This window comes from Streptomyces sp. NPDC104367 (genome assembly GCF_055583825.1).
The window spans coordinates 1-110,196 of the sequence record NZ_JBVJND010000032.1 but is presented as its reverse complement, the minus strand read 5'-3'; the positions used below and the strand labels follow the sequence as shown (position 1 = coordinate 110,196).

Genomic DNA, 110,196 nt, shown 5'->3' with positions numbered 1-110,196 from the left:
CGTCCGCGTCAGCGGCCGCGCGGTCCCGGACAAGGGCGCCACGCTGCACGTCGTGCCGCGGCCGGGCGAGACCCACGTGTTCTCGACCTCCACGGGCGAGCGCCTCTCCGACTGAGTCACCATCAACCGGAGAAACCTCCGGCCAGGGTGAACTTGCCCCGATTGACGGAAAGGGCCCCGCAGCCTGCTGCGGGGCCCTTTCCGTTGCTCCGATCCATCCCGGCGAACGGGTGGTTTTCGAGCAGTGTCCGTCAACGCCGTACCCGAAAAACGGCACTTCCCCATCCCCCGAACCGGTGACTAAATGTCGCCAAATCATTACCGCACGCTACCCTCACACGCGTGAAGCACTCCACCACCCCACAGACGCGACGCGACCACCGGGGCGGTCCCGCCCGCCGGATCGGCCGCACGCTCGCCTTCGTCCTGCCCGTCGTCCTGGTGCTCTCCGGGACCCTCGCCGTCACCCGCGTGAACTGGACGGGAAGCCCGCGGAGCTCGGTGCTCACCGCGACCGACGTGACCGACGCGCACGTCTCCACGAAGGCCGCGGCCAAGGCCCCGCAGGACGTGCTGCGCGAACAGCTGATGACCGAGCTCCAGGACCACAACCCGGGCCAGGTCCTCACCCACCTCCAGCAGGCGGTCAACGGCCACCCGTCGCTCGCCGAGCACTGCACGTCCATCGCCCGCGCCCTGGGCCGCGCCGCGGTGCGCATCTACGGCGCCTCACGCGCCCAGTCCTACGCCCGCCCGGTCTGCGACACCTCGTTCGCCTCGGGCGTGCTCGCGGCACACAGCTGAACGCGGGTGGTAAGCGGGTAACAGGTCCTTAAGGACCTCCCGGCGGCAGGAAACCGCCGCCGGGGCGCGACGTACAGTTCGGGCATGACCCATCCGAGCGACGCGCTGCGCCCCACTCAAGCCGTGGTCCTGGCCGGTGGCCAGGGCTCACGGCTGCGCCCGTACACCGACGACCGGCCCAAGCCGATGGTCGAGATCCCCGGTACGGGCACGCCCATCATCGGCCACCAGTTGACCTGGCTCGCCGAGGAGGGCGTCACGGACGTGGTGGTCTCCTGCGGCCATCTCGCCGACGTCCTGCAGAAGTGGCTGGCGACGGCGGACCTGCCGCTCTCCGTCACCACGGTGGTGGAGCACGAGCCGCTCGGCCGCGGCGGCGGCCTCAAGTACGCGGCCGCGCGCCTGCCTCGCCCCGGGCTGCCCTGGTACGCCACGAACGGCGACATCTGGACGCGGTTCTCGCTGCGTGACATGGCCGACTTCCACACCGAGCGGGACGCGGTGGCGACGCTGGCGCTCGCGCGGCCGCGGATTCCCTGGGGCGCGGTGAAGACGGACGGCTTCGGCCACATCACCGACTTCATCGAGGCACCGCCGTCGACGTTCGAGATCAACGCCGGTGTGTACGTCTTCTCCCCCGAGTTCGCCGATCTGCTCCCGGAGCGGGGCGACCACGAGCGGACCACGTTCCCGCACCTGGCGCGCAGCCGGCGGCTGGCCGGGTTCCCGATCCCGCAGGGCGCCTACTGGCGGGCGATCGACACGGCGAAGGACCTGACGGAGGCGGCGAAGGAACTGGCGACGCTGGGCCGGTAGGCCGAGGGGGCCGTAAGCCGCTGGGCCCGTAGGCCGCCGACCCCGTGGGCCGCTGAGCCCATAGGCCGCCGAGCCCATAAGCCGCCGACCCCGTAGGCCGCTGAGCCCGTAAGCCGCCGGGTGGTGCCGGACGTTCGTCGGGGCGGGCCTTGTATACGTCCGGAAGCCCCGTACCTCTCGTGGTACGGGGCTTCCGGTCTGTCTCCGCTCGGCTAGCCCAGCAGGCCGCCCACCAGGCCCGGCTGCCCGGAGGAGGTGGAGCTGCCGCCGGTGCTGCTGCTGCCCGTGCCGGCGCCGGTGCCCGTACCGCCCGTCGAGGACGTGCCGCCGGTGGCGGTGCCGCCCGAGGTCGGGCCCGCCGTCGTCGGCGCGGGAGCCGTGTGCCGGGGCGGGGCCTGGCCCGTGGTGCCCTGGGTCTGGCTCGGGGTCGTGGTGGTGGTGTCCGTGCTGCGGGTCGCGCCCGGGGTGGTCGCGGCGCGCGAGGGGCTCGCCGAGGCACCCCCGGAGGGCGGCGCGGAGGCGGACGGCGTCTGCTGCTGCCGGCGCTCGGTCGGCTCACCGGGGAGCGGGGCGCCGGGGAGGTTGTTGCGCGGGGCCTCGCCGGGGCCGGGGACGACCACGCGGCTGGAGTCGCGGACCGCGCCGCCCAGCAGCGAGCCGATGAGCAGGGTCAGGCCGATGGTGACGGCCGTGATCAGGGCGCCGCGGCGGAGCACGAAGAGGCGCAGGTCCCAGATGTCGGAGTGCGGGCCCAGCCGCCGCCAGGCACTGCCCGCGAGGCGGCCGTCGACGGAGTAGACGGGGGCGCCGGCGATGATCAGCGGGGACCAGGCGGCGAGGTAGATGATGTCGGGCGCGTCGTACGCGGGGACGGTCTTCCAGCTGACGGTGACGATGAGCGCGGCGGAGAGCAGCGCGCCGACGACCGCGGCCACCCGCTGCCAGCAGCCGAGGATGGTCAGGACACCGACGATCACCTGGAAGAAGGCGATGACCAGGCCCGAGCCGACCGGGTGCTGGAGGGCGAACTGGCGCAGCGGCTCGGCCACCTCCCAGGGGTGCAGCGTGTTGAGCCAGGTGACCATGGAGCCGCGCTTGCCGCCGTCGAAGTAGACGGGGTCGCACAGCTTGCCCATGCCGGCGTAGCAGGAGATGAAGCCGAGGAAGATCCGGAGCGGGAGGAGCACCACACCGAGGTTCATCCGGCGGCCGGGGTAGTAGGCGTGCCGGGCCGGGTCGCCGTCGCGCCGGGCCGACGCCCGCCCCTCGTACTCCTCGTACCGGTCGTCCTCGTACCGGTCGTCGTCGTAGCCGGTGCCGTCGTGGGACGGACCGTCGTAGGACGGGTCGCCGTAGTCCGGCTCGTCGTACGCGCCGCCGACCGGCCGCGTGTGCGGCAGGAGCCGGGTCTCGCCCGAGGCGGGGTCGCGCGGGTGGCCGAGGACCGGCGTCTCGACGGTCTGGTCGAAGTCGCCGTAGCCGTCGCCGACGCGCGGGATGACCTGGGTCGCCCCGGCCGGCTCGCCGGGTTCCTCGGCGTGCCGGACGACACCGCCCCGGACCGCCTGGAGCAGCCGGTGCGCGCCGGTGTCGTCGGGCGCGGACCTGCCGCTCCAGACGACCGGCCGGCGGCGGCCCGCGGCCGGGATGCGCGCGGCGTCCTCGGCGGCGCTCGAATGCCGTGCGAGCCGGGAGGACTGGCCACGCCGCGTCGACGCGGCCAGCTGCACGCGGAAACTCGCGTGGTTGACGATGACCTGCGCCGGATCGCTCGGCACCTTCACCATGCTCAGCGCGGGAGCGTCGTCGAGCCCGGAGGCGAATCCGGAGCTGAATCCCGACGAGCGGCCCCCCGTGGGTGTGCGGGGTGTTCTGGTGTCCACACTCATCTAACCGAGTGACGTGGAGTTAGGACACTGCTTTGACCGGCCGGATGTGTCCGGACCCCGTCAAAGATGTCCAGGACGCCGGAATTACCCCGCACAGGTGAGGTTACGGACGGTTGTTCACCCCGGTCGGCGCGCCGCCTCGTACAGCCTCAGTCCCGCTGCCGTGCCGCCTCGTAGAGCACGACGCCCGCCGCCACACCCGCGTTGAGGGACTCGGCGCCGCCCGGCATCGGGATGCGGACGCGGAAGTCGCAGGTCTCGCCGACCAGCCGGGACAGGCCCTTGCCCTCGCTGCCGACGACGATGACGACGGGCCCGCCGAGCGCCTCCAGGTCACCGATCTCGTGCTCGCCGTCGGCGGCGAGGCCGACGATCACGATCCCGGCCTTCTTGTACGCCTCCAGGGCCCGGGTCAGGTTCGTGGCGCGGGCGACGGGCGTACGGGCCGCCGTACCGGCCGACGTCTTCCAGGCACCGGCGGTCATGCCGGCCGCGCGACGCTCGGGCACGACCACGCCGTGACCGCCGAAGGCGGAGACGGAGCGGACGACGGCGCCCAGGTTGCGCGGGTCGGTGACCCCGTCCAGGGCGACGATCAGCGGGTCCTCGCCCTCGTCGTAGGCCGCTTGGGCCAGGTCCTCGGGGTGCGCGTACTCGTACGGCGGGACCTGGAGGACCAGGCCCTGGTGGTTGAGCCCGTTCGTCATACGGTCCAGCTCGGGGCGCGGGGCCTCCATGAGGTGGATGCCGCCGCGCTCGGCGGCGAGCTGGAGGGCCTCGCGGACGCGCTCGTCGTTGTCGATGAACTGCTGGACGTAGAGGGTCGAGGCCGGCACGCCCTCGCGCAGCGCCTCGACCACCGGGTTGCGGCCGACGACCATCTCGGACGTGCCCTTGCCGCCCCGGCCGCGCACCACCGGACGGCGCTGGGTCTGCTTGGCCTTGGCGGTGGCGATGCGGTTCTTCTTGTGTCCCTTGCGCATCTCGGCGGGCGGGGTCGGGCCCTTGCCCTCCAGGCCCCGGCGCCGCTGGCCGCCACTGCCGACCTGCGCGCCCTTCTTGCCGGACATGCGGCGGTTGTTGGCTGCCATGGTTACCCGTCTCCGTGAGCGTCGTTTCGTACGTGCGTCTTATGCAGTGTGCCGCCCGGGGAGCCGGGCGGCACAATTGATCTTCTGATCCGGGGCGGCTAGGCCTTGATGGTCCAGCGCGGGCCCGAGGGGCTGTCCTCGATCGCGAGACCGGACTGGTTCAGCTGGTCGCGGATGGCGTCGGCGGTCGTCCAGTCCTTGCGGGCCCGGGCGGCCTCGCGCTGGTCGAGGACGAGCCGGACCAGGCTGTCGACCACGCCGTGCAGGTCCTCGCCCTTCTCGGCATCGCCGGCCCAGTGCGGGGCGAGCGGGTCCAGGCCGAGGACGCCGAGCATGGCGCGGACCTCGGCGAGGCGGGCCACCGCGGCTTCCTTGTCGTCGGCCGCGAGGGCGCTGTTGCCCTGCCGGACGGTGGTGTGCACGACGGCCAGCGCCTGCGGGACGCCCAGGTCGTCGTCCATCGCCTCGGCGAAGGCCGGCGGGACCTCGGGCGAGGGCTCGACGGTGCCCCCGGCCAGCTCCACCACGCGCTGCGCGAAGCCCTCGATCCGCGCGAACGCCGACTCGGCCTCGCGCAGCGACTCCTCGCTGTACTCGATCATCGAGCGGTAGTGCGGGGTGCCCAGGTAGTAGCGGAGCACGATCGGGCGCCACTGCCTGACCATCTCGGAGACGAGGACCGAGTTCCCGAGGGACTTCGACATCTTCTCGCCGCTCATGGTGACCCAGGCGTTGTGCACCCAGTACCGGGCGAAGTCGTCGCCGAACCCCTTGGCCTGGGCGATCTCGTTCTCGTGGTGCGGGAAGATCAGGTCGAGGCCGCCGCCGTGGATGTCGAAGGCCTCGCCGAGGTACTTGTGGGCCATCGCCGAGCACTCCAGGTGCCAGCCGGGACGGCCGCGGCCCCACGGCGTCTCCCAGCTCGGCTCGCCCGGCTTGACGGCCTTCCAGAGCGCGAAGTCGCGCTGGTCCCGCTTCCCGGTCTCGCCCTCGCCCTCGGGCTGGCGGAGGTTGTCCAGCTCCTGGTTGGAGAGCTGGAGGTAGTCCGGGTAGGAGCGCACGTCGAAGTAGACGTTGCCGTCGGCCTCGTAGGCGTGACCGCGCTCGATCAGCCCGCGCATCATCTCGATCATCTCCGGTACGTGCCCGGTCGCGCGGGGCTCGTACGTCGGCGGGAGGCAGCCGAGCGCGCTGTAGCCGTCGTTGAACGCGCGCTCGTTCTCGTAGCCGATCGACCACCAGGGGCGGCCCTGGTCGGCGGACTTGGCGATGATCTTGTCGTCGATGTCCGTGACGTTCCGGATGAACGTCACGTCGTAGCCGCGGTACTCGAACCAGCGGCGCATGATGTCGAAGTTCAGGCCGGACCGGATGTGGCCGATGTGCGGTGCCGCCTGCACGGTGGCACCACAGAGGTAGATCGAGACGCAGCCCGGCGCGAGCGGGGCGAAGTCACGGATCTGCCGGGCGTTGGTGTCGTACAGGCGAATCGTCACGGGACCTAGGGTAGTGGGCCGACGGAGGTGTGCGGCACCGGATGTGAAGCACCGTTGCCGGGGGCGGGTGCGCGCGAGCCGGTCGCGTGGTTCCCCGCGCCCCCACGGGAATCCGCTCAGGACGTTTTGACGACCAGTGCCGTCGCCACCGCCATGAGCCCTTCCCCTCTGCCGGGGAAGCCCAGTCCGTCCGTCGTCGCGCCGGAGACGGAAACCGGGGCACCGGCGGCATCCGAAAGGACCTTCTCCGCCTCCTCCCGCCGCTTGCCGATCTTCGGGCGCGGTCCCACGACCTGTACGGCGATGTTCCCGATCAGGAATCCGGCGTCGCGGACGATACGGGCCGCCTCCGTCAGCAGGGTCACCCCGGACGCGCCCGACCACTGGGGCCGCCCCGTGCCGAAGTGCTGCCCGAGGTCGCCCAGCCCGGCGGCCGAGAACAGCGCGTTGCAGGCCGCGTGGGCGACGACGTCCGCGTCGGAGTGGCCGGCCAGGCCCGGCCCCTCGCCGTCCCACTTCAGGCCGGCGCACCACAGCTCGCGGCCCTCCTCGAAGGCGTGGATGTCCGTGCCGACGCCGACCCGCGGGAGCGGGGGCCGCTCCACCGGAGGCGGTGACTGCTGCTCCGCCTGGGGCAGGGACTGCTCAGAAGCCATCGTTGAGCCTCCTTCGGGCCAGGACCGCCTCGGCGAGGACCAGGTCGAGGGGGCGGGTCACCTTGAAGGCCTCCTCGTGGCCGGGGACGACCACGACCCGCTCGCCGAGCTGCTCGACCATGCTGGCGTCGTCGGTGACGTTGTCGGTCACCGTCCCGTGGGCGCGGACCAGGGTCGTACGGTCGAACCCCTGGGGGGTCTGCACGGCGCGCAGCCGGGCGCGCTCCGGGGTGGACAGGACCGGCTCGGGGTCGCCGGGCACGGCGGCCGGCTCGACCTCCTTGACCGTGTCGGCGAGCGGGAGGGCCGGAACCACGCCCGGGGCGCCCTCGCGGACCGCCTGGATCACGGCGTCGACGGTGTCGACGGGGACCAGGGGCCGGGCGGCGTCGTGGACCAGGACGATGTCGTAGTCCGGGGGCAGCGCGTCCAGGCCCAGCCGGACGGACTCCTGGCGGGAGTCGCCGCCCGGGACGACGACGAAGTCGGTGCGCTCGGGAAGGGCGTGCGCGTCGAGGAGGGACCTGACCTCGGCGGAGCCGTCGGGCGGGGCCACGACGACGACCAGGGAGACCGCGCGGGAGGCGGCCATGGCGCGCACCGCGTGGATCAGCATGGGCGTTCCGTTCAGCGCGCGCAGCGCCTTGGGGGCGCCCGGACCGAGCCGTACGCCCCGGCCGGCGGCGGGGATCACGACCGCCGTGCGGGGCGCGGTCCGCGGTGCGGTAACCGGTGCGGTACCCGGTGCCGTACGTGCTTGCGTACCTGGTTCCGGACTCGGTTCCGTCCGCGAAGGACGCGAATCGTCAGACATCGGTTCCTGTCAGGTTTGTGTGCGGGCCTGGCGTGGGTATGGCCTGGGAAGTGCCGGGCGCGACGCCTTGACCGGACCCTTCCGTGACACTGGTCGAGCCAGCAGCCCGGGCCCGGCACGCCTAGTATCGGGGGTTTCCGCCGAGGTGCGTGCGGGGTACGCGTGAGTGCCGGGTACGCGTGGTTGCGGGTACGAACATGCCGCAGCGCCCGGCGACAGTTGCTGTGTCATCGGGCACCGCGGCATTCGATGTGCGGAGTATCGGTGTTGTGCTGCGCCTAGTCGTGCTGCGTGTGACTGCTGTGCTGCGTGGGTAGGCGACTGTTCCGCGTCAGGACGCGAGGACCTCGTCGAGCAGGGCCTCGGCCTTGTCCTCGTTCGTGTTCTCCGCGAGGGCGAGCTCGCTCACCAGGATCTGGCGGGCCTTGGCGAGCATGCGCTTCTCTCCGGCGGAGAGTCCGCGCTCGCGCTCACGACGCCACAGGTCACGCACGACTTCCGCGACCTTGATGACATCGCCGGAGGCGAGCTTCTCCAGGTTTGCCTTGTAACGACGGGACCAGTTCGTGGGCTCCTCGGCGTACGGTGCGCGCAGCACCTCGAAGACCCGGTCCAGCCCGTCCTGACCGACCACATCACGCACGCCGACGAACTCCGCATTGTCCGCTGGCACACGTACCGTCAGGTCACCCTGGGCGACCTTCAGCACCAAGTAGGTCTTGTCCACGCCTTTGATCTGGCGAGTTTCGATGGCCTCGATCAGCGCGGCCCCGTGATGGGGATAGACCACGGTGTCGCCAACCTTGAACGTCATGTGACAGGTACCCCTTCCGTGGCTATCCAGGGTAACACGGAAACCGACGGTTCTGAATGGCGTTTTCGCAGGTCAGGGCATATCTCAGGGCTTGACAACAGCGACAGGAACGTGCTTCGCGGGCCGTCCGGAAGCAGGTATTCGCAGGTCGGAGCGGCTCTCCGGGCGAGGTGAAACGCGCACGTTACACGCATCCGGATGGTCTCCCAAGTGGACGAACGTCCCCAAATGTCCGCTTCCAAGCGTACGGCTTCCGCTACTCCGTTCGGCTGCCGGGGCCGGATCCGAGAGCGGATCCGAGACGTTTCCGGAATTGATCACAGCCATCCGACCGAGCGGTACGTGATCCATTTCCCGGCGGTTCCCCGGCGCTCGCGCATTCCTTCACGGAAATTTTGCGCGCGGCGTTGCGAGCGAGTTATCCGAATGCCCGACGAGCGCCGCCGCAAAGTGACCGAAGAGTCACTTGTGGGCCTCCGAGGTACCCGCTGCCGGAGGGAAGCGAGTGGCTTGGGGAGGGTCGGGTGCGGCTGCGCGGGAACGGCTCGGTAACCTAAGGCCGCTGACAGACACTTAGGGCGGCTTTATAGGGAGACGCCCGTGCGTTCAAGGAGTAGCCGCCGCCGTGAGCAGCAGCCTTCGACGCGGCGCCCTCGCCGCCTCCGCCATCGTCTTCTCCATCGCCTCGCTCGCCGCGTGCGGTGCCGGCAACTCCTCCCAGACGCTGGAGGTCACGCCGGACAACGCGGAGACGAGCGTCGGTGCCATCAAGGTCCAGAACGCGACCGTGATCACTCAGCCCGACCTCACGTCGACCGGCCCGGCCGTCGTCTCCGCGACGATCTTCAACACCGGCACCACGCCCGAGACGCTCCAGTCGATCGTCGTCGCCGGCACCAACAAGACGGCCGAGCTGCACGCCACCAAGTCGCAGCCGCTGACCATCCAGGCCGGCGGCCGGCTGATCCTCGGCGGCACGGGCAACGCGTCCGCCGTGCTCGGCAGCAGCCGTGAGGCGATCCAGGACGGCAACGCCCAGAAGATCACGTTCACCTTCAGCAAGACCGGTGACGTGAGCCTGCGCGCGTTCGTCGTCCCGGCCGAGAGCTACTTCACGGGCTGGGGCCCGAGCTCGGTCCCGACCGCCGCCGCCTCTGCCTCCGAGTCGGCCACCGGTTCCCCGGCCGCGGGCGCCACGGCGAGCGAGAGCGCCAAGACGGGCAAGAACAAGACCTCCGAGTCCGCCTCGGCCACCCCGACCGACTCGGCCTCGGAATCGACGAACGCGGGCTGACCGGTCACCGGCACGGACACGCGAAGGGCGGCTCCCCCGAGGGGGGCCGCCCTTCGTCGTACGACGACCGACACCGACACCGACGCCGACGCCGCACACCGGTCACCGCACACCCGCCTCGCACACCGGTCAACCGCGCCGCAAGCCGCAAGTCGGCCGTTGGCGGCGAGGGGTTCGGAGGGGTGCGCGGCGAGGGGTGGCCGGGGGGGTGGTCTACGGCTCGAACTTGTAGCCGAGGCCGCGGACCGTGACCAGGTAGCGCGGGGCGCCCGGGTCCGGCTCGATCTTCGCGCGGAGGCGCTTGACGTGCACGTCGAGGGTCTTGGTGTCACCGACGTAGTCGGCGCCCCAGACCCGGTCGATGAGCTGCATGCGGGTGAGGACGCGGCCCGCGTTGCGCAGCAGCATCTCCAGGAGGTCGAACTCCTTGAGGGGGAGGTCGACCTTGGAGCCGGAGACGGTGACCACGTGGCGGTCGACGTCCATGCGGACCGGGCCGGCCTCCAGCGCGGCCGGGGTGACCTCCTCCGGCTCGCCCCGGCGGCGGAGCACCGCGCGGATGCGGGCCACCAGCTCACGGGAGGAGAAGGGCTTGGTGACGTAGTCGTCGGCTCCTATTTCGAGACCGACGACCTTGTCGATCTCGCTGTCCTTGGCCGTCACCATGATGACGGGCACGTTGGAGCGGCCGCGCAGCTGGCGGCAGACCTCGGTGCCGGGCAGCCCCGGCAGCATCAGGTCGAGGAGGACGAGGTCGGCGCCGTTGCGCTCGAACTCGTCGAGTCCGTCGGGGCCCGTGGCCGCCACAGCGACCTCGAAGCCCTCCTTGCGGAGCATGTACGACAGGGCGTCGGAGAAGGACTCCTCGTCCTCGACGACAAGCACTCGGGTCACGGAAGGACCTCCGGGGCGGGAAGCGGTTCGTACGGGGATGACTCGGTGGCACCGGCCTCGTCGTCGAGGTCGGGGTCGGGGTGCTGCGACGCGCGGTCGCGTACCGCGCCCGCCTCCGGCAGCCTGAGGGTGAACGTGGAGCCCTGGTTCTCGGCGCTCCACACCGTGACCTCCCCGCCGTGCGAGGCGGCCACGTGCTTGACGATGGCGAGGCCGAGACCGGTGCCACCGGTGGCCCGGGAACGGGCCGGGTCGACGCGGTAGAAGCGCTCGAAGATGCGCTCCTTGTCCTTGTCGGTGATGCCGATGCCCTGGTCGGTCACGGCGAGTTCGATCATGTCGCCGCCGGGCGCGCTGACCCGGCGGGCGGCTATCCCGACCCGGGTGCGGGCCGGGGAGTAGTTGACGGCGTTCTCGACCAGGTTGCCGAGGGCGGCGGCCAGCTGGCCGCGGTTGCCCCAGACGTGCAGGTCGGCGGTGCCGCCGGCGGCCATGGTGATCTGCTTGGTACCGGCCTGGTGGCGGCACCGGTCGATCGCCTCGGCGACGAGTTCGTCCACCCGGACGGGCTCGGCGTCCTCCAGCGGATCGTCGTTCTGCACTCTCGACAGGTCGATCAGCTCCTGGACCAGGTTGGTCAGGCGCGTGGCCTCGATCTGCATGCGACCGGCGAAGCGCTGCACGGCCTCCGGATCGTCCGAGGCGTCCATGACGGCCTCGGAGAGGAGGGAGAGTGCGCCGACCGGGGTCTTGAGCTCATGGCTCACGTTCGCCACGAAATCACGTCGGACCGCCTCGATGCGGCGGGCCTCGGTGAGGTCCTCGACGAGCAGCAGCACGAGCCGGGAACCCAGGGGCGCCACCCGGGCGGAGACCGCGAGGGCCTCACCGCGTCCGGTGCCGCGCCGTGGCAGGTCCAGCTCGACCTGGCGTATCTCGCCGTCGCGCCGGGTGTCCCGGGCCATCCCGAGCATCGGCTCGACGGCGAGCTTGCCTCCGCGCACGAGTCCGAGGGCGTACGCGGCCGAGCTCGCCTTGACGACGGCGTCGGCCTCGTCGAGGACGACCGCGGAGGAGCGCAGCACGCTCAGTACGGTGTCCACGCCCGGGGGCAGCACGGGATCGGTGTGCAGAGAAGTCCTGGTCGGTCGCTTCTGGTCGCGTTCGCTCCAGCGGAACGCCAGCATGGCGATGACACCGGTGAGTACCCCGGCGATCGCTGCCGCTGCGGCGACCGCCGCGTTCACGTCCATGCAAACAGGTTAAGCAGGGGGTACGACATCCCCACAGTCGTCGAGGTGTCAGCTCGAACACTCGTCGCCCAGAGTTCACCTTGGAGCCAGTATTGGTTCATTTGGGGAGGCAGAAACGGTCGCGTTGAGACCCGAACGTGGGAGCGTGGGGTTCGAAGCGCTGGTTTCGGCCACGGGCCCCGACCCCGGAAGGCCCCGAAACCCCCGAAGCGCCTTAAACACACGTACGAGAGGGAACCCTGATGCGGGACGCGTACCACGAGGAACTCGACTCGATCGGCGACAGCCTTGTCGACATGGCCCGGCTGGTCGGCTCGGCGATCGGGCGCGCCACGACGGCGATCCTCGACGGCGACCTGAAGCTTGCCGAGAGCGTCATCGAGAACGACAAGAAGGTCGACGAGCTCCACCACGACCTGGAGGCGCGGGCCATAGCCCTGCTCGCCCGCCAGCAGCCGGTCGCCACCGACCTGCGGATCGTCGTCACCTCGCTGCGGATGTCCGCCGACCTGGAGCGCTCCGGCGACCTCGCCCAGCACGTGGCGAAGCAGGCCCGGCTCCGCTTCCCGGACCGCGTGATCCCGCGCGACCTGGAGGCGACCATCCTGGAGATGGGCCAGCTCGCCCAGCGGCTGATGGCCAAGGCCGCCGAGGTCATCGTCACCAAGGACGTCGACCTCGCGATGCAGCTGGAGCAGGACGACGACGAGATGGACCTGCTGCACCGCACCCTCTTCCAGCACCTGCTGGACGACCGCTGGCAGCACGGCATCGAGACCGCCGTCGACGTGACCCTGCTCGGCCGCTACTACGAGCGGTACGCCGACCACGCGGTCGCCGTCGCCAAGCGCGTCGTCTTCCTGGTCACGGGCGAGCACGCGGACGAGCTCCAGCCCGACATCCAGCCAGTGACGGGCGCCGAGGGGGCGTAGCTCCTGGTCGGTCGGGGCTCGCGGAGTGCGGGTCGGGCGCGCGAGCGCCACTGTGCGCCGTTGATGCGCCCGGTGAAACGGGCATGGAATGGGCAAAGGCACCACGCCCTGCTTCCAGGGCACCACGCCCTGTTCTCAGGGCACCTAGGGACCTCCGGGAGGGATCCATGGCCGAATCCCCCAGCACCACGCCCGACCCCACGCAAGAGCGCGAAACCGACCAGCCCGCCGAGATCAAGAACCTCCTGGTCATCGGCGCGTGCGGGTGCGGCTCGGGCTGCGGCTGCGGCTGCCAGTCGGGCAGCCCCTGCCAGTGCGGCTGAGCGACCACCTCTGAGTACGCCCGAGGGCCCTCGACTCCGGTCGGGGGCCCTTCGCACGCGCGGCGCGACGCGGACGGGCGCAGCATGGAGTGAGGGCGCAGGGGGAGACACAGGAGGTTGCCGTCATGCCCCAGTTCATGGACATCCACCACGGGATGCAGGGCCTCACCGCCGAGCAGCTGAAGGAGGCGCACGAGGCCGACCTCGCCAACGAGAAGGCCGAGGGCGTCCACTTCGAACGCGCCTGGGCCGACCCGGCCTCCGGCGAGGTCTACTGCCTCTCCGACGCGCCCTCGGCCGACGCGGTCCGCCGCGTCCACGAACGCGCGGGTCACCCGCCGGACGAGATCCATCCCATACCGCTGTCGGTCTGGTGACCCGGACCTGGTTCCTGAACCTGAACCCTGATCCGGGCCGCCGGACTAACCGGGCAGACCGGGCAGACCGTCGAGCCAGTCGATCAGGAGCCGGTTGACGTCGTCCGGGCGCTCCTGCTGGATCCAGTGCCCGCAGCCGTCGAGGAGGTGGGAGGAGACGAGGCCGGGGAGGGTGACCGGGAACGCCTCGATGGCGTCGGCGAGCCAGGTCGTGGAGGCGTCGAGGCTGCCGCCGGCGAACAGGGAGGGCTGGGTGACGGGGGCGCCGTCGTACGCGGCGAGGTCCTCCCAGTCGCGGTCCATGTTCCGGTACCGGTTGAGCGCCCCGGTCAGCCCGGTGCGTTCGAACTCCGCCGCGTACACGTCGAGATCCGCCTCGTCGAGCCAGGCGGGCAGCGGACCGCCGGGGAACCGGTCCCGCAGCGCTCCTCCCCTGCTCACGAAGTAAGGGTCTGAAGCGCCGACGGCCCCGGGGTCGGGGTCGGCCACGGACTCGGGGTCGGCCACGGACTCGGGGTCGGCCGCGGGCTTGGTGTCCCCGGACAGCGCGGTGAAGAAGCCCGCGAGCCAGCCTCGTACATCGGGCTCGATCTCGGCCTCGGCCCGCCCCGGCTCCTGGAAGTAGGAGACGTAGAACTCCTCCTCCCCGCCCGCGCCCGCCATCCCGGCGAGGACGTCGCTCGGCCGGGGCCCGCCCCGCGGACTGTACGGAACGCTCAGCAGCCCCACGGCCCGGAACACCTCCGGCCGCAGCAGCGCGGAGTTCGCGGCGATGGCCGCACCCCAGTCGTGCCCGACGACGACCGCGGACTCCTCCCCCAGCGCCCGCACGACGGAGACGTTGTCCTCTACGAGCTCGACCATCCGGTACGCCTCCGGCGCGGCAGGCCCGGACGACCGCCCGTACCCGCGCACGTCGACGGCGACGGCCCGGTACCCGGCCGCGGCGAGCGCGGGCAGCTGACGCCGCCACGAGTACCACCCCTCGGGGAACCCGTGCACCAGCAGCACGAGCGGCCCGCTCCCCTCCTCGACCAGATGAACCCGCCCGCCGCCCGCGCACACGACCCGATGCTGCGCCGCCATAACCCCTCAGCCTCCTCCGGAACCGCCGGTCCGCCATCGCCCCACTGCCACCGATGATGCGAAGCCCCGCTCCCGAGGACCGAGCCGTTTTGCCGATTCGGCAAGCAACACCGAGACCGCCCGCGAGACCGACCGCCCACCGACCGCCCACCGGCCATCCGGCCATCCGGCCATCCGGCCATCCGGCCATCCGGCCGAGCCGCCCCCTGCCTCCTGTCGGCCGTCGGACGGAAACGGCTCCCCCGTCCGAGCGGCCGGCCTTCCCTCCCCCCACCGGTCACCCGTCGGCGAGGGAATCTCACCACCACTTCCCCCCAGACACGGCGCCGCGCCTTCGGTGCCGGGAGCACTCTGCGGATCCGGGACTTCCGAAGGAGCCACCCAGCCATGTTCAGCCGTAAGTCTTCCGCGCTCGTCGCCCAGGCCATGTGCGCCGCCGCCCTCGCGACGGTCGTCGCCTCTGCCACGCCCGCCGCGGCGCAGACCGACGTCCCGTGCAGTGCGGGTGCGCTGTCCGCCGCCATCACCGCCGCCAACACCGCGGGGGGCGGCAGCCTGGTCCTGGCGCCCGGCTGCACGTACAGACTCACCACAGCGCTGCCGTCCATCGACCGCACGATCTCGATCGACGCCCGGCACGCCACCATCACCCGCGTGGCCACGACCTCCTTCGGCATCCTGTCCGTCAGCACGACCGGCAACCTGAGGATCACGGACGTCACGATCACCAACGGCGACGCGCCGGACTTCGGCGGCGGCATCGCCAACCACGGCACGCTGACCGTGATCAACAGCGCCATCCGCGGCAACCACGCCAACTTCTCGGGCGGAATCGGCGGCGGCTCCAACAGCACCACCCAGATCACGGGCACCGGCATCATGAACAACACCGCCAACATCAACGGCGGCGGTGTCGCCAACGACGGAACGATGACCATCTCCAGGAGCCGCGTCATCGGCAACACGGCGGGCGTCAACGGAGGCGGCGCGGCGAACGACGGAACCCTGCGCATCCTCGACTCCAACGTCAACGAGAACAACGCGGGCCGGGCCGGGGGCGTCGCCAACTTCGGCGGCGGCACGACGACCATCCAGTCCAGCAACGTCAACAACAACTGGGCCGCCAACGCTCCCGGCGGCGTCCTGAACGCCGGCGGCAGCGTCGTCCTGATCTCCTCCCGGGTCAACGGCAACCAGCCCACCAACTGCACCGGCAGCGACATCCCCGTCCCCAACTGCACCAACTGACCCACCAGCCCCCAACGAGCCCCTCCCCCACAGAGCAACCACGGGCGAGGGGCTCAAGGCATGCCCAGGGGCGCCCCAGCCCCGGGCATGCCTTCACCGACAACGGCGACCCTCGATCGGGCAACTCGTCGCATGGGCGCAAAAGAAGGAATTTCGAGTTGTCGCGATCGCCCGCGGGGGCGCGCGCCTGGGGGCGCGCGATGTCACCGAACGCGCCGCTGACAATCAGACCGGGCCATCGGTATCGTCGCGATCCGGAAATCGACATACCGGCACCGAACATCGGTTCACCGAATCCCACAGTCCACAGCCCACATGGAAGTGCACATGAACATAAACGCCGACGACGAACTCCGCAGTCTCGACCAGGCGCTGGGCAAGTTGACCACGATCCTGGACCGATTACCCGATGCCGTCGGCGTCGCCGTGCGGACGGAAATCTCCCACTTGCTGGCCATGCTCGAAGACAGACGTCACCCCCGGGTGATGATGGTGGGCCGCCGTGGAGCCGGAAAGTCGCAGTTGACGAACGCCCTGTTCAGCTCCCCGGTGCGTGAGACAGGAGCGGTCAAGGCGCAGACCGGAAAAGCGAGATGGGAAATATGCGACATCTCCGGTCGGCAGATCGAGATCCTGGACACACGCGGCGTTCAGGAAGGGTCCACGCCGGTCGAGGAGGATCCGGAGAAGACCGCGGAGGAATCACTCCTGGCCGCCATCCGGACCAAGTGCCCGGACGTCATCCTGTTCCTCGTCAAGGCGACAGAGGTCGATGCGGCGATCGCCGGCGACTTGTCCGCACTGGAACTCGTTCACCGCGAGGCCCTGCGCGTTCACGAGACAGCCGTGCGGATCATCCCTGTCCTCACCCACTGCGACGCACTGCACCCCGCGGATGTACGGTTTCCACCGCACGACAGCGAGGACGCGGAAAAGGCCGCCAACGTGAGGGAGGCCTCCCAGATCCTGACCCGCCACCTCAAGGAGAGCGAATATCTTTCGCAGTACGTATCCTGCGCCGTGGTTCCCACATCGGCACTGGTGTTTTTCATGGGCTCAGAGGTCAATCCCCGCCGAGACTACCGCTGGAACATCGACACGCTGGCACTGAGAATGCAAGAGATTCTGCCCGATGAGACCCAGCTGAGTTTTGTACGGCTGGCCCAGTTCCGGGTCGTACAGAAGCGGGCCGCCCGGACGGTCGTGACAACCGTGGCAGGGGCCAGCGGAATCATCGGTCTACAGCCGATCCCTTTCGCCGACTTCCCATTCATCACCGGACTTCAGGTGCTGATGATCATCGTGATCGCCTACATCGCCGGCCACGACATCTCCCTGTCCTCGGCTCGACAACTACTGACGGGACTCGGGGTCAATATCGGTGCCGGACTGGGATTTCGAGAGATGGCCAGAGCGGTGGTGAAACTGGTACCGGGAGCAGGTAACGCAGCTTCCGGAGCCATCGCCGCGGCCGGAACAAAAGCGATCGGCGAAGCAGCCGTGACCTACTTCATCGACAAGCAGCCGCTGAGCGCCGCGAAAAAGCGCTTCGAATCCGGTGCTTGAGCAACCACGAAAACGCCCCCGAACCACGCCGTGCGCGCAGACCGGGGGCGTAACCGCAGGAACTACTTCTTCTTGCCCTGGTTCTTGACTGCCTCGATGGCGGCGGCTGCCGCTTCGGGGTCGAGGTAGCGGCCGCCGGGGGTGGTCGGGGTGAAGTCGGCGTCGAGTTCGTAGTAGAGGGGGATGCCGGTCGGGATGTTGAGGCCGGCGATGTCGGCGTCGGAGATGCCGTCGAGGTGCTTGACGAGGGCGCGGAGGCTGTTGCCGTGGGCCGCGACCAGGACCGTGCGGCCGGTCAGGAGGTCGGGGACGATGCCGTCGTACCAGTACGGGAGCATCCGGTCGACGACGTCCTTCAGGCACTCCGTGCGGGGGCGCAGCTCCGGCGGGATGGAGGAGTAGCGCGCGTCCGAGGCCTGGGAGAACTCGGAGTCGTCCGGGAGCGGCGGCGGCGGGGTGTCGTACGAGCGGCGCCAGAGCATGAACTGCTCCTCGCCGAACTCGGCCAGCGTCGCCGCCTTGTCCTTGCCCTGGAGGGCGCCGTAGTGGCGCTCGTTCAGGCGCCAGCTGCGGTGGACCGGGATCCAGTGGCGGTCGGCGGCCTCCAGGGAGAGCTGCGCCGTGCGGATCGCGCGCTTCTGGAGGGACGTGTGGACCACGTCCGGGAGCAGGTCGGCGTCCTTCAGGAGCTCACCGCCGCGGACCGCCTCCTTCTCGCCCTTCTCGTTGAGGTTGACGTCCACCCAGCCGGTGAACAGGTTCTTCGCGTTCCATTCGCTCTCGCCGTGGCGGAGGAGGATCAGCTTGTACGGTGCGTCGGCCATGGGTCAGAGCGTAATCGACGTATTCGGGGCAGGGGGCGGGCGCCCTGAGGGCGTCCCACGGGGCGGACAGTTGACTGCATCTGTTAATTGAGTGGCTCAGTCGAGCAGCCAAATCGTAAGGTCCACGTTGCCTGTCCACCGCTTACTTCCTGCCCTGGGGGAACCATGTCGCCCGCCGCCCTGCGACGCGCCGTCCGGGAGTCCGTCTCCGGTCTGCCCCGCGAGTTCTGGTGGCTGTGGACCAGCACCCTCGTCAACCGGCTGGGCTCCTTCGTCGCCACCTACATGGCCCTCTACCTGACCCTGGACCGGGGCTACAGCGCCTCCTACGCCGGACTCGTCGCCTCGCTGCACGGGCTGGGCGGGGTCGTCTCGTCGCTGGGCGGCGGGGTCATGGCCGACCGGCTGGGACGGCGGCCGACGCTGCTCGTCGCCCAGAGCGCCACCGCCGGGGCAGTCGCCCTGCTCGGGTTCGTACGCGATCCCGTCTCCATCGCCGCCGTCGCCTTCCTCGTCGGCCTCGCCTCCAACGCCTCGCGCCCCGCCGTGCAGGCGATGATGGCCGACATCGTGAGGCCCGAGGACCGGGTGCGGGCGTTCTCGCTCAACTACTGGGCCATCAACCTCGGTTTCGCCGTCTCCTCCATGGGCGCCGGTTTCGTCGCCGAGGTCAGCTACCGCGCCGGCTTCCTCATCGAGGCCGGCATGACGGCCGCCTGCGCGGCGTTCGTCTTCGTCAAGCTGCCCGAGTCCCGGCCGGAGCGGACCGCCACGGAGATCACCCGCGAGCGCGAGGTCAGCCTCGGCAGCGTGCTGCGCGACGGGCGGTACATGTCCGTCGTGGGCCTGTCCTTCCTGGTCGCCGTGATCTTCCAGCAGGGGTCCGTCGGACTGCCGGTGGCGATGGGCGCGGCCGGGTTCTCGCCCGCCGACTACGGCATGGCCATCGCCGTCAACGGCGTGCTCATCGTGGTGCTCCAGATCCCGGTCACCCGGATCATCGAGCACCGCGACCCGCGCTCCCTGCTCGTGGTCTCCTCGCTCCTCGCCGGGTACGGGTTCGGGCTCACCGCGCTCGCCGGGTCCGTCGGGGTCTTCGCGCTCACCGTGTGCGTGTGGACGCTCGCCGAGATCGTCAACGCGCCCATCCAGACCGGGCTCGTGGTCCGGCTGTCGCCGGTGCACGGGCGCGGCAGGTACCAGGGCATGTACACGCTCTCCTGGTCCGCCGCCGCGCTCATCGCGCCGCTGATGTCCGGTGTCGTCATCGACCGCTTCGGGGCGGAGTGGCTGTGGGGCATGTGCGCGGCCGTGGGCACGGGGGCCGCCCTCGGATACGGCCTGCTCATGCGGCGACTGGGAGACGGGGCGGGGGGAGGCGCCGACGCCCTCCCCGGGGGAGACGCCCTCCCCGGGCGGGACGCCCTCGCCGTCGCCGACTCAGCCGCCTCAGCCGCCTCGGCCGCCCCGGCCACCCCTGCCGCCTCGGCCTCCCCGACCGCCTCGGCCGCCCCGGCCACCCCTGCCGCCTCGGCCTCCCCGACCGCCTCGGCCGCCCCCGTCACCCCGGCCGCCTCGACCGCTTCCGGCTGCGGCACCGGCCCCGGCGCCCGCTCCGGCCCCGGGGCGCCGGCCTGACGGTCGTGGTCGGGTGAGCGGTCCCGTCCGGTCGGCGCGATGTGATTCCTTCGGTCGGCCGAGCGGACGGCGGACGCGTCTCACGGGTGCATCCGGGCCCCCTTGAGCACCTTGTCCACGCCGTTGCGCGGCCCGTACACCGAGAGCCCCACCAGGTCCAGGTCAGCCGTGGGCACGGCCCGCACCGCCGCCCGGTTGTCGCGGTCGTTGCCGGTCGAGAACAGGTCCGCGGTGAACACGGCCCGGGGCAGCGCACGGCTCAGGGCCCGCTGGTGCGCCGCCTTCAGGGTCTCCTTCGTACCCTCGAAGACCAGTACCGGCTGCCGGAACATCGGCAGGTAGGCCACCCCGTCGGCGTCCTCGTACGGCTCCCCGACCACCTCGGGGACCGTCGCGCCCAGGCCGCTGACCAGGAACGCGGTGACGTTGAGGCGCTGCCAGGGCTCCAGGTCCGCGCGCAGCAGCACGGCGATCTTCGTGTCGAAGCGGAGGGGTTCAGTACTCATGGAAGGAGCGTGCCGACCGCCGTACACCCGCGTCTTGTACGTTCTTTGCATGGCCGCCCGGCAGCACGAGACACGGGAAGTGACCGCCTGGCGCCCCTGTGTACCGGGCGTCACCGAGGTCTTCCACGCGCGCTTCACCGAGTACGCGTATCCGATGCACGTCCACGACGCCTGGACGCTGCTCATCGTGGACGCCGGGGCCGTGCGGTACGACCTCGACCGGCACGAGCACGGGACACCGGACGACACCGTGACCCTGCTGCCGCCGCACGTCCCGCACAACGGCTCGCCGGCCACGGCGGACGGCTTCCGCAAGCGCGTGGTCTACCTGGACGCCACCGTCCTCGGCGACGACCTCATCGGCGCCGCCGTAGACGGTCCCGACCTGCGGGACCCGGTGCTGCGGCGGCGGGTGGGACAGCTGCACGCCTCGCTGGCCCGGCCCGGCGACGAGCTGGAGGCGGAGAGCAGGCTCACCCTCATCGGCGACCGGCTGCGCGGTCTGCTGCGCCCGGTCCCGGTGACGGACGTACCCGGCCGGCCCGACCCGGCGCTCGCCCGCACCCTGCGCGAACTCCTCGACGAGCGGGTCGCCGAGGGGCTCGTCCTGGCGGAGGCGGCACGGCTGCTGCACGCCCATCCGGCCCATCTGGTACGGGCGTTCAGCGGTGCGTACGGCATCGCCCCGCACCAGTACCTGATGTCCCGCCGGGTCGGCCGGGCCCGCGGACTGCTGCTCGACGGCGTGCCGCCGGGCGAGACGGCCGCCGCCACCGGCTTCTACGACCAGGCCCATCTCACCCGGCACTTCAGGAAGCTGGTGGGGGTCACCCCGGGCCGCTACCGGAACAGCGCCGACAGCCGCCCCGCCCTCTTTTAACCGACAGCCGGTCAACCCACGGCCGGTCACACCCCGCAGCCGGTCCGCCCCTGGCCAGGCGGCCCACAGCAGGTCCACCCCTGGTCAGGCGGTCGGGCGTTCGATCAGGTGGGTGAAGGCGTCCAGGTTCCGCGTCGACTCGCCCCGGGCCACCCGCCACGCGTGCTCCTTGCGGATCGCGGAGGCGAAGCCCAGCTCCAGGAGGGTGTTGAAGGCGCCGTCCGCCGCCTCCAGTACCTGGCCGAGGAGGCGGTCGATCTCGTCGGCGGTGACCGAGACGAGCGGGAGCCGGGCGGTGACGTAGACGTCGCCCAGCCGGTCGACCGCGTAACTCACGCCGTACAGCTTGAGGTTGCGTTCCAGGAGCCAACGGTGGACGGCGGGTTCGTTCTCGTCGGGGTGGCGGACGACGAAGGCGTTGAGGGAGAGGGAGTGGCGGCCGACCAGCAGGGAGACGGTGGTCCTCAGCTTGCGGGTGCCGGGGAGCTGCACGACGAAGTTGCCGGGCCCGGGGCTCTCCCACTCCAGTTCGGCGTCCTTCAGGACACCCTCGACGACCTGCGCGGCGCTGTCCACATCACCCATGGGCCGAGCGTACGCGACGGCGGTGCGACTGGGTCGCGGCCGTGTAGACCTCGGCCGTCGCCGCCGCCGAGGTGTCCCAGCCGAAGGACCGGGCGTGCCGGGCGGCGGCGCTGCCGAAACGGTTCGCCAGAGTCGCGTCGTCGGCGAAACGGCGCAGCACGCGCGCGTAGTCGGCGGGATCGTGGCCGCGTACCAGGAAGCCCGTCTCACCGTCCCGGACGGCCACCGGGAGGCCGCCGACGGAGGCCGCGAGCACCGGCGTACCGGCCGCCTGGGCCTCTATCGCCACCAGGCCGAAGGACTCGCTGTAGGAGGGCATGACGAGGACGGAGGCCGCCCGGAACCAGTCCGCGAGCTGCTCCTGGCCGACGGGGGGACGGAACCGTACGACGTCCGCGACGCCCAGCCGCGCGGCCAGCTTCTGGAGGCCCTCGGGCTTGGCGAGGCCGCTGCCGCTGGGGCCGCCGACGACGGGCACGACGATCCGGGAGCGGAGTTCGGGGCGCTCGTCGAGGAGCACGGCCACGGCCCTGAGCAGGATGTCGGGGGCCTTGAGCGGCTGTATGCGGCCGGCGAAGAGCGGGACGAGGGCGTCCGGCGGGAGGCCGAGGCGGGCGCGGGCGGCCGCGCGGCCGTCGGCGGGGCGGAAGCGGTCGAGGTTCACACCGGGGTGGACGACGGCGACCTTGGCGGGGTCGGCGGCGTAGTGCCGTACGAGTTCGTCGCGTTCCTCGGCGGTGTTGGCGATGAGGCGGTCGGCGGCGTCGACGATCTGGGTCTCGCCGATCACGCGGGCGGCGGGCTCGGGGGTGTCGCCGTCGGCCAGGTTGGCGTTCTTGACCTTGGCCATGGTGTGCATGGCGTGCACCAGCGGGACGCCCCAGCGCTGGGCGGCGAGCCAGCCGACGTGGCCGGAGAGCCAGTAGTGCGAGTGGACGAGGTCGTAGTGGCCGGGGCGGTGGCCGGCCCAGGCCTGCATCACACCGTGCGTGAAGGCGCACAGCTGGGCCGGGAGGTCCTCCTTGGCGAGTCCCTCGTACGGTCCCGCGTCGACGTGCCGGACGAGGACTCCGGGGGCGAGCTCGACGGTCGGGGGGAGGCCGCCGGAGGTCGCCCGGGTGAAGATCTCGACCTCGATGTTGATCGCGGCGAGGCGCTGCGCGAGCTCGACGATGTAGACGTTCATGCCGCCGGCGTCGCCGGTGCCGGGCTGGTGGAGCGGTGAGGTGTGCACGGAGAGCATCGCGACGCGGCGCGGGCGGCGGGACCGCAGGAGCCGGGTGGCGGCCGACGGTGAGCGGCGCCCGAGCCTGCTGGCGTACTGGCTCACGTGGCGGTCCTCCTTGTCGCGGGCATGCCGTCGGGAGGCGCCGGGGGCCCTCCAAGGGGATGCAACGCGGAGGGGTTCATTCCCATTCCGGGGGCGGCTGATTTTACCCACCCATTACCGATCATCGCTCAACCGTTCGATGACGGGATGCGTACGCCCCCGGGGCGGCATCCCCGCTTACCCTCGTACCCATGACAGCCCGCGCCGCCTCCCGCCCCGTGGGAACGGTGACGCGCGGGACCACCAACCCCAACCGGCTGCGCCGCATGGACCGCTGGATCGCGGCGACGCACGGCGCCGAGCTGCGCCGCGCGGCCGACCCGGTCGCCGTCGACCTCGGGTACGGCGCCGCGCCCTGGACCGCCGTCGAACTGCTCGGGCGGCTCCGGACCGTCGCGCCACGCGCGCGTGTCGTCGGGGTCGAGATCGAGCCCGCCCGGGTCGCCGCGGCGAAGCCGTACGAGCGCGAGGGGCTCACCTTCCGGCACGGCGGGTTCGAGATCCCGGTGCCCGCGCGGCCGTTGCTCGTCCGCGCGGCCAACGTGCTGCGCCAGTACGACGAGAGCGAGGTCGCCGCCGTCTGGGCGCGGCTGTGCGCGCGGCTCGCGCCGGGCGGGCTGCTGGTCGAGGGGACCTGTGACGAGATCGGGCGCCGGCACGTGTGGGTGGCGCTCGGGCCCGAGGGGCCGCGGACGGTGACGTTCGCGGCCCGGCTCGGCTCCCTGGAGCGGCCGTCGGACCTCGCCGAGCGGCTGCCGAAGGCGCTCATCCACCGCAACGTGCCCGGCGAACCGGTGCACGCGTTCCTGCGGGACTTCGACCGCGCCTGGGCGGCCGCCGCGCCCTACGCGTCGTACGGCGCCCGGCAGCGCTGGATCCGTGCGGTGCGGGAGCTGACGGCCGACTGGCCGGTGACGGACTCGGCGGCCCGCTGGCGCCAGGGGGAAGTGACGGTGGCCTGGGGGGCGTTGGCCCCCGCCGCCTGACGCGGCGCGGACCGGGGAAGGGGAGGCGGAGGCCGCAGGGCCGGGAACGGCCCCGGTGAGTCGTTCGTCACACATGGCGGCGAGATCGTCATGCTCGGGGGGAAACCGGGGAGGAACCCACCCGCTGTTACCTCTGTCGCTTTGCGGCGTGACATGGCACGATCCTCCACGTCCGTAAGTTACTGACGGTTAATCAGCTTTGGGGGGCCGCCCATGGGACCGGACAAGCGCACCGTCGTCCGTCCGGGCGGGCGCCGGATCCTGGCGACGGCCGTGACCGTGGTCTGCGCGGTGACCGCGCTGGCGGTGTCCGGCACGGCGTTCGCGGCACCGAGCCCCAGCCCCGCACCGAGCACCTCGGCCTCCGCCGGCTCCGCCGGCTCCTCGGGCTCCGCCGGCTCCTCGGGCTCCTCGGGCTCCTCGGGCTCCTCGGGCTCCTCGGGCTCCTCCGGCGCCTCAGCCGATCCCTCCCCCTCCGTGACTCTCGCGCCCGACAAGGACCTTGAGGCCGTCCAGGAGAAGCTGGACGAGCTGTACCACGACGCGGCCGTCGCCACCGACGCGTACAACGCCGCCGAGGAGGCGGCCCAGAAGCAGTCCGCGGAGATCGTCGAGCTGGCGAAGAAGATCGTGAAGGGCCAGCGGCGGCTGGACCGGCTGAAGGCGCAGGCGGGCCGCGCGGCCGCCGCCCAGTACCGCACCGGCGGACTGCCGGACACCGCCCAGCTGCTGCTGAGCGACAACCCCTCGGAGTTCCTGGACGGGGCCGGGCGGGTGCTCCAGGGCGAGCGGGCCGGCAAGGCGATGATCAGGGAACTGACCCAGACCCAGGACGACTTGAAGCAGTACGCGGCGGACGCGGCCGACCAGTGGGACAAGCTGGAGGCGGGCCGCAAGGCGAAGGCGGCCGCGAAGAAGAAGATCAAGCAGCGGATCGCCGCCGCCGAGACGCTCCAGTCGCGGCTGGAGAAGAAGCAGAAGGAGCGCCTCGCCGAGCTGGAGCGCCAGGCCGCCTACCAGGCGCAGACGGCCTGGCTGGACACCGGGATACTCGATGAGATCCACGGCAAGGCGTCCGCCGCGGGCAAGAAGGCGATCGCCTTCGCCACCGCCCAGATCGGCAAACCGTACGTGTGGGGCGCGGAGGGCCCGGACTCCTACGACTGCTCCGGGCTGACCTCACAGGCCTGGGCGAGCGCCGGGAAGCCGATCCCGCGCACCTCCGAGGAGCAGTGGAAGCAGCTCAGGCACGTCGACGTCAAGGACATGCGCCCCGGTGACCTGATCATCTACTTCGACGACGCCAGCCATGTCGCGCTGTACATCGGGGACGGCGCGATCATCCAAGCCCCGCGCCCGGGGCGGACGGTGTCGATCGGCGGCGCGGGGTCGATGCCGATCCTGGGCGTGGTGCGGCCGGACGCCTGAGCACCCGCACCACGGCGACTCCCTGAGCACCCGCACCACGGCGACTCCCCGAGCACCCGCACCACGGCGACTCCCCGAGCACCCGCACCGCGGCGACTCCCCGAGCACGCCCACCGCGGCGACTCCCCGAGCACGCCCACCGCGGCGACTCCCCGAGCACGTCCACCGCGGCGACTTTTGGGTGTGATGTACCTTTCGTGAGCTGTGTCATGTGACCGGGCGCACCCCAACATCCGCCCAAACCCCGGCGGCACGTGACCTTCGTCATTCCCGCGGGGCGGCCCTGCGCCCCAACTGCGGTGCGGCACTTGGCATATGACAGTGGCCTGAGACAGAGCGACGCGGCTCACACCATTCCGTTGCGGTGGGCACTACCGCTATGGTCCCCGTCGGGTGGGTCGAGGTCCCTCGCCCCACCATGCCCTCGGGGGGAGGGAAGGAACCCGACACGATGCCCGTACCCGTACCGCGGCAGCGAACGATGCCGGCCGTGGAGAGTGGTCAGGCGCAGGCCGCCGCGCCCGCACAGGGCGGCGGCCACCTCAAGGAAGAGGCCAACCGCACGGATGTCACCGCCCAGAACGGCGGCACCACTCTCACCCTGCTGCTGATCGAGGACGATCCGGCCGGTTCGCCGATCCTGCCCGAGCTGCGGGACGCGTCCGGCACCTCGATCCGCATCCGTACCGCCCGCAACCTCACCGAGGCCGAGCGGCTGCTGACCGACGACGTCCACTGCATCCTGCTGGACCTGGCGCTGTCGGCCCCGGGCTGCGCGAGCGCCGCCGAGGACGACGGCTCCGACGCCGACGAGCTCGCCGTGCTCAAGCACGTGCTCAGGATCGCGCCCCGGCACGCCGTGCTCGCGCTCACCGCCTCCGGTGACGCCGAGCGCGGCACCGAGGCCGTGCGCGTCGGCGCGCAGGACTACCTCTTCCGCGACGAACTGGACGGACGGCTGCTGAGCCGCGCCATCCGGTACGCCGTCGAGCGCAAGCGCTCCCTCGCCACCGAGCGCAAGCTCGCGGAGGGGCGGATGCGCGCCCAGGAGAACCGCCGCCTGGAGCGTGGCCTGCTGCCCACGCCCCTCCTGGACGGCTCCTCGCTGCGGTTCGCCGCCCGCTACCGCCCCGGCCGCTCCCGCGCGCTGCTCGGCGGCGACTTCTACGACACCGTGCGCACGCCCGACGGGACCGTGCACGCGATGATCGGTGACGTCTGCGGGCACGGGCCGGACGAGGCCGCGCTCGGCGTGGAGCTGCGGATCGCCTGGCGGGCGCTGACCCTGGCGGGGCTGTGCGGCGACGAGCTGCTCGGCACGCTCCAGGAGGTGCTGGAGCACGAGCGCTCCGACGAGGAGATCTTCGCGACGCTCTGCACGGTCGACATAGCGCCGGACGGACGCCGGGCCGGGATGTGCCTGGCCGGGCATCCGGCTCCGCTGGTCGCCCGCCCCGGGCGGCCGGCGGAGCTGCTGCCGTACGACCTCAACGGACCCGCGCTGGGGCTGCTGAAGGGGGCCCGCTGGCCCCGGACGCAGGTCGAGCTGGGTGCCGAGTGGAGCCTGATGCTCTACACCGACGGGCTGATCGAGGGCCGGGTGGGGGTGGGCGGCGAGCGGCTCGGGCAGGACGGGATGGTCGAGATGGTCCGCCGTCAGCTGGCCGCCGGACTGACCGGGGAGGCGCTGCTGCGGGCGGCGGTGAACGAGGTGCGCCGGCTCAACGGGGGCGAACTGACGGACGACGTGGCGGTCGTGCTGCTGGACCGGGGGGTCTGACCGGCCGCCCGCCCCCAGGGGGGGCTGTCGCCGGCCGGCTGCGGGGGCGGCCCGGGAGGTCAGCGGCCGCCGTTGTACGGGCCGTACGGGCCGTCGCTGCTGCTTCCGCGGCCGCGGCGGCCGAAGCCGCCTCCGGAGACCTGGCGGAGGGCGGGGCGGACGTCGACGAAGAAGACGATCGTGGCGACCAGGCCCGCGAGCTGGAGGAAGAGCATCGGGACCAGGAGGTTCACCGCGACGGTGACGCCGAGGATGATCAGCCAGAAGCCCTTGTTCTGCTTGCTGGCGGCCCGGTACGCGTCGTCGCGGAAGAGCGCGGCCATGACCAGGGCCACCACGGCCAGGACCAGCATGGCGAGGTAGAGCAGCCCCAGGAAGTTCGAGAAGCCCTGCATCAGCACAACGTCCACCACCCGATTCGGCTTGTTCCTACGCGTTCACCGTACCCGCTGGGGCGTTCCCGCTACACCGACAACGGGCCGGGCACTCCAGGAGTGCCCGGCCCTCGGCCGCTGACGTCCTGCCGGTCACCTGGTCACTTGGCCGGCGGGGTGGTCTTCTTGGCGGTCGCGGCCTTGCGGGGGGCCGGGGCGCGCTTCGCCGGGGCGGGCTTCTTCGGGGCGGCGGGCCTGGCCTCGGCGGCGGGCTTCGGCGCGGCAGCCTTCGCGTCGGTCTTCGCCTCGGCCTTCGGCTCCGCCTTGACCTCGACCGGCTCGGGCTTGCCCTCGACGGCGATGGCCAGTTCCTCGATCTCGTCCGCGGCGTCGCCGCGCCAGGTCTTCACGGCCTGCTCGCCGTGCTCGGCGACCTTCTCGTAGGTCTCGCGGGCCTTGACGGCGTACTCGGCGGCGACGCCGACCCCGCGCAGGGCGAGGTCCTGGGCGGACTCGCCGAGCTTCTTCAGGTCGCCGTCCAGGGAGACGATGAAGCCGTTGACCTTGGAGTGGAGGTTGTTCTGCGCCTCCTTGGCCTTGACACCGGCCTCCTTGGCACGGGCGGCGGCCTTCTCCTGCACGGCCTTCGGGTCGGTCCTGCGGACCGCGTCGATCCGGCCGGGGGCCTCGGAGCGCAGCTGCTCGACCAGGCCGGGGACCTTCCTGGCCTGCTGGAGGGCCAGGTCGGCGGTGCCGGCGGCGAAGTAGAGCGGAGTCGGGTCGCTGAAGGTCTTGCGCAGGTCGTCGGTGATGGCCATGGTGAGGGTCCTCCCGGATGCACGTTCGGCTGAGGGTCTGGTGGTCCGCGGCGCGGCGGCCGGCGCGCTTGGCCGGCTCATCCGGCCGTCCGCCGTGGACCGGTCTCGCTGTCTGCGTCACTCGCACCGCCGACGTCGTCGCCGGCGTCCTTGCCGGCGCCGACGGCACTGTCCGCGCCGTCCGTGCCGCTCACGCTCTTCTCCTCGCCGGGCCCGAAGCCGTTCTCTTTGCGGAACGACTCGTAGATCTGCAGCAGCACCTGCTTCTGCCGCTCGTCGAGGGTGGGGTCGGCGAGGATGACCCCGCGGGTCTCCACCTCGTTCAGATCCCGCTCGGCGTCGAGGATGCCGGCGCGGACGTACAGCGTCTCGGCGGAGATCCGCAGGGCCTTGGCGACCTGCTGGAGCACCTCCGCGCTCGGCTTGCGCAGCCCGCGCTCGATCTGGCTCAGGTACGGATTGGACACCCCGGCGGCGTCGGCGAGCTGCCTGAGCGACAGTTGCGCGTTGCGCCGCTGTTCGCGCAGGTACTCACCGAGATTGCCGACGTTGAGCGATGCCATGCCTCCACCTTGCCCCACCCCTGCTAACAATTGCAAGCACCTGCTTGCAAAAGTGTGCCGCACCCTACCCGGCCGGCCGAGCGGAGCCACGTCCGCGATCATGCCTCCCCGAGCACGGCCCGGCAGGACGACCACGCCGGTCGGCTCAACAACGGACGGAAACGGGTGAACAGGGTGAGGAGCGCGGAGCCCCAACGGGCCCGGAAGGACGGGTCGATGCGGGCGAGGTCGAGTTCGTTGGCGGCCGTCAGCTCGGCGAGGTCCCGGCGCAGCAGGGGGTCCGGCACATGGGCCTGTCCGGTGAACCGGTCCCGGACGGCACCGTCGGCCGCCGCGAGCACCGGGTAGGTGGCCTTCCGGTCGCAGGCGCCGTACAGGTACACGACGGCTTCGGCCTCGGCGCCGACGACCGCCGCGAGTTCGGCGCGGCGGTCCGGGGGCAGCAGGGCGGCGGGGAAGCCGTCGGTGCCGTAGAAGGCGTGGCAGAGGCCGGCGAGTTGCAGGGCGGGGCGGGCGTCCCACGCGGCGAGCTGTTCCTGGACCCGGAGGAGGTGGGCGAGGAGGGTGCCGCCGGGGTGGGCCGTCTCCTCGGCACCCAGCTCGCGCAGGAGGGCGACGGCTCGGGCGGTGCGGGAGGCGAGGGAGGCGAGGGAGGCGGAGGGGGCATCGGAGGCGGAGGAGGCGGAGTCGGAGGAGGGCGAGTCGGAGGAGGGCGAGGAGGGCGAGGAGGCCGAGGAGGTGCCGGAGACATCGGAGGCGGAGGGAGTCGGTGTGTCGGGCACGGGCGGGATCCTTTCGGGGGTCAGCGGTGGGCTGTCAGCCAGTGCTGGAGCGTGGTGAAGTCCGCGTCGGTCAGGCCGAACTCGTGGTCGACGCGGTGCAGCAGGGCGGGCCGGTGATGGTGGGTGGCGACCCAGGCGCGATCGGCCTCGGTGATCTCGTCGTCGATCCAGATGAACGGCCGTCCGTCCGCCCACTCCACCAGCGGCCGTGTCTTCCAGTGCAGCAGCGCGGGCGGGGCGTCCTCGTCCGGCCACTCCACGACGGGCAGCGGGGGCAGGCCCAGCCAGGGGGCCACGCAGGCGTTCGCGTCGTCCATCCAGGTGGTGGCCCAGACGAGGTCGCAGCGCAGGGCGGTGAGGCGGGGGCCCAGGGCGGGGTCGATGCGGGTGAGGAGGGGGTTGGGGTTCGGTGGGGCGGGGTGGGGGCCGTAGACCGGGTACGGGCGGTCGGCCGGGGCGCCGAAGGGGATGAGGGGGCCGTCGATGTCTAGGAAGAGGAGCATCGGGGACAGGATCACAGGGGGACGGGGCGGGGGGCGACGGTGGCGCGGCTGCCGGTGGGTGGGGGGCTCGCGTCCGCGTGGCGGAGCCGCACATCGGCGCAGCCCCGCTCCCCTTCGGGGGGTGCTGGTACCTCCGTTCCTCAGAAGGGCAGGGGTCTTGCGTGGACCACGTCCAGGCGGGAGACCGCTCTGGTCAGGACCACGTACAGGCGGTGCAGGCCGCGTTCCTCCGCCTCCGCCACCGCCGCCGGTTCGACGGCGATCACGTGGTCGTACTCCAGTCCCTTGACCATGCTCGCCGGGACGACCGCGACCCTCGCGCCGAGTTCGTCCGGGCCGGCCGGGGCGAGACCGGCGGCGGTGAGGGCGGCACGCACCCCGCTCACCTGCGCGTCGGCGGCCACCACCCCCACCGAGCCCTCCCTGGCCAGGGCCTCGCGCACCGCGGTGACGGTCACGGCGTGGACGTCCCGCGCGGGCCGGACGGTCAGCTCGCCGTCCGTGCGGTAGGACTTCGCCGCAGGCACGTCCGTGCCCAGGCGCCCCAGCAGGCGGTTCGTGAGGTCGACGACCGCCGCCGGGACGCGGAAGCCGGTGGTGAGCGGGACGACGACGGCGTCCGGCTTGCCGAGGTGGCGCAGCACGGTGTCCCAGCTCCGCGCCGACCAGGGCGTGGTGGCCTGGGCCAGGTCGCCGAGGACGGTCAGCGAACCGAAGACGGCGCGGCGGGCGATCGCGCGGCACTCCATGGGCGACAGGTCCTGGGCCTCGTCGACGACGACATGGCCGTAGCCCTCGGGGTGTTCGACGAGCCCGGCGAGTTCGTCGAGGAGCACGAGGTCGGCGGGTGACCAGCGGGCGGACCTGTGGGACCGCGGCGGCCGGGTCCAGCGCAGCTCCCGCTGTTCGGCGGGGGTGAGCAGGCCGTCGGCCGCCCGTGCCAGCGTCTGCGCGTCCGTGAGGAGTCCGGCCAGCACCTCCTCCGGGCGGACCTTGGGCCACACGGTGTCGAGGTAGGCGCTCATCGCCCGCGACCGTTCCAGGCGCCGGGTCCAGGCGCCCGGCTGCGGCCCCGCCCGCCGTTCCGCCTGCATCTGTACGGCCCGCATCGCCCGCCCCCGCACCCGCTCGCGTCCGACGGCGTACGGCGGTTCCTCCTCCCGAACCGCCGCGACGATCGCCGCCAGCGGGCCGGCCGGCACCCGCCAGGTGTAGGTGCCGTCGGAGAGCGAGAGGGGGGCGACGGCGTCGGTGGTGACGTGGGAGTAGAGGGCGCGGCGCAGGACTTCGGCCATCCGGAGGTCGTGCTTGAGCGCGGCGGTGCGGTCGGGGTCGGTGCCGGTGGCCGGGTGCCGGCCGATCTCCTCCGGGAGGGTCGCCTGCCGTACGCCGGTCTCGCCCAGGGCGGGCAGGACCTCGGAGATGTAGGAGAGGAAGGTGCGGTTGGGGCCGAGGACGAGGAGGCCGGAGCGGCGGATGCGCCGGGGGTGGGTGTAGAGGAGGTAGGCGGCGCGGTGCAGGCCGACGGCGGTCTTGCCGGTGCCGGGGGCGCCCTGGACGCAGACGGAGTCGGCGAGGGCCGCGCGCACCAGGTCGTCCTGGTCGGGCTGGATGGTGGCGGCGATGTCGCGCATGGGGCCGACGCGGGGGCGTTCGATCTCGCGGGTGAGCAGGGTCCCGGTGCCGGACTCGCCCCGGCCTAGGCGCTCGTCCTCCATCCCGGTGAGGTCGGCGGAGTCCCCGCGGCTGCCGGGGGCCCAGCCGAACCGGCGGCGGACCGCGACGCCCTGGGGGTCGTCGGGGCCGGCCTGGTAGAAGGCGCGGGAGACGGGGGCGCGCCAGTCGACGACGAGGGGCGGGGCGGTCGGCTCCTCGCTGATCCGCAGCCGCCCGATGCGGTAGCTCTGCCCGGCGTGCTCTCCCCGCGCCCCGAACTCCAGCTTGCCGAAGAACAGCGGGCCCTCGGGCAGCTCGCGCATCTCCTTGGCGCGGCTGCGCAGCCGGTGGCCGAGCACTTCGGCGTCGGCGCCGGAGGCGGAGACGTCCTCACCGGTGACGACGTGCTCGACGGCGTCCTCGACCATCCGGGCGAGGGCGGCCCGGCAGGTGTCGTGGTAGGCGCGTTCGAGGTCGAGTTCCCGCTGCATGGGGACAGCGTAGACGAGAAACAGTGACCCGGTTACATTTTTTACCGTGGTTCAGTCGTTGTCCGCCAACGCCCGCTCCAGGCGCCCGAACGCCCGCTCCGCCGCCCGCACCGCGTCCGCCCGCACCTCCTCGACCCGCTCCCCCGCCGCGATCCGCCGCCAGTTCTCCCGCGCGAGGATCCGCTGTACGGCGATGATCTGGCCGGCGGCCAGCCGGGCGTCCGGGGTGCCGCCGAGGGCCTCGGCGAGCGCGGCCTCCGACCGCTCCTGGTAGGCGTGCTGGCGGGCGACGAGGGTGGCGGTGCTGTTGAGGAGGGTGTGGAAGGCGAGCACCTGGGGGTGGTCGTTGAGGCCGGTGACCGGGTCGTTGCGTTCGAGTCCGGCGAGGAAGTGCGCGCGCAGCACGCCGACCGGCGAGTCGGCGCCGGCGACCAGCCGCGCGGCCTCCGTCTCGTGGTCGGCGATCCGGTGCAGGACCAGGTCCTCCTTGGCGGGGAAGTACCGGAACAGCGTCGGCTTGGAGATGCCGGCCGCGGCGGCCACCTCGGCGACCGACACCGCGTCGAACCCCTTCGCCAGGAACAGCCGCACGGCGATGTCCGACACGTCCTCGTACATCCGCCGCTTCTTGCGCTCACGCAGGCCCGTCTCACCCATGGGTCGAGCCTACGCAGGGGCGGCCGGGCCGAGGACGCCCGCCGCCGGCGCGGACGCCTCGCCACGCCTTCCTGGAACGACACGTGCAGCTCGACGCCGGGCGCGGACCGCCACCGCCCTTGTCCCTGTCCCCGGCCCTAGGCCAGGGCGCGCGCGAGATAGGGCTTCGCGGCGGCGCGGGCGGGCAGGCCCAGGGCGGCTTTGGCCGCCGCCAGCGTCATGGCGTACGAGTCCACGGCACGGCGGACGTTGGGCGCGTCCAGGTCGGCTCCGGCGATCAGCCGGTCCAGGTCCACGTAGGCGGAGCGGACGATCTCGATCCACCGGTAGACCCGCCAGTCGCGCTGCCAGTCGCGGGTGAAACGGTCGTTCAGCCCCCGCTCCCAGCGCCTGAACATCCGGTCGCGGATCTCCGGCCGGGTCGGCGTCAGATGCATGTGCCGCACCAGGTCGTGCAGCGGATCGCCGACCAGCGCCATCTCCCAGTCGATGATGGTCAGCGCGAGACCGTCGTCGCGGCGGACCAGGTTCCAGGGGTTGAGGTCGCCGTGCAGCAGGGCCGGGGCCCGGTGGCTGACGCGGTGCCGCGCGAGGATCTCACGGAGACGGCCGGCGTCGGGGAGGCCCAGGAAGCGGGCCAGTTGCCGCGACTCCATGGGGAGCTTGCCGACCAGGGCGACGAGTTGGTCACTGAGCCAGGTGTAGAACGAGAAGCCGTGCTCGTCGGCGGCCGGGTCGAGTTCGGAGTAGTCGACGCGGGTCAGCTGGGTGAGCTGGTCGACCAGGGCATCCGCCTCGTGCGGGCGGAGGCCGTTGACGGGATGGTCGGGGACACGGTCGGTGTCGGCCGGGCCCTCGTAGGTGTGGATGGCGAAGCGCTCGCGGGAGTGGGCGAAGAGATAGTGGGAGTGGTGGCTCTCCCCCAGCGCCAGGACGCGGGGCGCGGCCACAGCGGCGCGGGAGCGTTCGATCGCGCGCAGCACCGCGTGCTCGCTGAGATAGCTTCGCTCGAGGCGCCGGACGTGCGGCACCTTGCGGCGGACGACCACGGGCAGGCCGGTGCCCGGCACCCGAATCACCGAGTTCAGGTGCGCGGTGCCCTTGAACACCTGGCGAGCCGGTGCGGTGCCCTCCAGGAAGAGCGCGGCGCGCACGGCGGAGTGAGGGAAGTCGGGGTGCGTGGGGACCCGCCGGTCCTGTCGCCAGTCGATCACCTCCGCGGTGCGGCCGCGCCGGCCGGCCGCACCGGCCGGCGCCGAGGCGGCCCAGCGGAACAGGACCTGCTCGATCTCCCGCTCGCCCGGCAGCGTGCGCAACCGCAGCGGCTCGGCGCCCGCTTCCAGCGCACGGCGGACGGCCGCCGTCGCCTGCCGCAGATCCTTCTCGTCGAAGGACTCCTCCAGGGACTTCGCGGCCCGCATCACGTCCGGGTAGATGGACTGGGCCCGCTCGAAGCTCACGTAGTGGCGCAGGTCCTTGTGCACCCCGTGGGCCGCGTTGGGCCGCACCGCCCGCATGGCGTCCACCCAGGCCTCGACGACCTCGTCCCACTGGAAGGACGGATACTGCATCCGGACCAGATGGGTCGCGAGGTCGTGCACCGGGTCGCCGAAGGTGGCCAGCTCCCAGTCCACGCACATGAGTGGCGGTCCGCCGGCCGGCGAGGTGATCAGGTTGTCGCGATGCAGATCGGCGTGGAGAAGACCGTACGGACGCCGGGTCAGCGCGGGAACACGGTCGGCGAAGCGCAGCAGGGCGTCCTCGGGGATGCCCAGGGCGGCGAAGAGCCAGCCGAAGGCCGCCCCGTTGGCCTGGCGGATCTGGACGTCCGCCAGGCGTGCCAGTGTCCGCAGGAAACCCTGGCTGTCCGAGTGGTTCCGGGGCCACTGCGGCGGCAACGGCGGCAGTGCCGTACCGCGCACCTGGGTCATCTGGGCGAACAGGCCCGCCAGTTCCTTCACCAGGACGGCGTCGACCGGTTTGCCGTTCGGGCAGACGCTGGAAAGCGGGACGCCTTCCACGAAGCTGTGGATGGTGAAGCGATTCCCCTCGAGGAGGCACTCGGGGACATGGGGCAGCGCGCCCCTGATGGCCCGCAGGATCCGGGCCTCGTTGTCCCAGGTCCGGATCACCACGGAGAGGACATCGGTCCTGCGCACCCGAACGGTCACGGCGGTGCCCGTCTCCCGACCCAGCAGCCGGGCCATCGGCTCCGTCAGGGGGAGAACGTAGTTCTGGTTGTGGAAGCCGCTGCTCGCCAGCCCCCGTTCCGCCGCGTGACCGAGAAACGCCTCGTACTCGTCATCGAGCAGAGGCCTGCCAGTGTCACTCCCGGTGGCAACAGGGGGGACAGACGGTGCACCCACTGGTCGCTCCGGGGGGGTGGTACGCGCGTTGTCGCGTGGATCGGGCAGGGAAACGGTATGGCCAGGTGAGGCACGACACGAGTCGAGGGACGCCGGAGTGACCCTGGCGGGTGAAGGGTCGCCCAGTTGTACGGTCGCCCGTCGGCGCGGTCGTCCGAGGCAGGCCCTTTCGGCCGTCCACTCATACGCACGCGACCGAGCGGTTGCTCAGATGGATCGGGACTCTAGCGCAGCGGAGACCCCTCCGGATCACCGGAACGCTACGGCTGCAAGGCGAGCAGCCTCCACACCGAGTCGAACCACCGGGTCGCGTTGTCGACGAAGACCGAGCCCGCGGAGTCCGGATCCCCGTCCCGGACGTGGTGGGTGAGAGTCGCGCCGAGGCCGAGCACATCCACGGCTTCCACTTCAGTGCCGTCCTCGAGGATCACCGTCCGCGGGATCGGCTCGTAGAAGCCGTGCAGTACCTCCTTGTGGTTGATGACATAGAGCTTGAAGGTCGGCGTGAGTTCGGTGTGGCGAATGGTCAGATCGATCTCCGGCACCAGTTTCTCGGTGCGGAGCTGGTCCAGCGTCGTGCGCAGGGAACCGGTGTGGGCCCGGGTGATGGCGCGCAGGCGCCGCGGCAGTCGCGGATCGTCCATGACTGTCCACATGCTCGGGATCGGTGTGCAGATCGACAACCTCGGTCAACTGGTCTTCTGGGCCGCGAGTCTGCTGATGTCCCTGACCGCCTGGGCCCGCAGGCGGCGACGGCCGGTGCGGCACTCGCCGCCTAGGTCCGCAGCAGCTCCAGCAACGGCTTCAGAGAGCCGACGACACAGCCCGCCCCGGCTTCGGTCAAAAGCTCGGCTTTCCTTCCGTTACGCGCGTAGCCCAGGAAGGGCACACCGGCCCGGTCGGCCGCCTCGAGGTCCGTGGGGGAGTCGCCGATCATCAGGGCCGCGGCGGGGGCGGCGCCCATCGCGCTGAGGGCGCGGTTGAGGCAGTGCGGGTCGGGCTTGAGGCGGTGCAGGTCCTGGGTGCGGCCGTAGATGTGGGGGGCGAAGCAGGGGGTGAGGTCGCGGTCGTCGAGGTAGGCGCGGACCACCCGCGGGGAGTTGTTGGTCGTCACCGCCATGCGCGCGCCGCGGGCCCGCCAGGTCTGGATGAGGACGTCCGCGTACGCCGTCGGCATCGCTGTCGACGTGGCCCGCAGCTCCTCCTTGGTGAGACGTTCCTCCAGCTCCGCGACCAGGTCGCTGCCGGGGTGCCGGCGGTCCACGGCGCGCAGCACGAGGTGCGGGTCGAGGGACTCGCGCTCGGTGTCCGTGACCAGGCCGCGCAGTCCGCGGCTCTCCAGCCACTCCACCAGCTCGTGGGCCACCCCCTCGGCGGAGTGGCCCGCGAACAGACGACAGATCGGCCCGTCGAAGTCCCAGAGCACCACCCGGGCACTTCCGATCAGTTCCGTGAGCTCTTCGGTCGTGTTCTCGCTCTTGGCCGCCACCGGTTCAGTCTGCGTCGCATCAGAAGTCACTAGGAGAGTGTCAGGTCCGTCGTGATGGTTTCCCAGAGGGCGTCGAACCACTTCTGCGATTGCTCCACGAACGCGGCGTCCCGCTGCCCGGCCCGCTTCTCGAAGGAGAAGAGCAGGGACTCGGAACCCACCGCGTCGTACATGTCGAGCGGCCCGGTGTCCGTCTGCTCCTCCCTGCGCATGACCATGTAGTACGCGAACAGTGCCTCCGTGCCGTTGAGCAGGTAGAGCTTGACGGGCGGGGTGAACGGGAGGGCCCGGAAGGTGACATGCACCTCGATGTCGTGGGTGCCCCGCAGTGACTGGAGGTTGTAGCGCAGGACCTGCCCCTGAGCGTTGCGCATGTCCAGCCAGCGGCGGTGCACCGTGTCGCCGTCGCCCTCGACCGGGACCGGGAAGGCGAGGTTGATGTCGCGGCTCGGAAGGAGGATCCGGACGTCGATGCGCTCCGGGCGGATCCGGCCCTCGTGGATCATCCGCAGGGGTTCGCCGAGTGCCGGGATCAGGCTCTGGGCGGTCAGGCAGGCGGCGTCGATGCGCACGTGCGGGGAGGTGAAGGCCTCGGCGAGGCGGGGGCCGAGGCCGACCATCGTCGGCTGCGGCTCCTCGTGGGACGGCGCGGGCGCCTCGGCGATGCGCGGCGGGCTGCCCCGGCTGACGCTGCTGAGCAGACCGTCGTCCTGGAGCGCCCGCAGGGCCTGCCGTACGGCACCCCGCTCGACGCCGAACTCCTCGGCCAGCTCGGCCTGGGTGGGCAGGCGGTCGCCCACCTTGAGGTCGCCCGTGCGGATGCGCTCCCGCAGGGTGTCGGCGATCTCCCTAGGTGTACTGCCGGCGTTCACTGCCACGTTCTCCTGAGTCACGACCAAACGCTACAACTCTGGGCCATCTGGTGGGAGTTGCTTGAAGATTGGTTATAAGTAGTTACCAACTGGGGACAACATAATCAAAGTTGGTTGCCAACTCGGTTGAGTTGGTGGAAGCTTTGCTTCCCGACGATGGGGGAACCACCATGCCCGCCCTCGCTCTTCTCTCCGCCGTGTTCGTCGTCGGCTTCGAACAGCTCGTCCAGTGGAAGTACGGTGCCACTGGCATTATCGGTCTGACACTGCTCACCGTAGGCGTCAAGGCCAAGAGTCCCGCGGTCAGTTCCGCCGGCGCCGTCCTGCTGGCCGTGCTGCTCACCGGTCCCGCCCTCTAGCCTGGCGGCGCCTTACCGGGTCAGGACGGCCGCGACGTCAGCCGCAGGTCCGAACTGATGGTGTCCCACAGGGCGTCGAACCACAGCGTGGACTGTTCCACGAACGTGGTGTCCCGCAGCCCCGCGCCCTGCTCGAACGCGAAGAGCATCGACCTCGTGCCCTCGGCGTCGTACATCTCCAGGTGCTCGTGGTCGATCTCACGCTCCTCCCGCTTGAGCGTGTAGTACGCGAGCAGCGCCTCCACCCCGTTGAGCAGGTACAGCTTCACCGGTGGCGTGAACGGCAGCGCGCGGAAGGTGACATGGACGTCGATGCCGTGCGTGGCGCGCAGCGCCTGGAGGTTGTGGCGCAGCACCTGGCCCTGGGCGTTGCGCTGGGCCAGCCAGCGGTTGTGCACCACGCCCTCGGCGGAGGTGCCGGTGTCCACCGCGGCCGGGAACGCGAGGTCGATGTTCCGGCTCGGCAGCATCACCCGGACGTCGATCTTGGCCGGTTCCAGCCGCCCCGCGTGGATGAGCCGCAGCGGCTCGCCGAGCGCCAGGTTGAGGGAGACCGAGGTCAGGCAGAGCGCGTCGATCCGCACGTGCGGGGAGGCGAAGGCCGCCTCTATCCGGGGCGCGAGCGCCACCGTGGTGGGCTGCGGAGGCGCCTCCGGGCCGACCGCGAACCGCACCGGGCCCGGATCAGGGGCCACCGTCGCGGGGGCGCCCTTCGACACGTTGGTGAGCAGGTGCTCCGACTGGAGGATGCGCAGCGCCTGCCGTACGGCACCCCGCTCGACGCCGAACTCGTCGGCCAGCTTGGCCTGGGTGGGCATGCGCTGGCCCGGCCGCAGCACCCCGGACCTGATCCGGGTGCGCAGCTCGTCGGCCACCTCGCGATGTGACGCCTGAGGCCGCTGTGACCTCTTCCGCCCATTGACGGAGGCGTGTTCGGGGTCCACGGACAAACAGTACAACTTCCCGCCATCTTTCGGCAGTTCACGGGAAGGTGGTTATGAGTCGCTTCCAAGCGGAGATAAGTACAGTGGAGTTGGTCGCCAACTCTTGCAACATGGTCAAACTTCCTCGGCGGTTGGCCGATCGGGTTCCCTTCCGGAGGGGAGCCGGGAGCCCGGACAACCAGGGCGGCCGTCGAGGCGCACGACCAGCGCACGCACAGCGGCACAGCCACAACTGAACACCGCCAACTGAACACGGACGCAGACCCGCACAGCCACAACTGAACAGCTCGCTACGGATCAGCACCATCGGCAACTGTCAGCACCGTCACCACCGTCGGCCGAGCCGGCTCAGGCACCGCCGCCGGAAGGAAGGGGGCCGTCTCAGAAGACGTCCGGGCACCAAGGCCGCCCGGACGCGCGCAGCAGGGCGTCGGCCTCCCGGACGGCGCCCCCTCGCGCTTCCCGGACCCGCCCGAGCGCGTGCAACCGCGTCACGGACTGGTCCCCGAGCCAGACGCTCGCCAACTCGGCGATGTCGAGCGCGAGTTCCGGGGCTTCGGTGGTCGGGGTGCAGGACGCGCCTTCGGGGGAGGCGTCCAGCCGGAACCGGCCGCCGGCCAGCCCCTGCCGGTCCGCCACCTCCAGCACCAGCGACCCCGCCGTCTCGTACGTCCGCGCCTCCAGGGCCCGTACGACGTCCAGGATCCGCACCCACAGCCAGTCCGCCTGGGTGGCGATCCGCGCGGCGCGCGGGTCGGGCAGGTAGTGCGGCAGCAGGTCGTCCGGCGACCGCCAGCCGCTCTTCACCCTGGTGATCCAGTCGATCGAGCACAGGTAGTGCCACAGCGCGCGCTCGGCCGCCGGGGTGGTGGCCAGCAGCCAGTTCACGTCGGCCGTGTTGTGCGGCTGCTTGTCGTGCCAGTTGTCGTCCGACTCGTACGACACGATGCCCTCGACCTCGCCGGCCGCGGTGCGGTACACGGCGTAGAAGGGCTCGGTCCAGTCGGGGTCGAAGCGGACCGCCCCGGTGTGCGTCTGCCACCACAGCCCGTTCCGGCTGACCGCGCCGGGCGTGCCGCGGCGGACGCGTTCGTGCAGGTCGGGGCCGATCTTGCGGATGTCGTCGGCGTCGACGAGGTCGATCCGGGCGCCGTCGTCCGGGCGGGACCAGCGGGGGTCCAGGCCGGTGCGCGGGACCTCGACGGTCCACTCCGTCAGCGAGGTCGCCGGACCGAAGCCGTAGCGGCCGTAGATCGGGTACTCCGCGGCGATCAGGGTCGCGACGACGTCCCCGCGGTCCTTCGCCGCGGCGAGGTCCTGGCTCATCATGCGGGTGAGCAGGCCGCGGCGGCGGTGGGTGGGGGTGACCGTGACGTTGGAGATCGCGTCGGCGGGCACGGCGGCGCCGCCGACGGCGGTGAGTTCCTGGTCGAAGGAGCGGAACGTGGCGACGCAGCGGGGACCGTCGAAGGCGCCGAGGAGCCGGCCCGGCACGAACTGGCTGCGGCGGGCGGCGATCTGGTCGGGGGTGAGCGCGGGCCGGCGGAGGAAACCGGTGGCGAGGGCCCGCAGCCAGTCCTCGAACTCGGATTCGGTTATGGGGCGGACTTCGACGGAGTCGGTCATAGCAGCACGGTAGGTGGTGCGTACGGGGGGTGCCGAATCAATTTCGGGTGCGGGCGGACGGGGCTCCCCACGCGGTGCCCCGCGCCCCCGAAGGGGCCCGGCCTCAGGTCAGCAGGTCGTCCACCTGGACCTCGCCCTCCCGGTAGCGCCGCGCGATCTCGCCGCTCGAATCGTCCGCCGTCCGCTGGAGGCGCTGGCGGCGCCCCGACACCTCCTGCTCGTAGCGGACCAGGCGGCCCATCGCCGCCGTCAGCTCCGGGTCCGTGCGGGCCTGGAGGTCGGAGAGCTCGACCTCGGCCAGCATGTCGGCGGCCAGGCGGCCGTACTCCTCGTTGTGCGGGGTGCCCAGGGTGACGTGGCGGGCCGAGGAGCGGTGGCGGGCCGGGGCGTCGGTGAGGATCTCCGGGAGGCGGTCGACGACCGAGGCCGCGCCCGTCGGGGAGCGGCGGGCCAGTTCCGCGCGCAGGATGTCGATCCGGCCCTGGAGCAGCCGTCGTACGTAGCTGAGGTCGGCCTCGTCGCGCTGGGCGTCCCGGCGCAGCACGCGCAGCTCGGGCAGGCTCAGCCGGGTCAGGTCGTGCTCGGGCTGCTCGGCGGGCAGCGGGATGCCCTCGGCGCGCTGTGCGGGCGGCCGGTGCAGTCCCTGTGGGCTGGTCTGCGTCTCCAGTCGCCCGGTGCTCGGTGTGCTCATACGCCTCTACCGTCCCCTCGACCGGCGTGTGCAAGCATCGTGCCACCCCAAGTGCCCGCAATGTGACCGAGTGCCCCCGAACGGCCCTAGTCGGGAGGTCAAGGATCCAAAATGGGCCCGCCGCGGCGGCCGTCGGGGCACCGGGCATGATGGTGCGCATGCGAGCGGTGGTACAGCGGGTGGACGGCGCCGATGTCGTCGTGGACGGCGAGACGGTGGGCGCGATCGAGGGCGAGGGACTGTGCGTCCTCGTCGGCGTGACGCATGCGGACACCAAGGAGAAGGCGGCCCAACTGGCCAGGAAACTCTGGTCGATCCGGATGCTGACCGACGAGCGGTCGTGCAGCGACGTCGACGCGCCGCTGCTCGTGATCAGCCAGTTCACGCTGTACGGCGACGCGCGCAAGGGGCGCCGGCCGACCTGGAACGCGGCGGCGCCGGGCGAGGTGGCCGAGCCGCTGGTCGAGGAGGTCGTCGCTCAGCTGCGGTCGCTGGGGGCCACCGTGGCGACCGGCCGGTTCGGGGCGCAGATGCGGGTGTCGCTGACGAACGACGGGCCGTTCACCGTTCTGCTGGAGATGTGAGCAGCGCGCGGCAGTCGCGGGCGACGGCCGCCATGCCGAGTTCCTCCGCCGTGCCGAGCGCGGTCCTGGCCAGGTCGTGGGCGGCGGTCCGCGCGGTCGGGGAGTCGGTGCGCAGCCGGGCGCGGGCCTCGTCGAGCCGCAGCCGGGCCATCTGCGCCGGGGAGCGGCGGACCAGCCGGGCGGCCCGGACGGTGTGCGCGAGCGCGGTCTCCGGTTCGCCGGCGACCAGGGCGAGCAGGGCGCTGAAGCGGGCGGCCGGGCCGAGCAGCACGGTGGGCCAGCCGGCCAGCACCAGCTCGTCGCCGTGCGCGTCGAGCAGGGCGCGCAACGGCGTCACGTACGCGGCGAGTTCGCTCCGGCGGTCCGCGCGCTCGGCGAGGTCGGCGCAGGCCTGGGCGAGCAGCGCGGCCGTGGGCAGGGCCCAGCCGCTGGGCGGGAACCGGGTGAACCCGTCGGCGTCGGCGGCGAACGCCCGTATCTGGTCCACCGCCTGCTCGTACCGCCCGGTCTCGCACAGGGCCAGGGCCAGACCCGCCCGCCACACCGGGAAGTAGCCGCGGCGCTGGACGCCGGCCATCCGCGGGGAGTCGAACAGCTCGGCCAGCCGGCCCTGTTCGTAGCGCAGCCAGTACTCCTGGCCGAGGACGGTCTGGCTGAGGGTGTCGGCGGGCATCGACAGCCGTGTCTCCATGCCGGCCGCGACCTTCCCGGCCTCCCCGAGGATCCACTCCCCCGCGGCGTCGAACTCCCCGCGCCACAGGCTCATCAGGGCGTCCAGGGTGCGCTGCTGCCAGTAGGCGAGCCGGTTGCGGTGCCGCGCTGCGTACTCCCGCAGCAGGCTGAGGGTGGCCTCGGCGGCGGGCACCCGGCCGGTGCGCAGCTGGTCGATGACGAGGGCCGTCAGCCCCTCGCCCTGGAAGCAGGCGGAGTGGGAGCGGACGGCGGTGTCGCGCAGCTCGGTGGAGAGGGCGAGCAGGTTGCGGGCGGGCTCGAAGTCGTACAGCGCCCAGCGGGTCTCGGTGAGCACCTCGCAGCGGGTCTCGTCGCTGATGCCCCCGGCGCCCGCCGTGAACGGCCGGCGCCCGTGTTCCCGCAGCTCGGCGAGGGTCTGGCGGGCCAGCCGGGCGCCGGTGCGGGGTTCGGCGCCGGTGAGCGCGGTGTCGTCGCCGATGGCCATGGCGAGCTTCTTGGCGCGGTGGGCGCTGAGCCGCAGCCGCAGCTCCACGGACCGGGTGTCCTCGCGGTCCGCCAGCGCGGCCAGGCAGGCGTCGACGCGGAAGAGCAGGTCGCGGTCGACCTGCCCGGGGTCGGACCAGCGGCGGGCCAGGCGGACGACGGCGTGCGCGCGGGCCCGCGGGTCGCCGCCGGCGGCCTCGTAGGCGGCCTGGTAGTGCTGTCCCGCCTCGTACATCTCACCGAGCAGGTGGCGGGTGTCGCCGCGGCGGATGTGCTGGTCGAAGTCGGCGCCGTAGCCGCTGGGCCGGGCGGGCGAGGCGAGGGCGGACGGGGCCGGGGTCCGCGGGGGCGCGTCGGGGCCGGGTGGGGTCACGGACCGCTCCGGGCGGCCGGGTCTCTCCCGGGGTTCGGTGCCGGGCGGGAGCAGGGCGAGGAGGGCGCCGTCGGCGCGCAGGGCGGTGTCGCAGCGCTCGGCCAGTAATCGGCCCGGGGGCCGCAGGCCGTTCTCCACTCTGCTGAGGTAGCTCTTGCTGTAGTGGACCAGCGTCGCCAGCTCGCCGAGGGACAGCTCCGCGGCCTCCCTGCGGACGCGCAGCGCCTCGGCGAACTCTTCCTGCGGTGTCACGGCGGCCTCCCCGGGCACGCCGCTGGCCGGGTCGAACACCTGCGCACCGTGTCCAAGAGGTCGCTGCCCGTTGCCAATTATGAAGTGGCAACGCCCCGCCCCGCAGCGCGCTTGCCGAATCCACGGCACCCGGCCCGTCAGGGCTCGACGATCACTTCCTGGGCCGCGGCCGTGCCGCCCGCCACCAGGCGGGCGTCCACCGGGACGTTGCGCTTCACCAACGCCAGCGCCACCGGGCCGAGTTCGTAGTGCCGTACGGACGTCGTCACGAAGCCGATCCTCCGGCCGTCCTCGCCCTCGTCCGCGACCCGGAGCTCGGTCCCGGCCGGCGGCAGGTGCACCTCGCTGCCGTCCAGGTGGAGGAAGACCAGGCGGCGGGGCGGCTTGCCGAGGTTCTGCACCCGGGCGACGGTCTCCTGGCCCCGGTAGCAGCCCTTCTGGAGGTGCACCGCCGTACCGATCCAGCCCAGTTCGTGCGGGATGGTGCGGTGGTCGGTCTCGAAGCCGAGCCGCGGCCGGTGGTGCTCGACGCGCAGCGCCTCGTAGGCGAGGATCCCGGCGGCCGGGCCCGTCTTCTCCGCGTACGCCTCCAGGCCGGCCCGGGGCAGGAAGAGGTCACGGCCGTACGCCGTCTCGCGGACGACGGCTTCCGCCGGGACCTCCGCGATGGAGCCGGCCGGCAGGTGCACGACGGCGAAGTCGGCGGTGCGGTCGGCGACTTCCACCCGGTAGAAGAACTTCATCGACTCCAGGTAGGCGATCAGCGCCTCCTGGGTGCCGGGCTCGACATGGGCCCAGACCGTCGTGCCGTCGTCGACCAGGTACAGCGCGTGCTCGATGTGGCCGTTCGCGGAGAGGATCAGCGCCTCGGCCGCCTCGCCGACGGGCAGTTCGCTGACGTGCTGGGTGAGGAGCAGGTGCAGCCAGGCGAGGCGGTCCTCGCCGGTGACGGTGACGACTCCCCGGTGGGAGAGGTCGACGAAACCGGCGCCGTCGGCCAGGGCGCGCTGCTCGCGGAACAGGTCGCCGTAGTGCGCGGCGACGTCTTCGTCCACGCCCTCGGCGGCTACGGCGCCGGGCAGGGACAGCAGAGGGCTCTTCATACGGATAAGCCTACGACTCGGTAATTGAACTCTGGACGGTTGCCGCCTTGGCTCTCTTCAGCGTGCAGTCCTCGCAACGCCCGAAGATCGCGAAGTGTTTCATGTCCGTCTCGAAGCCGAACTCCCGCCGCAGCTTGGCGGTGAAGTCCGCGGCCACCGTCACGTCCGCCTCGATCACGTTCTCGCAGTCGCGGCAGACCAGGTGGATGTGGTGGTGCCGGTCGGCGAGGTGGTACGTCGGCGCGCCGTGCCCGAGATGGGCGTGGCTGACCAGCCCCAGCTCCTCCAGGAGCTCCAGGGTCCGGTAGACCGTCGAGATGTTGACCCCCGACGCGGTCTTCCTCACTTCGCCGAGGATGTCGTCGGGGGTCGCGTGCTCAAGAGTCTCCACGGCTTCGAGCACGAGTTGCCGCTGCGGCGTCAGCCGGTAGCCGCGCTGCCTGAGGTCGCTCTTCCAGTCGGTGCTCACCACACCGAAAGTCTAGAACCACTTCCGAAGTTCGGGACTACTTGAAGAACGCGATGCCGTCGTCCGGCATGTCGTCGGGCAGGGCCTTCGCCCAGCGCTCGACGTCCTCCGGGGTGACGACCTTCTTCAGGTGGGCGGACATGTACGGGCGCAGCTCGACCTCGGGGGTCTGCTTCTCCCCCACCCACATGAGGTCGCTCTTGACGTAGCCGTACAGTCGCTTGCCGCCGCTGTAGGGCGCGGAGGCGGCGGTGCGGGCCACGGCGTCCGTGACCAGGTCGATCTGCGGCTTCTGGTCGGCCATCTCGCCGTACCAGATCTCGATGACGCCGTCGTCGCGGGTCATCGTGACCTCGACCCTGCGGTTGCCGTCGATGCGCCAGAAGCCGTGCTCCGTCTCCAGCGGGCGGACCTTGTTCCCGTCGGTGTCCAGCACCCAGGTCCGGGACTGGTACTCCAGGAAGTCCCGTCCGTCGTGGCTGAAGGTGACCTCCTGTCCGAAGTTGCACTTCTCCGAGCCCGGGAAGTCGTGGACGCCCGCACCGGCCCAGTCGCCCAGCAGGAAGGCGAGCGGGACGAGGTCCTTGTGCAGGTCGGACGGAATCTCGATCATGGCGGCGGTTTCCTAGACGGTTCCTGGACGGGGGTGGTTCAGCGCTGGCCCTGGTACAGCTTCTTCACGGTCAGCCCGGCGAAGGCGATGACGCCGACGCAGACCAGGACCAGCAGGGTTTCGAAGAAGAGTTCCACGAGTGCTCCTTGAGCGAGGGTGGGCGTGCACGTACACAGAGCCGGGCCCCAGCTTACGCGGCCGGGGCCCGGGACTCCTGGCGAGGTGCACCCCTTCGGGCTCAGGTAAGCAGCTCGCTCTGGAGGGTCACCGTCTGCTGGAAGGGGACGGCGAGCGCGCCGCCCTTGCGGGACTGGACGACCAGGGCGAGGGCGTCACCGGAGGCGAGGTAGGCCTGGCGGACCTGTTCGGAGCCGTACGGCTCCGACTCCGCGTAGGGCGCCAGCAGGACGTCGTCGATCCGGGCCCGGTCCGGGAACTCGTGGTCGAAGTCGTACACGTCGCCGTCGCGCAGGGCGTAGGTCGGCATCGCGTTGCTCAGGAGCTGCTGGTTGAGCAGGTCCTCCGCGGTGGCGGCCGTGCCGAACTGGAGGAGGTAGATCCGGGTGTGCGTGCCGTCGGTGGTGGTCCAGCCGCGGGCGGTGACGTGCCGCAGGCCGTTGTCGACGAGCTTCTGCCGCAGGTCGTCGCGGTCCTCGCCGGCGGCGAACTCCGCGAGGAAGGTCTTCGTCGGCAGCCAGCCGTCCGTCCCCTCCAGCGCGGTGTCGGCCGTCGCGCCGCGCGGTGCGGGCAGCACCAGCTCGCGCAGGTCGGCGAAGTGGGCGCCGGCCGGGTTGGCGGCGTCGTCGTTCGCGCCGGGGCTGCCGGAGGGCAGCGGCGGCCTCACGAGGACGGGGTAGTCCCAGCGGCCGTCCGACCGGGTGGCGAGACCGGGTACGTCGGTGCGGTCGAGGCGCGTGATGCCGTACGCCGTACCGGACCCGACGACCGCGAAGACGGCCACGGCGGACACCCAGCGCAGGGCGGCCCGCAGCACCCGCCGGTCCTTCACCTCGGGCTCGAAACCGAGGTCGAGGTCGAGGTCGAGGTCGAGGTCGGGGTCGGGGTCGAAGTCGGGGTCGAGGGCGGGGTCGGGGTCGAGGGCGGGATCTGTCCCGGGCCCGGACTCCGGCTCCGGGACGTCGGCTGCCGCGGACTCCTGCTGGTTCACGTCGGTGGTCATACGGCCGCCCCCGGCTCCTTGATGCGTTCGAGCTGTGCGCGGAACATGTCCGCCGCGGTCTGCTTGTCCAGCGGCTTGGCCGCGAGGGCCGTGGCGGTGACCAGCACGTCGCCCACGTAGCCGGAGCAGACCATCATGTCGAGCTTCTCGGCCGAGTCGGCCGGCGGCAGGAAGCAGGCGGTCGAGTCCTCGAAGCCCTTGATCTCCGGGCCCTCGCGGAACACCTTCAGCGCGTCGAGGAACTGCTTCTGGACGCCGGCGACGGAGCGGACCGTGCGTTCACTGCCCATCCGGTCCAGCGCGAACTCCATCGCGAACTCGTCGCCGGGTGCCCCGGCCCTGTACACGTAGCTGCGCATCACCATGCTCTCGACGGGGGTCCGGTCGATCTGCCGCTCCAGCTCCCGCCGCTGGGAACGCGGCAGGTCCTTGACCGACTGCTTGCGCAGCGCGGTGGCCTCCCGGCCGGACAGCTCGACGTCCGACCCGAACCCGGCGACGTCCGGTCCCCGCCCGTACGTGTCGCCGTCGTACGGCAGCAGCATCCCCCGCAGACCGGTACCCGCGGCCGGCTTCGCGTCACTGGCCGCCGCGGGGAGCCGCCACACCGGCGCCCCGGCAGCACGATCCGCCCCGCTGACGGTGACCCCGGTGTACACCCCACCGGCGATCACCGCCCCGACGACCGCCACGACACCCACGACGGCACCGACACGACGCCCGCTCCGGCGCCGCTCGTCGTCGGCGGCGGCCGGTACGAAGGCGTCGGCCTCGGAGTCGGCGTCGGCGTCGGCGGCCGGTACGAAGGCGTCGGCACCGCCCGGGCCGGGCACCGCATCGCCACCGTCGGGCTCGATACCACCCGACGGCTCACCGAGGGCCACGGATGCGGCAGACACGGGCTCGGCGGCCGACAGCTCCGGCGCCTCCGGCCCGGCGACCTCAGGGTCCGTGATCGGGGATTCCGGCGTCTCCGGCCCGGCGACCTCAGGGGCCGTAATTGGGGGTTCCGGTGTTTTCGGGTCGGGGGCCGTCGTGGTTCTCGGGGTGTCGGTCACAGCTGCTCCATCTGCCGTGTGGCCAGGTCCAGCACCTTTGCCTTGGGGATCGGCTTGGTGTCGTCGATCCAGATCTGCATCTCGATGTCGCCGCGCCACGCGTGCGCCTCCGCCGAGTAGATGCCCACGCCGTAGGACGTGTCGGGCTTCGTGTGCACGTACGCCATGCCGTCGCCCGTGCCGGGTACCGGCCAGCTCTCGGTGTCGTAGTCGTCCGCCGGTTGGGCGTAGTAGTTGCCGTCGTCCGCCGCGTCGGCGGCCTCCGTGCCCGTCTCCTCCTGGCGGTACTGGACCAGCCGGATCTGCACGCTGTACGTGCTGCCCTCGCGCCAGTCCACGACCGCCGCCCGGCGGAACTCGTCGTCCCCGACGAGGGCCCGGAAGGCGATCGCCGGATGGTCGAACGTCTCGGCGTAGTCCGCGAGGACCATCCAGCCGTCGTCGCCGACCGTGACCAGACCCTCGCGCGCCCCGGCCGGCTTCCTCAGCAGCAGCTTGCGCAGGTCGCCGTCGGCCTTGACCTTCCGGTCCTGGGCGGCGGACAGCGGCTCGGGGCCGGCGCCCTTCGCCTGCGCGAGCGACGGCTGGGAGAGCGGCGGCAGGGCCGTGGGCTCCCGGCCGGCCTGGACGACGTAGCCGGCGCACGTTCCGGCCGCGACGCCGAACACGGTGGCCGCGGCGATGAGCAGGGCGGTACGGCCACGCCGCCGGGGCGGTACGGCGACGGGCTGCTCCGCCTCGGGTCTTCCGGGTGGTGCGGCTTCCTGTTTGTCCATCAAGTCCCCCCCCTGTACGCAACGGGAACGCGGACTTCCTTGATCCGCGATGCACAGGAGACTCACGGTCAACTCGGTGAGTTGTACAACGATTAATTACGATCAGGACACCACCGCCGGCCATGCCGCCCCCGCCACCGCCGCTGCGAGGAGAAGCACCACGTTGAGGGCGACCCGCCGGTCCCCCATCCTCAGGTGCACCCCGACCGCCGCGGCCTGGAGCAGCGTGAACCCGGCCGCCGCGACCGCCGCCAGCCAGGGCGCGACCCCGGTCAGCGGCGGCAGCACCAGCCCCGCCGCGCCCAGCACCTCGACGGCCCCGATCGCCCGCACGGCCGCCATCGGCATCCCGTCCACCCACGCCATCATCGGCCGCAGCCGCTCCCGGCTCCGCAGCACCTTCAGTCCACCCCCGTAGAGGTAGAAGAGCGCGAGGAGACCTGCCAGAACCCAGTACGCCGTCATGAGGGGATTCGACGCCCCGGGCGGCCGGCCCGTCCAAGACCTGTTCCGCCGGCCCGATACCCGATCGGTATCGTCGCAGCATGGAGCTACGCACGCTGCGCTACTTCGTGGCCGTCGCCGAGGAACTCCACTTCGGCCGGGCCGCCGCCCGGCTGCACATGAGCCAGCCCCCGCTGAGCCGCGCGATCAGGGCGCTGGAGGCCGAGACCGGGGCGCGGCTCCTCGAACGCTCCCCGGCGGGCGTCGCCCTGACCCCGGTGGGTGCGGTGCTCCTCGACGAGGCCCGCGCGGTCCTCGACCGGGCCGGCCTGCTGCGGGTACGGGTCGCCGCGGCCGCCGGGAGCGCCGTCCTCACCGTCGGCCTCCTCGGCGACAGCGCGGATCCGGGCGTACGGCGGCTGGCCCGCGCCTGTCGCGAGCGCCGTCCGGGCGTCGAGATCCGCGTCCGCGGGACCGGCCTGGCCGACCCCACGTGCGGGCTGCGGACCGGCGCCGTCGACATCGCGCTGACCCGCGCGCCGTTCGACGAAGCGGGGCTGGTGGTGAGGGAGTTGCGGGCCGACCCGGTCGGGGCCCTGCTGCGGTCCGACGACCCGCTGGCCCGCCGCGGCAGCCTGTGCCTGGCCGATCTCGCCGACCGCCGCTGGTTCCGGTTCCCCGAGGGCACGGACCCGCTCTGGCAGTCGTACTGGAACGGCGGCCGGCACCGGGAGGGCCCGGTGGTGCGCACCGTCGAGGAGTGCCGGCAGGCGGTCCTGTGGAACGGCACGGTCGGCATGACCCTGGCCGGCCACGCACCGGGCGACGGCCTCACGGTCGTACCGGTCGCCGACATGCCGCCGAGCCGGGCCGTGCTGGCCTGGCGGGAGGGGGACGGGAACCCGCTGCTGCGGTCGTTCGCGGCGGTGGCGGCCGCCGCGTACGCGCCGGCCCGGGGCCGGACCGGCGGCGAGCCCGTCCAGGAATAGCCCCGTCAGGCCCAAGTCGCTTGATTTCACTGCCTGTTGTCAGTGGCGCCCACTACGTTCCGGAGAGTCGCGGGTCGCGAGGCCCCCGCCGCACAGGTACGCCCAGGACGACGTAGGGACACGCATGGAACCCGTATTCGCCGACTTCTCCACCAGCCCGGCCCGGCTGTCGAACGCCGTGGTCGCCCACCACCGCTGCGGAATCGCCCCCTCGCACCTGGCACTGGGCTCCGGCGGGCACATCAGGGTCGACTTCACGGTGGACGAGCGGGAGGAGATCACCGAGGCCGTCGTCGCGGTGACCGTGCTCGGCACGGGTGCTCCGATGGACGTCCTCCTCAACGGAAAAGCCCTCGCGGAGCAGTTGGCGACACCCGGGGCCGACGGGCCCGGCGACCCGCAGGTCACCGTTCTCGCCGTGCCGGGGGACCTCCTCGGCACGGGGGACAACGTGCTGGAGGTGCGCAACCCGGAGGGCGCGGAGGGGCTGCTGCGGCTGCGGGCCGTCACCGTGGCGCCCGCGCACGACCAGGACCGTTCGGAGCGCGCCATGGCGGCCCTGTCGGCCAGGCGGTCCGTCGTCGCCTTCGGCACCGAGTTCCGCGCCCACGGCTCCGCCGTCTGGCAGAGCGGTCCCCGGCTGCTCCTCCACATCGACAGCGGCGAGCGGGCCGTGCCCGCCCAGCTGGCCTGGCGCGGGTCCGACGGCGCCGAGGCGGCGATCGGCCTGCGCGCGGACCTGTCCGGCTTCCTCGGCCACCGCAGGGCCGCCGACGGCACGGCCGGTGAGTACCGCGGCACCCTCCTCGACCGCTGGGCCTACCCCGAGGGCACGGCCGGCGTTCCGCTGCACCGGTTCACCACCGAGGAGGGGGACGACCGCGGCTGGTCCCCCGCCGGCGAGCTGCGGCTGCTGCTGGACGACGGCGGGGCGCCCGTGGAGCGCGTCTCCTGGACCGACCGGCGCTCCACCTCCGCCTCGGTCGTCCTCGGCCCCACCGGCCCGGCCGCCGGGCACGCGCCCGTCGGCGAGCTGCGCGACATCACCCGCTCGGTGACCGGCGTCGAGGCGAGCGACGAGTTCGACATGGTGGGCGAGGTCGCGGAGAACCTGCTCAGCAGGGCCCGGAGCAAGTGGCTGGCCAACGACGACACCGCCGAGCTCGACTTCGTCCTCGACCACCCCGCGGCCGTCGCCGGGTACCGGCTGACGTCGGCGAACGACGCGCCCGACCGGGACCCGGAGGAGTGGGAGCTCCAGGGATCGCACGACGGCACCCACTGGACCACCCTGGACTCCCGCGGCGGCGAACACTTCCGGCAGCGCCACGAGACGAAGGAGTACTCCGTCGCCTCCCCCGCGCCCTACGCCCGCTACCGCCTGAGCATCACCGGCAACCACGGCTCCGACCAGACCCAGCTCTCCCGGGTCCAGTTCCTCGCCGCCGAAACCCCGGCCGCCGGGCCCGCGCCGGGCGCCGCCGACTTCACCGGCTACCGCACGGTGCGCGGCGGCGACCCGGTCGGGTACCGGGGGACGACCGTGCCCGGCCCCTGGTCCGACGCCCCCGGCCAGGAGGAGGGGCACGCCCTGCGGCAGCTGCTCGCCGGCGACCTGGGCGACACGGCCCGCGGCCTGGACGACGCCGCCCGGCTCATCGGCAAGCTGGCGGCGTACCTGAAGAAGGGCTGACCGGGCCGGGAAAAGCGTAAGAACCGCTCGCCGTCGGCGTGCCTACCGGGCTTCCGGGCCGCTCTCGTAGCAGCCTCGATACGCAGAGTAGTCCAACTCTCTCATTTCGCATAGATGTTGGACGAAAGGAGCGAATGCGATGGAGCCCGGAACCCTGCTCTACGACACCGCCACCGGTCAGGTCGGCGAGTACCGGGACCGGTCGGGGCCGTACGCGACACTACGTCCCGTCGGCGGCGGCCGGGAGTGGCAGGCCGATCCGGCGGGGCTGCGGCCCGCCACCGACCGGGAGCGGATCAGCGCGGGGGTGCGCGCGGCGAACGACCGCGCGTGGGCCGTGCCGCCGGACCCGGAGGACCTCAGCCGGCCGCCCAGACCCGTGCCCGGCTGCGCCGAGTGCGGTGACCTCGACGGCCGCCGGGAGACCGCGCGGGCCGCGCACGACCACGGCGCGGCCGCCGACGCCGGCGTGCTGCTGCGCCGGCACCAGCGGGCGGAGCACCGGCCGTGACCCGGATTAGGCTCTCCGTATGGCGAAGAAGCTCGTGATCAAGGTGACGGCGGGGGCGGACGCTCCCGAGCGGTGCTCGCAGGCGTTCACGGTGGCGGCGGTGGCCGTGGCCAGCGGTGTCGAGGTGTCGATGTGGCTGACCGGGGAGTCCGCGTGGTTCGCGCTGCCGGGCCGGGCCGCCGAGTTCGAGCTGCCGCACGCGGCCCCGCTGCCCGACCTGGTCGACTCGATCCTGGCCGGCGGCACGCTCACGCTCTGCACGCAGTGCGCCGCCCGCCGGGACATCACGGAGAAGGACGTCATCGAGGGCGTGCGGATCGCGGGCGCACAGGTGTTCGTGCAGGAGGCGACGGCCGACGGGGCGCAGGCGCTCGTCTACTGACGCGGCCGCTGCCCGCCGTCACTGGCGCGGCCGTTTCTTGCCGTCCAGTTCGTCCCACCACTCGTCCGACTGCGGGTCGCCCGAGGGGTCGTCCCACCAGCGGTCGTCCGGGCCGCGCCGGTTCGCGACCACCGCGGCGAGCGGCGGGATGACCATGGCCACGACGCACATGCCGACCGCGGCGGGCACCGACCAGATGCGCACGACCGCCCACGCCAGGACGAAGAGCCCGATGCAGACCCCCATCATGACGAAGTACACGCGACGGCGCCGTGCCAGCATGCATCCAGGGTAGGACGGGCGGGCCGGTCGGGCGCGGGTACGGCGAAGGGCCGTGCCCGCGGTCACCACCGCGGGCACGGCCCTTCGCCGTGGGTGCTGCTGTCAGACCGCGATCGCGACCTCGGCCAGGCCGCCCTGCTGGGCGACGACCGTGCGGTCGGCGGTGGCGCCGGGAACGAGGGCGCGAACGGTCCAGGTGCCCTCGGCCGCGTAGAAGCGGAACTGTCCGGTGGCGGAGGTGGGGACCTCCGCGGTGAACTCGCCGGTCGAGTCGAGCAGGCGGACGTAGCCGACCACGGGCTCGCCGTCCTTCGTCACCTGACCCTGGATCGTGGTCTCACCGGGCTTGATCGTCGAGGGGTCCGGGCCGCCGGCCTTCGCTCCACACATGTCGTACTCCTGGGGATGGGGTCTTGAAAGGTCGGTCTGAGGTCTTGCCGGGGTGTTGCCGGGGGTCCTACTTGTTGGCGCCGAGCTCGATCGGGACGCCGACGAGGCTGCCGTACTCGGTCCACGAGCCGTCGTAGTTCTTGACGTTCTCGACACCGAGCAGCTCGTGCAGGACGAACCAGGTCAGGGCCGAGCGCTCGCCGATGCGGCAGTAGGCGATGGTGTCCTTGGCGAGGTCGACCTGCTCCTCGGCGTAGAGCTCCTTGAGCTCGTCGTCCGACTTGAAGGTGCCGTCGTCGTTGGCGTTCTTGGACCACGGGATGTTGCGCGCGGACGGGACGTGACCCGGACGCTGCGACTGCTCCTGCGGCAGGTGGGCCGGGGCGAGCAGCTTGCCGGAGAACTCGTCGGGCGACCGGACGTCGACGAGGTTCTGGGAGCCGATGGCCGCCACGACGTCGTCGCGGAAGGCGCGGATCGCGGTGTTCTGCGGCTTGGCCGTGTAGGTGGTCTCGGTGCGCTCCGGAACCTCCTCGACCAGCTCGCGGGCGTCCAGCTCCCACTTCTTGCGGCCGCCGTCGAGGAGCTTGACGTTGTCGTGGCCGTAGAGCTTGAAGTACCAGTAGGCGTAGGACGCGAACCAGTTGTTGTTGCCGCCGTAGAGGATCACCAGCGTGTCGTTGGCGATGCCCTTCGCCGACAGGAGCTTCTCGAAGCCCTCCTGGTCGATGAAGTCGCGGCGGACCGGGTCCTGAAGGTCCTTGGTCCAGTCGATGCGGATCGCGTTCCTGATGTGGTTCTTCTCGTAGGCGGACGTGTCCTCGTCCACCTCCACGATCGCGATCTCGGGGTTGTCCAGGTTGTCCTGGACCCAGTCGGCGTCGACCAGGACGTCGCTGCGGCTCATGCTCTTTCTCCTCCGGGGCAGTTGCGGCGGGGCGTGCGTGTGCGGGTGCGTGCGCGGCGCACGGGTCGGCGCGCACGGATGCCCTCGGCATGGGAGGGCAGGGGGAAGAGGAGGCAGCGGCCTCCACGTCAGAAGGGGCGACAGAGCATGGCGGCGACGCGGCACAGGTCGACTGCCCGCCGCTTCGTGAGATCCGCCTGTCGCTTCATGGCCTCGATCGTAGGGACGGACTGCCGGGCATGTCACCGGCATGTCGTATGTTGAGACACGATCGTCCGGATTATGGGATACATGCGGCTGCGCGGGCGTGCCGCCGGGGCGGGCGGACCGCTGCGGCCGTCGTCACATCTACGGTACGGACACCGCCGTCTCGCCTGTCGGACGCCCGGCCGTGTCGCGGCGGACGTCGCACCGGCCGCCGCCGTGCCGCTTCCTACCCGGCCAGCCGGACGTTCGAACCCCGCACGCCGATCTTCACACCGTCCGCCACGGCCTCCACCTTGTCGAGCTTCACACCGCCCGGCAGCTGGTCGATGGCCTGCCGGAAGTCGGAGGCCTGGCGGAAGCGGTTCTCGACGAGGCTGACCCCGGCGAGCTTGGGGAGGTTGTCGGCGTGCACCTGGACGGTGTCGTCCTTGACGGTGACCGTGCTGAGGACGGTCACCTTCTGGTGGGCGCCCACGCCGGGGACGGTGATGTCGAGGGTCACCTTGATCTTGCCGTCGCCGCCGTCGGCGAGACCGACGACGCGGCCGGTGAAGCCGAGGCCGATGTCGGTGGGCTCCGACTCCACGTTCTTCAGCAGCTCCGCGTAGGAGATCAGCGCGCTGCCGGTGGCGGACTCGGCGGTGGCGGAGCTGTAGTCGCCGCTGAAGGCGACGCCCTTCATCTCGGCGTCCAGGTCCTCGATACGGATCGTCCTGCCGCCGGTGCCGGTGCCGGCGTCGTAGTCCTCGATGCCGACCTGTACGTCGTCCAGGGTGCCGCCCGCGACCTGGGTGAGGAACGGGAAGCCGTTGATGGTGACCTCGGGGGTGGTCGCGAGGTTCTCCGAGGTCCGGAGCCTGTCGGCGACCTCGCCCTCGGCGAAGTGCACGGCGACTCGGTCCACGATCACGAAGAGGACGCCGAGTACGACGACGAGGATCAGCAGTATTCGCAGGGCGCGCATGTGGTGGGGTCCCCCGGGTCGGCGGTGTCCTGGCGATCCCGGCCACGCTAACCGCGCGACGGCGGCCCGGCGCGGAATTGTCGAGCAGCTGTGACAGAGCGGGACCGCGGACCGCCGCCGGGCCGGACCCCGGCGGAGCCCCTAGTGCAGTGCCCAGACCACCGGTGCCGCCGCGGTCAGGGGCAGCGCCACGCCCGCCGTGAAGTGGACGAACCGCGACGGGTAGTCGTAGCTCGCGGCGCGGTGGCCGATGAGGGCGCACGCGCCCGCCGCGGCTCCGATCAGCGCGCCCTTCGTGCCGAGGCCGGTCATGTTGCCCACCGCGATGCCGGCGCCGGCCGCGGCGAGCACCGCGACGGCCACGGAGACCGGGGTGGGCAGCGGGAGCGCCCTCGCCAGTACCGCCACCGCGACCGCCGCCGCGCCCACCGACACCGCGTCGGGGTCGGCGCCCAGGTAGCCCGTCGCGATGATCGTCAGCGCGGAGGAGGCGACCGTGGCCATCAGGCCGTACATCCGGGTGTCGGGGTCCGCGTGCGAGCGGAGCTGGAGAAACAGGGAGAGCAGCACCCAGACGCCCAGCGGGCCGAGGATCGCCGCCGGGGCCTGGTCGCGGCCGGCGACGAGCACCGCCACGTCGGCCGCCACCCCGCCGAGGAACGCGAGGGCGATGCCCTGCCGGGCCGGCCACATGCCGTTGAGCCGGAACCAGCCCGCCGCCGTCACGGCCTGGAGGATCACCAGGGGGACGGCGAGGGCGTAGGAGGAGACCGGGGCGGCCACCGCGAGGAGCAGCCCCAGGGCGGCCGTGAGCAGCGCGGGCTGCATACCGGGCTCGATGATCGGCGAGCGGCCCTCCAGCCGGGCCCGCTGCGCGTCCGTGATGCGCGCGTTGCCGGAGAGGGTGGCCGGTCCGTAGCCGGCGGCGGGAGCGGCCGGAGCGGCGGCCGCCGCGGGGGTGTGCGCGGCGGCGGGCGCGGACGGGGCGGCGGGGGCCTGGTACGCAGGCTGCGGCGCCGCGTAGGGCTGGTGCGACTGCTGCGGGTGCTGCTGCGGCTGCTGCGGCTGCTGCGGCTGCTGCGGCATGTAAGAGGTCTCCGCCGCCGACGGCACCGCCGCGTGCGTCTGCGTCTCCCACGTCTGGCCCTGCCACTGCTGCGTGGCGTAGTCCTGATGCTGCTGCTGGTCCCCGTGTCCCCACTGCGGGGCCTGCTGCTGGTACGGGTCGTGACCCTCGTACGGCGGCTGGTTGGTCATGCTCTCGCTCACCCTCCTGCGAACGGCGGGAGCACCTCGACCGTGCCGCCCTCGGCCAGCCGTACCGTCTCATGCTCGCGGGTGCCCACGGGGTCACCGTCGACGAGGAAGGAGCATCGCCGCAGGACGCGCGCCAGTTCCCCGGGGTGTCGTGAGCGCACCGCGTCCAGGACCTCGGCGAGGGTCTCCGCGTCGTACGGCTCCTCGGCGACCTGGGCCGCGGCCTTCGCGGCGGCCCAGTAGCGCACCGTCACCTTGGGCATGCGGTTCCTCGGAAGGGTCTCGGAGTATCAGTCGGTCGGCTGTGTACAGGGTCAGGCTAGCCCGCCCGCAGGGCCGCCCAGTCGCCGATCCTCGCCAGCAGGGCCTCGTCCGCCGCGTGTTCGGCGTGCCCCATGCCCGGCTCCAGCCACAGGTCGGCGCCCCCGCCCGCGGCGGCGGCCAGCATCCTGGGGTGGTCGACGGGGAAATAGCCGTCGCGGTCGCCGTGCACGATCAGCAGCGGGGCGGGGGCGATCCTCGGCACCGCCTCCACCGGCGAGAGCGGCACCGGGTCCCACTCGCGGTGGTGGATCCGGGTGCGGAAGCCGTAGCGGCCGACCAGGCGGCCCTCGGGGCGGGTGATGAGCCAGTGCACGCGGCGCATGGGGGCGGTGCCGCGGTAGTACCAGCGGGCGGGCGCGGAGACGGAGACGACGGCGTCCACCCCGCCGTACAGCGCCGCGTGCCGCAGCACGACCGAGCCGCCCATCGAGAAGCCGACGCTCACCACGCGCGTGTGCCCGAGGCCGCGCGCCCAGCCGACCGCCGCCGCCAGGTCGAGGACCTCGCGGTCGCCGACGGTGGAGCGCCCGCCGGAGCGTCCGTGGCCGCGGAAGGAGAAGGTGACGACCGCGCCGTGACGCGTCAGAGCCGATGCCACCCGGCGTACATGTGGCCGATCCGCGTCACCGGTGAAACCGTGGGAAATGACGAACACGAGATCACGGGAAGGTGGCGGGGAGTTGTCGTATACGAATGCGGCCGGATCGTATACGGAATCGATGGAAATCCCGTCGGTGGTGCGCAGAAACGTCCGTATAGAGGCGCTTCTGCTCGTCTCGCAGTTCGGACGAACGGTGGAACGTGCCACATGACCTGCCGGACCGTTGCTCATGTGGGCTATTCTGCTGGGCAGAGGACTCGGGCAGCGCAGCCCCCGGGTCCTTTTGTGCTTTCGGAAGCGTTGTATACGAAACGGGAAACCACAGGTGACCGTGGAGGTACGGAGCCTCGGGAGCGCAGCACAGAGTCGTTGCACACTGTCCTCGCAGGGACCGAGGAGGAACCAGACATATGAGTTCTCTGCTGCTCCTGACCAACGCCCTCCAGCCGTCGACGGAGGTGCTTCCGGCCCTCGGCCTGCTCCTTCACAACGTGCGGGTCGCCCCTGCCGAAGGCCCCGCCCTCGTCGACACCCCGGGCGCCGACGTCATCCTGATCGACGGCCGCCGCGATCTGCCGCAGGTGCGCAGCCTGTGTCAGCTGCTGCGGTCGACCGGTCCGGGCTGTCCGCTGATCCTCGTCGTCACCGAGGGCGGCCTCGCCGCCGTCACCGCCGACTGGGGCATCGACGACGTGCTCCTCGACACCGCGGGCCCCGCCGAGGTCGAGGCGCGGCTGCGGCTGGCCATGGGCCGGCAGCAGATCGTCGCCGACGACTCCCCCATGGAGATCCGCAACGGCGACCTGTCGGTCGACGAGGCGACGTACAGCGCGAAGCTCAAGGGCCGGGTCCTCGACCTCACCTTCAAGGAGTTCGAGCTGCTGAAATACCTGGCCCAGCACCCCGGCCGGGTCTTCACCCGCGCACAGCTGCTCCAGGAGGTCTGGGGCTACGACTACTTCGGCGGCACCCGGACCGTGGACGTCCACGTACGACGGCTGCGCGCCAAGCTCGGCGTCGAGCACGAGTCCTTGATCGGAACCGTCCGGAACGTCGGTTATCGATTCGTTACACCCGAGAAGGGCGAGCGGGTCAGCGACGAGGCGAAGGCCAGGACCGAGCCCGCAAACACGGACGATTCGGACGCATCGGCGGCCCTCGACGCGGTCGAGGCGTAGCCGAGGTACAACGGTCGTACGTCCGAGGCATGACCGTCGCCCGGGCGGGGCATTGCTTCCGCAAGCGAAGCATCGATATGCCCTGCCCAGAGCGGGTCCATCCGCGTAGACTCCGCGCGTGGCCAAGGTGACTCGGGACGATGTGGCGCGGCTGGCGGGGACTTCGACCGCCGTGGTCAGCTATGTCATCAACAACGGACCCCGGCCGGTCGCCCCGGCCACGCGCGAGCGTGTCCTCGCCGCGATCAAGGAGCTGGGGTACCGGCCCGACCGGGTCGCCCAGGCGATGGCCTCGCGGCGCACCGACCTCATAGGCCTGATCATCCCGGACGCCCGGCAGCCGTTCTTCGGCGAGATGGCGCACGCGGTGGAACAGGCGGCGTCCGAGCGCGGGAAGATGGTGCTGGTCGGCAACACCGACTACGTCGCCGAGCGCGAGGTCCACTATCTGCGCGCGTTCCTCGGGATGCGGGTCTCCGGCCTCATCCTCGTCTCCCACGCGCTGAACGACCTGGCCGCCGCGGAGATCGAGGCCTGGGACGCCCGGGTCGTGCTCCTGCACGAGCGGCCGGAGGCGATCGACGACGTCGCGGTGGTGACCGACGACCTCGGCGGCGCCCAGCTCGCCGTACGGCACCTGCTGGAGCACGGGTACGAGTACGTGGCCTGCATGGGCGGCACGGCCGACACCCCCTCTGTCGGCGACCCGGTCTCCGACCACGTCGAGGGCTGGAAGCGGGCGATGGACGAGGCGGGCCTGCCCACGGAGGGCCGGCTGTTCGAGGCGCCGTACAACCGGTACGACGCGTACCGGATCGCCCTGGACCTGCTGTCGGGTCCCGACCGGCCGCCCGCGATCTTCTGCTCCACCGACGACCAGGCGCTCGGCGTGCTGCGCGCGGCGCGCGAGCTGCGCCTCGACGTGCCCGGACAGCTGGCGGTGGCCGGCTTCGACGACATCAAGGAGGCGGCGCTCTCCGACCCGCCGCTGACGACGATCGCCTCGGACCGCCCGGCGATGGCGCGGGCCGCGGTGGACCTGGTCCTGGACGACGGCCTGCGCGTGGCCGGCTCGCGCCGGGAACGCCTGAAGACGTTTCCCTCCCGGCTGGTGGTACGCGGTTCGTGCGGGTGCGGCCAGCCCCCGGCGTCCGCACTCTCCACAGGAACCACAGCAAAGACTTCATGAACCGTTTCTGAGAACCCCGCCCGACCTGCGAGAAGCGTCTTTATTTCGGGCAAACGAGCTTCTCGCTGCGTTCTCAGCGGGCACTCAGGAAGCTCTCATCGTCGCGGGACAAGCTAATTGTCATGACCGAGAGCTTCCGCCGCAGCGGCGAGTACGAGAACCCGCAGGGTCCCCAGGGTGACGCCTACCAGGGCGCGTACCCCCAGCAGCAGCCCGCTTCCTCGCCCGTCAACCCGGAGTGGCCGCCCCCGCCCGCCCACCAGCCGACCGTGGCGGAGCCCGTGGCCGAGCCCGTGGCGTTCGCCGCCGACGGCGGCCAGGGCGGCTACGACGGCGGCACCACCGTCCTCCCCGCCGTCGAGCCCGACGCGGAGCACTCGGCCCACGCCAAGAAGAAGCGCGCCCGGGGCCCGATAGCTCTGCTGGCCGCGGTCGCGATCGTCGCGGCGGCGGTGGGCGGCGGCACCGCGTACGCCTTCCAGGAGCTGACCGGCAAGAACAACACCGTGTCCAGCTCCACCACCACCAGCGTGGTGCCCTCCAGCAAGAAGGGCGACGTCGCCACGATCGCCGCCGCCGTCAGCCCCACCGTCGTCGAGATCAACGCGACCCTCAGCAACGGCACCTCGACCGGTTCCGGTGTGATCATCAGCAGCGACGGCGAGATCGTCACCAACAACCACGTCATCTCCGGCGCCCAGTCGATCAAGGTGACGACCAGCGACGGCAAGTCCTACACCGCCGAGGTCGTCGGCACCGACAGCTCCAAGGACCTCGCCCTCATCAAGCTCCAGGGCGCCTCCGGCCTGTCGGTCGCCACCCTCGGCAACTCCGACGGCGTCCAGGTCGGCGACACGGTCGTGGCGATCGGCTCGCCCGAGGGCCTGACCGGCACCGTCACCAGCGGCATCGTCTCCGCGCTCGACCGGGACGTGACCGTCTCCACCGACGAGGGCCAGGACCAGCAGAGCCAGGGCAGCGGCGGCGACGGCCAGTGGCCGTTCTCCTTCGGCGGCCAGCAGTTCAACGGCGACACCGGCTCGTCGACCACGACCTACAAGGCGATCCAGACCGACGCGTCCCTCAACCCGGGCAACTCCGGCGGCGCGCTGATCGACGCCGGCGGCAACATCATCGGCATCAACTCGGCGATGTACTCGGCCAGTTCAAGCTCATCCTCGTCCTCCTCGGACGCGGGCAGCGTCGGCCTCGGCTTCGCCATCCCGATCAACACCGTCAAGTCCGACCTGGCCAAGCTGCGGGCGGGCTCCACCAGCTGAACGACCCGGTACCAGAGGCAGGGAGTACGTCATGATCAATCAGGTTTCGCACTCGGTGGCCCGTGAAGGCGCGTCCGGCATCGGCCTGGCCCTCGCGGTGGCGTACGAACTCCACGCACCGACCGAGGCGGCGGCGGCCCCGGCCCCGCGCGCCCCGGAGGTCGCGCCGGCCCCGCAGCTGATGGGCCTGCGCACGTCCGCGGCCCGTCCGCACCAGCGCAAGGTGCCGCTGAGCCGCATGACCCTGGTCCGCGGCTAGGGGCCCTTCCGTCCCAACGGCGCACATACCCGACAGCCCGGAAACATGCGAGGCTGAGAGGCGTCCCGACCACGAACCACCGCACCTTGAGGAACCGCGAGCGATGAGCCCCGCCGATGGCGACCGTGAACCCCAGCGCATCCTGATCGTCGACGACGAGCCCGCCGTACGCGAAGCCCTCCAGCGCAGCCTCGCCTTCGAGGGGTACGAGACCGAGGTCGCCGTGGACGGCGCCGACGCCCTGGAGAAGGCGACGGCCTACAAGCCGGACCTGATCGTCCTGGACATCCAGATGCCGCGCATGGACGGCATGACGGCGGCCCGTCGCATCCGCGGGGCCGGCGACACCACCCCGATCCTGATGCTGACGGCCCGCGACACGGTCGGCGACCGCGTCACCGGGCTCGACGCGGGGGCCGACGACTACCTGGTCAAGCCGTTCGAACTCGACGAGCTCTTCGCCCGCATCCGTGCCCTGCTGCGCCGCAGTTCGTACGCGGCGGCGGTGGGGGACGGGATCGAGGAGGACGAGGCGCTCACCTTCGCCGACCTGCGCATGGACCTGGCGACCCGTGAGGTGACCCGGGCCGGGCGCCAGGTGGAGCTGACCCGCACCGAGTTCACGCTCCTGGAGATGTTCATGGCGCACCCGCGCCAGGTCCTCACCCGCGAACAGATCCTCAAGGCCGTCTGGGGTTTCGACTTCGAGCCGTCGTCGAACTCCCTGGACGTCTACGTCATGTACCTCCGCCGCAAGACCGAGGCCGGCGGCGAGCCGCGCCTCGTCCACACCGTGCGCGGCGTCGGGTACGTCCTGCGCCAGGGCGGCGCGGAGTGAAGAAGCTCGTCCGCCGCTTCCGCGCCCTGCCGATCCGCGCCCGCCTGTCGATGCTGGTCGCGGCAGCGGTGGCGTTCGCGGTGGCCGCGGTCTCGGTGACCTGCTGGTTCATCGTCCAGGGAAAGCTGTACGAGCAGCTCCAGAACGACCTGCAGAAGCAGCTGCGCGGCCCGGCGATCATGGCGGCCAACAACGCCCTCGCCAACTGCTCCTCGTCCGTTCAGGACACCACCGGCCTGCGGGTCAGCTACGGCCAGGTGGTCAAGATGGACGGCACGGTCTGTGTCATGGGCGATTCCACGGGCGTGGTCAAGGTCGCCCAGTCCGACAAGGAACTCATCAAGGACGGGAAGACCGAGACCCTCTTCTTCCGCAACGGCACCGACGGCGAGGGCGACGCGCTGCGCGTGATGACCCAGGTGCTGCCCACCGAGAGCGGCTCCTACGTCGGACTGGTCACCGCCCTCCCCCTCAAGAGCACCGAGGACACCCTCAACGACCTCGCCCTGATCCTGCTCCTGGTCTCCGGCATCGGCGTCGTCGGGGCCGGCGCCGCGGGCCTCGCGGTCGCCCGGGCCGGACTGCGGCCCATCGACGAACTCACCGAAGCCGTCGAGCACGTCGCGCGGACCGAGGATCTGAGTGTGCGGATTCCGGTGGAGGAGGAGGCGGACGACGAGATCGCCCGGCTGTCGCGGTCCTTCAACTCCATGACGACGTCGCTCGCCAGCTCCCGTGAGCTCCAGCAGCAGCTGATCGCGGACGCCGGGCACGAACTCCGTACCCCGCTGACCTCGCTGCGGACCAACATCGAGCTGCTCACCCGCAGCGAGGAGACCGGCCGGCCCATCCCGCCCGCGGACCGCAAGGCGCTGCTCGCCTCGGTGAAGGCGCAGATGACCGAGCTGGCGTCGCTGATCGGGGACCTCCAGGAGCTGTCCCGCTCGGAGGGCCAGCGCGGTGAGCGCGTGCAGGTGGTGGCGCTCCAGGACACCGTGGAGGCCGCCCTGCGCCGGGCCCGGCTGCGCGGCCCGGAGCTGACGATCTCGGCGGACGTCCAGCCGTGGTTCGTCCGGGCGGAGCCCTCCGCCCTGGAGCGGGCGATCGTCAACATCCTCGACAACGCGGTGAAGTTCAGCCCCGAGGGCGGCACCATCGAGGTCTCCCTGGACCGGGGCGTCCTCACGGTCCGCGACCACGGCCCCGGCATCCCGGAGGACGAACTCCCGCACGTCTTCGACCGCTTCTGGCGCTCCCCGAGCGCGCGCGCCCTGCCCGGCTCGGGCCTGGGCCTGTCGATCGTGGCCCGCACGGTCCAGCAGGCCGGCGGCGAGGTCGCCCTGGCCCGCGCGACCGGCGGCGGCACGGTGGCGACCGTACGCCTGCCGGGAGCGCCCACGGCTCCGCCGGAGACCGCGTAGGACCCGCACCCCCTCCCCGGCCCGGCCTACTCTCTCTCCAGTCGCGCACCCGTTCGGTGCGCCTGGGGAGGGCACGGCACATGGACGTGGGCGGGTTCGAGCGGGTGTACCGGACGCGGCGGGGGCTGCCCGGCGGGTACCTGCTGATGCTGGGGATCCTGATGGTGAACGGCCTCGTCCAGTCCGGCCGGTTCTACGGCGAGGGCCGTGACGGGCACCGGTGGGGACTGCCGCTCATGCTGGCGCTGATAGCCGCGACCGCGGCACGGGTCCTGCTGGAGCGGTACCGGGCGCACACCAGGGTCACCGCCACCGGGATCACCAGGCAGGGACCGGTCCGCTCACGCGGCTGGGCCTGGTCCGAGGTGTACGACATCAGGGTCGAGCCGTCCCCGCGCGGTTCCGGCCGGATGGCCCCGCGGTGGCTCACCTACCTGTACGACTTCCGGGGCCGCCGCTTCCTGCTCCCGCACCTCGACGACTGGCAGCTGACCGACCCCTACGCGGAGGTCTCGGAGCTGTGCCTGGCCGCCGCCCCGCAGCGCAGCCTCGGCTGGGGGCGGCGCCCGGACGTCGAGGAGCTGATCCTGCGGGGGGCCGTGCGGCGCAAGGCCTGGCTGTGGGGGACGAACACCGCCCTGATCATGATGCCGGTGATGCTCGTGACCTCGCTGGGGCTGATCCTCACGGGCTGGGCGGACCACTTCCTGCTGCTGGTCCTGGGCGTCCCTGCGGCCGTCGGCGTCCTCGTGGCCACCGCGCTCCAGCGCTACTGGAGCACCCGCCCGCCCCGCTCGCTGAGCAGGCAGCCGTAGCCCCTACACATCCCTGACTCAGCCCTCTCACAGCCCCTCGTCACACTTTTGTCAGATGGCGAGGAAGATTCTGCTGGCCGACGACGACGCGGCCGTGAGGGATGGGATCGGCCGGCTGCTCAGGTTCGAGGGGTACGAGACCCTCCTCGCCGGGGACGGCAGAGTGGCCCTCGATCTGCTCGGGGCTCCGGAGTGCGAGCCCGACCTGGTGCTGATGGACGTGGAGATGCCCGGCCTGGACGGGCTGGCGGCGACGCGGCGGATCCGGGCGTCCGGGTCCACCGTGCCGATCCTCATGATCACCGGCCGCAACGCGGTCGGGGACCGGATCGTCGCCCTCGACAACGGCGCCGACGGGTATCTGGCGAAACCGTTCGCCGCCGAGGAACTCCTGGCCCGGGTGCGGGCGTTGCTGCGGCGCAGTCCGCGGCGGGAGCCGGTGGCGGAGACGGCCGGCTCGGACCGGTTCCTCGGCTACGACGACGTGTCCATGGACCTGCGGACGCGGACCGTGCACCGCGGGGACCGGTCGATGGACCTGACCAAGACCGAGTACACGCTGCTGGAGTACATGCTGCGGCATCCGGGGCGGGTGCTCAGCCGGGAGCGGATCCTGCGGGACGTGTGGGGCTTCGAGTTCGAGCCGACGTCCAACACGCTGGACGTGTACGTCATGTACCTGCGGCGGAAACTGGAGAGCCGCGGCGAACCGCGGCTCATCCACACCGTGCGCGGGATGGGTTACACCCTCCGGCTCGGCGCTACCACCTGAGGATCATCGTCTCGTCCGGGGCGGCCGCCGGCTCCGCCGCGACCGTCTCCGGGAGCGGGTGGGCGAGGCGGGCGTAGGCGCCGTCGCGGGCGAGCAGTTCCGCGTGCGTGCCGGCCTCGACGAGGCGGCCGCGGTCGACGACCAGGATGCGGTCGGCGTCGGGGGCGAGGGTCAGGTCGTGCGTGATCACGATGGTGGTGCGGCCCGCCATCAGCCTGCGCAGCGGGGTCACCACCTGGCGGGCGGCGATCGCGTCCAGGCCCGCCGTCGGCTCGTCGAGGACGAGGACCGGGGCGGCGCGCAGCATCGCGCGGGCGATGGCGATCCGTTGGAGCTGGCCGCCGGAGAGGGCGGCCGTGCCGGGGGCGATGTGGGTGTCGTAGCCCTCGGGGAGCGCGGCGACGAAGTCGTGGGCCGCCGCGTCCCGGGCCGCCCGCTCGATCTCCTCCCGGGTCGCGCCGGGGCGGCCGCACCCGATGTTCTCGCGGATGGTGCCGTTCAGGATCAGCGTCTGCTGCGGGAGCAGGGCGACGTTCTCGCGCAGGAACTCCAGGGGCACGTCGCCGATCGGGACGCCGTCGAGGCAGATCACGCCGGCCGAGGGGTCGTAGAAGCGGGTGAGGAGCTTGGAGAGCGTGGACTTGCCGGCTCCGCTGGCGCCGGTGACCAGGACCAGTTCGCCGGGGCCCACGGCGAGGTCGACGTCGCGCAGGGAGGCGCGGGGGGACTCCGGGTAGCGGAAGGAGACGTTGTGGAAGCTGACCCAGCCGCGCACCGGCCAGGGGCCGACCGGCCGTTCGGGGTCGGTGACGGCGGGCTCGGCGTCCAGGATCTCGCCGATGCGCTCGGCGCCCGCGGTGGCCGCGGTGAGGGTGAGGCCGAGCTGGCCGAGGTTGCGGATCGGCGGGTAGAGGTAGCCGAGGAAGGCGGCGAAGGCGAGGAGTTCGCCGAGGGACATGCGGTCGGCGGAGATCTCCCAGACGCCCATGCCGATGACGGCCAGCACGCAGACGGTCTCGACGACCTCGACGAACTGCGCGTACATCTCGCTGAGCCGGGCCCCGCGCACGCTGGCCCGCATCCACGCGCGGGCCTCGACGTCGAGCCGCTGCTCCTCGTCGCGGCGCCGGTTGTAGGCCTGGGTGAGGACGACGTTGCCGAGGGACTCCTCGACCACGGAGGTGATCGCTCCGTCGGCGACCCGCTCGTCCTGGGAGGCGGTCCTGATCCGGCCGGAGAAGCGGCGGGCGGCGACCAGGAAGAGGGGCGCGAGGACGAAGGTGGCCAGCGCCAGGTCCCAGCGCAGCCAGAAGGCGGCGGCCGCGTAGAAGACGGCGGAGAAGGCGGCGGAGAAGGTGCCGACGACCCCGGACACCACCATCTGCTCGATGGCCTCGACGTCGCCGGTGAGGCGCTCGACGAGGTCGCCCTGGCGGTGCTTCTGGAAGAAGTGCGGGGGCAGGTCCTGGACGTGCCGGAAGACCTTGGCGCGCAGCCGCAGCACGAAGCGCTCGGCGGTCCAGGTGGCCAGTGAGTTGCCGAGGTAGCCGACGAACGCGCCGAGGGCGGCCACGGCGAGCCAGGCGCCCGCCGGTCCCCAGAAGGCGGCCAGCGAACCGGCCTCCAGGGCGTTGTCGGTGAGGTCGGCGAAGAGCAGGATCGCGGCCGTCTCGGCGAGGGCGGACACCACCACGCACGCGATGATCATCCAGAGCCACTTGCGGTCGCCGCGGGTCAGCGGCCAGAAACGGCGGAAGGCCGTGCGGGCCTCTCTCATGGTCTACAACTCCCTTCGGGGAGGGCGTCGGTACGGGCATGGCCGAGGCGGGGCCACCGGTGCGACCACGCTCAACCGGTGACCCCGCCTCACGGGGTGCCTCAGTGCTGGTCGCCGACCGGGCGACGCTTCGCGGCCGGCTTCTGCGGCGCGGCCTTCTTCGGCGCCGGAGCGGGCTTGCGGTTCTTCCTGACGGGGGCGATCTTGTGGAAGCTCATGGGGATTCCCTCCCTGGTTCTCGGGGTCCGGCGGATGTCTGAGGGGGTACGGCTCGCCGGTGCTTACCGGTGGCCGACGGGGCGCTTGGGCTGCTGCTTCTTGCAGTCCTTCTTCTTCTGCGCCGGCTTCGGGGCGGGCTGCTCGGTCTTCTTCACCGGGACGATCTTGTGGAAGCTCATGGTGCTGTCCTTCTCTGTCGTGGTTCTGCAACAGTTCCTCTACCGTGCTGCTGCAACGACCTGTGAATTAATTTGAATTACGTCTGTAAATTCTTTGTCAGTGCTGGTCGCCGACGGGGCGACGCTTCGCGACCGGCTTCTGCGGCGCGGCCTTCTTGGGCGCCGGAGCGGGCTTGCGGCTCTTCTTGACGGGGGCGATCCTGTGGAAGCTCATATTGATTCCCTCCCTACTTGTCGGGTGTTCAGCGCTGACCGATAGGGCGCTTGACCTGCGGCTTCTGCGGAGCCTTCTTCTTCTGGACCGGCTTCGGGGCGGGCCGCTCGGTCTTCTTCACCGGGACGATCTTGTGGAAGCTCATGATCTTCTCCTTCGTTCCGCCGTCCGCGCCGTTCGCTTTCGACATGGAAAACATTACGTGACCCACGAGCCCCAGAAAGCCATTTTCACTAAGACCTCGATGAATTGCACGTAAGACAAATTTTCAGGCGCAATCGGGAACTGGACGCCCCTTCACCCAGGTTTTATCCAGCAGGACGACAGCGGGCCCGGCACACGCGGCTGCGTGTACCGGGCCCGGAGCGGGGACGGGTGCGGGTGGCTACTGCACGATCGTGATCCGGTCGGCGGCCGGCGGCGCGATCGGCGCCGTGGCCGAGGAACCGGCCGTCAGGTACTTCGCCAGGGCCGTCAGGTCGTCGGTGCCCACGACGTCACCGGTGCCCTGTCCCAGGGTGGTGAAGCCGTCGCCGCCGCCCGCGAGGAAGGAGTTGGTGGCGACGCGGTAGGTGGCCGCCGGGTCGATGGCGGCGCCGTTCAGCCGGACGGAGCCGGTGACCACGCGGTCCGCGCCGGACGCCGTCATGTCCAGGGTGTAGGTGAGCCCCTCGGACGGCTGGAGGATCTTCGGGGCCGCCGCGTTGCTGCCGCTCACCTGCTCCTTGAGCACCTGGATCAGCTGGGCGCCGGTGAAGTCCTGGAGGTTCACGGTGTTGGCGAACGGCTGGACCGTGAAGCCCTCGGCATAGGTGACGACCCCGTCGCCCTCGCTCCCCTTGGCCGCGTAGGTCAGCCCGGCCCGCACCCCGCCCGGGTTCATCAGCGCCAGGTCGGTCTCCGGGTCCAGCTCCCTGCCGTACGCGAGCTGGGCGTCGGCGATCAGGTCGCCCATCGGGGACTCGGTACCGGTGTTGGGGACGTCGGCGGAGATCCAGCCGATGGCGCGGTTGCCGATCGGCGCGGCCAGGGTGTTCCACCGGCCGATCAGCTCGGTCATGTCGGACGCCTTGGCGACGTCCCGGGTGACCACGTGGTTCGCCGACCGCACGGCCGTACGCGCGATGTCGCCGGTGTAGCGGTCGTAGGTCAGCGTGGTGTCGGTGTAGAGGCGGCCGAAGGAGGCGGCCGAGGTGACCGTGCGGGGGTTGCCGGCCGGGTCGTCGATGGTGCAGGCGTAGGCGTTGTGGGTGTGGCCGGTGACGAGCGCGTCCACCGCCGGGGTCACGTTCTTCGCGATGTCGACGATCGGCCCGGAGACGCCGTCGCCCGCGCCCGGCGCGTCGCAGTCGTAGTTGTACGACGAGGAGGCCGGGTAGCCGCCCTCGTGCACCAGCGCCACGATCGACTGGACGCCCTGGCGCTGGAGCACCTTGGCGTACTTGTTGATGGTCTCGACCTCGTCCTTGAAGGTGAGGCCCTTGACGCCGTCGGCGGAGACGATGTTCGGCGTGCCCTCCAGGGTCACCCCGATGAACCCGATCCTGACGTCCTTCTTCTTCCAGACCCAGTAGGGCTTCAGGATCGGCTTGCCCGTCTTCTCGTCGAGCACGTTGGCCGCGAGATAGGGGAAGTCGGCGCCCTTGAACCTCTTGTCCGTGTAACAGCCGTCGGTGGGATGGCAGCCGCCGTTCTGGAGCCGCGCGAGCTCCTTGGCGCCCTCGTCGAACTCGTGGTTGCCGACGCTGGTGACGTCCAGGTCGAGCTTGTTGAGCGCCTCGATGGTGGGCTCGTCGTGGAAGAGGCCGGAGACGAGCGGCGAGGCGCCGACCATGTCGCCGCCGGCGGCGGTGACGGAGTACGCGTGCCCCTGCCGGGCCTTGCGCAGGTGGGTGGCGAGGTACTCGACACCGCCCGCGTCGATCGTCTTCGCCGTGCCGTCCGCCTCGGTCTCGGTGACCCGGCCGGAGGAGCCGGACGGCGGTTCGAGGTTGCCGTGCAGGTCGTTGAAGGAGAGCAGCTGGACGTCCTGGTAGCGCCCGGGATGCTGCCCGTGCCCCTTGCCGGCGTGCGCGTCGGCGGGCAGGGCGCTCGCCAGGGCGGCGGCGGTGGCGAGCCCGGCGGCGGACGCGAGCAGCGCGTACGTACGGCGTCCGGACGGTGTGGGCTTCGCTTGCATGGAACCCCCCTGTGGGTCTGCTGAGAAGTGGCCCGGTCCGGCGCAGCCTAGAGTCAACGCGCGTAGCGCAACAGGGGTTTCATGGTTAATTCCTGATTGCCCGTTGCCCTGTCCTTTACCTTCGCCCGTGCCCCCACTTTGTCCGCGCGGCCCCGTACCCTCGTACGCATGACCAGCGACGACACCGCACGGCCGCCCATCCAGTCCCGTTCCATCGACACGTACTCCGCGCTGACCGAGGACCAGGCCGGCGCCGTACTCGCCCTGCTCACGGAGGCCGCCCGGGCCGACGGCCAGCAGCCGGTGTCCGAGCAGGGCCGGCTCCAGCTGCGCGGCGGGGCCCGGGAGGGCGTCTCCCACCTGCTGCTCGGCGTCGGCGACGAACTCGTGGGCTACGCCCAGCTGGAGGACACCGACCCGGTGGAGGCGCCGGCCGCCGAGCTGGTCGTCCACCCCTCGCACCGGGGCCACGGACACGGCCGCGCGCTGGGCAACGCGCTGCTGGCCGCGTCCGGCAAGCGGCTGCGGGTGTGGGCGCACGGCGGGCACTCGGCCGCCCGCCACCTGGCCCAGGTCCTCGGTCTCACGCTCTTCCGCGAACTGCGCCAGATGCGGCGCCCGTTGACGGACCTGGCCCTCCCGGACCCGAAGCTCCCGGAGGGCGTCACCGTCCGCGCCTTCGTCCCCGGCCGGGACGACGCGGCCTGGCTCGCCCTGAACGCCGCCGCCTTCGCCCACCACCCCGAACAGGGCTCCCTCGTCCAGCGCGACCTCGACGACCGCGTCTCCCAGCCCTGGTTCGACCCGGCCGGCTTCTTCCTGGCCGAACGCGGCACCGAACTCCTCGGCTTCCACTGGACCAAGGTCCACGCGGAGGAGCGCCTCGGCGAGGTCTACGTCCTCGGCGTCTCCCCCGCCGCCCAGGGCGGCGGCCTGGGCAGGTCGCTCACCACCATCGGCCTGCGCCACCTCGCCGGACAGGGCCTTGCGACGGCGATGCTCTACGTCGACGCCGACAACAAGGCCGCGGTCGCGGTCTACGAGCGCCTCGGCTTCACCACCCACGAGACGGACCTGATGTACCGCACGGAGACCTGAGGGGCGGCGGCCGGGGCCGGGCCCGTCAGCCCTGCGGGCATTCGTCCGCTCCCTCCGGTGCCTTCACCCCGAGCAGCCGGGCCGCCTCCGCCACCGTGGTGCCCGCCGCCGTGAGCTCCGTCCAGTGGGACCTCACCCGGGCCGCGATCTCCTCGTGCGGCTCCCTCAGCAGCTCGCGGACGACCGTGGTCTGCCGGGCGGTGACCGACATGCTCCCGCCGTCCGGGGTGAGGACCACGCCCGAGCCCTGGAGGCTGTCGTCGATGCGCAGGTGCCGGAAGGTGTCCTCCGGGGTGGGGTCGGTGGCCAGGGCCAGCCACATCGTCGTCACCGCGCGGGCGTCGCAGACGTCCTGTGCCCTGCGCTCGCTGCCCGCCACCAGGACCCTGGCCACCCCGACCGCGAACTCGGGCACCCGGTTGCCGCCCCACTGGGTGCCGACCGTGACGGTGCCGCGGGCCGCGCTCACCGGCAGGGTGGCGTCCGTGCTCAGGTCGTCGACCGCCTCGATGCGCTGGCGCACGGTCAGCCGGGCCGTGGCCGCGTCACCGCCCGCCTCCGAGCGGACCCGGCGGACCACCGCCGCCCAGTCCGCGGTCCAGCCCTTCCAGTCCGGGTACGCGCAGTAGCGGGAGCCGTCGCGCTCGACGCAGGTCTGGTACTTCTGCGGATGGTCCGCCTCCGCCCGCCGCGCCGCCCGGAGCGAGGCCGAACCGGCCGGCGTCTGCCCGGCCACCCCCGCCACCGTCGCGGCCAGCGCCACCGCCGTCACCGCCTTCAGCGCACGGGCCCTGCCGCCCGCCACCAGCACCGCCGCCGAGGCCGCCAGCACCGTCAGCCCGGCCAGGTACAGCACGTGCCAGCCCGCCGGGCGGCCCAGCAGCTCACCGGGGACGGGCGTACCGCCGTTCTCCAGGACCGTCGGCCACAGCCACCGCACCCCGTGGTGCTCCGGCAGCAGGCTCTGCACGACCAGCACCACGGCCACGAGCAGCACCGGTGCCGCCGGGAACGGCGCCACCCGCGCCAGCAGCACCCCGAGCGTCCCGCACAGCAGCATGGTCAGCGGCGCCACCGCCAGCTCGGCCGGCGAGCCGTGGCCCACCGCGCCCGGCCTGAGCGCCGCCCACCCGAACTGGACCAGCGCCACCAGGCCCACACCCGCCGCGAACGGCACCACCGACAGGGCGTGCGCCAGGGTGCGGCGCGGCGCCGGCATGACGAGGACCGAGAACTGCTCCTCCAGACCGCGCCGCCGGTTCAGCAGCGCCGCCCGGTGCGTGCACACCAGCACGGCCACCGCGAAGAGGAAGGGGCCCGCCTGGGTGGCCCGGTCCGCGTCGTGCAGGACCGGGTACGCGTCCATGCCCTCGTCCCGGCCGAACAACTCGTAGCCGGTGTAGGCGAGATACACGAGGGTGAACAGCGCGACCGGTATCTGGAGGGCGAGTTGGCGGGCCTCGAACACCGCGAGGGCCAGCACCGACGCCGGGGGGCGGTCCGCGCGGACGGTCGGTTCGGCCGGTTCCGCGGGCCCCACGGGTGTCGTCGTCATGCCGCCGCCTCCGTGTCCCGCTCGTCGAGGACCAGCAGATAGCCGTCCTCCAGGGTCGGTTCGAGCAGGTCGGCGCCGGGCGGCGGATCGCCCACGTTGCGGAAGGCCCCGGTGCCGGTGCGCCAGCCCGCCCGTGCGCCCGGGGCGCGTTCCGTGCCGGTCCACACCCGTCCCGCCGCGCGGGCGGTCAGCTCGGCCGGGGTGCCGTCGAAGCGGACCCGGCCGCCCGCCAGGACGATCACGTGGTGGCAGAGCATCGCCACGTCCTCGGTCTGGTGGGTGGAGAGCAGCACCGTGCGCCCCTCCCCCGCCTCGGCGATCAGTTCCCGGAAGCGCATGCGCTGTTCGGGGTCGAGGTGGACCGTCGGCTCGTCCAGGACCAGGAACCGGGGGCCGCCCACGAGGGCCGCGGCCAGCGCCACCCGCTGGCGCATCCCGCCGGACAGCCGCTTGATGCGGCGCCCCCGGACGTCCGCGAGCCCGACCTGGTCCAGGACGCGCCGCACCTCGCGGTGGCGCTCGGTCCGGCCGGTCAGCTCCTTGAGGACGGCCACGTAGTCGACGAACTCGAAGGCCGTGAAGTCCGGGTGGAAGCCGGGGGTCTGGGGCAGGTAGCCGAGGGTGCGGCGGACGGCCAGGCGGCCGGCCGGGGCGGACGGGTCCTCGCCGTGCACCGTGAAGCCGCCCGCGTCCGGCGGCACGGCCGTGGCCAGGACCTTCAACAGGGTGGTCTTCCCGGCGCCGTTGGGGCCCAGCAGGCCGGTCACGCCGTCGGTGAGGCGCAGCGAGACGCCGTCGAGGGCCGGGGTGCCGCCGTAGCGCAGGGTGAGGCCCGCGGCGGAGACGGTGGTGGTCAACTCAGACTCCAGGGAAGGTTCGGTGGGGCTTCGCGTCGAAGCGGTCGCGGGCCTGGTGCAGCAGGAAGGTGGCGAGGGCTGCCAGCGCGGCGGCCGCCGACTGCCCGGCCGCGGTGAACGCGACCGGCGTGTGGGCCGGGTGCAGCGCCGCCACCGCCATCAGCAGCAGCCACCCGCCGCCGACCAGGCCGGGGCCGAGCAGCGGGCCCAGCCGGGCGGAGAGCGCGAGACCGGCCGCGGTGAGCGCGAGGGCGGGCAGCAGCCAGCCGAAGGCGAGCAGCCCGTAGCCCGGGAGGGCCAGCGCCGCGAGGGTGTTGAGGCCCAGCGAGGCGGTCAGCGCGGCCACCGTCCGGATCATCAGCAGCCGGAAGCCGTGCGTGGGGGCGACCGCGGCGATCTCGTACACCGGGTCCAGGACCGGCCCGTACGACAGCGCCACCGCGGCCAGCGGGAGGAGCGGGGCCAGCGCCAGGAACAGGGCCGGTCCGTCCACCGCGTGCACCACCAGGACCGTGGCCGCCAGGACGAACGCGACCGACGCCAGCCAGGAGCGGCGCAGGACCGGGGTCGCGGTCAGCAGCCGCGCGGTGTGCTCGGCGACGCCGGCGCGCACCAGCAGCCGTTCGCCCCGGCCGGGCCGGGGCACGTCCAGTTCGGCGTCCAGGCGGTCCCAGCCGGCGTCCAGCGCGGCCGGGTCGCAGACCGCGGCCAGCGCCTGCCGGCACCGGGCGCAGGAGCCGACGTGGGTGTCGGCCGACCACAGCAGCGGCGGCGCCAGCTCGCCGCGCGCGTACGCCCGCAGGTCCTCCTCCGCGACGTGCCAGCCGCTCCCCGGGGCTTCGGTGTCCGTCATGCCAACTCCTCCCGCAGCTGCTTGCGCGCCCGCATCGCCCGTGTCTTGACCGTCCCCGGCGGGATGCCGAGCAGGACCGCCGCCTCCCGGGTGGTCAGCCCGTCGATCACCGTCGCCTGGAGGACCGCCCGCAGCTCCGGCGAGAGCCGGACCAGGGCCCCGGCGAGGTCCCCGTGCTCCACCCCCGCGAGCACGCGTTCCTCCGCCGAGGCCTCGTCCCGGTGGCGCAGCCGGGCCAGCGCCTGCCGCAGCCGGCCCCGGGCGCCGTCGCCGCGCACCGCGTCGATCAGCCGCCGCGACCCGATCCGCCACAGCCAGCCGGCCGCGTCGGCGCCCTCGACGTCCGCGCGGTAGCGGGCGGTCCCCCGCCACACCGCGAGGAACGTCTCCTGCACGACGTCGTCGACGACCGCCGGATCGGCGCACCGGCCGCGCAGCCGCGCGGTCAGCCACGGCGCGTACCGCCGGTACAGCTCCTCGAAGGCGCGCCGGTCCGAGTCGGCCGCGACCGCGCGCAGCAGCTCTCCGTCGCTTCTCGTTCCGCTCACGTCCCCTCATCGGACCGGCCCCGCCGACCGGTTCACGGATCCCGGCTTGACTTTGCCGGCAATCTTCCATCACCCTTTCACTACTCAATTAGTGAAAGGGTGATGGAACGGGTGGTCGAGTACCGCATCGACCGGCGCTCCGGCGTCGCCACCTACGTCCAGATCGTCCAGCAGACCAAACAGGCGCTGCGCCTGGGCCACCTGCGGCCCGGCGACAAGCTGCCCACGGCCCGCGAGGTGGTCGAGGCCACCGCCATCAACCCCAACACGGTGCTGAAGGCCTACCGGGAGCTGGAACGCGAGGGACTGGTCGAGGCCCGGCGCGGCCTGGGCACCTTCGTGAAGCGCGCCCTGGGCACCGCCCCCGCCGACTCCCCGCTCGGCGGGGAGCTGGACGGCTGGGCGCTCCGGGCCCGGGCGGCCGGCCTCGACCGGGACGACGTGGCCGCGCTCTTCACCGCCGCCCTGGAGAAGCACTTCCGGCCCCCGGAACAGGCACGGGCCGCAGAGCAGGCACAGACCGCAGAGCAAGTACAGGGAGACCCCTCATGACCGACACCGCGATAGCGGCGTCCGCACTCGGCAGACGGTTCGGCAGGCGCGGGGCCTGGGCGCTGCGCGAATGCGGCTTCCTACTGCCCGCCGGACGGGTGTGCGCCGTCGTCGGCCCCAACGGGGCGGGCAAGTCCACCCTGCTCGCCCTGGCCGCCGGTCTGCTGGGCGCCACCGAGGGCGAGCTGACCGTCCTCGGCACCATCCCGGCCGCCGCCCGCGCCCGGGTCGGCTACGTCGCCCAGGACAAGCCGCTGTACCCGCAGCTCACCGTCGCCGAGACGCTCCGGATGGGCGCCGACCTCAACCCCGGGCGCTGGGACGCGGCCACCGCCGAGCGGATCGTCGCCGCCGGCGACCTGGACCCGCGTGCCCGGGTCCGCTCCCTCTCCGGCGGCCAGCGCACCCGGGTCGCGCTCGCCCTCACCCTCGGCAAGCGGCCCGAACTGCTGCTCCTGGACGAGCCGATGGCCGACCTCGACCCGCTGGCCCGGCACGAGCTGATGGGCGTGCTGATGGCGCAGGCCGCCCAGCACGGCACCACCATCGCGATGTCCTCGCACGTGGTCGCCGAGCTGGAGGACTCCTGCGACCACCTGCTGCTGGTCGGCGGCGGCCGGGTCCGGCTGGCCGGCGAGATCGACGAACTGCTCGCCGCCCACACCCGGGTGAGCGCCCCCGCCGACACCGACCTCGCCCCGCACACCGTGGTGGAGTCCCGCACCGCCGGCCGCCAGGTCAGCGCCCTGCTCCGGCCGGCCGGCCCGCTGCCCGCCGACTGGCACCCCGGCACCCCGACCCTGGAGGAACTGGTCCTCGCCCACCTCCGCAACCCCGCCGCCCCGGCCCTGACCGCCACCGGGGCCGCCGTATGACCGCCCCGACCACGGCCGCGTCCGCCCGGCCGCACCTCACCCGCTGGCTGCTGCGGCTGCACCGCCCGGCGCTGTCCGCCTGGACGGTCCTCGCCCTCGGCACCGCCGTCCTGCTGCTCCTGCTGCACGGCCCGCTGCTCGACGCGGCCGCCGACGGCTGGCGCCAGTACGACGCCTGCGGCATCACCGCCAAGTGCGTGTACGACCAGGCCGCGATCCTGCGCTACAAGGACGCGTACGACTACGCCACCCTGGCCCTGTCCGCGGTCCCCTTCCTGGTCGCCGCGTGGGCGGGCGGCGCGCTGACCGGCCGGGAGCTGGAGTCCGGCACCGCCCGCCTCGCCTGGACCCAGGCCACCGCCCCGGCCCGCTGGCTGGCCGTCCGGCTGGCGGTCCCGGCCGCCGTGATCGCCGCCGCGACGGGGTCGCTGGCCTGGCTGCACCACCTGGCCTGGACCGCGGGCCACGGCCGCATCGACACCGCCAAGACCTGGTACGACGTGTGGACCTTCCACACCAACGGCCCCAGTGTCGTCGCCCTGTCCCTGGCCGGCCTGGCCACGGGCGCCCTGGCGGGCCTGCTGCTGCGCCGCACCCTGCCCGCCCTGGCCGTCGCCCTGCTCGGGACCGGCGCGGTCTGGATCGCCGTCCAGCAGCTGATGCCCCGCCTGTGGCCGGCCGTCACCACGGTCACCAGCCTCGAACACGGCTACGGCGGCTCCGGCATCGTCGTCGACTCGGGCCTGGTCACCTCCGACGGCGCCCACGTGGCCGACCCGGGCTGCGGCGACTACGTGTACGAGCAGTGCCGTACGGCGGCGCAGAAGGTCGACGCGGTCGGGTACTACATCACGTACCACCCCCACTCCCACTACTGGCCGCTCCAGCTCACCACCACCGCCCTGCTTCTCGCCGTGACCGCCCTGCTGACCCTCGCCTGCTTCCTGGTCCTGCGCCGGCTCACCGGTGGGACGGCCGCCCGATGAGCGCCCCCGCCCCGGCCGGCGGCCTGTCCCGGACCGTGCTGCGGCTGCACCGGCCGGCCCTGCTGACCTGGACCGTGTTCGTCGTGGGGATGAGCGGCTGGCTGGTGTGGCTGACCGAGGTCACCGCGAACGACCCGGCCCTCCAGGGACTGCCCTGCGCCGACGACACCGGCGACTGCACCACCGCGGGCCTCACCTACCCGCTCCGGATGATCTGGGCGAGCACCCTCGTCGGCCACGCCTTCCTGGCCGTCGCCGCCTTCGCGGGCGGAGCGCTGATCGGCCGCGAACTGGAGTCCGGGACCGCACGGCTGGCCTGGACCCAGGGCATCACCCCGGTCCGCTGGCTGACCGCGAAGCTGGCGCTGCCCGCCCTGGCGGTCACCGCGGGCGGCACCGTCCTGTTCCTGGTGTTCCACTGGGCCTTCGCGGCCCACCCTGACCTGATCGAACAGGACTGGACCGAGACCACCGCGTTCATCGCCCGCGGCCCGCTGCTCGTCGCGTACGGCCTGTGCGCGCTGGGCCGTCGGCACCCTCACCGCGCTGCTGCTGCGCCGCACGCTGGCCGCGCTCGGCGCGGCCACCGCGGCGATGTGGCTGCTCAACGCGGCACTGACGAACTACCGCCCGCGGCTGTGGCCCACCCTGACCCGCACCGGGCCCGGCGCGTTCGACGTGCCGGACACCGTCTGGCTCGTGCACGAGGGCGAGAACGCCGACGGCCGGTTCGCCGTCTACCAGCCCCCCTCGCACTACTGGCCCCTGCACCTCACCGAGACGGCGGTCCTCCTCGCCGTCACCGCCCTCGCCGTACTGCTCTCCTTCCGTCTCCTCAGGCGGCACACGCCGGCCCCGGCGTGAACCCGCCCTTGCGCCGACGGGTCCGGTGCGGGAGCGTCGAGCCCGTGCGTCCCTCCGTCGGGTGAAGGCGGGGTGAAGGACGTACCCGATCGTCGCTTTCGTGACCGCGACACGGGCCGGCGGCCGGTCACGGACGTCCGCGAGCCGCCGCCCGCTATCCCGCACGCCATGTCTTCGTAACCATCGGTTCAGACGGACTTGCGACGCTCAGCCAATGAAGCCCGCCGTGCCAGAGCCTTCGCCGCCCCCCGAGGGGTCCGCGGGAAACCGGGTCGTGCATCTCCCACCCGCACGTTCCGACGCGCCCGCAACGCTCCGGGCGCGGAAGAATGGGGTCATGAGTCAGCAGAACGCCCAGGCGGCCGAGGTCCAGCACGCACAGCCCTCCGTGGGCTCCATCGCAGCGCACCGCCCGCACACGGTGGCCGCCGCGGTCTCCGACCTGGAACCCGACATCGACGCGGACCTCGACGCCTACGAGGAGTCGCAGGCCGACGGGGACCGGCTGCCCCAAGGACGCTTCCTCGACCGGGAGCGCAGCTGGCTCGCGTTCAACGAGCGGGTCCTGGAACTCGCCGAGGACCCGAACACGCCCCTGCTGGAGCGCGCGAACTTCCTGGCGATCTTCGCCAGCAACCTGGACGAGTTCTTCATGGTCCGGGTGGCGGGCCTGAAGCGCCGCATCGCCACCGGCGTGGCCACCCGGTCCGCCTCCGGCCTCCAGCCCCGCGAGGTGCTGGAGATGATCTGGGCCCGCTCCCGCGAGCTGATGGCCCGGCACGCGGCCTGCTACCACGAGGACGTCGCCCCCGCGCTCGCCGAGGAGGGCATCCACCTGGTCCGCTGGGCCGAGCTGACGGAGAAGGAGCAGGCGCGGCTCTTCACCCTCTTCCGGCACCAGATCTTCCCGGTCCTCACCCCGCTCGCCGTGGACCCCGCGCACCCGTTCCCGTACATCTCCGGCCTCTCCCTGAACCTGGCCGTCGTCGTGCGCAACCCGGTCAGCGGCCACAAGCACTTCGCCCGGGTCAAGGTGCCGCCGCTGCTGTCCCGCTTCCTGGAGAGCTCCCCGGGCCGCTACGTCCCCATCGAGGACGTCATCGCCGCCCACCTGGAGGAACTGTTCCCGGGCATGGAGGTGGTGGAGCACCACGCCTTCCGCCTCACCCGGAACGAGGACCTGGAGGTCGAGGAGGACGACGCAGAGAACCTGCTCCAGGCCCTGGAGAAGGAACTCATGCGGCGCCGCTTCGGGCCGCCGGTCCGCCTGGAGGTCGAGGAGTCCATCGACCGTGACGTGCTGGACCTGCTGGTCCGCGAGCTGAAGATCTCCGAGGCCGAGGTCTACCCGCTGCCCGGCCCCCTCGACCTCACCGGCCTCTTCCGCATCGCGAGCCTGGAGCGGCCGGAGCTCAAGTACCGCAAGTTCATCGCCGGCACCCACCGCGACCTCGCCGAGGTGGAGTCCGCCTCCGCGCCCGACATATTCGCCGCGCTGCGCGAGCGGGACGTCCTGCTGCACCACCCGTACGACAGCTTCTCCACCTCCGTGCAGGCCTTCGTCGAGCAGGCCGCCGAGGACCCGGACGTCCTCGCGATCAAGCAGACCCTGTACCGGACCTCCGGCGACTCCCCGATCGTCAACGCGCTCATCGACGCCGCCGAGGCCGGCAAGCAGGTCCTCGTCCTGGTCGAGATCAAGGCCCGCTTCGACGAGCACGCCAACATCAAGTGGGCCAAACGCCTGGAAGAGGCCGGCTGCCACGTCGTCTACGGCCTGGTGGGCCTCAAGACCCACTGCAAGCTGTCGCTCGTGGTCCGCCAGGAGGGCGACACGCTCCGGCGCTACAGCCACGTCGGCACCGGCAACTACCACCCGAAGACCGCGCGCCTGTACGAGGACCTCGGCCTGCTCACCTCCGACCCGCAGGTCGGCGCGGACCTGTCCGACCTGTTCAACCGCCTCTCCGGCTACTCCCGCCGGGAGACGTACCGCCGCCTGCTGGTGGCCCCCAAGTCGCTGCGCGACGGACTGGTCGCGCGGATCGAGAAGGAAATACAGCACCACCGGGCCGGCCGCCCCGCGTTCGTCCGCATCAAGGTCAACTCGATGGTCGACGAGGCGATCATCGACGCCCTCTACCGCGCGTCCACGGCGGGCGTGCCGGTCGACGTCTGGGTGCGCGGCATCTGCGCGATCCGCCCCGGCGTCGCCGGGCTCTCGGAGAACATCCGGGTCCGGTCGATCCTCGGCCGCTTCCTGGAGCACTCCCGGCTCTTCTCCTTCGGCAACGGCGGCGAACCCGAGGTGTGGATAGGCAGCGCCGACATGATGCACCGCAACCTCGACCGCCGGATCGAGGCCCTGGTCCGGGTCGTCGACCCGGCCCACCGGGCCACGCTCAACCGGTTCCTCGAAAGCGGCATGTCCGACTCCACCTCCTCCTGGCACCTGGGCCCGGACGGTGAATGGACGCGGCACGCGACCGACGCCGACGGACAGCCGCTGCGCAACATCCAGGAGACGCTCATAGACGCCCGGAGGCGCCGGCGTGGCACAGCAACACCTTGAACCGACGGACCCCGCGGCCGGGGCGGTCACCGGGGACGCCCTCGCGGCGTACCTGCGCGCCCAGGCCACGGAGTTCCTCCGCGCGCTGCGCCTGCACCGGGAGACCGGGACGGCCGGCGCGGCGGAGGCGTCCGTCGACGCGGCCCGCGCCCTGCGCCGGTCGGCCCGGCGCATCAGCGGCAGCCTGCACACCTTCCGGCCGCACCTCGACACCGACTGGTCCGAGGAGATCCGCCCCGAACTGGCCTGGCTGTCGGGCACCCTGGGCCTTGAGCACGCCTACGAGGCCCGGCTGGAGCGCCTGTTGCTGGCGCTGCACCGGCTCTCCGGCTCGACGTCCCTGCCCAGCCAGGCCACTTCGGACGCGGTGCCCGAGCGCGGCAGCCTCACCGTGGGCGCGGCGAAGGCGGGCGCCCTGCTCGACCGCCAGCTGACCCTCGCCCGCACCCGGGCCCACTCCACGGCCCTCCAGGCCCTCGGCTCCTCGCGCTTCCACGCGGTCGCCGACAAGGTCGCGGTCCTGGCCAGCGAGGTCCCGCTCACCGCCGCGGCCCCCACCGCCGACCTGCGCCCGCAGGCGGAGGCCGCCGAGGAGCGCCTCACCGACGCGATCACGGCCCTGCCGCTGGTCACCGCCGGCCACCCGTACAACGCGGAGGCCCTGGTCCACGGCCTGTCCCCGGACCCCGCCCCGCATCCCCAGGACGGCCCCTGGCACCAGGTCCGCCTCCTGCTGCGGCTGCACCGCTACGCCCGCGAGGTGCTGTGCGGCGGGAACGCCCCGGTGGACGTACGGCTGCTCACGGCCGGCCAGGCCCTCAACCGGCACCGGGACGCCTCGGAGGCCGCCGCCGCGGCCGCCTCGGCGGCCCGCACCCCGCGGATCGCCCCGGCGACGGCCTACGCCCTCGGCGTGCTCCACGCCGACCAGCGGCACGAGGTCGAGGCGGCCCGGTTCGCCTTCCAGCAGGCGTGGCAGAAGCAGTCGCTGGAGGCCGTGTGAACGACACCCCGGTGCTGGCGGCGGGCTGCGTCCTGTGGCGCCGCTCACCGGTCGACGGCGACCTGGAGATCTGCCTCGTCCACCGCCCCAAGTACGACGACTGGTCCCACCCCAAGGGCAAGCTCAAGCGCGCCGAGGACGCGGCCGCGGGCGCGCTGCGCGAGGTCGAGGAGGAGACGGGCTGCACGGCCGTCCTCGGCGGCGCGCTCTCCACCGCCCACTACTACGCCAACGGCCGCCCCAAGGAGGTCCGTTACTGGGCCGCGGAGGCGACGGAGGGCCGCTTCACCCCGAACCGCGAGGTGGACCGCGTCCTGTGGCTGCGCCCGGCCCAGGCCCAGCGACGGCTCACCCAGCCGCGAGACGCCGAGCTGGTCGACGAACTGCTGGCCTCGCTGCACAACACGCCCTGAGCCTCCTCGGCAGGGCGGGCGCGGGGCGCTCACCCCCCGGCCACGTGCCCCTCCGCGTCGGCCCGCGCGAGACTTCTCGCCCTGCGGGCCGGCCCCCGCCACCCGCACGTGCACCGGGCGAAACAGAACCGCCCCTGCTCAACCGTGCCCGCGTCGTGTTCCGCCCCCTGCAGGGCCCGCCCGGAACCGTCCTCCTGCGTCACCCGGACAACGTTACCCAGGGCGGGTAAAGGGCCGGTATGCGTGACGGCCCCACCCAGCCCTCGTTAACCCGAACGACAGGGGGCCCGTGACGGACGTACCGGCTGGGGGTAGGCAGGCGATGGATCGGCGGCAGCACAGGCGCGCGGGAAAGACGGCCGTCACGGTGGGGCTCGTGGTCGGCCTCGGCGTCGGCGCCACCGGCTGCGGCGGCGCCACGGCCGAGGGCGCCAGCGGCAGCACCGCGGACGACGCGGTCACCGTCCTGACCCGCGCGCCCGACACCCTGCGCGGCACCGGCACCTCCGGGGCGACCACGTCGATGGAGATGGCGACCGGCGGCACCCGGGTCACCATCCGCGGCAGGGGCGGCTACGACTACCGCGCCCAGCTCGGCCGGCTCACGGTCGTGCTCCCGCAGGACCCCGCCGGCACCTCCGAGCACCGCCCGATCACCGAACTCCTCGCCCCGGGCGCGCTGTTCATGAAGAACAGGGGCGCCGGGGTGCCCGCCGACAAGTGGGTCCGGGTGGAGACGGCGGCCCTCTCCGACGGCAACCTGGTCACCGGCGGCGCGACCGACCCGTTCGCGGCGGCCGAGCTGCTGCGCGGCACCCGCACCGCGACGTACGTGGGCAGGACCGAACTGGCCGGGACGGCGGTCCGGCACTACCGGGGCGTCGCCGACCTCGCGGCCGCCGCCCGCTCGGCCTCCGCCGGCAACAGGCCCTCGCTGGCCGCGGCCGCGAAGGGGTTCGCCACGGCCGAGGTCCCGTTCGACGTGTACCTCGACGACCAGGGCCGTATCCGCAAGCTGCGCGAGCGCTTCAGCTTCGTCAACGACAGCAGCAAGGACACCGTGGCGGTCGCCTCGACGACGCTGCTGTACGGTTTCGGCACCTCCGTGGACGTGAAGCTGCCGCGCCCGCGGGACATCTACGCGGGCCGGATCGCCGAGAACCAGCCAACGCACTAGTCCGGGATCGGCTCTGTACAACCTGTGAACTAGCCCGTCCGTGCCATGCGCGTTGTGTAGACCGCTGCCTACTCTAGGAAGCCGGTGACGGCAGAGAAGAGGTGACGCACGTGGCTCCGGTCGGCGGTACGGCAGTTCAGGACCACGTGGCCCTCGCCGAGATCGAGCTGTGCGGAGAGCTGATCATCGCCGCGTCGGCCGCCGAGGACCGGCTGAGCCTGGAGAGCATCGACGAGGTGCTGAGGGTGGCCGAGGAGCGCGAGGCCCGCTGAGGCCGGCCGACGGGCCGCCCGGCGGTCAGGTCCGCAGCATCCGCGCGATCGCGGCCGTGGCCTCCTCGACCTTCGCGTCGATCTCGTCGCCGCCCTTGACCGCCGCGTCGGCGACGCAGTGGCGCAGGTGCTCCTCGAGGAGCTGCAGGGCGAAGGACTGGAGCGCCTTCGTGGAGGCGGACACCTGCGTGAGTATGTCGATGCAGTAGGTGTCCTCGTCGACCATCCGCTGCAGGCCCCGGATCTGGCCCTCGATCCGGCGCAGCCGTTTGAGGTGCTCGGCCTTCTGCTTGTGGTAGCCGTGGGTGGTCGGCTGGGTTCCGCTTCCGGAGGGCGTGGTGGCGCCGGCCTCGGTGGTCGTCATCGCGTCCTCCGCATCGTCGAGACATATACCCCTAGTGGGTATATGGTAACGAACTTTGCTGGGTATAGGGCCCTCGGGACGCCCCCGTGCTGATCAACTTGCCCGATGGGCGAAACTGGAGGGCGGCCCATTAGCCGTGGCCGGATGATGCGCTTAGCATCAGCCTGACCGAAACCCATGCATACCGAGGACCCCAAGTGCGCTTTCGTCTGACCCCCAGGGAGACGAGCTTCTACGACATGTTCGCCGCTTCCGCGGACAACATCGTCACGGGCTCGAAACTCCTGATGGAACTGCTCGGGGCGGACGCGTCTGCCCGGGCCGAGATCGCAGAGCGTATGCGGGCAGCGGAACACGCAGGTGACGACGCCACGCACGCGATCTTCCACCAGCTGAACTCCTCGTTCATCACGCCGTTCGACCGCGAGGACATCTACTCCCTCGCGTCCTCCCTCGACGACATCATGGACTTCATGGAGGAGGCCGTCGACCTGGTCGTCCTCTACAACGTCGAGGAACTGCCCAAGGGCGTCGAGCAGCAGATCGAGGTGCTGGCGCGGGCCGCCGACCTGACCGCCGAGGCCATGCCCAACCTGCGCACGATGGACAACCTCACCGAGTACTGGATCGAGGTCAACCGGCTGGAGAACCAGGCCGACCAGATCCACCGCAAGCTTCTCGCGCACCTCTTCAACGGCAAGTACGACGCCATCGAGGTGCTGAAGCTCAAGCAGATCGTGGACGTCCTCGAAGAGGCCGCGGACGCGTTCGAGCACGTGGCGAACACGGTGGAGACCATCGCCGTCAAGGAGTCCTGAGCCGTCGATGGACACCTTCGCGCTCATCGTGACCATCCTGGTCGCGCTCTTCTTCACGTACACGAACGGTTTTCACGACTCGGCGAACGCCATCGCCACGTCGGTGTCGACGCGGGCGCTCACGCCGCGGGCCGCGCTGGCCATGGCCGCCGTGATGAACCTCGGCGGCGCGTTCCTCGGCTCCGGGGTCGCCAAGACGGTCAGTGAGGGCCTGATCGAGACGCCCGAGGGCTCGCAGGGCATGGCGATCCTGTTCGCGGCGCTCGTCGGCGCGATCGTCTGGAACCTCGTCACCTGGTACTTCGGGCTCCCCTCGTCCTCCTCGCACGCGCTGTTCGGCGGCCTGGTGGGCGCGGCGCTTGCGGGCGGTACGACGGTGCTCTGGAACGGCGTCGTCGACAAGGTCATCATCCCGATGTTCCTGTCGCCGGTCGTCGGTCTGGTCCTCGGTTACCTGGTCATGGCGGCCATCATGTGGCTGTTCCGGCGCTCCAACCCGCACAAGGCGAAGCGCGGCTTCCGTATCGCCCAGACCGTCTCGGCGGCGGGCATGGCCCTCGGCCACGGTCTCCAGGACGCCCAGAAGACGATGGGCGTCGTCGTCATGGCACTGGTGATTTCCGGCCACGAGACGTACGGGGACCCGATCCCGGTCTGGGTCAAGATCGTCTGCGCGCTGATGCTGTCGCTCGGCACGTACGCCGGCGGCTGGCGCATCATGCGGACGCTGGGGCGCAAGATCATCGAGCTCGATCCGCCGCAGGGGTTCGCCGCGGAGGCCACCGGTGCGTCGATCATGTTCACCACGGCGTTCCTCTTCAAGGCGCCGATCTCCACCACCCACGTCATCACCTCCGCGATCATGGGCGTCGGCGCGACCAAGCGCGTCAACGCGGTCCGCTGGGGCGTGGCCAAGAACATCGTCCTGGGTTGGTTCATCACGATGCCGGCAGCGGCCCTGGTGGCAGCGGCCTCCTTCGGCCTGGTCGACCTGGCCTTCCTGTAGAGACGGGGCCGGGATCCGGCCACAGGGCGGCGCCGAGGGCCGGACACCCCCAGGGACGCGGGGAACTCTGCGCGGGTGACCACGGCGGGGCCGCGGCCGCCGTACGACGGGACCGACCGCACCCGCTGCCCGCCCGCCCCGCCCCGCACACCGCCGCCCGGGGAATCCCGGCCTCGGCCCCACCGCTCCGGGGAACCGGGTCAGATGGACGGGCGGACGGAAAACGAAAACGCGGGCCCGCCCCCGGGAGCCAGGGGCGGGCCCTTTGCGTCCTCGCGGTGGCACCGCCATGCAGCACCGCGAGGGGTCCGTGGAGACCTCGGCTCAGCCGAAGCGACCGGAGATGTAGTCCTCCGTGGCCTGGACGGACGGGTTGGAGAAGATCCGCTCCGTGTCGTCGATCTCGATCAGCTTGCCCGGCTGCCCCACCGCCGCGAGGTTGAAGAACGCCGTACGGTCGGAGACCCGCGCCGCCTGCTGCATGTTGTGCGTCACGATGACGATCGTGAAGCGCTCCTTCAGCTCCCCGATGAGGTCCTCGATGGCGAGGGTCGAGATCGGGTCCAGGGCGGAGCAGGGCTCGTCCATGAGCAGGACCTTCGGCTCGACCGCGATCGCGCGGGCGATGCACAGCCGCTGCTGCTGACCGCCGGAGAGACCGGAGCCCGGCTTGTTCAGGCGGTCCTTGACCTCGTTCCAGAGGTTCGCGCCCTTGAGCGACTTCTCCACGATGTCGCCGAGCTCGCTCTTCTTGAAGCTGCCGTTCAGCCTCAGCCCCGCGGCCACGTTGTCGAAGATCGACATCGTCGGGAACGGGTTCGGACGCTGGAACACCATGCCGACCTCGCGGCGCACCGCCACCGGGTCGATGCTGGCGCCGTACAGGTTCTCGTCGTCGAGGAGCACCTTGCCCTCGACGCGCCCGCCCGGGGTGACCTCGTGCATGCGGTTGAGCGTGCGCAGGAACGTCGACTTGCCGCAGCCGGAGGGGCCGATGAACGCCGTGACGGTGCGCGGCTCGATGTTCATCGAGATGTCTTCGATGGCCTTGTGGGAGCCGTAGTAGGCGGTGAGCCCGCTTACGTCGATTCGCTTGGACATTACTTCTTCACTTCCAGACGGTCGGTCGCTGTGAGGCCGGTCAGCGACCGGTCTTCGGGGCCTTCCAGCGGGCGATGCCGCGGGCCACCAGGTTCAGGATCATCACGAAGGCGATCAGCGTGAGCGAGGCCGCCCAGGCACGGTCGTACGCCGCGTTGGCACCGGCGCTGTTCGCGTACTGCTGGTAGATGAACAGCGGCAGCGACGACTGCGCACCCTCGAAGGGGTTGTTGTTGATGAACGGGTTGCCGAACACCAGCAGCAGGACCGGCGCGGTCTCACCCGCGATACGGGCGATGGCCAGCATCACACCGGTGGTGATACCGCCGATGGAGGTCGGCAGGACCACCTTCAGGATGGTGCGCCACTTGGGCACGCCGAGCGCCAGGGACGCCTCGCGCAGCTCGTTCGGGACGAGCTTGAGCATCTCCTCGGTGGAGCGCACGACCACCGGCATCATCAGGATGGCCAGGGCCAGCGATCCGGCGAAGCCGAACGGCTGCATGTCGAAGATCAGCATGAGGCTGAGGATGAACAGACCCGCGACGATCGACGGGATACCGGTCATGACGTCGACGAAGAAGGTGACCGCCTTGGCGAGGCGGCCGCGCCCGTACTCGACGAGGTAGACGGCGGTGAGGATGCCGACCGGCGCACCGATCAGGGTGGCGAGGCCGACCTGCTCCAGGGAGCCGATGATGGCGGCGTAGGCGCCGCCGCCCGGCTCGGAGTCGGCGACGACACCCATGGAGTGGGTGAGGAAGTAGATGTCCAGGACCTTCACACCGCGCGCGATGGTCACCCAGATCAGGGAGACCAGCGGGATCACGGCGACGACGAAGGCGACCCAGACCAGGGAGGTCGCGATGCGGTCCTTGGCCTGGCGGCGGCCCTCGACCCGGGCGGCGATGACGTAGGTGCCGAGGACGTAGAGGAGGCCGGCGATCAGGCCCCACTGGATCTTGCTGTCCAGGCCGCCGACGAGGCCGATGGCCACGCCGAGGACGACGGCGCCGCCGACGATGGCGAGCGGGGACCACTTGGGGAGGCTGGCACCGCGCAGGGTGCTGTCGCGCCTGTCGACTGCTGCGGTGCTCATGCGTTGGCCCCCGAGTACTCCTTGCGGCGGGCGATGATCATGCGCGCCGCGCCGTTGACCAGCAGCGTGATGACGAAGAGGACCAGACCGGAGGCGATGAGCGCGTCACGGCCGTCGGCGGTCGCCTCGCTGAACTTGCTGGCGATGTTCTGGGCGAAGGTGCCGCCGCCCGGGTTGAGCAGGCTGGCGTGGATGTCGAAGTCCGGGGAGAGCACGGTGGCGACGGCCATCGTCTCGCCGAGCGCGCGGCCGAGGCCGAGCATCGAGGCGGAGATCACGCCGGAGCGCCCGAAGGGCAGCACCGCCATGCGGACGACCTCCCAGCGCGTGGCGCCGAGGGCCAGGGCGGCCTCCTCGTGCATCTGCGGGACCTGGCGGAAGACCTCGCGGCTCACGTTGGTGATGACCGGCAGGATCATGATCGCGAGCAGGATGCCGACGGTGAGCATCGAGCGCGGCGCGCCGCCGTCCCAGGAGAGGATCCCGGTCCAGCCGAAGAACTCGTCGAGCCAGCCGAACAGACCGGTCATGTGCGGGACGAGGATCAGCGCGCCCCACAGGCCGTACACGATGGACGGCACGGCGGCGAGCAGGTCGATCACGTAGGCGACCGGGCCGGCCATCCGGCGCGGCGCGTAGTGCGTGATGAACAGCGCGATCGCGACCGCGATCGGGACCGCGATGGCCATGGCGATGATCGAGGAGACGATCGTGCCGAAGGCGAGGACCGCGACGCCGAAGGTCGGCGGAACGAGGTTGGTGTTCCACTCGAAGGTGGTGAGGAAGTTGCCGTGGTCCCGGCTGATCGCGAGGGACGCGCGATAGGTGAGGAAGACCGCGATGGCGGCCATGATCACCAGCAGCAGGATGCCGGAGCCGCGGGAGAGGCCGAGGAAGACCTTGTCACCGACGCGGCTGGCGCCGCGGGTCTCCAGCTTGTGCGCGGCCACTCCGGGCTGGGGGGTGGGGGGAGATGCGTCTGTCGTCTGCGTGGATATGTCCATCGGGTTCTCCGGTCTGCGGAGTCGCCCCGGAAGGCGGCTCGGAGGAGCCGTACGCCACGGCTGTGGGGGCGTACGGCTCCGGGCGGCGGTGCACCGGACGGTGCGGCCGGGTTCCTCGCGGAACTCGGCCGCACTCGCGGATCTTTAGCTCAGGCCCTCGATGGTGGTACGGACCTTGGCGATGATGTCGTCGGGAACGGGGGCGTAGTCGATCGTGGAGAGGACCTTCTGGCCGTCCTCGCTGGCGATGTAGCGCAGGAACGCCTTGGTCGCGGTCAGCGAGTCGGCCTTGTTGCCCTTGTCGCAGACGATCTCGTACGTCACCAGGGTGATCGGGTACGCGCCCTCGGCCTTGGTGTTGTAGTCGAGCTGGAGCGACAGGTCCTTGCCGGTGCCGACGACCTTGGCGGCCGCGATGTCGGCGGTGGCGGACTCGGTCGACGGGGCGACGGCCTTGCTGGCACCCGTGTCGATCGAGACGGCCTTGACGCCGTCCGAGACGTAGGAGAGCTCGAAGTAGCCGATGGCGCCGGAGGTCTGCTTGACCTGCTGGGCCACACCCGCGGACTGCGGAGCGGACTGGCCGCCCTTGGCCTGCCAGGCCTTGCCGCCGGAGTACTTCCAGTTGTCCGGGGTGGTGGCGATCAGGTACTTGGTGAAGTTGTCCGTCGTACCCGACTCGTCGGAGCGGTGGAACGCCTGGATCTTCAGGTTCGGGAGCTTCGCGTCGGGGTTCAGCTTCTTGATCGCCGCGTCGTTCCAGTTGGTGATCTTGCTGTCGAAGATCTTGGCGAGGGTCGGCGCGTCCAGAACCAGGTTGTCGACACCCGGGACGTTGTAACCGATCGCGATCGGGCCGCCGACCATCGGGAGGTCGATGCCCTGGCCGCCGGTGCAGACCTTCTTGGAGGCGGTGACCTCCTCGGGCTTGAGGGCGGAGTCGGAGCCGGCGAAGGCGACCTGACCCTGCGTGAAGGCGGTCACACCGGCGCCGGAGCCGGAGCCCTTGTAGTTGATCTGGACACCACAGGCCTGGGAGAAGCTCTTGACCCAGGCGTCGATCGCGTTCTTCTGCGCGGAGGAGCCGTCGGCGAGCAGCTGGCCCTTGGCGTCGTCGCACTTGATGGAGCTGGCGTTCGAGGAGGCCGACGCGGTGCTCGAACCGCTGCCGCCACCGTTGTCGTCGGAGCCGCACGCCGTAAGGGCCAGGGCGCCGGAGACGGCGACAGCACCGAGAGACAGGGCGCGCAGCCGGTTCTTGCGCTGAAGCTTCACTTTCGGGGGTTCCTTCCAGAGGCGCCACCTTCGGCGGCGTGCGAAGTAGGTGGTGGACGAGAGCCTCCTGACGTGGAACTAGAGGCCGCTCACCGCACCGGTAGGGCCGAAAGTAGGCAGATCAGGTGAAGCCGCCGATGGGCACAAGTGAACGGAGGGTGAACCCCTGCTGTCGGCCTGGTTAGGTCACGGAACGCTCACGGTGAGGGCACGTGCAGGTTCCAACCGCCGGGTTACGCGAACAAGTCTTCGGCGTTCGCCATCACAGCCGTTACGACGTCACCGTGTTCGTCGCGCCGGACGGGAACCCCTGTGCGACGCACGCCGTCTCGTCCCACGGAAGCCGACGAAAGGCACGGGCATGGAACGGCGCACGTTCATATCGGGCGGGGCGGCCGCCCTCACGGCGACCGCACTGGCGGGATGCGGCTCCGGTGGCGCCGCCACCTCCCGCACGGCCGGCACGCCACTCGCGTCCACATCGTCTCGCACGGCGCTGAAGACCACCAGCGCAGCGGCCGCGGCCAACTGGGCCGCCCTCGCCCACTCCTTGGACGGCACCCTGGTCCGCCCCGGCGACGCGTCCTGGAAGACCGCCCACCAGCTCTACAACACCCGCTTCGACGGCCTGCGGCCCGCCGCGGTGGCCTATGTCGCGCACGCGGACGACATCCGCACCACCCTGTCGTACGCCCGGACCCACTCCCTGAAGATCTCGATCCGCAACGGCGGCCATTCCTACGCCGGTTACTCCTCCGGCGACAACCGCCTGGTCCTCGACGTCTCCAGGCTCAGCCGCATCCGGGTCGGCGGCGGCACGGCGGTCGTCGGCGCCGGCTCCAAGCTGATCGACGTCTACCGCGGCCTCGCGGCGAAGGGCGTCACCATCCCGGCGGGCTCCTGCCCCACCGTCGGCGTCTCCGGCCTGGTCCTCGGCGGCGGCCACGGGGTCGCGTCCCGCGCCTACGGCCTGACCTGCGACAGCCTCACCCGGGCCACGCTGATCACCGCCGACGGCACCCAGGTCGTCGCGGACGCGACCACCAACCAGGACCTGTTCTGGGCGCTGCGCGGCGCGGGCAACGGCAACTTCGGCGTCGTCACCGAGCTCCGGTTCAGGACCCATGCCGCGCCGCAGGGCGTGACGGCGTACCTGACCTGGCCGTGGGCGAAGGCGGCGCAGGTCCTGAAGGCCTGGCAGGAGTGGGGCCCCTCCCAGCCGGACGAGATCTGGTCCTCCCTGCACCTGGAGGGCTCGGGCGGCACGCCCCGCGTCTCGGTGGCCTGCTTCTCGATGGGCACGTACGGCGAACTCCAGAACGCGGTGGACGCCCTCGCGCACCGGGCCGGCGCCGACGCCTCCTCCGTCTCCCTGCGCCGCCACGGCTACGAGGAGGCGATGGAGATCTACGCCGGCTGCTCCTCCTTCTCCGCCCAGGCCCAGTGCCACCTGCCGGGCTCGACCCCGGGACGCTCGCCGCAGGGCGCGCTCGGCCGCGAGACGTACACGGCCCGCTCCGACTTCTTCGACCGCTCGCTCTCCGCGGCCGGCGTCCAGACCGTCCTGCGGCAGATCTCCGCCGTCCGCGGCGGCGCGGGCAGCATCGCGTTCACGGCGCTCGGCGGGGCGGTGAACCGCGTCTCGCCGACGGCGACGGCGTTCGTGCACCGGCGGTCGCGGATGCTGGCGCAGTACATCGTGTCCTGGACCGCGGGGACCTCCGGCAGCGGCGGGCGGTCCTGGCTCGACGCGGCCCACACGGCGATGCGGCCGTACGCCTCCGGCGCGGCCTACCAGAACTACACGGACCCCACGCTGGCGGACTGGAAGACGGCGTACTACGGGGACGCGGTGACCCGGCTGGCCAAGGTGAAGAAGCGGTACGACCCGGAGCGGTTCTTCTCCTACCCGCAGGGGCTGTAGGGGCTGTAGGGGTTCGCGGTCCGGCTACGCCGCGAGGTCACGCTCCTCGGCCTCCAGCGTCGTACGGCTCCCCGGCACCAGCCCCACCGCCGCCGAGGGCCCCCGCACCAGCCACCCCGCCCGCGGCGAGCGCTCGACCGCCTTGATCACCGGCGTGAGCAGGGCCATGGCGAGCGGGGACAGGAGCAGCACGACCGCCGTGCCGAGGGCGAAGCCGCCGACCACGTCCGTCGGGTAGTGGACGCCCATGTAGACGCGGCAGAAACCTTCGAGCAGGGCCAGCCCGATCCCCGCCAGGCCGAACCCGCGGTGGGCGACGAAGAGGCCGACGCCCAGCGCCATGGTGATCGTGGCGTGGTCGCTGACGAAGGAGTAGTCGGTCTTGCCGGAGATCAGGACGTCGAGACCCTGGTGGGTGAGGAACGGCCGGGGCCGCTCGACGAAGTCCCGGATGGGAACGTTCACGAGTACGGCGATCGCGGCGGCGAGCGGGGTCCAGACCAGCGCGGCCATCGTGGGCGCGGTCTCCTCCTCGCCCCGGCGGCGCACGGACCACCAGCACCACACCACCAGCAGCACCATGGCGACCAGGAGTCCGTACTCCCCGACGAACTCCATGACCCGGTCGAACCAGCGCGGTGCGTCCTTGGCCAGACCGTTGATGTCGTAGAGCAGGTCGACGTCGGGGTTGGATCCGGATTCGGCGAGTACAGCCATCGTGCTGCGGCCCCTTCGTCGTCGTTCCGGACGCACCTCGTGTGCGCCGCTCGCTGCCACCCCCGTGGTCGGCTCTGCCAACAGGAACGCACGGCCTACGTCCCTACGTTCCACCCTCCACCGAATGATCACTCAGACGTTATCGAAGAGAGACCCATCTCCCCAGCTCAGGGGTGGGTTTCACGCTCGGTTCACACCGAGGTGGGAAGCGCTTTCGCGCCATCTTCGGTGACCCGGGTCGCACCGAAGTAGTCCGCCGAGTCGATCGGGTCGAAGCGGATCACCGCCCCGGTGTACGGCGCGTCGATCATGTACCCGCCGCCGACGTAGATGCCCACGTGGTGGATGGCCCGGGAGTTGGACAGGTCGGTGGAGAAGAACACCAGGTCACCGGGGAGCAGCTCGCTGCGGGACGGGTGCGGCCCGGCGTTGTACTGGTCGTTGGCCACGCGCGGCAGGGTGATCCCGACGCTCGCGTACGCCGCCTTCGTCAGCCCGGAACAGTCGAACCGGCCCCCGTCCGCGGCGGTGCCGTTGCCGCCCCAGAGGTAGGGGGTGCCGAGCTTCTTCTGGGCGTAGTCGATGGCACCGGCGGCCTGCTTCGTCGGCGAGATCCGGCTGACCGGCGCGGCGAAGCTCTCCTCCAGCGTCGTGATCGTCTTGACGTAGTTCTGCGTCTCCTTGTACGGCGGCACACCCTGGTACTTGATGACCGCGTAGGCCCCCGCGTTGTAGGCGGCGAGCATGTTCTCGGAGACGTCGCCGGGGACGTCCTTGACGTACGAGGCGAGCTGGCAGTCGTAGGAGGCGGCCGACGGGATCGCGTCGTTCGGGTCCCAGACGTCCCGGTCGCCGTCGCCGTCGCCGTCGATGCCGTGGGTGGCCCAGGTGCCCGGGATGAACTGCGCTATCCCCTGCGCGGCGGCCGCGCTCTGCGCCTTCGGGTTGAACCCGCTCTCCTGGTAGAGCTGTGCGGCGAGCAGGGCGGGGTTGATGGCGGAACAGAGGTTGCCCCACTTCTGCACCAGTGCCGAGTACGCCGCCGGCACCGAGCCCTTGGCGAGGGTCTTGCCGGCGCCGCTGACCTCGTTGGTGAGGCTCCCGGCGACGACGTACACCCCGACGACGAGCAGCATGACGAAGCTCAGGCCGAGTCCGACCGCCGCGCCACCGATCACCCAAACTTTCCGCACGCCCCAACCCTCCCCCATGTCAGGGCTGTTCAACGCCATTTCGGCCGAGAGTGGCGCTATTTCACAGGAAGACGGCGCGCATGACGCCGTTTCAGCCCTCCACGGCGTCCCGGTACAGCTCGGCGGACCCCGTCCCGAGCACGACGCTGTACGAGGTGTCGGCCGTCGAACCGCCCTGCTCGTGCCCGCCCAGCACCCCGACCACCTCGCCGTCCCCGTTGACCCAGGGGCTGCCGCTGGTGCCGCCGGTGAACTCGGGGCAGTCGATGCGCTGTTGCGTGGCGCTGTGGGAGACGGGCTTGTTGGTGCAGCTGATCGGCACCTCACGGGAGTCGGGGTAGCCGGTGACGGTCACGGCGGTGGCCCCGGTGGCGACACCGCTGGTGAACCGGTTGGCCCCGGTCACGTCCTCGACCCGTTTGCCGCCCCGCTCCTCCACGACGGCGAACGCTATGTCGCTGTCCTCGTCCTGCCCCTTGGACCAGGCGTCGGGCAGGTACCGCCGGCCCACCTTCCACACCCCGTACGGCGCCTGCCCGTCCCGGTACCCGGGCACGAACACCAGGCCGGAGCTGTCGTCGCCGTCCACGCAGTGCGCGGCGGTGACGACGAGGTCCCGCCGCGGGCTGTGCACGACGGAGGCGGTGCAGAAGTGGTTGCCGGACAGGCTGCCGGCCTTGTCCGCGCCGAACAGGGCACCGACCCGGGCGCTCTCCGGTGTCGTACCGACCACCGCGGTCACACCGAACGGACCCGGTCCGTCGTCGGCGGAGGCCACCGAGGCCGAGGTCGCGGCCAGCACGACCACCGCGGCGAGTGCGACGCGCCGCGAGGTGGCGGAGATGCGTGAGGTGCGCTTCATCAGCCCCCACTGTGGCCCACGAAGGTGAGAAAGGGTTCCCGACTTCACTGAGTTTTACCTGTGAACCGCCCTCCCGGCCGACCGACCTCCCGGCGGACCCGCCTCCCGGCCGACCGCACGGCGGCCGGGGTCAGAAGGTCGTCGTCATGCCGCCGTCCACGGCGATGGTCTGGCCCGTGATGAAGGACGCCGCGTCGCTCGCGAGAAAGACGACGATGCCGGCGATCTCGGCGGGGCGGCCCCAGCGGCCCAGGGCCGTGCGGGTGTGCAGCCAGCGGCCCCACTCCGGGTCGTGGGCCAGCTCCGCGTTGACGTCGGTGGCGAAGGTGCCGGGGGCGACCGAGTTGACGGTCGTGCCGCTGGGCCCCAGGTCGGCGGCGAGCGCCCGGGTCAGCCCGTCCAGGCCCGCCTTCGCCGTGGCGTACGCGACGTCGCCGATGCGGCCGAGCTGGCCGACGACGGAGGAGACGTTGACGATGCGGCCCGCGGTGCCGCGTGCGGCCAGGCTCCGGGCGACCGTCTGGCTCAGGGCGTACGCCGAGGTCAGATGGATGTCGAGCATCGCGGACAGCTCGTCCGGCGTCATCTCGTCGACGCCCCGCCGGTCCCGGTGTCCCACGTTGTTGACCAGCACGTCGATCGCGCCGAGCCCGGTCACCGCCTCCTCGGCGGCCTCCCGGTCGGTGACGTCGAAGGCGGCCGCCGTCACGTCCAGGCCGGCCTCGTCCCGCAGGCCCGCGGCCACCGCCTCCAGCGCCGCCGCGTCCCGGCCGTTGAGGACCACGCGCGCGCCGGCCCCCGCCAGACCCCGCGCCATCTCCAGGCCCAGCCCCCGCACGGAGCCGGTCACCAGGGCCGTACGCCCGGTGAGGGTGAAGTCCACGGCACCGGCGCCCATGCGGCCACCTCCTGCGAAGCCGTCGTATCCGTCCTGTCCGCCCACCGTATCCGGGTCCGGGGGCGACCCGGCCCGGCGTCCACCACCTGGGCTTTCACTCGCCCCCGGTATTCACAGGACGTCCACCGCGAGCGCCCACCGCACCCCCGTCATCTCCTCCGACAGCGTCCACAGCCGGCGGGCGGCCGCCGGGTCGCTCGCCGCCGCGCTGCGCCCGACCAGCGTCGGCGCGCCCCGCATCCCGCCCGTCCCGCCCGGGCCCGCGTAGCCGGCGCCCGGCAGGTCCTCGGTCGCCGCGTACAGCGTGGGCAGGGCGCCCGCCCGCTCATCCTGGGCCAGCAGCCGGTTGCCGACCGCCAGGCCCAGCCGGGCCAGCGGGTTCGCGTGGTGGCTCTGGAGGTTGGTCGCCGCCCAGCCGGGGTGCGCCGCGAGGGCCCGGACACGGGAGCCGGCCTCGGAGAGGCGGCGCTGGAGCTCCAGCGTGAACAGCAGGTTGGCCAGCTTGGACTGGGCGTAGGCGCGGGTGGGGCTGTAACGGCCGCGCAGGTTCACGTCGTCGAAGCAGATCACCCCGTCGCCGCCGCGGTGCAGGCCCGAGGAGACCGTCACCACGCGGTCCGTGAGGTGCGGCAGCAGCAGGTTGGTGAGCGCGAAGTGGCCGAGGTGGTTCGTGCCGAACTGCATCTCGAAGCCGTCCCGGGTGCGCTGCTCGGGGAGCATCATCACGCCCGCGTTGTTGACCAGCAGGTCCAGCGGGCCCTGCCAGCCCGCGGCGAACTCCCGCACCGAGGAGAGGTCCGCCAGGTCCAGGCGGCGCACCTCGGTGCTGCCGGGGACCCGCGCCGCGGCGGCGCGGCCCCGCTCCGGGTCCCGTACCGCGAACACCACGTGCGCGCCCGCCCCGGCCAGCGCCTCCGCCGTGGCGAGGCCGAGGCCGCTGTTGGCACCGGTGACCACGGCCGTACGGCCGGCGAGGTCGGGGAGATCGGAGAGGTTCCAGTCGTGCGTCTTCTCAGCCATGCCCGCCAATGTAGACGCCGACAACAATGCTGTCAATGACAACAAAGATGACGGCGACAACAAAGGTGTCAGCGTCTACAAAGGTGTCGGCGACCACAAAGGTGTCGGTGACTACAAAGCTGACAGCGGCTACATCGGGTTACGATGACGCCCATGCCGCAAAGCCGCCCCTACCACCACGGAGACCTGCGCGCCGCCCTGCTCGGCAGCGCCGAGCGCACCCTGCGCGAGAAGGGCACCGCCGCACTGTCCCTGCGTGAACTGGCCCGCGACACCGGCGTCAGCCACGCCGCCCCCGGCCGGCACTTCAAGGACAAGCAGGCCCTGCTGGACGCGCTGGCGCTCAGCGGCTACGACCGGCTGAACCAGTCCCTGGCCGCGGCCGACCTCCCCGACGCCGCACTCGGGCCGCGCATCGCCTCGCTCGCCCGCGCCTACGTCACCTTCGCCGTCGACAACCCCGAGCTGCTGGAGCTGATGCACTCCCGCAAGCACGACCCCGGCATCGGCGCCGAACTGGCCGCCGCGGTCGAGCTCTCGCTGTGCTCCTTCGTGCGCCTGATCGCCGACGCCCAGCAACGCGGTGAGATCGTCGAGGGCGACCCGGAGCGCCTCACCCTCGTGGCCGCGGCCGGCATCCACGGCCTCGCCGCGATGGCGTCCAACGGCACCCTCCCGCCGGACGCGACGCTGGCCGGCCTGGACGAGCACGTCCACCTGATGCTGCACGGGCTCAAGCCCCGCTGACCGCGCCAACTCCCGCCCGGGGCACCGCGATACGCCCCGATCAACACGCATTGAGCCCCGCGGCGGCGGGGCTTCGGGTCAACCGAACCCCAACTTCCGGCCATCCGGCCGCCAATGATCAGTAAGCCCTTCCCGTGCTTCAGTAACGCGGAAGTCAGGATTCCGAAAGCTGTCTTGTTGTCGCGTACCCAACAAGGGGATGGTCGTCGCGGGCCGCCGCCCCCACCGGCAACCACACCGGTGGCCCCCCACCCGCAGGCCTCTGCCCACCTTCCCCAGGAGGCTGTACGTTGCGTACGCCCACCCCCCGTTCCCCCCACCCGACCGGCAGATGGCGCCTCATAGGCTCCGCCGCCGCGGCCACCGCGGCACTGCTGGCCGCCGGTCTCGGCACCGCCGCCACCGCCGACGCAGCCACCCCGACCACGGCCCCGGCCCCGGCCACGGCCCACAGGGCCAGTGCCAGGGCGGTCGCCGCGCAGGTGGCCAAGGCCCATGTGCGGTACGAGAAGGCCGGCTGCGGCGCCACCCCGAAGAAGGGCTTCGCCGCCTGCAACGCCCTCCGGGTCACCGGCGGCACCACCGCCTTCATGGAGAGGCAGGCCGCCCTCAAGGGCCTCGCCCCCAGGACCGTGCAGCCGGACGCCGCCTCCGACTCCCCCACCGGATACGGCCCCACGGACATCCAGTCGGCCTACGGCCTGGCCTCCGCCGCCGCCTCCGACGGCTCCGGCGAGACCGTCGCCGTCGTCGACGCCTACGACGACCCGAACGCCGAGGCGGACCTGGCGACCTACCGCTCGTACTACGGCCTGTCGGACTGCACCACCGACAACGGCTGCTTCACCAAGGTCTCCCAGACCGGCTCCACCACCTCGCTGCCCTCCGCCGACAGCGGCTGGGCCGGCGAGGAGTCGCTCGACCTCGACATGATCAGCGCGACCTGCCCGAACTGCGACATCCTGCTGGTCGAGGCGAAGTCCGCGAGCGACGCCAACCTGGGCACCGCGGTGAACGAGGCGGTCAAGCTGGGCGCCAGGTTCGTCTCCAACAGCTACGGCGGCAGCGAGTCGTCGTCGGACACGACGTACGACACCTCGTACTACAAGCACGCGGGCGTGGCCATCACGGCCAGCGCCGGTGACGAGGGCTACGGCGCCGAGTACCCGGCCGCCTCCCGCTACGTGACCGCCGTCGGCGGCACCAAGCTGTCCACCTCCTCCAACAGCCGCGGCTGGACCGAGAGCGTCTGGAAGACGTCGAGCACGGAGGGCACCGGCTCCGGCTGCTCCTCCTACGACGCCAAGCCCAGCTGGCAGACCGACACCGGCTGCACCAAGCGCACGATCTCCGACGTCTCCGCGGTCGCCGACCCGGCCACCGGCGTCTCCGTCTACGACTCCTACGGCGACGACGGCACCGGCTGGAACACCTACGGCGGCACCAGCGCCTCCGCGCCGCTGATCGCCTCGGTCTACGCCCTGGCCGGCACCCCGGGCAGCAGCGACTACCCGGCCCAGTACCCGTACACGGCGGCCGGCACCTCCGCCCTCAACGACGTGACGAGCGGCAACAACGGCTCCTGCTCGACCGCGTACCTCTGCACCGCCGAGTCCGGCTACGACGGCCCGACCGGCTGGGGCACCCCCGAGGGGACCGACGCCTTCACCGGCTGACCCCTCGCACCGCAGGACCTCCCCGTCGGGTCACGGGGAGCCGCCACCGTGAGGGGGACGTGGGGTCCCCTCGGCGGCGGCGCAAGAGGAACGGGCCACGGCATCCGGCCGTGGCCCGTTCTTCGCACCTTGGCAACTCCCGTGAAGTTCCTGTGAGTCGGGTCAAGCGAACGTCACCCGCAAGACAACGGGCGGCCATCGACGGGTCACGCGAAGGCCCCGTTGGGCAATGCGGAAGTCAGGATTCCCTGAGCCCCTTGTTGTCGCGTACTCAACAAAGGATTCTCTTCGCGGGCCGCCGCCCCACCGCCGGGGAACCCGTACCGGCGGAACGCACCAGATCGCACCCGCACCGCCCCTGTTCGAACTGTTCCACCCCATTCAGGAACATCAGGAGGCTGCACGCATGCGTTCCACTCCCCCCAACAGATCATCGTTGCGCCGCGGTTGGCGCCGACTGGGCACCGCCGTCGCCGCCACCGCGGCATTGGTGTTCGCCGGCTTCGGAACCGCCGTCCAGGCCGACGCGGCCGCCACCGCGTCCAGCAAGGTGACCTACGTCGCCACCCCCTGTGCCACCCCCAGGCACACGGGCGACCTCACCTGCAAGTCCTACCGTGTCACCGGCGGCCTGACCGCCTTCCAGAAGCAGCAGGCCGCGAAGACGGGCATCACCCCCAAGGCCGCCGACGCCTCGACCCCGTCCGGCTACAGCCCGACCAACCTCCTGTCGGCCTACGGCCTGACCTCCGCCGCCGCCTCCAACGGCTCCGGCGAGACGATCGCGATCGTCGACGCGTACAACGACCCGAACGCCGAGTCCGACCTCGCGACCTACCGCTCGTACTACGGCCTGTCCGCCTGCACCACGGCCAACGGCTGCTTCAAGAAGGTCTCCCAGACCGGCTCCACCACCTCGCTGCCCTCGTCCGACGCCGGCTGGTCCGAGGAGATCTCCCTCGACCTCGACATGGCCTCCGCCATCTGCCCGCTGTGCAACATCCTGCTCGTCGAGGCCACCAGCGCCAGCTACGCCAACCTCGGCACCGCCGAGAACGAGGCCGTCACCCTCGGCGCCAAGTTCGTCTCCAACAGCTACGGCGGCTCCGAGTCCTCCTCGCAGACGACGTACGACACCTCGTACTACAAGCACGCGGGCGTGGCCATCACCGTCTCCTCCGGTGACAGCGGCTACGGCGCCGAGTACCCGGCGACCTCCCAGTACGTGACCGCGGTCGGCGGCACCAAGCTGTCCACCTCCTCCACCACCCGCGGCTGGACCGAGACCGTCTGGCGCACCTCCAGCTCCGAGGGCACCGGCTCCGGCTGCTCCTCCTACGACGCCAAGCCCAGCTGGCAGACCGACACCGGCTGCACCAAGCGCATGGAGTCCGACGTCTCCGCGGTCGCCGACCCGGCCACCGGCGTCTCCGTCTACGACTCCTACGGCGTCACCGCCGGCTGGTACACCTTCGGCGGCACCAGCGTCTCCGCGCCGATCATCGCCGGCGTCTACGCCCTCGCCGGCACCCCGGCCAGCGGCACCTACCCGGCCCAGTACCCCTACGACTACGCGGGCACCTCGTCCCTCAACGACGTGACGAGCGGCTACAACGGCTCCTGCTCGACCTCGTACTTCTGCACCGCCACGACCGGCTACGACGGTCCGACCGGCTGGGGCACCCCCGAGGGCATCTCGGCCTTCGCCAACTAGTCGGACACCAGCTCAAGTCCGGCGCACGTCTCGCACGGGTCGCGGCAACCAGCCGCGGCCCGTTCGTCATGAGAACATCGGATCGGTGGCGTTCACCCGACTGGCCGTCAAAAACCCTGCCAGGACGCAAGAGGGGTCAACGACGGAACCACACCACAGGTTCCGCTCAGGCCTCATTGCCCGGCGTGACCTGCCGTGATACACAGAGTGACCGTACGTACCCTTCGTACGAAACCCGCCAATCAATGACGTCAAGTCGACATACTCCGGCGACGTTGTCGGCGAGAATGAGCAGTGACCTCTGCACCCGGCAGAGGCGATCGGAACTACCCACCAGGGGCGGTGACTTACATGTTCTACGCGGCCGACAAGGGAGACATCAACACCATCATCGGCGGAATCGCTCCGGACTGGGGGCCTTTCGGCAGCCTGGGCAACGAGGCGAAGACGATGATCCAGGTGGTCATGGCCGTAGCCATCCTGATCTGCCTCGGCATCGCCGTCTGGGGTGCCGCCAAACAGCGCATCGGCGCCACGGCCCTCCGGGACACCTTCAGTGCCGAGCAGGGCAAGGGCCTCATCATCGCCGGACTGACCGGAGTCTTCATCATCGGCTCCCTCGGCACCTTGTTCACCATCGTGTACGGCATGGCCGTATAGCCGCCTGAAACCTCTCTCCTCCCCGCTCCGAGGTTGCGTCTCCCTGATGTCGAGTCATAACACCGCGCCCGCGCGGGAACCAGCACGGCTACCGTCGTACTCCTACGCGTTCCGGTACGACGTGGAGGGGGCATACGCGGCATGAGCCTCGGAGACGAGCCCGGCTACCCGGAGACGGGCCACACCCGCACACGACTTCCCGACGATCCGTACGGCGGCGCGTCCCGCCGCGGCGGCCGCTCCTCGTCCCGGAGCCTGGTCACGGTCGTCGGTGTGGTCGTCCTCCTCATCGCGGCGATCGCCTTCGCGAACAGAGGTGACGGCAGCGACCCGTCCACGGCCACCACCGCGGACGGCAACGACTCCCGGCCGACCACCTCCACCACCGCCGCCACCGGCACCAAACCGGTGGAAACCAAATCAACAGGAATCCCCTCCGGCTTCGCCCACACCCAACAGGGAGCCCAGAGCGCGGCGGCCAACTACTCGATGGCCCTGGGCTCAGACGGCATGTTCATCACGGACAAGCGCCATGCCATCGTGCAGACCGTCGCCGACCCGAGCGTCGCGGACGGCATGCAGTCCGGCTTCGACAACGACTACTCGGCCGCGCTCCTGAAGAAGGCCGGGCTCAACACCGACGGCACGGCACCCCAGGGCAGCACCTTCGTCAACCGCACTCTGCCGGCCGGCACCAAGGTCACGTCCTACAGCAACAGCGCAGCAACGGTCGAGGTGTGGTGCAACGGCCTGTTCGGCATGGCTGGCGAGACCTCGACCAACCCCGTCACCAGCAACTGGTTCACCGTCACCATGAAGCTGAACTGGAGCGGCGGCGACTGGAAGGTCCTCGAGTCCAGCCAGAAGACCGGCCCGACCCCGGTCACCGGCGACAACCCCGTCTCCGGGTCCGACGAGATCGGCAAGGCGGTCAAGGAGTTCGGAGGGTTCACCTATGCCCGCTAGCCAGCACCGTGCGCTCAAGCTCACCGCCCTGGTGGCCTCCGTACAGGCCTCCCTCGTCCTCCTGGCCGCCAACGCCCTGGCGGCGCCCTCACCGAGCCCGTCCCCTTCCGCGAGCCCGTCGGCCACGGCGAGCAGCGGCAACTGCGCCGGAATGACCGGCCCCTCCCTGCAACTCTGCGAGAGCGGTACGAACAACGGCGGCAGCGGCGGGTCCACCACGGACCCCCTCACCACCACCCTCGACCCCCTCTCCTCCCTCGCGCAGGGCTGTGCCAAAGCCGCGTCGTGGACCATCGACAAGCTCAGCGGGGCCGTGAAGGAGACGGCCAACGTCGACTTCACCAACGAGAAGTTCCTCCAGCAGTACGCCGTGGTGTTCGCCGCGTCGACGATCCTGACGCTGCTGCTGTGGCTGCTGGCCGTGGCCAAGCGGGCGGTACGAGGCGTCCCCCTCACCACCGCCATCTCGGAGGCCGTCGGCTTCCTCTGGCTCACCGTCCTGGCCTCCGCCTTCACCCCCCTGATCCTCTACACCGTCGTCTCGGCCACCGACGGCGTCACCGACGTCCTCGCGAAGACCACCGGCAACCAGACGGACACGTTCTTCGGCACCTTCTCCGGCGCCCTCAGCAAGGGCGACGACATCGGCGGCGGCCCGATCATGCTGATCGTCGTCTCCCTGGTCAGCATCCTCGCCGCCGGCGTCCTCTGGCTGGAGCTCGTCATCAGGGCCGCCCTCCTCTACGTCGGCGCCCTCCTCGGCACCGTCGTCTACGCCGGCCTCGTCGACAAGAACCTGTGGGGCCACGTCCGCCGCTGGGCCGGCATCATGATCGCCGTCATCCTGGTGAAGCCCGTCATCGTCATCGTCCTCGGCCTCGCCGGCGCGCTGTCCTCCGACGGCGGCCCCGACTCCTTCTCCGCCGTCGTCTCCGGCCTCGCCATCATCCTGCTCGCCATCTTCGCCAGCGCGATGATCTACCGCTTCGTCCCCGGCTTCGGCGACGAAATCGCGGGCGGCCGCAACAACCGCATCATGCAGGGCGCCGAGGGCAAGGCCGCCGCCGTCATCAGCAGCCCCGCCAACCTGGTCGCCCAGGGCATCAGGACGCACAGCGCCCGCGCCGACAACAACGGCGGCGGCGGATCCGCCGCCGCCTCCTCCGGCGCCCGCCCGTCCAACCCCGCCTCGGGCGGCGTCGCCGCGCACAGCACGCGCACCCCGAACGGTGGTGGCGGCGGATCTGTCCCCTCCGCCGCACCCGCACCCCGGGCCCCCAGCCCGGCGAACACCCCGCACGCAAGCAACACCCGCAACAACAGCTCGGGAGGTGAAGGGCGTTGACGACCGAGTCCCACCTGTCCCATCCACTCACGCCCCGCCGTACGTATCTCATCGGCCGCGCCCGGCCGAACGCGATCGTCGGCAGGAACCGTGAGTCAGGCGAGATCGGGCTGATCATCGTCGGCGCGTTCCTCGGCATGATGTGCGGGCTCCTCGTCCCCGTCCTGTCCCTGCGCATCGTGCTGCTCATGGGCTTCCCGCTGCTCGCGCTCGCCGCGGTCTACGTGCCGTACAAGCGCCGCACGTTCTACAAGTGGTTCGAGATCAACCGCAGTTACAAGCGCACCCTGCGCAACGGCACGGTCTACCGCTCCACCGCCGCCGAGGCCGGCACCCGGATCGACGGCCGCGAGGTCGAGATCGGACCCCCGCCCGGCATCGGCCGCATCAGCTGGCTCGCCGCGCCCTTCGGCCCGGACGAGATCGCCGTACTGCTGCACGCCGACCGCAGGACGGTGACCGCCGCCATCGAGATCGAGGGCCCCGGCGTCGGCCTGCGCGACTCCGAGGACCAGGAAGCCCTCGTCGACCGCTTCGGCACCCTCCTCAAGCACGTGGCGAACGGCGACGGCTTCGTCACCCGCCTCCAGATGCTCGCCCGCACCCTCCCCGCCGACCCCGACGCCCACGCCAAGGACGTCGCCCAGCGCGGCGACGAGAAGGCCCCGGGCTGGCTGGCACAGTCCTACGACCAGCTCCAGTCCATGGTCTCCACCAGCAGCGAGCAGCACCGCGCGTACCTCGTCGCCTGCATGCACTACTCCCGCGAACTCGCCGCCGAGGCCCAGGCGATGGCCCGCGCCGCCCGCCCCCAGGCCGGCCGCAAGCTGGACCGCGACGCCGGTCTCGCCGTCGTCATGGCCCGCGAACTCACCGACATCTGCTCCCGCCTCCAGGAGGCGGACATCCGCGTACGACAGCCCCTCGGCCAGGGCCGCCTCGCCTCCCTCGTCCACTCCATGTACGACCCGGACCACCCCATCGACCACATCCAGGCGATGACCCAGCGCAACGCCTGGCCGGCCGAACTGGACGCCATGGAACCGACGTTCCTCCAGGCGAAGACCCGCGAGTCCGCCACCCGCGAGCCCTGGTGCCACGCCACGGCCTGGGTGAAGGAGTGGCCGATGACCCCGGTCGGCGTCAACTTCCTGGCCCCGCTCCTGGTCCACACCCCGGACGTCATCCGCACGGTCGCCGTGACGATGGACCTCGAACCCACCGAGGTCGCCATCGAGCGCATGCTCACGGAGAAGACCAACGACGAGGCCGAGGCCTCCCGCGCGGCCAAGATGAACCGGACCGTCGACCCCCGCGACATCGCCGCCCACAACCGCCTCGACCAGCGCGGCGAGGACCTGGCCAGCGGCGCCGCCGGCGTCAACCTGGTCGGCTACATCACGGTCTCCTCCCGCTCCCCGGAGGCCCTGAACCGCGACAAGCGCACGATAAGGGCGTCGGCCGGAAAGTCGTACCTCAAGCTGGAGTGGTGCGACCGTGAGCACCACCGCGCCTTCGTGAACACACTTCCCTTCGCCACCGGAATCCGAAGGTAGAGGCTGATGCGCTGATGAGGGACCCGCTGTCCGTCTTCACCGAAGCCTTCACGGCCTTCCTCTTCGGGAAGGTCGAGACGACCCGCTCACCCGTCCGCACCTCCACCGGCCAGGCCCAGGCGGTCTACCTGCCCACGGCCGCCCCCGGCCTGGGCGACTCCGGCGTGATCATCGGCCGCGAGGTGTACTCCGGCAAGGGCTACATCTACGACCCCTTCCAGCTCTACGGCCAGCAGCTCCCGGCCCCGCACTGGCTGGTCCTCGGCGAGTCCGGCAACGGCAAGTCGGCCCTGGAGAAGACCTACGTCCTGCGGCAGCTGCGCTTCCGCGACCGCCAGGTCGTCGTCCTGGACGCCCAGGGCGAGGACGGCGTCGGCGAATGGAACCTCATCGCGGAGGAGCTGGGGATAACTCCCATCCGCCTGGACCCGATGGCGGCCCTGGACCACGGAATCCGGCTGAACCCGCTGGACCCGTCGATCACCACCACCGGGCAGCTGGCCCTTCTGCGGACGATCATCGAAGTGGCCATGGGCCACGGCCTCGACGAACGCTCCGGCTTCGCCCTCAAGGTCGCGCACTCCTACGTCAACGAGACGATCCTGGACCGCCAGCCGGTCCTGACCGACATCGTCGAACAACTGCGCCACCCCGAACCGGAGTCGGCCGAGGCGATGAACGTCGCCATAGACGACGTACGGGCCTGGGGCCTGGACGTGGCGCTGGTCATCGACCGCCTGGTCGACGGTGACCTGCGCGGCATGTTCGACGGCCCCACGACGGTCGGCATCGACCTCGACGCCCCGCTCATCGTCTTCGACCTCTCCCACATCGACCGCAACTCCATCGCCATGCCCATCCTGATGGCGATCGTCGGCGTGTGGCTGGAGCACACCTGGATCCGCCCGGACCGCAAGAAGCGCATCTTCCTGGTGGAGGAGGCCTGGCACATCATCGCCAGCCCCTTCGTGGCCCAGCTGTTCCAGCGGCTGCTGAAGTTCGGCCGACGGCTCGGCCTGTCCTTCGTGGCGGTGGTGCACCATCTCTCCGACGTGGTCGACGGCGCGGCGGCGAAGGAGGCCGCCGCGATCCTCAAGATGGCCTCGACACGGACGATCTACGCCCAGAAGGCGGACGAGGCCAGGGCCACCGGCCGGGTCCTCGGCCTGCCCCGCTGGGCGGTCGAGATCATCCCGACCCTGACCCCCGGCATCGCGGTCTGGGACGTCAACGGCAACGTCCAGGTCGTCAAACACCTCGTCACGGAGACGGAACGGCCGCTCGTGTTCACGGACCGCGCGATGACCGAGTCGTCCACCGACGTGTCCGACGTCGACGACGCCCTGCGCGCCGCCGAGCTGGAGGCGGAGCAGCGGGCGGCGGCCTTCGTGGAGCAGCACCTCGGCGACTCCGAATCGACGGTGGCGTAGGAAGGCCCGTCCATGAGACCGGACCCTCGGCAGGAGCGCGAGCACCAGGGTGGCGGCGGGATCCCCGACGGCCTGCTCATCGGCATACTCGGGTTCCTCCTCGGCATCACCGCCCTGGTGTGGACGGCGACGGGACTGGCGGCCTCGTTCGCGCACGGCTCCTGGCCGTCGACGGTCAGCCTCTCCCACACCCCCGTCGCCATGCGCCACCTCGTCGGCTCACCGCACGACGTCCCGGGCGCCTGGCCGGACACCCCGGCGGACCGGCTGCCGGGATGGGGACTGTTCTGGGGCCTGTTCATCGGCCAGTTGATGATCCTGGTCGTCCTCACCGTGTTCGTCCTGGGCACGGTGGCCCGGTGGCGGGCCGCACGGAGGGCCCGGAGAGCCGCCACGAAGGCCGGAACGGCCACGGCAGACCCCGCCGGAGTACCGGAGGCCCGCACGGCCCCCACGAGGGCGACGGGGGCAGCAGCGACGACGGCAGCGACGGAACCGGCCGCAGCCGTGCAGGAGACGGCCCCCATGACCGTCCCGAGCCCGGCCCCGGCGGTCCCGGCCGCCCCGCCCGTCGAGAACCCCGCCCACCCCACCGGCTTCTACGCCCGCTCCACCCCCGTGGGCGAAGGCGTGGGCGAAGGCCCGGGCGTGGGCGGTCGGGCGAGAATCCACATCGCCCCCGGGGAGAGCCGCCGGGAGACCGCGGCCCAGGCCATCCGCGACGCGTCCGGCCCCGCCCTGGTCGTCACCTCGAACCCCGCCCTGTGGTCGGAGACCAAGGACGCCAGGGCCAAACTCGGCCCCGTCCTCCTCTACGACCCGAACCACCGCTGCGACACCCCGGCCCGCTTCCACTGGTCGCCCACCGCCGGCTGCGCGGACAGGCAGACCGCGGTCCACCGCGCCCGGGCCCTGCTCACCCCCGTGAAGCCCACCGCGAAGATCGACCAGGCGGTCACCGACACGGCCGAGACGCTCCTGCGCAGCTACCTGCACGCCGCCGCGCTGGAGAACCGCACGATCCGCCACGTCCACCGCTGGACCCAGGGCACCGGCGTCCAGGACGCCGTACGCACCCTGCGCACCCACCAGAAGGCGGCCCCGGGCGCGGCCGGCGAACTGGAGGCCGCCCTCACCTCCCACCCGGAACGCCGGGACATCGCACAGGAGTTGACGGCCCGCGCGCTCGCCGCCCTCTTCACGGTCAACATCCGCGAGGCCTGCACACCCAACCGATCCGATGCCCTCGCCCTGGATTCCTTCGTGGCCGAAGGGGGCACGCTTTATGTGGTCGGTGAATCCATCGAGGACCCCCGGACCAACCCCGGCGCGATGCCCCTCCTGACGGCTCTCGCCTCCAGCGTGGTCGAGCGCGGCCGGCGCATGGCCGAACGGTCATCCTCCGGTCGGCTCGACCCACCACTGACCCTGGTCCTGGACGACGTGGCGGCCGTGGCCCCGCTCCCCCAGCTCCCCGACCTGCTCACCGCGGGCACCGCACAGGGCCTGCCCACCCTCGCCCTGCTCCGCTCCCGCGAACAGGCCCGCGCCCGCTGGCCGCACCAGGAACTCCCGGTCTAGGCGGACCACTCCAGCACGTACTCGAACTCCCGCTTCCCCGAGTCCCCTTCGAGTTCCACGGTCACCCCGCTCGGCACGAACCCCGCCTTGCGGTACGCCCCCTGAGCCCGTGCGTTCTCCTCGTGGACGAGCAGCCGCACCCGCTCGGCGTCCCGCTGCCGCGCCCACGCCGCACCTGCGTCGAGCAGCGCCTCGATCAGCCCGTGCCCGCGGTGCTCGGGCCGTACGAACACCCCGACGACATGCCCCTGCCGACGTTCGACCGGACAGCCGGCCCAGTCCTTCGACCCGGCCTCCTCCACCAGCACGGTCAGCGTCCCGGCCCACGCGCCGTCCGGCGCCTCGGCGATGAACTGGCGCGCGTCGCCGTGCTCCGCGGCCGACCGCTCCGCCCGCTCCCGGTAGAAGGAGGCCGGCCGGTCCACGGCGTCCTCGTAGGTCTCCAGGAAGGCGATGCCCGCCACGGGGTCCCGCAGCGCGGCCAGCCGGAGCCGCCTGGCGTCCTCCCACTCGTCGGCGCGTATGGCCCGGATCACGTAATCACCGCTGTTCGTCGCCGTCATGACGACCACCGTAGGCGGACGCGGTTGTCAGTGCCTCCGCCTACGGTGGTCGTCATGACGTCTCTACCGAACCGCCCTAACACGGCACTGCTGATCGTGGATGTGCAGAACGGGGTGGTGGACCAGTCCCACAACCGCGACGAAGTCATCGCCAACATCAACACCCTGCTCGCCAAGGCCCGCTCGGAGGCGGTCCCTGTGGTCTGGGTCCAGCACTCCAGCGACGAACTGAAGCCGGACTCCGCGCCCTGGCAGTGGGTCCCTGAACTGGTCCGCGAGGACACCGAGCCCCTCGTCCACAAGCGCTACGGAGACTCCTTCGAGGACACCGAGCTGGAGTCCCTCCTCGCCGCACGCGGTGTGGGCCGCGTGGTGGTGACGGGGGCCCAGACCGATGCCTGCGTCCGCTCCACCCTGCACGGCGCGATGGTCCGCGGCTACGACGCGACGCTGGTCGGGGACGCCCACACCACGGAGGACCTCACGCAGTACGGAGCGCCGGCCCCGCAGCAGGTCATCTCGCACACCAACCTGTACTGGCAGTGGCAGGAGGCCCCGGGCCGCAAGGGCGGCACCGTGAAAACGGCGGACATCGCCTTTTAACGCAGAAAACCCCCGCATCAAAGATGCGGGGGTTTTCCCAATATTTGTTCGGCGGCGTCCTACTCTCCCACAGGGTCCCCCCTGCAGTACCAT

At 71.7% G+C, this 110,196-nt stretch carries 114 protein-coding genes (1 of these 114 only partly in view); 52 read left to right on the top strand and 62 right to left on the bottom strand.

Translation table 11 applies throughout. The features are described from left to right. The 3 genes from ACZ619_RS36165 to ACZ619_RS36155 all read left to right on the top strand — a co-directional run. On the top strand, window positions 1-115 hold the final stretch of the coding sequence (locus ACZ619_RS36165; protein ID WP_469608293.1) for an ABC transporter ATP-binding protein. 1,022 nt of this gene lie to the left of the window's left edge; the window shows 115 of its 1,137 coding nt (coding positions 1,023-1,137); its start codon lies off the left edge, out of view; it ends in the stop codon at window positions 113-115. 227 nt (window positions 116-342) lie between these two features. Further along, complete coding sequence (locus tag ACZ619_RS36160; protein WP_469608291.1) at window positions 343-804, top strand: hypothetical protein; 462 nt, start codon at window positions 343-345, stop codon at window positions 802-804. 84 nt (window positions 805-888) lie between these two features. Beyond that, window positions 889-1,620, top strand: coding sequence for a nucleotidyltransferase family protein (locus ACZ619_RS36155; protein WP_469608289.1), 732 nt, complete (start codon window positions 889-891; stop codon window positions 1,618-1,620). A 212-nt stretch (window positions 1,621-1,832) separates the two neighbouring features. On the opposite strand, the gene ACZ619_RS36150 is transcribed toward ACZ619_RS36155, so the two are convergent. The 6 genes from ACZ619_RS36150 to ACZ619_RS36125 all read right to left on the bottom strand — a co-directional run bounded on the left by ACZ619_RS36150 (window position 1,833) and on the right by ACZ619_RS36125 (window position 8,380). Continuing rightward, window positions 1,833-3,509 carry a DoxX family protein gene (locus ACZ619_RS36150; protein WP_469608287.1) on the bottom strand — a complete coding sequence of 559 codons (1,677 nt, stop codon included), beginning with the start codon at window positions 3,507-3,509 and terminating at the stop codon, window positions 1,833-1,835. A 149-nt stretch (window positions 3,510-3,658) separates the two neighbouring features. Then, window positions 3,659-4,600 carry a 23S rRNA (guanosine(2251)-2'-O)-methyltransferase RlmB gene (gene rlmB, locus ACZ619_RS36145; protein ID WP_469608284.1) on the bottom strand — a complete coding sequence of 314 codons (942 nt, stop codon included), beginning with the start codon at window positions 4,598-4,600 and terminating at the stop codon, window positions 3,659-3,661. Window positions 4,601-4,698: 98 nt separating this feature from the next. Beyond that, entirely contained in the window at window positions 4,699-6,096 is a 1,398-nt protein-coding gene (gene cysS, locus ACZ619_RS36140) for a cysteine--tRNA ligase (protein ID WP_469608282.1), read from the bottom strand. 116 nt (window positions 6,097-6,212) lie between these two features. Further along, the gene (gene ispF / locus ACZ619_RS36135) at window positions 6,213-6,752 is read right to left on the bottom strand and encodes a 2-C-methyl-D-erythritol 2,4-cyclodiphosphate synthase (RefSeq protein WP_469608279.1); all 540 of its coding nucleotides are present in this window, start codon (window positions 6,750-6,752) and stop codon (window positions 6,213-6,215) included. Further along, entirely contained in the window at window positions 6,742-7,566 is an 825-nt protein-coding gene (ispD, locus tag ACZ619_RS36130; RefSeq protein WP_469608278.1) for a 2-C-methyl-D-erythritol 4-phosphate cytidylyltransferase, read from the bottom strand. Before ispD ends, ispF begins: the two co-directional genes overlap by 11 nt. A gap of 331 nt (window positions 7,567-7,897) precedes the next feature. Continuing rightward, complete coding sequence (locus ACZ619_RS36125; protein ID WP_003953493.1) at window positions 7,898-8,380, bottom strand: CarD family transcriptional regulator; 483 nt, start codon at window positions 8,378-8,380, stop codon at window positions 7,898-7,900. A gap of 625 nt (window positions 8,381-9,005) precedes the next feature. On the opposite strand from ACZ619_RS36125, the gene ACZ619_RS36120 reads away from it, so the two are divergent. Next, entirely contained in the window at window positions 9,006-9,674 is a 669-nt protein-coding gene (locus tag ACZ619_RS36120; protein ID WP_469608276.1) for a copper chaperone PCu(A)C domain-containing protein, read from the top strand. Window positions 9,675-9,887: 213 nt separating this feature from the next. On the opposite strand, the gene phoP is transcribed toward ACZ619_RS36120, so the two are convergent. Next, entirely contained in the window at window positions 9,888-10,559 is a 672-nt protein-coding gene (phoP, locus tag ACZ619_RS36115; RefSeq protein ID WP_018568744.1) for a two-component system response regulator PhoP, read from the bottom strand. 5 nt (window positions 10,560-10,564) lie between these two features. Continuing rightward, window positions 10,565-11,821, bottom strand: coding sequence for a two-component system sensor histidine kinase PhoR (gene phoR / locus ACZ619_RS36110; RefSeq protein ID WP_469608274.1), 1,257 nt, complete (start codon window positions 11,819-11,821; stop codon window positions 10,565-10,567). A 242-nt stretch (window positions 11,822-12,063) separates the two neighbouring features. Between phoR and phoU the strand changes: the two genes are divergently transcribed. From phoU to ACZ619_RS36095, 3 genes are all read left to right on the top strand, one after another. Beyond that, window positions 12,064-12,753: a phosphate signaling complex protein PhoU gene (phoU, locus tag ACZ619_RS36105; protein WP_469608272.1), complete on the top strand. Its 690-nt coding sequence runs from the start codon at window positions 12,064-12,066 to the stop codon at window positions 12,751-12,753. Window positions 12,754-12,920: 167 nt separating this feature from the next. Continuing rightward, on the top strand, window positions 12,921-13,076 hold the full coding sequence (locus ACZ619_RS36100; protein WP_167391710.1) for a hypothetical protein: 156 nt from the start codon (window positions 12,921-12,923) through the stop codon (window positions 13,074-13,076). 125 nt (window positions 13,077-13,201) lie between these two features. Next, window positions 13,202-13,453, top strand: a complete 252-nt coding sequence (locus ACZ619_RS36095) for an SCO4226 family nickel-binding protein (RefSeq protein ID WP_469608269.1) — start codon at window positions 13,202-13,204, stop codon at window positions 13,451-13,453. Window positions 13,454-13,498: 45 nt separating this feature from the next. Here ACZ619_RS36095 and ACZ619_RS36090 read toward each other — a convergent pair whose 3' ends face one another. Continuing rightward, complete coding sequence (locus tag ACZ619_RS36090) at window positions 13,499-14,539, bottom strand: alpha/beta fold hydrolase (RefSeq protein WP_469608267.1); 1,041 nt, start codon at window positions 14,537-14,539, stop codon at window positions 13,499-13,501. A gap of 387 nt (window positions 14,540-14,926) precedes the next feature. On the opposite strand from ACZ619_RS36090, the gene ACZ619_RS36085 reads away from it, so the two are divergent. Both ACZ619_RS36085 and ACZ619_RS36080 read left to right on the top strand, forming a co-directional pair. Then, window positions 14,927-15,787: a hypothetical protein gene (locus tag ACZ619_RS36085; protein WP_469608265.1), complete on the top strand. Its 861-nt coding sequence runs from the start codon at window positions 14,927-14,929 to the stop codon at window positions 15,785-15,787. 327 nt (window positions 15,788-16,114) lie between these two features. Continuing rightward, window positions 16,115-17,353 (top strand): GTPase family protein, encoded by a 1,239-nt coding sequence (locus ACZ619_RS36080; protein WP_469608263.1) that lies wholly within the window; start codon window positions 16,115-16,117, stop codon window positions 17,351-17,353. 62 nt (window positions 17,354-17,415) lie between these two features. On the opposite strand, the gene ACZ619_RS36075 is transcribed toward ACZ619_RS36080, so the two are convergent. Further along, the gene (locus tag ACZ619_RS36075; RefSeq protein WP_469608261.1) at window positions 17,416-18,177 is read right to left on the bottom strand and encodes a phosphoglyceromutase; all 762 of its coding nucleotides are present in this window, start codon (window positions 18,175-18,177) and stop codon (window positions 17,416-17,418) included. Window positions 18,178-18,342: 165 nt separating this feature from the next. Between ACZ619_RS36075 and ACZ619_RS36070 the strand changes: the two genes are divergently transcribed. Continuing rightward, window positions 18,343-19,815, top strand: a complete 1,473-nt coding sequence (locus ACZ619_RS36070) for an MDR family MFS transporter (RefSeq protein ID WP_469608260.1) — start codon at window positions 18,343-18,345, stop codon at window positions 19,813-19,815. A gap of 80 nt (window positions 19,816-19,895) precedes the next feature. Here ACZ619_RS36070 and ACZ619_RS36065 read toward each other — a convergent pair whose 3' ends face one another. Further along, window positions 19,896-20,321, bottom strand: a complete 426-nt coding sequence (locus ACZ619_RS36065; RefSeq protein WP_469608259.1) for a DUF2000 family protein — start codon at window positions 20,319-20,321, stop codon at window positions 19,896-19,898. Window positions 20,322-20,370: 49 nt separating this feature from the next. Between ACZ619_RS36065 and ACZ619_RS36060 the strand changes: the two genes are divergently transcribed. After that, window positions 20,371-21,201 (top strand): helix-turn-helix domain-containing protein, encoded by an 831-nt coding sequence (locus ACZ619_RS36060; protein WP_469608256.1) that lies wholly within the window; start codon window positions 20,371-20,373, stop codon window positions 21,199-21,201. An 84-nt stretch (window positions 21,202-21,285) separates the two neighbouring features. Here ACZ619_RS36060 and ACZ619_RS36055 read toward each other — a convergent pair whose 3' ends face one another. Together ACZ619_RS36055 and mshA are read right to left on the bottom strand one after the other, a co-directional pair. Next, window positions 21,286-21,786: a type III secretion system chaperone family protein gene (locus tag ACZ619_RS36055; protein WP_469608254.1), complete on the bottom strand. Its 501-nt coding sequence runs from the start codon at window positions 21,784-21,786 to the stop codon at window positions 21,286-21,288. Then, window positions 21,779-23,116: a D-inositol-3-phosphate glycosyltransferase gene (gene mshA / locus ACZ619_RS36050; protein ID WP_469608251.1), complete on the bottom strand. Its 1,338-nt coding sequence runs from the start codon at window positions 23,114-23,116 to the stop codon at window positions 21,779-21,781. Before mshA ends, ACZ619_RS36055 begins: the two co-directional genes overlap by 8 nt. Window positions 23,117-23,307: 191 nt before the next feature. Between mshA and ACZ619_RS36045 the strand changes: the two genes are divergently transcribed. The 3 genes from ACZ619_RS36045 to ACZ619_RS36035 all read left to right on the top strand — a co-directional run bounded on the left by ACZ619_RS36045 (window position 23,308) and on the right by ACZ619_RS36035 (window position 27,310). Then, window positions 23,308-24,102 (top strand): class I SAM-dependent methyltransferase, encoded by a 795-nt coding sequence (locus tag ACZ619_RS36045; protein ID WP_469608248.1) that lies wholly within the window; start codon window positions 23,308-23,310, stop codon window positions 24,100-24,102. 213 nt (window positions 24,103-24,315) lie between these two features. Next, on the top strand, window positions 24,316-25,530 hold the full coding sequence (locus tag ACZ619_RS36040; protein WP_469608245.1) for a C40 family peptidase: 1,215 nt from the start codon (window positions 24,316-24,318) through the stop codon (window positions 25,528-25,530). Between the two features lie 451 nt (window positions 25,531-25,981). Further along, the gene (locus ACZ619_RS36035; RefSeq protein WP_469608242.1) at window positions 25,982-27,310 is read left to right on the top strand and encodes a PP2C family protein-serine/threonine phosphatase; all 1,329 of its coding nucleotides are present in this window, start codon (window positions 25,982-25,984) and stop codon (window positions 27,308-27,310) included. Window positions 27,311-27,369: 59 nt separating this feature from the next. Here the strand turns inward: ACZ619_RS36035 and ACZ619_RS36030 are convergent, their stop codons facing one another. The 11 genes from ACZ619_RS36030 to ACZ619_RS35980 form a co-directional block, all read right to left on the bottom strand. Continuing rightward, window positions 27,370-27,705: a DUF2516 family protein gene (locus ACZ619_RS36030; RefSeq protein WP_469608329.1), complete on the bottom strand. Its 336-nt coding sequence runs from the start codon at window positions 27,703-27,705 to the stop codon at window positions 27,370-27,372. Between the two features lie 140 nt (window positions 27,706-27,845). Beyond that, window positions 27,846-28,502 carry a hypothetical protein gene (locus ACZ619_RS36025; protein WP_469608239.1) on the bottom strand — a complete coding sequence of 219 codons (657 nt, stop codon included), beginning with the start codon at window positions 28,500-28,502 and terminating at the stop codon, window positions 27,846-27,848. A gap of 77 nt (window positions 28,503-28,579) precedes the next feature. Further along, window positions 28,580-29,065: a helix-turn-helix domain-containing protein gene (locus tag ACZ619_RS36020; protein WP_469608237.1), complete on the bottom strand. Its 486-nt coding sequence runs from the start codon at window positions 29,063-29,065 to the stop codon at window positions 28,580-28,582. A gap of 98 nt (window positions 29,066-29,163) precedes the next feature. Continuing rightward, complete coding sequence (locus tag ACZ619_RS36015; protein ID WP_469608235.1) at window positions 29,164-29,847, bottom strand: DUF6817 domain-containing protein; 684 nt, start codon at window positions 29,845-29,847, stop codon at window positions 29,164-29,166. 20 nt (window positions 29,848-29,867) lie between these two features. After that, window positions 29,868-30,350 (bottom strand): HAD domain-containing protein, encoded by a 483-nt coding sequence (locus tag ACZ619_RS36010; protein ID WP_469608233.1) that lies wholly within the window; start codon window positions 30,348-30,350, stop codon window positions 29,868-29,870. A 140-nt stretch (window positions 30,351-30,490) separates the two neighbouring features. Further along, entirely contained in the window at window positions 30,491-32,497 is a 2,007-nt protein-coding gene (locus ACZ619_RS36005; RefSeq protein WP_469608230.1) for a HelD family protein, read from the bottom strand. A 51-nt stretch (window positions 32,498-32,548) separates the two neighbouring features. Next, window positions 32,549-33,154 carry a TetR family transcriptional regulator gene (locus tag ACZ619_RS36000; protein WP_469608228.1) on the bottom strand — a complete coding sequence of 202 codons (606 nt, stop codon included), beginning with the start codon at window positions 33,152-33,154 and terminating at the stop codon, window positions 32,549-32,551. Between the two features lie 137 nt (window positions 33,155-33,291). Beyond that, the gene (locus ACZ619_RS35995) at window positions 33,292-35,520 is read right to left on the bottom strand and encodes a phosphotransferase family protein (RefSeq protein WP_469608226.1); all 2,229 of its coding nucleotides are present in this window, start codon (window positions 35,518-35,520) and stop codon (window positions 33,292-33,294) included. Window positions 35,521-35,780: 260 nt separating this feature from the next. Next, window positions 35,781-36,164 carry a hypothetical protein gene (locus tag ACZ619_RS35990; protein ID WP_469608224.1) on the bottom strand — a complete coding sequence of 128 codons (384 nt, stop codon included), beginning with the start codon at window positions 36,162-36,164 and terminating at the stop codon, window positions 35,781-35,783. A gap of 131 nt (window positions 36,165-36,295) precedes the next feature. Next, a complete protein-coding gene (locus ACZ619_RS35985) occupies window positions 36,296-37,009 on the bottom strand; it encodes an HAD family hydrolase (RefSeq protein WP_469608221.1) in 714 nt (237 codons plus the stop codon). Window positions 37,010-37,038: 29 nt separating this feature from the next. Further along, window positions 37,039-37,908, bottom strand: a complete 870-nt coding sequence (locus ACZ619_RS35980) for a FadR/GntR family transcriptional regulator (RefSeq protein WP_469608219.1) — start codon at window positions 37,906-37,908, stop codon at window positions 37,039-37,041. Window positions 37,909-38,051: 143 nt separating this feature from the next. On the opposite strand from ACZ619_RS35980, the gene ACZ619_RS35975 reads away from it, so the two are divergent. Further along, a complete protein-coding gene (locus tag ACZ619_RS35975) occupies window positions 38,052-38,240 on the top strand; it encodes a hypothetical protein (RefSeq protein WP_469608217.1) in 189 nt (62 codons plus the stop codon). Between the two features lie 20 nt (window positions 38,241-38,260). Here the strand turns inward: ACZ619_RS35975 and ACZ619_RS35970 are convergent, their stop codons facing one another. From ACZ619_RS35970 to ACZ619_RS35960, 3 genes are all read right to left on the bottom strand, one after another. Then, window positions 38,261-39,190 carry a winged helix-turn-helix domain-containing protein gene (locus tag ACZ619_RS35970; RefSeq protein WP_469608215.1) on the bottom strand — a complete coding sequence of 310 codons (930 nt, stop codon included), beginning with the start codon at window positions 39,188-39,190 and terminating at the stop codon, window positions 38,261-38,263. Window positions 39,191-39,565: 375 nt separating this feature from the next. Then, complete coding sequence (locus tag ACZ619_RS35965) at window positions 39,566-40,810, bottom strand: GNAT family N-acetyltransferase (RefSeq protein WP_469608212.1); 1,245 nt, start codon at window positions 40,808-40,810, stop codon at window positions 39,566-39,568. Between the two features lie 103 nt (window positions 40,811-40,913). Continuing rightward, the gene (locus ACZ619_RS35960) at window positions 40,914-41,501 is read right to left on the bottom strand and encodes an RsiG family protein (protein ID WP_469608209.1); all 588 of its coding nucleotides are present in this window, start codon (window positions 41,499-41,501) and stop codon (window positions 40,914-40,916) included. 158 nt (window positions 41,502-41,659) lie between these two features. Between ACZ619_RS35960 and dtd the strand changes: the two genes are divergently transcribed. Beyond that, window positions 41,660-42,085, top strand: a complete 426-nt coding sequence (gene dtd / locus ACZ619_RS35955) for a D-aminoacyl-tRNA deacylase (RefSeq protein ID WP_469608206.1) — start codon at window positions 41,660-41,662, stop codon at window positions 42,083-42,085. Here the strand turns inward: dtd and ACZ619_RS35950 are convergent. The 8 genes from ACZ619_RS35950 to ACZ619_RS35915 all read right to left on the bottom strand — a co-directional run bounded on the left by ACZ619_RS35950 (window position 42,063) and on the right by ACZ619_RS35915 (window position 49,550). Then, complete coding sequence (locus ACZ619_RS35950; protein ID WP_469608203.1) at window positions 42,063-43,886, bottom strand: helix-turn-helix domain-containing protein; 1,824 nt, start codon at window positions 43,884-43,886, stop codon at window positions 42,063-42,065. The genes dtd and ACZ619_RS35950 overlap by 23 nt on opposite strands. A gap of 137 nt (window positions 43,887-44,023) precedes the next feature. Then, the gene (gene ygfZ, locus ACZ619_RS35945) at window positions 44,024-44,989 is read right to left on the bottom strand and encodes a CAF17-like 4Fe-4S cluster assembly/insertion protein YgfZ (RefSeq protein WP_469608201.1); all 966 of its coding nucleotides are present in this window, start codon (window positions 44,987-44,989) and stop codon (window positions 44,024-44,026) included. A 10-nt stretch (window positions 44,990-44,999) separates the two neighbouring features. Next, window positions 45,000-45,461: a Fur family transcriptional regulator gene (locus ACZ619_RS35940; protein ID WP_469608199.1), complete on the bottom strand. Its 462-nt coding sequence runs from the start codon at window positions 45,459-45,461 to the stop codon at window positions 45,000-45,002. 34 nt (window positions 45,462-45,495) lie between these two features. Next, window positions 45,496-46,071, bottom strand: coding sequence for a heme-binding beta-barrel domain-containing protein (locus ACZ619_RS35935; RefSeq protein ID WP_469608197.1), 576 nt, complete (start codon window positions 46,069-46,071; stop codon window positions 45,496-45,498). A gap of 238 nt (window positions 46,072-46,309) precedes the next feature. After that, window positions 46,310-47,251, bottom strand: coding sequence for a hypothetical protein (locus ACZ619_RS35930; protein ID WP_469608195.1), 942 nt, complete (start codon window positions 47,249-47,251; stop codon window positions 46,310-46,312). After that, on the bottom strand, window positions 47,248-48,309 hold the full coding sequence (locus ACZ619_RS35925; RefSeq protein ID WP_469608193.1) for a hypothetical protein: 1,062 nt from the start codon (window positions 48,307-48,309) through the stop codon (window positions 47,248-47,250). The genes ACZ619_RS35930 and ACZ619_RS35925 overlap by 4 nt, the downstream gene beginning before the upstream one ends. Then, complete coding sequence (locus tag ACZ619_RS35920; protein ID WP_469608191.1) at window positions 48,306-49,085, bottom strand: hypothetical protein; 780 nt, start codon at window positions 49,083-49,085, stop codon at window positions 48,306-48,308. Before ACZ619_RS35920 ends, ACZ619_RS35925 begins: the two co-directional genes overlap by 4 nt. A gap of 102 nt (window positions 49,086-49,187) precedes the next feature. Continuing rightward, window positions 49,188-49,550, bottom strand: coding sequence for a DoxX family protein (locus ACZ619_RS35915; RefSeq protein ID WP_469608188.1), 363 nt, complete (start codon window positions 49,548-49,550; stop codon window positions 49,188-49,190). An 80-nt stretch (window positions 49,551-49,630) separates the two neighbouring features. Here ACZ619_RS35915 and ACZ619_RS35910 point away from each other — a divergent pair, with 80 nt between their 5' ends. The 4 genes from ACZ619_RS35910 to ACZ619_RS35895 all read left to right on the top strand — a co-directional run bounded on the left by ACZ619_RS35910 (window position 49,631) and on the right by ACZ619_RS35895 (window position 53,104). Further along, window positions 49,631-50,518: a LysR family transcriptional regulator gene (locus tag ACZ619_RS35910; protein ID WP_469608185.1), complete on the top strand. Its 888-nt coding sequence runs from the start codon at window positions 49,631-49,633 to the stop codon at window positions 50,516-50,518. Between the two features lie 124 nt (window positions 50,519-50,642). After that, complete coding sequence (locus ACZ619_RS35905) at window positions 50,643-52,211, top strand: alpha-1,2-mannosidase (RefSeq protein ID WP_469608183.1); 1,569 nt, start codon at window positions 50,643-50,645, stop codon at window positions 52,209-52,211. A 139-nt stretch (window positions 52,212-52,350) separates the two neighbouring features. Continuing rightward, on the top strand, window positions 52,351-52,722 hold the full coding sequence (locus ACZ619_RS35900) for a hypothetical protein (RefSeq protein ID WP_469608182.1): 372 nt from the start codon (window positions 52,351-52,353) through the stop codon (window positions 52,720-52,722). A 19-nt stretch (window positions 52,723-52,741) separates the two neighbouring features. Further along, complete coding sequence (locus tag ACZ619_RS35895; protein WP_469608179.1) at window positions 52,742-53,104, top strand: DsrE family protein; 363 nt, start codon at window positions 52,742-52,744, stop codon at window positions 53,102-53,104. Window positions 53,105-53,122: 18 nt separating this feature from the next. Here ACZ619_RS35895 and ACZ619_RS35890 read toward each other — a convergent pair whose 3' ends face one another. From ACZ619_RS35890 to ACZ619_RS35855, 8 genes are all read right to left on the bottom strand, one after another. Continuing rightward, the gene (locus ACZ619_RS35890; protein WP_469608177.1) at window positions 53,123-53,386 is read right to left on the bottom strand and encodes a DUF3099 domain-containing protein; all 264 of its coding nucleotides are present in this window, start codon (window positions 53,384-53,386) and stop codon (window positions 53,123-53,125) included. Window positions 53,387-53,488: 102 nt separating this feature from the next. Further along, window positions 53,489-53,776 carry a DUF1416 domain-containing protein gene (locus ACZ619_RS35885; RefSeq protein ID WP_093501297.1) on the bottom strand — a complete coding sequence of 96 codons (288 nt, stop codon included), beginning with the start codon at window positions 53,774-53,776 and terminating at the stop codon, window positions 53,489-53,491. Window positions 53,777-53,843: 67 nt separating this feature from the next. Beyond that, on the bottom strand, window positions 53,844-54,683 hold the full coding sequence (locus ACZ619_RS35880; protein ID WP_089101745.1) for a sulfurtransferase: 840 nt from the start codon (window positions 54,681-54,683) through the stop codon (window positions 53,844-53,846). A 128-nt stretch (window positions 54,684-54,811) separates the two neighbouring features. Further along, a complete protein-coding gene (locus ACZ619_RS35875) occupies window positions 54,812-54,892 on the bottom strand; it encodes an Ms5788A family Cys-rich leader peptide (RefSeq protein WP_350751515.1) in 81 nt (26 codons plus the stop codon). 224 nt (window positions 54,893-55,116) lie between these two features. Further along, window positions 55,117-55,854 carry an LmeA family phospholipid-binding protein gene (locus ACZ619_RS35870; RefSeq protein WP_469608174.1) on the bottom strand — a complete coding sequence of 246 codons (738 nt, stop codon included), beginning with the start codon at window positions 55,852-55,854 and terminating at the stop codon, window positions 55,117-55,119. A gap of 141 nt (window positions 55,855-55,995) precedes the next feature. Continuing rightward, the gene (locus ACZ619_RS35865) at window positions 55,996-57,111 is read right to left on the bottom strand and encodes a hypothetical protein (RefSeq protein WP_469608171.1); all 1,116 of its coding nucleotides are present in this window, start codon (window positions 57,109-57,111) and stop codon (window positions 55,996-55,998) included. Between the two features lie 8 nt (window positions 57,112-57,119). Further along, entirely contained in the window at window positions 57,120-57,374 is a 255-nt protein-coding gene (locus ACZ619_RS35860; protein WP_469608168.1) for a MoaD/ThiS family protein, read from the bottom strand. Between the two features lie 56 nt (window positions 57,375-57,430). Beyond that, the gene (locus ACZ619_RS35855) at window positions 57,431-58,267 is read right to left on the bottom strand and encodes an alpha/beta hydrolase (protein WP_469608165.1); all 837 of its coding nucleotides are present in this window, start codon (window positions 58,265-58,267) and stop codon (window positions 57,431-57,433) included. A 179-nt stretch (window positions 58,268-58,446) separates the two neighbouring features. On the opposite strand from ACZ619_RS35855, the gene ACZ619_RS35850 reads away from it, so the two are divergent. The 8 genes from ACZ619_RS35850 to ACZ619_RS35815 all read left to right on the top strand — a co-directional run bounded on the left by ACZ619_RS35850 (window position 58,447) and on the right by ACZ619_RS35815 (window position 65,788). Next, window positions 58,447-59,214 carry a response regulator transcription factor gene (locus ACZ619_RS35850; protein ID WP_469608163.1) on the top strand — a complete coding sequence of 256 codons (768 nt, stop codon included), beginning with the start codon at window positions 58,447-58,449 and terminating at the stop codon, window positions 59,212-59,214. A 118-nt stretch (window positions 59,215-59,332) separates the two neighbouring features. Further along, a complete protein-coding gene (locus ACZ619_RS35845) occupies window positions 59,333-60,403 on the top strand; it encodes a LacI family DNA-binding transcriptional regulator (protein WP_469608160.1) in 1,071 nt (356 codons plus the stop codon). A 122-nt stretch (window positions 60,404-60,525) separates the two neighbouring features. Further along, window positions 60,526-61,683 carry a S1C family serine protease gene (locus ACZ619_RS35840; RefSeq protein WP_469608157.1) on the top strand — a complete coding sequence of 386 codons (1,158 nt, stop codon included), beginning with the start codon at window positions 60,526-60,528 and terminating at the stop codon, window positions 61,681-61,683. A gap of 31 nt (window positions 61,684-61,714) precedes the next feature. Beyond that, the gene (locus tag ACZ619_RS35835; RefSeq protein WP_469608154.1) at window positions 61,715-61,942 is read left to right on the top strand and encodes a hypothetical protein; all 228 of its coding nucleotides are present in this window, start codon (window positions 61,715-61,717) and stop codon (window positions 61,940-61,942) included. 103 nt (window positions 61,943-62,045) lie between these two features. Next, window positions 62,046-62,780, top strand: coding sequence for a response regulator transcription factor (locus ACZ619_RS35830; protein WP_469608152.1), 735 nt, complete (start codon window positions 62,046-62,048; stop codon window positions 62,778-62,780). After that, window positions 62,777-64,201 (top strand): sensor histidine kinase, encoded by a 1,425-nt coding sequence (locus ACZ619_RS35825; protein ID WP_469608150.1) that lies wholly within the window; start codon window positions 62,777-62,779, stop codon window positions 64,199-64,201. Before ACZ619_RS35830 ends, ACZ619_RS35825 begins: the two co-directional genes overlap by 4 nt. Before the next feature lie 80 nt (window positions 64,202-64,281). Next, entirely contained in the window at window positions 64,282-65,016 is a 735-nt protein-coding gene (locus ACZ619_RS35820) for a PH domain-containing protein (RefSeq protein WP_469608148.1), read from the top strand. Between the two features lie 55 nt (window positions 65,017-65,071). Continuing rightward, the gene (locus ACZ619_RS35815; RefSeq protein WP_469608145.1) at window positions 65,072-65,788 is read left to right on the top strand and encodes a response regulator transcription factor; all 717 of its coding nucleotides are present in this window, start codon (window positions 65,072-65,074) and stop codon (window positions 65,786-65,788) included. On the opposite strand, the gene ACZ619_RS35810 is transcribed toward ACZ619_RS35815, so the two are convergent. From ACZ619_RS35810 to ACZ619_RS35800, 3 genes are all read right to left on the bottom strand, one after another. Then, window positions 65,778-67,565, bottom strand: coding sequence for an ABC transporter ATP-binding protein (locus ACZ619_RS35810; protein ID WP_469608143.1), 1,788 nt, complete (start codon window positions 67,563-67,565; stop codon window positions 65,778-65,780). The two genes, ACZ619_RS35815 and ACZ619_RS35810, sit on opposite strands and share 11 nt — an antisense overlap. A gap of 640 nt (window positions 67,566-68,205) precedes the next feature. Beyond that, window positions 68,206-68,367 carry a hypothetical protein gene (locus ACZ619_RS35805; RefSeq protein ID WP_469608141.1) on the bottom strand — a complete coding sequence of 54 codons (162 nt, stop codon included), beginning with the start codon at window positions 68,365-68,367 and terminating at the stop codon, window positions 68,206-68,208. 195 nt (window positions 68,368-68,562) lie between these two features. After that, window positions 68,563-70,356: a bifunctional metallophosphatase/5'-nucleotidase gene (locus ACZ619_RS35800; RefSeq protein ID WP_469608138.1), complete on the bottom strand. Its 1,794-nt coding sequence runs from the start codon at window positions 70,354-70,356 to the stop codon at window positions 68,563-68,565. A 168-nt stretch (window positions 70,357-70,524) separates the two neighbouring features. On the opposite strand from ACZ619_RS35800, the gene mshD reads away from it, so the two are divergent. Beyond that, window positions 70,525-71,454, top strand: coding sequence for a mycothiol synthase (gene mshD, locus ACZ619_RS35795; RefSeq protein ID WP_469608135.1), 930 nt, complete (start codon window positions 70,525-70,527; stop codon window positions 71,452-71,454). A gap of 25 nt (window positions 71,455-71,479) precedes the next feature. Here the strand turns inward: mshD and ACZ619_RS35790 are convergent, their stop codons facing one another. The 4 genes from ACZ619_RS35790 to ACZ619_RS35775 are packed head-to-tail and all read right to left on the bottom strand — an operon-like array spanning window position 71,480 to window position 75,267. Beyond that, window positions 71,480-73,009, bottom strand: coding sequence for an ABC transporter permease (locus tag ACZ619_RS35790; RefSeq protein WP_469608132.1), 1,530 nt, complete (start codon window positions 73,007-73,009; stop codon window positions 71,480-71,482). After that, the gene (locus ACZ619_RS35785; protein WP_469608129.1) at window positions 73,006-73,866 is read right to left on the bottom strand and encodes an ABC transporter ATP-binding protein; all 861 of its coding nucleotides are present in this window, start codon (window positions 73,864-73,866) and stop codon (window positions 73,006-73,008) included. Before ACZ619_RS35785 ends, ACZ619_RS35790 begins: the two co-directional genes overlap by 4 nt. Window position 73,867: 1 nt before the next feature. Continuing rightward, window positions 73,868-74,719, bottom strand: a complete 852-nt coding sequence (locus ACZ619_RS35780) for a zf-HC2 domain-containing protein (RefSeq protein ID WP_469608126.1) — start codon at window positions 74,717-74,719, stop codon at window positions 73,868-73,870. Beyond that, a complete protein-coding gene (locus ACZ619_RS35775; RefSeq protein ID WP_469608124.1) occupies window positions 74,716-75,267 on the bottom strand; it encodes an RNA polymerase sigma factor in 552 nt (183 codons plus the stop codon). The genes ACZ619_RS35780 and ACZ619_RS35775 overlap by 4 nt, the downstream gene beginning before the upstream one ends. Window positions 75,268-75,378: 111 nt before the next feature. Here ACZ619_RS35775 and ACZ619_RS35770 point away from each other — a divergent pair, with 111 nt between their 5' ends. The 3 genes from ACZ619_RS35770 to ACZ619_RS35760 are packed head-to-tail and all read left to right on the top strand — an operon-like array spanning window position 75,379 to window position 77,680. After that, the gene (locus tag ACZ619_RS35770) at window positions 75,379-75,819 is read left to right on the top strand and encodes a GntR family transcriptional regulator (protein ID WP_469608326.1); all 441 of its coding nucleotides are present in this window, start codon (window positions 75,379-75,381) and stop codon (window positions 75,817-75,819) included. Continuing rightward, window positions 75,816-76,694 carry an ABC transporter ATP-binding protein gene (locus ACZ619_RS35765; protein WP_469608121.1) on the top strand — a complete coding sequence of 293 codons (879 nt, stop codon included), beginning with the start codon at window positions 75,816-75,818 and terminating at the stop codon, window positions 76,692-76,694. Before ACZ619_RS35770 ends, ACZ619_RS35765 begins: the two co-directional genes overlap by 4 nt. Then, window positions 76,691-77,680, top strand: coding sequence for an ABC transporter permease (locus ACZ619_RS35760; RefSeq protein ID WP_469608119.1), 990 nt, complete (start codon window positions 76,691-76,693; stop codon window positions 77,678-77,680). The genes ACZ619_RS35765 and ACZ619_RS35760 overlap by 4 nt, the downstream gene beginning before the upstream one ends. A 196-nt stretch (window positions 77,681-77,876) precedes the next feature. On the opposite strand, the gene ACZ619_RS35755 is transcribed toward ACZ619_RS35760, so the two are convergent. Next, window positions 77,877-78,065: a hypothetical protein gene (locus tag ACZ619_RS35755; protein WP_469608117.1), complete on the bottom strand. Its 189-nt coding sequence runs from the start codon at window positions 78,063-78,065 to the stop codon at window positions 77,877-77,879. Between the two features lie 209 nt (window positions 78,066-78,274). On the opposite strand from ACZ619_RS35755, the gene ACZ619_RS35750 reads away from it, so the two are divergent. The 6 genes from ACZ619_RS35750 (at window position 78,275) to ACZ619_RS35725 (ending at window position 83,981) form a co-directional block, all read left to right on the top strand. After that, window positions 78,275-78,544, top strand: coding sequence for a hypothetical protein (locus tag ACZ619_RS35750; protein ID WP_469608115.1), 270 nt, complete (start codon window positions 78,275-78,277; stop codon window positions 78,542-78,544). A 214-nt stretch (window positions 78,545-78,758) separates the two neighbouring features. Continuing rightward, window positions 78,759-81,116 carry an RNA degradosome polyphosphate kinase gene (locus ACZ619_RS35745; RefSeq protein ID WP_469608113.1) on the top strand — a complete coding sequence of 786 codons (2,358 nt, stop codon included), beginning with the start codon at window positions 78,759-78,761 and terminating at the stop codon, window positions 81,114-81,116. After that, window positions 81,097-82,119, top strand: a complete 1,023-nt coding sequence (locus ACZ619_RS35740; RefSeq protein WP_469608111.1) for a CHAD domain-containing protein — start codon at window positions 81,097-81,099, stop codon at window positions 82,117-82,119. The genes ACZ619_RS35745 and ACZ619_RS35740 overlap by 20 nt, the downstream gene beginning before the upstream one ends. Beyond that, window positions 82,116-82,532, top strand: coding sequence for an NUDIX hydrolase (locus ACZ619_RS35735; protein WP_469608108.1), 417 nt, complete (start codon window positions 82,116-82,118; stop codon window positions 82,530-82,532). The genes ACZ619_RS35740 and ACZ619_RS35735 overlap by 4 nt, the downstream gene beginning before the upstream one ends. Window positions 82,533-82,854: 322 nt before the next feature. Then, window positions 82,855-83,709, top strand: coding sequence for an SCO4651 family lipoprotein (locus tag ACZ619_RS35730; RefSeq protein WP_469608105.1), 855 nt, complete (start codon window positions 82,855-82,857; stop codon window positions 83,707-83,709). Between the two features lie 101 nt (window positions 83,710-83,810). Continuing rightward, a complete protein-coding gene (locus ACZ619_RS35725) occupies window positions 83,811-83,981 on the top strand; it encodes a hypothetical protein (RefSeq protein WP_469608103.1) in 171 nt (56 codons plus the stop codon). Window positions 83,982-84,006: 25 nt separating this feature from the next. On the opposite strand, the gene ACZ619_RS35720 is transcribed toward ACZ619_RS35725, so the two are convergent. Next, entirely contained in the window at window positions 84,007-84,345 is a 339-nt protein-coding gene (locus tag ACZ619_RS35720) for a metal-sensitive transcriptional regulator (RefSeq protein WP_469608100.1), read from the bottom strand. Window positions 84,346-84,542: 197 nt separating this feature from the next. Between ACZ619_RS35720 and ACZ619_RS35715 the strand changes: the two genes are divergently transcribed. Together ACZ619_RS35715 and ACZ619_RS35710 are read left to right on the top strand one after the other, a co-directional pair. Further along, window positions 84,543-85,163, top strand: a complete 621-nt coding sequence (locus ACZ619_RS35715) for a DUF47 domain-containing protein (protein WP_123975966.1) — start codon at window positions 84,543-84,545, stop codon at window positions 85,161-85,163. A gap of 7 nt (window positions 85,164-85,170) precedes the next feature. Further along, window positions 85,171-86,169: an inorganic phosphate transporter gene (locus tag ACZ619_RS35710; protein ID WP_469608098.1), complete on the top strand. Its 999-nt coding sequence runs from the start codon at window positions 85,171-85,173 to the stop codon at window positions 86,167-86,169. Window positions 86,170-86,493: 324 nt separating this feature from the next. Here the strand turns inward: ACZ619_RS35710 and pstB are convergent, their stop codons facing one another. From pstB to pstS, 4 genes are all read right to left on the bottom strand, one after another. Then, on the bottom strand, window positions 86,494-87,270 hold the full coding sequence (gene pstB / locus ACZ619_RS35705; protein WP_469608095.1) for a phosphate ABC transporter ATP-binding protein PstB: 777 nt from the start codon (window positions 87,268-87,270) through the stop codon (window positions 86,494-86,496). Window positions 87,271-87,310: 40 nt separating this feature from the next. Continuing rightward, complete coding sequence (gene pstA, locus ACZ619_RS35700) at window positions 87,311-88,369, bottom strand: phosphate ABC transporter permease PstA (RefSeq protein ID WP_469608092.1); 1,059 nt, start codon at window positions 88,367-88,369, stop codon at window positions 87,311-87,313. Next, window positions 88,366-89,373, bottom strand: coding sequence for a phosphate ABC transporter permease subunit PstC (gene pstC, locus ACZ619_RS35695; protein WP_469608090.1), 1,008 nt, complete (start codon window positions 89,371-89,373; stop codon window positions 88,366-88,368). Before pstC ends, pstA begins: the two co-directional genes overlap by 4 nt. A gap of 144 nt (window positions 89,374-89,517) precedes the next feature. Continuing rightward, window positions 89,518-90,648, bottom strand: coding sequence for a phosphate ABC transporter substrate-binding protein PstS (gene pstS, locus ACZ619_RS35690; RefSeq protein ID WP_469608088.1), 1,131 nt, complete (start codon window positions 90,646-90,648; stop codon window positions 89,518-89,520). A 361-nt stretch (window positions 90,649-91,009) separates the two neighbouring features. Here pstS and ACZ619_RS35685 point away from each other — a divergent pair, with 361 nt between their 5' ends. After that, the gene (locus ACZ619_RS35685) at window positions 91,010-92,572 is read left to right on the top strand and encodes an FAD-binding oxidoreductase (protein WP_469608086.1); all 1,563 of its coding nucleotides are present in this window, start codon (window positions 91,010-91,012) and stop codon (window positions 92,570-92,572) included. Window positions 92,573-92,596: 24 nt separating this feature from the next. Here ACZ619_RS35685 and ACZ619_RS35680 read toward each other — a convergent pair whose 3' ends face one another. The 5 genes from ACZ619_RS35680 to ACZ619_RS35660 all read right to left on the bottom strand — a co-directional run bounded on the left by ACZ619_RS35680 (window position 92,597) and on the right by ACZ619_RS35660 (window position 97,262). After that, window positions 92,597-93,289, bottom strand: coding sequence for a phosphatase PAP2 family protein (locus ACZ619_RS35680; protein ID WP_469608083.1), 693 nt, complete (start codon window positions 93,287-93,289; stop codon window positions 92,597-92,599). 191 nt (window positions 93,290-93,480) lie between these two features. Further along, entirely contained in the window at window positions 93,481-94,500 is a 1,020-nt protein-coding gene (locus ACZ619_RS35675; RefSeq protein WP_469608324.1) for an NlpC/P60 family protein, read from the bottom strand. Between the two features lie 73 nt (window positions 94,501-94,573). Continuing rightward, window positions 94,574-95,344 (bottom strand): trypsin-like serine peptidase, encoded by a 771-nt coding sequence (locus ACZ619_RS35670; RefSeq protein ID WP_469608081.1) that lies wholly within the window; start codon window positions 95,342-95,344, stop codon window positions 94,574-94,576. Window positions 95,345-95,474: 130 nt separating this feature from the next. Then, entirely contained in the window at window positions 95,475-96,242 is a 768-nt protein-coding gene (locus ACZ619_RS35665) for an SDR family oxidoreductase (RefSeq protein ID WP_469608080.1), read from the bottom strand. Between the two features lie 111 nt (window positions 96,243-96,353). Next, a complete protein-coding gene (locus ACZ619_RS35660) occupies window positions 96,354-97,262 on the bottom strand; it encodes an oxidoreductase (protein WP_469608077.1) in 909 nt (302 codons plus the stop codon). Here ACZ619_RS35660 and ACZ619_RS35655 point away from each other — a divergent pair. The 10 genes from ACZ619_RS35655 to ACZ619_RS35610 all read left to right on the top strand — a co-directional run bounded on the left by ACZ619_RS35655 (window position 97,261) and on the right by ACZ619_RS35610 (window position 108,937). Continuing rightward, window positions 97,261-97,410, top strand: a complete 150-nt coding sequence (locus ACZ619_RS35655; protein WP_469608074.1) for a hypothetical protein — start codon at window positions 97,261-97,263, stop codon at window positions 97,408-97,410. The genes ACZ619_RS35660 and ACZ619_RS35655 overlap by 2 nt on opposite strands. Beyond that, window positions 97,407-98,009 (top strand): TetR/AcrR family transcriptional regulator, encoded by a 603-nt coding sequence (locus ACZ619_RS35650; protein ID WP_469608071.1) that lies wholly within the window; start codon window positions 97,407-97,409, stop codon window positions 98,007-98,009. The genes ACZ619_RS35655 and ACZ619_RS35650 overlap by 4 nt, the downstream gene beginning before the upstream one ends. Window positions 98,010-98,299: 290 nt before the next feature. Beyond that, window positions 98,300-99,685 carry a S53 family peptidase gene (locus ACZ619_RS35645; protein ID WP_469608069.1) on the top strand — a complete coding sequence of 462 codons (1,386 nt, stop codon included), beginning with the start codon at window positions 98,300-98,302 and terminating at the stop codon, window positions 99,683-99,685. Between the two features lie 406 nt (window positions 99,686-100,091). Next, window positions 100,092-101,399 carry a S53 family peptidase gene (locus ACZ619_RS35640; RefSeq protein ID WP_469608066.1) on the top strand — a complete coding sequence of 436 codons (1,308 nt, stop codon included), beginning with the start codon at window positions 100,092-100,094 and terminating at the stop codon, window positions 101,397-101,399. A gap of 351 nt (window positions 101,400-101,750) precedes the next feature. Further along, complete coding sequence (locus ACZ619_RS35635; protein ID WP_046732870.1) at window positions 101,751-102,059, top strand: hypothetical protein; 309 nt, start codon at window positions 101,751-101,753, stop codon at window positions 102,057-102,059. A gap of 141 nt (window positions 102,060-102,200) precedes the next feature. Beyond that, window positions 102,201-103,025 carry a DUF8175 domain-containg protein gene (locus ACZ619_RS35630; RefSeq protein ID WP_469608063.1) on the top strand — a complete coding sequence of 275 codons (825 nt, stop codon included), beginning with the start codon at window positions 102,201-102,203 and terminating at the stop codon, window positions 103,023-103,025. Further along, a complete protein-coding gene (locus ACZ619_RS35625) occupies window positions 103,015-104,370 on the top strand; it encodes a hypothetical protein (protein ID WP_469608061.1) in 1,356 nt (451 codons plus the stop codon). The genes ACZ619_RS35630 and ACZ619_RS35625 overlap by 11 nt, the downstream gene beginning before the upstream one ends. Then, window positions 104,367-105,926, top strand: coding sequence for an SCO6880 family protein (locus ACZ619_RS35620; protein ID WP_469608059.1), 1,560 nt, complete (start codon window positions 104,367-104,369; stop codon window positions 105,924-105,926). The genes ACZ619_RS35625 and ACZ619_RS35620 overlap by 4 nt, the downstream gene beginning before the upstream one ends. Before the next feature lie 14 nt (window positions 105,927-105,940). Next, the gene (locus tag ACZ619_RS35615) at window positions 105,941-107,356 is read left to right on the top strand and encodes an ATP-binding protein (RefSeq protein ID WP_469608056.1); all 1,416 of its coding nucleotides are present in this window, start codon (window positions 105,941-105,943) and stop codon (window positions 107,354-107,356) included. 12 nt (window positions 107,357-107,368) lie between these two features. After that, window positions 107,369-108,937: a type IV secretory system conjugative DNA transfer family protein gene (locus ACZ619_RS35610; protein ID WP_469608054.1), complete on the top strand. Its 1,569-nt coding sequence runs from the start codon at window positions 107,369-107,371 to the stop codon at window positions 108,935-108,937. Here the strand turns inward: ACZ619_RS35610 and ACZ619_RS35605 are convergent. Then, window positions 108,934-109,500 carry a GNAT family N-acetyltransferase gene (locus ACZ619_RS35605; protein WP_469608052.1) on the bottom strand — a complete coding sequence of 189 codons (567 nt, stop codon included), beginning with the start codon at window positions 109,498-109,500 and terminating at the stop codon, window positions 108,934-108,936. The two genes, ACZ619_RS35610 and ACZ619_RS35605, sit on opposite strands and share 4 nt — an antisense overlap. A gap of 54 nt (window positions 109,501-109,554) precedes the next feature. Between ACZ619_RS35605 and ACZ619_RS35600 the strand changes: the two genes are divergently transcribed. Continuing rightward, window positions 109,555-110,103 carry an isochorismatase family protein gene (locus ACZ619_RS35600; RefSeq protein WP_469608050.1) on the top strand — a complete coding sequence of 183 codons (549 nt, stop codon included), beginning with the start codon at window positions 109,555-109,557 and terminating at the stop codon, window positions 110,101-110,103. Window positions 110,104-110,196 lie beyond the last annotated feature (93 nt).

Bases quoted from the DNA above. Each gene is read 5' to 3' on its own strand.
- ACZ619_RS36155 (WP_469608289.1), top strand. From the start codon at position 889: ATGACCCATCCGAGCGACGCGCTGCGCCCCACTCAAGCCGTGGTCCTG.
- ACZ619_RS36150 (WP_469608287.1), bottom strand. From the start codon at position 3,509: ATGAGTGTGGACACCAGAACACCCCGCACACCCACGGGGGGCCGCTCG.
- rlmB (WP_469608284.1), bottom strand. From the start codon at position 4,600: ATGGCAGCCAACAACCGCCGCATGTCCGGCAAGAAGGGCGCGCAGGTC.
- ispF (WP_469608279.1), bottom strand. From the start codon at position 6,752: ATGGCTTCTGAGCAGTCCCTGCCCCAGGCGGAGCAGCAGTCACCGCCT.
- ispD (WP_469608278.1), bottom strand. From the start codon at position 7,566: ATGTCTGACGATTCGCGTCCTTCGCGGACGGAACCGAGTCCGGAACCA.
- ACZ619_RS36125 (WP_003953493.1), bottom strand. From the start codon at position 8,380: ATGACGTTCAAGGTTGGCGACACCGTGGTCTATCCCCATCACGGGGCC.
- phoR (WP_469608274.1), bottom strand. From the start codon at position 11,821: ATGGACGTGAACGCGGCGGTCGCCGCAGCGGCAGCGATCGCCGGGGTA.
- phoU (WP_469608272.1), top strand. From the start codon at position 12,064: ATGCGGGACGCGTACCACGAGGAACTCGACTCGATCGGCGACAGCCTT.
- ACZ619_RS36100 (WP_167391710.1), top strand. From the start codon at position 12,921: ATGGCCGAATCCCCCAGCACCACGCCCGACCCCACGCAAGAGCGCGAA.
- ACZ619_RS36095 (WP_469608269.1), top strand. From the start codon at position 13,202: ATGCCCCAGTTCATGGACATCCACCACGGGATGCAGGGCCTCACCGCC.
- ACZ619_RS36090 (WP_469608267.1), bottom strand. From the start codon at position 14,539: ATGGCGGCGCAGCATCGGGTCGTGTGCGCGGGCGGCGGGCGGGTTCAT.
- ACZ619_RS36085 (WP_469608265.1), top strand. From the start codon at position 14,927: ATGTTCAGCCGTAAGTCTTCCGCGCTCGTCGCCCAGGCCATGTGCGCC.
- ACZ619_RS36080 (WP_469608263.1), top strand. From the start codon at position 16,115: ATGAACATAAACGCCGACGACGAACTCCGCAGTCTCGACCAGGCGCTG.
- ACZ619_RS36075 (WP_469608261.1), bottom strand. From the start codon at position 18,177: ATGGCCGACGCACCGTACAAGCTGATCCTCCTCCGCCACGGCGAGAGC.
- ACZ619_RS36070 (WP_469608260.1), top strand. From the start codon at position 18,343: ATGTCGCCCGCCGCCCTGCGACGCGCCGTCCGGGAGTCCGTCTCCGGT.
- ACZ619_RS36065 (WP_469608259.1), bottom strand. From the start codon at position 20,321: ATGAGTACTGAACCCCTCCGCTTCGACACGAAGATCGCCGTGCTGCTG.
- ACZ619_RS36060 (WP_469608256.1), top strand. From the start codon at position 20,371: ATGGCCGCCCGGCAGCACGAGACACGGGAAGTGACCGCCTGGCGCCCC.
- ACZ619_RS36055 (WP_469608254.1), bottom strand. From the start codon at position 21,786: ATGGGTGATGTGGACAGCGCCGCGCAGGTCGTCGAGGGTGTCCTGAAG.
- ACZ619_RS36045 (WP_469608248.1), top strand. From the start codon at position 23,308: ATGACAGCCCGCGCCGCCTCCCGCCCCGTGGGAACGGTGACGCGCGGG.
- ACZ619_RS36040 (WP_469608245.1), top strand. From the start codon at position 24,316: ATGGGACCGGACAAGCGCACCGTCGTCCGTCCGGGCGGGCGCCGGATC.
- ACZ619_RS36035 (WP_469608242.1), top strand. From the start codon at position 25,982: ATGCCCGTACCCGTACCGCGGCAGCGAACGATGCCGGCCGTGGAGAGT.
- ACZ619_RS36030 (WP_469608329.1), bottom strand. From the start codon at position 27,705: ATGCAGGGCTTCTCGAACTTCCTGGGGCTGCTCTACCTCGCCATGCTG.
- ACZ619_RS36025 (WP_469608239.1), bottom strand. From the start codon at position 28,502: ATGGCCATCACCGACGACCTGCGCAAGACCTTCAGCGACCCGACTCCG.
- ACZ619_RS36020 (WP_469608237.1), bottom strand. From the start codon at position 29,065: ATGGCATCGCTCAACGTCGGCAATCTCGGTGAGTACCTGCGCGAACAG.
- ACZ619_RS36010 (WP_469608233.1), bottom strand. From the start codon at position 30,350: ATGCTCCTCTTCCTAGACATCGACGGCCCCCTCATCCCCTTCGGCGCC.
- ACZ619_RS36005 (WP_469608230.1), bottom strand. From the start codon at position 32,497: ATGCAGCGGGAACTCGACCTCGAACGCGCCTACCACGACACCTGCCGG.
- ACZ619_RS36000 (WP_469608228.1), bottom strand. From the start codon at position 33,154: ATGGGTGAGACGGGCCTGCGTGAGCGCAAGAAGCGGCGGATGTACGAG.
- ACZ619_RS35990 (WP_469608224.1), bottom strand. From the start codon at position 36,164: ATGGACGATCCGCGACTGCCGCGGCGCCTGCGCGCCATCACCCGGGCC.
- ACZ619_RS35975 (WP_469608217.1), top strand. From the start codon at position 38,052: ATGCCCGCCCTCGCTCTTCTCTCCGCCGTGTTCGTCGTCGGCTTCGAA.
- ACZ619_RS35965 (WP_469608212.1), bottom strand. From the start codon at position 40,810: ATGACCGACTCCGTCGAAGTCCGCCCCATAACCGAATCCGAGTTCGAG.
- ACZ619_RS35960 (WP_469608209.1), bottom strand. From the start codon at position 41,501: ATGAGCACACCGAGCACCGGGCGACTGGAGACGCAGACCAGCCCACAG.
- dtd (WP_469608206.1), top strand. From the start codon at position 41,660: ATGCGAGCGGTGGTACAGCGGGTGGACGGCGCCGATGTCGTCGTGGAC.
- ygfZ (WP_469608201.1), bottom strand. From the start codon at position 44,989: ATGAAGAGCCCTCTGCTGTCCCTGCCCGGCGCCGTAGCCGCCGAGGGC.
- ACZ619_RS35935 (WP_469608197.1), bottom strand. From the start codon at position 46,071: ATGATCGAGATTCCGTCCGACCTGCACAAGGACCTCGTCCCGCTCGCC.
- ACZ619_RS35930 (WP_469608195.1), bottom strand. From the start codon at position 47,251: ATGACCACCGACGTGAACCAGCAGGAGTCCGCGGCAGCCGACGTCCCG.
- ACZ619_RS35920 (WP_469608191.1), bottom strand. From the start codon at position 49,085: ATGGACAAACAGGAAGCCGCACCACCCGGAAGACCCGAGGCGGAGCAG.
- ACZ619_RS35915 (WP_469608188.1), bottom strand. From the start codon at position 49,550: ATGACGGCGTACTGGGTTCTGGCAGGTCTCCTCGCGCTCTTCTACCTC.
- ACZ619_RS35910 (WP_469608185.1), top strand. From the start codon at position 49,631: ATGGAGCTACGCACGCTGCGCTACTTCGTGGCCGTCGCCGAGGAACTC.
- ACZ619_RS35905 (WP_469608183.1), top strand. From the start codon at position 50,643: ATGGAACCCGTATTCGCCGACTTCTCCACCAGCCCGGCCCGGCTGTCG.
- ACZ619_RS35900 (WP_469608182.1), top strand. From the start codon at position 52,351: ATGGAGCCCGGAACCCTGCTCTACGACACCGCCACCGGTCAGGTCGGC.
- ACZ619_RS35895 (WP_469608179.1), top strand. From the start codon at position 52,742: ATGGCGAAGAAGCTCGTGATCAAGGTGACGGCGGGGGCGGACGCTCCC.
- ACZ619_RS35890 (WP_469608177.1), bottom strand. From the start codon at position 53,386: ATGCTGGCACGGCGCCGTCGCGTGTACTTCGTCATGATGGGGGTCTGC.
- ACZ619_RS35885 (WP_093501297.1), bottom strand. From the start codon at position 53,776: ATGTGTGGAGCGAAGGCCGGCGGCCCGGACCCCTCGACGATCAAGCCC.
- ACZ619_RS35880 (WP_089101745.1), bottom strand. From the start codon at position 54,683: ATGAGCCGCAGCGACGTCCTGGTCGACGCCGACTGGGTCCAGGACAAC.
- ACZ619_RS35875 (WP_350751515.1), bottom strand. From the start codon at position 54,892: ATGAAGCGACAGGCGGATCTCACGAAGCGGCGGGCAGTCGACCTGTGC.
- ACZ619_RS35870 (WP_469608174.1), bottom strand. From the start codon at position 55,854: ATGCGCGCCCTGCGAATACTGCTGATCCTCGTCGTCGTACTCGGCGTC.
- ACZ619_RS35865 (WP_469608171.1), bottom strand. From the start codon at position 57,111: ATGACCAACCAGCCGCCGTACGAGGGTCACGACCCGTACCAGCAGCAG.
- ACZ619_RS35860 (WP_469608168.1), bottom strand. From the start codon at position 57,374: ATGCCCAAGGTGACGGTGCGCTACTGGGCCGCCGCGAAGGCCGCGGCC.
- ACZ619_RS35855 (WP_469608165.1), bottom strand. From the start codon at position 58,267: ATGAGCAACGGTCCGGCAGGTCATGTGGCACGTTCCACCGTTCGTCCG.
- ACZ619_RS35850 (WP_469608163.1), top strand. From the start codon at position 58,447: ATGAGTTCTCTGCTGCTCCTGACCAACGCCCTCCAGCCGTCGACGGAG.
- ACZ619_RS35840 (WP_469608157.1), top strand. From the start codon at position 60,526: ATGACCGAGAGCTTCCGCCGCAGCGGCGAGTACGAGAACCCGCAGGGT.
- ACZ619_RS35835 (WP_469608154.1), top strand. From the start codon at position 61,715: ATGATCAATCAGGTTTCGCACTCGGTGGCCCGTGAAGGCGCGTCCGGC.
- ACZ619_RS35830 (WP_469608152.1), top strand. From the start codon at position 62,046: ATGAGCCCCGCCGATGGCGACCGTGAACCCCAGCGCATCCTGATCGTC.
- ACZ619_RS35820 (WP_469608148.1), top strand. From the start codon at position 64,282: ATGGACGTGGGCGGGTTCGAGCGGGTGTACCGGACGCGGCGGGGGCTG.
- ACZ619_RS35815 (WP_469608145.1), top strand. From the start codon at position 65,072: ATGGCGAGGAAGATTCTGCTGGCCGACGACGACGCGGCCGTGAGGGAT.
- ACZ619_RS35810 (WP_469608143.1), bottom strand. From the start codon at position 67,565: ATGAGAGAGGCCCGCACGGCCTTCCGCCGTTTCTGGCCGCTGACCCGC.
- ACZ619_RS35805 (WP_469608141.1), bottom strand. From the start codon at position 68,367: ATGTCGAAAGCGAACGGCGCGGACGGCGGAACGAAGGAGAAGATCATG.
- ACZ619_RS35800 (WP_469608138.1), bottom strand. From the start codon at position 70,356: ATGCAAGCGAAGCCCACACCGTCCGGACGCCGTACGTACGCGCTGCTC.
- mshD (WP_469608135.1), top strand. From the start codon at position 70,525: ATGACCAGCGACGACACCGCACGGCCGCCCATCCAGTCCCGTTCCATC.
- ACZ619_RS35790 (WP_469608132.1), bottom strand. From the start codon at position 73,009: ATGACGACGACACCCGTGGGGCCCGCGGAACCGGCCGAACCGACCGTC.
- ACZ619_RS35780 (WP_469608126.1), bottom strand. From the start codon at position 74,719: ATGACGGACACCGAAGCCCCGGGGAGCGGCTGGCACGTCGCGGAGGAG.
- ACZ619_RS35765 (WP_469608121.1), top strand. From the start codon at position 75,816: ATGACCGACACCGCGATAGCGGCGTCCGCACTCGGCAGACGGTTCGGC.
- ACZ619_RS35760 (WP_469608119.1), top strand. From the start codon at position 76,691: ATGACCGCCCCGACCACGGCCGCGTCCGCCCGGCCGCACCTCACCCGC.
- ACZ619_RS35750 (WP_469608115.1), top strand. From the start codon at position 78,275: ATGTGGCTGCTCAACGCGGCACTGACGAACTACCGCCCGCGGCTGTGG.
- ACZ619_RS35745 (WP_469608113.1), top strand. From the start codon at position 78,759: ATGAAGCCCGCCGTGCCAGAGCCTTCGCCGCCCCCCGAGGGGTCCGCG.
- ACZ619_RS35730 (WP_469608105.1), top strand. From the start codon at position 82,855: ATGGATCGGCGGCAGCACAGGCGCGCGGGAAAGACGGCCGTCACGGTG.
- ACZ619_RS35720 (WP_469608100.1), bottom strand. From the start codon at position 84,345: ATGACGACCACCGAGGCCGGCGCCACCACGCCCTCCGGAAGCGGAACC.
- ACZ619_RS35710 (WP_469608098.1), top strand. From the start codon at position 85,171: ATGGACACCTTCGCGCTCATCGTGACCATCCTGGTCGCGCTCTTCTTC.
- pstB (WP_469608095.1), bottom strand. From the start codon at position 87,270: ATGTCCAAGCGAATCGACGTAAGCGGGCTCACCGCCTACTACGGCTCC.
- pstA (WP_469608092.1), bottom strand. From the start codon at position 88,369: ATGAGCACCGCAGCAGTCGACAGGCGCGACAGCACCCTGCGCGGTGCC.
- pstC (WP_469608090.1), bottom strand. From the start codon at position 89,373: ATGGACATATCCACGCAGACGACAGACGCATCTCCCCCCACCCCCCAG.
- ACZ619_RS35685 (WP_469608086.1), top strand. From the start codon at position 91,010: ATGGAACGGCGCACGTTCATATCGGGCGGGGCGGCCGCCCTCACGGCG.
- ACZ619_RS35680 (WP_469608083.1), bottom strand. From the start codon at position 93,289: ATGGCTGTACTCGCCGAATCCGGATCCAACCCCGACGTCGACCTGCTC.
- ACZ619_RS35675 (WP_469608324.1), bottom strand. From the start codon at position 94,500: ATGGGGGAGGGTTGGGGCGTGCGGAAAGTTTGGGTGATCGGTGGCGCG.
- ACZ619_RS35670 (WP_469608081.1), bottom strand. From the start codon at position 95,344: ATGAAGCGCACCTCACGCATCTCCGCCACCTCGCGGCGCGTCGCACTC.
- ACZ619_RS35665 (WP_469608080.1), bottom strand. From the start codon at position 96,242: ATGGGCGCCGGTGCCGTGGACTTCACCCTCACCGGGCGTACGGCCCTG.
- ACZ619_RS35655 (WP_469608074.1), top strand. From the start codon at position 97,261: ATGCCCGCCAATGTAGACGCCGACAACAATGCTGTCAATGACAACAAA.
- ACZ619_RS35660 (WP_469608077.1), bottom strand. From the start codon at position 97,262: ATGGCTGAGAAGACGCACGACTGGAACCTCTCCGATCTCCCCGACCTC.
- ACZ619_RS35650 (WP_469608071.1), top strand. From the start codon at position 97,407: ATGACGCCCATGCCGCAAAGCCGCCCCTACCACCACGGAGACCTGCGC.
- ACZ619_RS35640 (WP_469608066.1), top strand. From the start codon at position 100,092: ATGCGTTCCACTCCCCCCAACAGATCATCGTTGCGCCGCGGTTGGCGC.
- ACZ619_RS35635 (WP_046732870.1), top strand. From the start codon at position 101,751: ATGTTCTACGCGGCCGACAAGGGAGACATCAACACCATCATCGGCGGA.
- ACZ619_RS35630 (WP_469608063.1), top strand. From the start codon at position 102,201: ATGAGCCTCGGAGACGAGCCCGGCTACCCGGAGACGGGCCACACCCGC.
- ACZ619_RS35625 (WP_469608061.1), top strand. From the start codon at position 103,015: ATGCCCGCTAGCCAGCACCGTGCGCTCAAGCTCACCGCCCTGGTGGCC.
- ACZ619_RS35615 (WP_469608056.1), top strand. From the start codon at position 105,941: ATGAGGGACCCGCTGTCCGTCTTCACCGAAGCCTTCACGGCCTTCCTC.
- ACZ619_RS35610 (WP_469608054.1), top strand. From the start codon at position 107,369: ATGAGACCGGACCCTCGGCAGGAGCGCGAGCACCAGGGTGGCGGCGGG.
- ACZ619_RS35605 (WP_469608052.1), bottom strand. From the start codon at position 109,500: ATGACGGCGACGAACAGCGGTGATTACGTGATCCGGGCCATACGCGCC.
- ACZ619_RS35600 (WP_469608050.1), top strand. From the start codon at position 109,555: ATGACGTCTCTACCGAACCGCCCTAACACGGCACTGCTGATCGTGGAT.